Consider the following 96,616-nt stretch of genomic DNA (forward strand, 5'->3'; position numbering starts at 1 on the left):
TGCGGGGGCCGGATTTGAACCGACGACCTTCGGGTTATGAGCCCGACGAGCTACCAGGCTGCTCCACCCCGCGTCCGTGGATGCGCACTATACGGATTACACCGATCTTTGCAAGCCCAAATTTTGAATTACCCGAAAAAAAGTCAATTTTTGCTGCAAAATCACTCGGGTAGTCCTTTTTTTAAGCATTTTTTGCGGGGATCACGCTTTACAGTTTTAATCTTTTAGGGGCTCTGTTATCTTCGCCAACAGACATCGAGCGATAAGAGAGACTCATGAAATTCCCACTATTAAAACTAGCTGTCACTGGCTCACTGGTCGCGATGTTACTCGCGGGGTGCTCTTCGAAACCCACGGATCGAGGCCAACAATATAAAGATGGTAAAATCACTTCGCAATTTGCCCTCAGAAACCAGCCTAATGCGATTGGTGCACCGGTCAACGGCGGTGACTTCGTGACTCAGGTTCAGCAGGTGCAAGGGGCTTCTTCGCGTATGTACCAGCGCCAGCAAAGTACCTTTAATGCCATTCAAAGTTGGTTAAACGCAGGGGGCGATACACGCCAATTGCGTAATTACGGTATTGAAGCATGGCAGATGGAAGGGGCGGATGATTACGGTAACGTCCAATTTACCGGCTATTACACACCGGTCATCCATGCGCGCTATACCCGTCAAGGCGAATTCCAATACCCGATTTATCGCATGCCACCGAAACATGGCCGCTATAAACTGCCAAGTCGCGCAGATATCTATAGTGGGGCAATTGATTCCCGTTATGTGATCGCTTGGAGTAACTCCTTAATCGATAACTTTATGATGGATGTTCAAGGAAGCGGCTATGTCGATTATGGTGACGGTCGCCCACTCACGTTCTTCGGTTATGGCGGTAAAAATGGCTGGGCTTACCACAGTATTGGTAAAGAGTTGATCGACCGCGGTGAAGTGAAGCGCGAAGATATGTCGATGCAGGCGATTCGTGATTGGGCAGAGAGCCACTCTTATGCCGAAGTACGTCAGTTACTCGAGACTAACGATTCGTTTGTTTTCTTTAAACCTGAACCTTTCACCCCCGTGCGGGGAGCCAGTGCGGTACCGTTAGTGGCCAAGGCTTCTGTGGCGGCGGATCGGTCCTTGATCCCACCGGGGTCTGTGCTGTTAGCGGAAGTGCCACAGCTTAATGAAAAGGGGAAATTTAACGGTAAATATCAAATGCGCTTGATGGTTGCATTGGATGTCGGTGGCGCGATTAAAGGCCAACACTTCGATATTTATCAAGGTATCGGCCAAGAAGCCGCCCATTTAGCAGGGTTCTATAACCACTATGGACGAGTATGGATTCTGAAGTCTGCGCCAGGCGCGGGGGTATTCTCGGCTAACCCGGTGTTTAGTCAATAATCGACATAGCGTTTTATCTTAAGAGTTGAATAACGATGACAGAAGCATGGCAGCAGCGTTTTTCCGGTATCACACGGCTATACGGTCAACAGGCTGCACAACTTTTTCCTGATGCACATTTCTGTGTGATTGGGATTGGAGGTGTCGGGTCTTGGGCTGCCGAAGCCCTTGCCCGAACGGGGATTGGTCATATCACGCTGGTCGATATGGACGATGTCTGCGTCACCAACACCAACCGTCAGCTGCATGCCCTAAAAGCAACAGTGGGTGAGCAGAAGATTGAGGTGATGGCGGCACGGCTACGTGAAATCAATCCAGAGTGTCAGGTGACCTGCATTGATGACTTTATTAGTCCGGAAAATGTGGCGGAGTACCTTAACTGCTCCTTCGATTACGTTATTGATGCTATCGATGCGATCCGTCCGAAAGCCGCCTTACTGGCATTTTGTCGTCGACATAAAATCCCCGTCATCACCGTAGGGGGAGCCGGTGGGCAGATCGATCCTACGCAGATTGCGGTGGTCGATCTGGCGAAAACGATTCAAGATCCGTTGGCAGCGAAATTACGTGAGCGCTTGAAAAGCGATTTTTCTATCGTGAAAAATAGTAAGGGGAAACTGGGTATCGACTGCGTCTTCTCGACGGAGGCACTGCGTTATCCGCAAGCGGATGGATCGGTATGCCAATCTCGCGCCACCGCCGAGGGGCCAAAACGCATGGACTGTGCCTCAGGCTTTGGCGCCGTAACCATGGTTACCGCCTCCTTTGGCTTTGTGGCGGTGTCTCATGCGTTGAAAAAGTTTATTGCCCGTAAGCTACGGCAAGCGGGAAGTTAACTACAATCTAATGCGGCACGCGCCGCATTATTAATCGCTTGGGCGACCGCGGCTAAGCCGCTATGTCGTGTTGCCGAGAGATGGTGGGCTAGCCCTAAATCGTTAAATACGGCCAACAGGTCTTTGTCCGCCAGTGCCTGAGCAGACTCGCCCTCACATTGACTTAGTATCACCGCCAATAAGCCTTTTACGATGCGACTTTCACTCTCGAACACAAAGTGAAATTGTCCCTGTTCCGTCCGCTCACAAGCTACCCATACGCGATTCTCACAACCGAAGATCTCATTCTCTGTAGTGCGAAACGCTTCCGGTAACGCTGGCATTTGACGACTCAGACGGATGATCTCTCGATAGCGGTCTTCCCAATGGGGGCTTTTTTGTAATCGTTCAGCGATATCTTCAAGGGTGATATCCGTACCAAAAGGGTGAGTGGGAAGCTGCATAAATTTCTGCCTTACTCTTCGTCGGTTAATAGTTGATAAGCAAAGGTGACGGCTTGTACCAGTTTCTCGACATCCTCGTCAGTATTATAAGCCGCGAATGACGCACGTAAGGTACCGTCAACGCCAAGCGCCTGCATTAACGGCTGGGCGCAGTGCTGACCGACCCGTAAGGCCACATTATATTCGCTAATTAAGGTGAAGAGATCGGCACTGTGTAGCGATTCAAAAACGAATGAGATAATCGGTGAGCCTGCTGCACGAAAGAGGCTTATTCCGGGCAGGGTGGCGAGTCGTTCTGCTGCACGGTCGGCGAGCTGGCAGGTCCAGACTTCTGCCGCTTGCCAATCGACCGTCTGGTGGAAATCTAAGGCGCTGGCTAAACCTAGCACGCCGGCAATATTAGGTGTGCCCGGTTCGAAACACCATGGGGCAGGGAGCAATCGATAACCATTGAAATCTACGTGGCTGATCATTTTCCCACCCCCTTGTACGGGGCGCATCTCGGCCAAACGATCTTTGCGCGCATAAAGAACACCAATACCCGTTGGCCCGTATAACTTATGTGCGGAAAAAACATAAAAATCGGCATCTAAGTGTTGTACATCTGTAGTGTGATGAACAATTCCTTGTGCACCATCCACCATCACAGCCGCCCCGGCCTGATGGGCGAGCGCAATAATGTCTGCCATCGGTGGCACATAGCCGGTGACATTCGACATCTGTGTCACAGCGACTAAGCGAGTACGCGCAGTCAGCCGTAATGCTAATTGCGCGATGTCGAGCTCTCCCTCAACGTTTACCGGCCAAGGTACGACGTTCGCCCCCGTTTTTTCTGCCAGCATTAACCAGGGGAGTAAATTGGCATGATGCTCGGCTTCGCTGACGAGGATCTCATCACCGGGTTGCAGCTGGTGGGCTAACCATGCCTGCGCCACTAAGTTAATGGCTTCCGTGCTGCCGCGCGTCCAGATGATTTGGTTGGCATCGGCGGCGTTAATTAATGCTGCGACTTGCTGACGACAGGCTTCGTAACGTTCGGTCGTCGCTTTTGCCTGCGAGTAATGGCTGCGGTGAACCGTTCCACCGCTTTGATAATAGGCTTGTGTTGCCTCAATCAATGTCTGTGGGCGCAGACTCGTCGCGGCACTGTCGAGATAACAGTTGGGTTCGTTAAGTGCGGGGAACTGCTGGCGAAACCAATCAGGAGAGAATTTTCTCATACTGTGCGTAACAACCCTTTTTTTGATCCGAAACCATGGCAATTTTTATGACTTAGCCTATGGTAAGTATAAGAACTGAAAAATATCAGCTCTATAATGACTGAAGAAATTCGATATGGAGATAATAAATGAAAAAGCATCTTTTAGCTGTATTGGCTGTATCAGGCTTAGCTTTTACTCTTGCAGGGTGTTCGAGTAATTATGTTATGCATACCAATGACGGACAGACTATTGTCACCCAAGGTAAACCTTCGGTGGATGAAGATACTGGTCTTATTCTTTATAAAGATGGCGCAGGTGTCAAACAACAGATTAACCGTTCAGAAGTGAAAGACCTGACTGAAGTCGGTCAATAACCCTGTTTTAAGGCTGGTGGCATTCGCTGCCAGCCGTCCCCCACATTATCTCTTTTAGCATGAATTAAATCTATCCGTTAGCCACGCAAACGATTGGTATGCGATCGTATCGCCTATGTCGTTATCTTCGACGTAGTCTGTTTCATAGCCAAAAAAAAACACCGCCTAAGCGGTGTTATAAACAATATACTATGGACAGACAGGGTGTATATCACAGGAAATAGTGGACTCGAACCTTCCAAGTCAAATGCAAACACAACATCACCACCTAAGCGTCTTTCGATAAGCTGTTAAGCTTGTCGCAATACCACCTTCGGAAGTGGGCGCAACTATAGGTATTTAGTGGAAGTTACTCAATGGACAATTTATAATGCTTCACATTATAAAAACTAATGCTGCGATGACTTGCCGCTATCGATTAATGAGTCCCTATAAGCTATGTCAAAACGTCTTCCTCCCCTCAATGCACTTAAAGTGTTTGATGCCGCGGCACGACACCTTAGTTTTACGCGTGCGGCCGAAGAGTTATTCGTCACGCAAGCAGCAGTCAGTCATCAAATCAAAGCGTTAGAGGATTTTCTCGGATTAAAACTGTTCCGTCGGCGTAATCGATCGCTGCTATTAACGGAAGAAGGGCAAAGTTACTATCTCGACATTAAAGAAATTTTCTCGGCACTCAATGATGCGACACGTAAATTACAAGCGCGCAGTGCGAAAGGGGCGCTAACGGTAAGTCTACTGCCCAGCTTTGCAATTCAGTGGTTGGTGCCCCGATTAACCAGCTTTAATCAACAACATCCTGGAATTGATGTGCGGATACAAGCGGTCGATCGGGAGGAGGATAAGCTGGCGGATGATGTCGATATCGCCATTTTTTATGGTAGGGGTAACTGGCCGGGCCTACGCGTTGAGAAGCTTTACGCAGAATATTTATTACCCGTGTGTTCTCCCGTGTTGCTTACTGGCGAGCGTCCGTTACAATCCCCCGCAGATTTAGAACATGTTACGCTACTGCATGATGCCTCACGGCGTGATTGGCAAAGTTGGGTAAGGCAGGTGGGTTTACCCCATATCAACGTGCAACAAGGCCCTATTTTTAGCCATAGTGCGATGGTGTTACAGGCTGCTATTCATGGCCAAGGGATCGCGCTGGCCAATAATGTGATGGTACAAAGCGAGCTCAGCTCGGGGCGTTTGGTCTGTCCCTTTAACGAAGTCCTCTCCAGTAAAAACGCTTTTTATCTGGTTTACCATGACAGCCAAGCAGAACTCGGTAAAATAGCCGCCTTTCGACAATGGATTATTGACACCGCTGCACGTGAACAAGACAGTATCGTAGCTTGATGCTCTACACGGACCAGCATAATGAGGGATAATAATGAGTAGTCGAACAATCTATATTTTTGTCGCCATTAGCGGCTTTCTGCTGGTGGCCTTCGGCGCGTTTGGCGCCCATGTATTGAGTCATCTACTCGGCAGTGAACAGCTAGCGTGGATCCATACCGGGTTGCAATATCAAGCATGGCACACTTTGGCGATCCTTGGATTAGGATGCGCGATGCAGACTCGACGCAATATTTGGTTTTATTGGAGTGCGGCCAGTATGGCCTTAGGTGTAGTGCTGTTTAGTGGCAGTCTCTACAGCTTAGCCCTATCGCACCTACGTTTTTTAGTTTTTGTTACGCCGATTGGAGGACTTTTCTTCCTAATTGGCTGGTTATTGATGTTAATTGGCGCACTGCGTCTGAGAAATAGGGCGAGTCGCCATGAATAAAGTTCTACTGTATTGCCGACAAGGATTTGAAAAAGAGTGTGCGGCGGAAATCACTGCCAGAGCCACCGAGCTGAATGTATTCGGTTTTGCGCGGGTAAAAGATAACTCGGGATACGTTTTATACGAGTGTTACCAATACGAAGATGCCGATCGCCTAATTCGTGAACTGGCGTTTGAAACGCTTATTTTCGCCCGTCAGATGTGTGTGGTCGGAGAGTTACTTAAAAACTTGCCACCCGAAGATAGAATTACCCCTGTTGTCGGTATGCTCACGGGTGTGGTGGAAAAAGCCGGAGAGCTACGAGTCGAAGTTCCGGATACTAACGAGGCGAAGGAATTACTTAAATTCTGCCGTAAGTTCACCGTGCCGCTGCGTGCCGCACTGCGCCAAGAGAATTTGCTGCTTAATTATGAAAGCACTAAACGTCCCGTCGTGCATGTCTTTTTTATTGCGCCGGGAACTTGTTACGTGGGGTACTCTTACTCCAATAATAACTCTCCGCTATTTATGGGGATCCCTCGTTTGCGTTTCCCTTCCGATGCGCCGAGCCGGTCAACGCTAAAATTGGAAGAAGCTTTCCACGTTTTTGTTCCCGCCGACGAGTGGGATGATCGTCTCACCAGCGGTATGTATGCCGTGGATTTGGGGGCTTGCCCAGGCGGCTGGACCTATCAGTTAGTCAAGCGCTCAATGATGGTCTTCGCCGTCGATAATGGCCCAATGGCCCCCTCACTGATGGAGACTGGGCAGGTCACCCATCTACAAGAAGATGGCTTTCGCTTCCAACCGCCTCGCAATAATATCAGCTGGTTAGTCTGCGATATGGTTGAAAAACCGATTAAGGTCGCGCATTTAATGATGCGTTGGATTGCCAATGGTTGGTGTCGCGAGGCGATCTTTAACCTCAAGTTACCGATGAAAAAGCGTTACGAAGAGGTCACGCAAATCTTATCGATGATGGAAAGTTCGCTGGCCGAGCAAGGGATTAATGTCCAAATTCGCGCCCGACATCTGTACCATGATCGCGAGGAAATCACCGTCCATGTCCGACGCATTTGGAGTGCTTGGGCTGGACGATTAGACGAGCGTTAATACCCGTTGGGGGAGTAGCGTAGCTGGCGTAAGTTACCGCTTAATGTCAAATCGGTCCGAAGTTCTGCTAATTGACGACTGATAAACGCACTCTCCCGTCCCTGAATCAGCTTGGTTTGCCACTTAGCTGGTATTGTATCAAGGTGCTGGTAGATCTGTTCCAAACAGCCGTACTGGCTAATCAAGGTTTGAGCGCTTTTAGGGCCAATTCCCGGTACGCCGGGGATTTTGCTGCTCGATATGCCACATAATCCCCAATAATCTGTCAGCTGTGCGGCTTGCACCCCATACTCCTGGGCGATAAAGGGCACATCTAACCAGCGCTTCTGAAAGTAATCACGAATCTGAATTTGGGCTGAAAGTAGCTGGCAGTAGCCTTTATCTGTCGAGACGAGCGTCACCTGATGGCCTGCTTGGCGTATTTTTACCGCTAACGTCGCCGCGAGGTCGTCAGCTTCTTCCTCTGGCGAGGCCCAACTGGTAATCCCTAATTCTGCAAAGGTTTTTTCGATAACAGGCAGTTGTAAGGCGAGGTCTTCCGGCATCGCGTTACGTCCCGCTTTATATTCCGGATAGAGTTGATGTCGCCAACCACTTTTACGCTGAGGATGATCGAAAACGGCGACCACGTGTGTCGGCTGGCTATGATGGAGGAGCTGTTTCGCTGCGGAAACACACCCCGTTAGGCAGTTGCTACCTTGTACGGCATGGATACGACGAATCAAGTTCAGCGCATCGATAATAAGTAAGTGGTTGGTCATCGGTATCTTTCTCTCTAAAACTGCGCCGAGGCGGCGCAGTCTTTTGAGTTAGCGGATAATTTTATAGCAAGGAACGTAAGCACTGCCGGGTAATTTCATCCGTTGTTGGGCAACGAAACCTTGTAGCATTTCGTCCATTCTCGCCATAATGTCACGGTCACCATGGATTAAGTAAGGCCCATGTTCAGCAATTTCGCGTATGCCGACCTCTTTGACGTTACCGGCGACGATCCCAGAAAACATTCGGCGTAAGTCGGCGGCGAGTTTCTCTACCGGCTGCTCTTTAAATAGCTTAAGACTGGCCATATTTTCATGCGACGGGTAGAACGGATGTTGCAGTTCGCTATCAATATGTAATGACCAGTTAAAACTGTATGCATCGCCAGTATCGCGTCGGTATTGTTTAACTGCTGGCATCGCTTCTTTCATCACGCGTGCCACTTCTGCTGCATCACCAATAATAATACGGTAATGCTGGGTTGCCGCTTCACCAAGCGTTTGGCGGATAAACTCGTCAAGCATAGTGAAGTACGCTTCACTCTCTTTCGGTCCAGTCAGCACTAAAGGCAGTACCTGTTGCTGATTATCCGGATGCATCATGATGCCTAATAGATAAAGCAGTTCCTCGGCAGTCCCGACCCCCCCAGGGAAAATAATGATCCCGTGGGCGATTCGGACAAAGGCTTCGAGCCGTTTCTCAATATCCGGCATAATAATCAGCTCATTAACCAGCGGATTAGGTGGCTCTGCGGCAATAATCGAAGGCTCGGTCATGCCAATAAAGCGGCTATCGTGGTAGCGTTGCTGAGCATGGCCTACTGCTGCGCCTTTCATTGGTGCTTCCATCGCGCCGGGTCCGCAACCAGTACAAACGTTCAGTTCACGAAGGCCTAACTGTTTGCCAACCTCGCGACAATATTGGTACTCAATAGGGTTGATAGAGTGTCCCCCCCAGCACACCACCATATTCGGTAGCTCACCAACATGTAAGGCCCGAGCATTACGCAACAATGAGAACACCATATTGGTGATATAGACCGAATCAGTGGGAGCGTGCTGTTTGACGCGCTTATCGGTATTCAGTTGGGCGGTAACGAAAACAATATCTCGTAACACCGCGAAAAGATTCGCTTGTAGTGAACGGATAATCTGGCCATCGACGAAGGCAGCTTGCGGCGGGTTAATTAATTCGAGTTTAACGCCACGCTCACGACGCAACACATTAATTTCAAAATCTTTGTAAAGTGAAAGAATGGCTTCACTGCTGTCGGTCTGGCTGCCGGTATTGAGGACGGCTAATGAACAGTTGCGAAACAGCTGGTAGAGATCGCTGCTCGCCGTATCTTTAAGCATATCGACTTCAAGCTGCGACAGCAGATCCATCGCTCCTAACGGACTAACATGTGTTATCAAGTGAGCTCCTTAGTATTTATCCAGAAAGTGGCTGTAACGGTCCTCCACTTTCTGTGTGTGACTTCCAGACTACGGCGTGATGGTTAAGGTCATCACTCCTTTTTCAGTATAGCGTCATTATTGTCGCGCTAGACGGCGGTTATGTGGGCTAAAGTGCTGATTTGTCCGCCATGGATTAATATCCAGACCGCCTCGGCGCGTATAACGGGCATAGACCGTTAAGGCTTCTGGCTCGCAGAGGGCCAGAATATCCATATAGATCCGTTCTACACATTGCTCATGAAATTCATTGTGCTGGCGGAAGGAGAGGAGATAGCGTAATAACGCTTCGCGGTCGATCTTCTTACCCTTATAGTGGATCATGACCGATCCCCAATCCGGTTGCTGGGTAATCAGGCAGTTAGATTTTAATAAATGACTGACCAAGGTTTCTTCGACCCATTCACCGTGAGCCGCATCGCGCAGGTAGTCACGGTTGAATTGATAGTTGTCGACGGTAATGGCCTGCTCATCGATCACTTCTCCAGCGAAGTCATCAATCGGTTGTGCGGCGAAATCGCTTAAGCGGTGTAAAGTGACACGAACCTCGCCCTGAGCGCACTCACTGAGGTCACGAACTAAGGTCTGCTCGACGCTGTGCCAATCACTGAAACGCGTTTGATTGAAACTGTTCAGATAGAGCTTAAAACTTTTGGATTCAATCAGATTCTGGCTTGAGGCAGGCAGCGCAACATCGCCGATAGCGACTTGTGGAATCCCATTTTCATTCAGCCAAGAGAGTTCGTAAAGCGTCCAGAAATCCTCGCCATGAAAGGGAAGTTGTGCACCATCAAGCTGTAAGCTATCGCGATTCAAGCTCCTCGGTACGGCTTGCAAAAGACTCGGTTGATAATCGGAAATATAAGCGGTCGATTTCCCTAACGTTAGCTCTGATAAGGTAGGATGGTTTTCGTAGTCGGCCATTGCATCTGTGCCCAAGTAAATGGATGATGGAAGAATTGTAACTGATTCAGAGTAATAAATAGAATGTTAGATCAGACCGCTCAACAACTTAGCGACTTTACTCAGCGTTATTGCCAGCGCTGGCAACAGGAGTGCCAAACTGCTCCGCAAAATGATCAGCTTATTGGCGTCGATTCTCCTTGTTTAATCGCAACCAATGAAAACGGTATCACTTGGCAACCTCAGCCTTTTACCTTACCGAAAAATTTGGATGCTGTGTCGAAAGGCGTTGATTTAATTGTGCAGCCTTCAGTGGTGGCTTTTTATACGACTCAATTTGCTGCAGAAATGCCCGCCTCCTTTGAAGGGACATCACTTACGTTGTTACAGAGTTGGAATGGAGAGGATTTCACGCTGCTGCAACAAAACCTTGTCGGGCATTTGGTGATGAAGCGCCGCCTAAAGCACAGCCCTACGTTGTTTATTGCGACCACCGACGATGACTCGACAATTATTGCTGTCGATAACCTCAATGGTAACGTTATTCTTGAAACTCTCGGTAAGAAGCAAGTGAAGGTGCTCGCGCCTTCATTAGGCGATTTCCTACAAACATTACGGCCTGAAATTTGATTTTATTCTGAAATAAGTAAATGAGATTGCTCTTATAAGGTTGACGGTGATCACAAAAAAACACAAATAATCAAAAAAATTATTTATGAAACATATTTCGAATCAATTGGTTAAGTTTTTAACAATCAATAATCAAAGATTATTAGGAAACGTAGTGAAATAATCTGGTTGTTTATCGCCATAACTTTGCGAAAATAGACGGGTCAGAAGGATGTAAATAAGTTCTAAGGATGGGCCCAAGGATGGAACCGCTTTACAGTGAGTAAGGCTTGGGAATAGTTGATTAGGATGATGAACTATTTTCTGAACATTAGGGAATCTTCTGCAGAAGGATAAGCTACAAAGGAAATGTAGCTGAGTTCATAGGATTTTGTAGTCAGGAAGACACATCCTTCTGGATTGTCGAATCCTATGAATTAGCAGGATGCAGACAGCGGTAGGACACCGCATTAAATTAGGGAGTACCTATTTTTCGGTACTCCCTTTTTTTCGTTTATCACGCCGAACATGATATGATCCCTTATTATTAATTATCTATTGGGTATACGTTTTAGCCTGTTTCATCTCTTACACCAAGAATATCGCCTCTAAGACGTAAAATGATGGGTTTGCCGTCACTCGGGTATGACATGTGCTGGGCAGCTAAAATGCGTATCCTGCTGAGTTCTAGGGTTAGCTGTGCTTGAGATTATTTATCAAGACGAATGGATCATTGCCGTCAATAAACCGGCCAATATGTTGGTGCACCGCAGTTGGTTAGCGCGTCACGAAACACAGTTTGTTATGCAAACCTTACGCGACCAAATTGGTCAGCATGTCTTTACCGTACATCGCCTAGATAGACCGACTTCCGGCGTGCTGGTATTTGGCCTGTCTAGTGAGGCTGGCCGTGAGCTATCCCAGCTTTTTGAGCAGCATAAGATGAGCAAAACCTATCATGCTATCGTTCGAGGCTGGATCGAAGGGGAAGGGGTGGTCGATTACCCCCTACGAGAAGAGTATGACAAGATTGCCGATAAGTTTGTCACGGGTGAACCGGTTACACAGTCGGCGATAACCCATTATAAAACCCTCGCCCAAGTGGAAATGCCCTATCCGATCGGGCGGTATGATTGCTGTCGCTATAGCTGGGTGGAATTAGCCCCCAAAACAGGACGCAAACACCAGCTTCGTCGGCATATGTCTCATCTTCGCCATCCGATTATCGGCGATACGGCGCACGGTGATTTGAAACAGAACCGCGGGGCCGCTGAACATTTCGGTTGCCAGAGATTGATGTTACATGCCTCAACACTCTCTTTTGTTCATCCCTTCACCGCGCAGCCTATAACCTTGGAAGCGGGGATGGATGAAACCTGGCAACGAATGTTGCAACAGTTTGGTTGGAAAGATTGATTCCTTAACGGGATTAACCAGCACGTATAAGACTTTTTTTACCTGTGGGATGCCATCGCTATGGTGCAATTTTATAAAGCAAAAAAAACAACACCGGTCCGTAAAACCTTCCCGCTGTCAGTGGATGGGCTCGATCAATTCGGGCAAGGCGTTGGTCATCACCAAGGTAAAACGTGCTTCGTTGAAGGCATGCTTCCGGGAGAAGTCGGTAAGGTCGAGGTCATCGAGGATAAACGCCACTACATGTGCGCCAAGTTGGTAACTTTGACTAGCGTTAGCCCGGAGCGACAAGAGCCTCGCTGCCCCATTTATTCGACATGCGGTGGCTGCCAACAGCAGCATATCAGTGAATCCCTGCAGCAAAGTTCTAAAGCCTCTGCCTTAGCACGGTTGCTGAAACCGGTGGGGGTGGAGAAAATCGATGATGTGATCAGTGCAGAGAGTTGGCACTATCGCCGCCGAACCCGACTGAGTTTACGCGTTGATAATACAGGTAAACTGATCATGGGGTTCCGGCGTAAGAAAAGTAATGAGATTGTTTCAGTTCAGGACTGTCCTGTTTTAGTGCAACGCCTCAATGCATTACTCACCCCGTTACACCGTTGCTTGTCTCAACTTGAGTCGGCTGCCCACTTGGGACATGTTGAGCTGGTGGCTGCGGATAATAGCACTGTTACGATGGTACTCAGGCACCTACGCCCGCTCTCGTCGAAAGATATCAAAAACTTGGAACAGTTTTCGCATAATCATTCTGTTTCACTTTTCTTAGCAGATGGACAGCAACAAACTCTGCTGAGGGGGGAAATGCCGTGGTATGGTATTAATCAGATAAAGTTATATTTTAATCCCCAAGGATTTATTCAGGTTAATGCGAAAATTAATCAACACATGATTGATAACGCTATAAAATGGTTAGATATCAAACCGACTGATCGTATTCTTGACCTTTTTTGCGGAGTGGGAAACTTTACGCTCCCTTTAGCAAGATTCGCGAGATCAGTCACAGGTGTTGAGGGTTTAGCAGAATTAGTTGCTAAGGCGGAGTACAATGCTCAGCGAAATAACATTACCAATGCTGCCTTTTACCAACACAATTTAGAGCAAGATGTCTCGCAGCAACCTTGGGCCAAACAAGGCTTCACTAAAGTCTTATTGGATCCTGCCCGTGCTGGCGCGGCGGAGGTCATGCCTTATGTGTGTGCGTTACAACCGGAGTGTATTGTCTACATCTCTTGTAATCCCGCTACCTTGGCACGGGATAGTCAAATTGCCGGTCTGCAAGGATACCGAGTGGTAAAAGTGACGATGCTAGATATGTTTCCACACACTGAACATCTTGAGTCGATGGTGTTATTTGAACGTCGTTAAGCATTAAGCCTATAGTTATGCGGGAGACATCATGGTTGCAGTAAGAAGCGCGCACCTCAATCCGGCTGGAGAATTCGCGGCCGAACAATGGATTGAGAGTCTACATAATATCTCTGAACCAACAGGTAAAACCTTAACCGCCTGTTGGCGCTACTGTCAGGAAAAAACCCTCGATCACCCATCGCAGCCAATTCTGCTGAGTCGTGGTATCGAGATGGTTGAAATCTTGACAATGCTGAGCATGGATTGTGACACCTTATGCGCCGCGCTGATTTTCCCCCTAGCCGATGCTGGCGTGCTTGATGCTGAGCAGATTAAAGATTCTTATGGGAGTAGCATCCTATCCTTGGTAAATGGCGTGTTGGACATGGATGCTATTCGCCAGCTTAAAGCTATTCAAAATGACTCCATGGCCTCTGAGCAGGTGGATAATATCCGCCGTATGCTACTGGCGATGGTCGAAGATTTCCGTTGTGTAGTGATCAAACTTGCCGAGCGCATCGCCTACTTACGCGAAATGAAAGACGCGCCGGAGGACGAAAGAGTGTTAGCGGCAAAAGAGAGCACTAATATCTATGCGCCTCTCGCTAACCGCTTAGGGATTGGTCAATTAAAATGGGAGCTTGAAGACTACTGTTTCCGCTACCTGCATCCTGAAGAGTACAAACGAATTGCCAGCTTGCTCCACGAGCGGCGGATTGATCGCGAAATGTATATCGATAATTTCGTTACACAAATCCGCGATATGATGAGCAAGGAAGGGGTTCGTGCAGAGGTCTATGGCCGACCTAAGCATATCTATAGTATCTGGCGGAAAATGCAGAAAAAGTCACTGGCTTTTGATGAGTTATTTGATGTCAGGGCGGTACGGATTGTCGCAGAGCGCCTGCAAGATTGTTATGGTGCCCTCGGTATTGTGCACACACTTTTCCGCCATTTGCCGAACGAATTTGACGATTACGTAGCGAACCCTAAACCTAATGGTTACCAATCCATCCATACGGTGGTGTTAGGGCCGAAGGGCCAAACGGTTGAAGTGCAGATTCGGACCAAACAGATGCATGAAGATGCTGAGTTGGGGGTTGCGGCGCACTGGAAATATAAAGAGGGCAGTACAACGCCAGCCGGAAGAGGGGCGGCGGGCCATGAGGGACGCATTGCATGGCTACGTAAGTTGATTGCTTGGCAAGAAGAGATGGCGGACAGTGGCGAGATGCTGGAAGAGGTCCGTAGCCAAGTCTTTGACGACAGAGTTTATGTTTATACGCCTAAGGGTGACGTGATTGACCTGCCTGCAGGCTCCACACCACTCGATTTCGCTTACCATATTCACAGTGATATCGGGCATCGTTGTATCGGTGCGAAAATCAGTGGCCGAATTGTTCCCTTCACTTACCACCTACAGATGGGTGACCAAGTTGAAGTGATCACCCAAAAGCAACCTAACCCAAGTCGAGATTGGCTAAATCCGCATCTAGGTTATATTACGACCAGCCGTGGACGGGCAAAAGTACACGCTTGGTTTAAAAAGCAAGATCGCGATAAGAACATTCTCGCCGGTAAGCAAATTCTCGATAATGAATTAAATCAGCTGGATATCAGTTGGAAAGATGCGGAAAAATACCTGCTTCCTCGCTATAACATGACCTCTATGGAGGAGATTTTAGCGGCGATTGGTGGCGGCGATATCCGTCAAAACCAGATGGTCAACTTCCTACAAGCCAAGGTTTATAAACCGAGTGCAGAAGAGGAAGACCAGAAAGCGTTAGAGCAGCTCACGCAGAAATCGGCCAATAATCAACCCGCGCGTAAAGACAGTGGCCGTATTGTGGTGGAAGGGGTAGGTAACCTGATGCATCATATTGCCCGTTGCTGTCAGCCGATACCGGGCGATGATATCACCGGATTTATTACTCAAGGCAGGGGGATTTCTATTCACCGTGCCGACTGCGAGCAGCTTGCGGAATTGATTAATCATGCGCCAGAAAGAATTGTTGATGCGGTGTGGGGCGAGAACTATTCCAGTGGCTACACCTTAGTAGTCCGAGTGGTGGCGAATGACCGCAGCGGATTACTGCGCGATATCACGACTATTTTGGCCAATGAGAAAGTGAACGTGCTAGGTGTGTCAAGCCATAGCGATACGCGTAAACAGCTCGCGACTATCGACATGGAAATCGAAATCTACAATCAGCAGGTTTTAGGGCGAGTGATCTCCCGATTAAACCAAATTCCTGATGTCATTGATGCCAAGCGGCTTCATTAAATTTTCTATAAACCACTCTCAGGAGTGGTTTTTTCTTATTAAGAGGTTTTTTATGAGTGATTCATCATTGTCGCAATTATTGTCAGTGATGCAGCGCTTGCGTGATCCTGAGCAAGGTTGTGAGTGGGATAAGCAGCAGACTTTTGACACTATTGCCCCTTACACTTTAGAAGAGTGTTATGAGGTTTTGGATGCGATTGCTCGTCAGGACTTCACCGATTTACAACAAGAGCTTGGGGATCTGCTTTATCAAATCGTATTTTATGCGCAGATGGCTTCGGAACAAGGGCGTTTTACTTTTGATGATATTTGCCAAGCGATTACCGAAAAACTGATCCGCCGCCATCCGGATGTGTTTACTGATGCCACCTCTACGCAGGGCTGGGAGCAGATCAAACAGCAAGAGCGGCAAGCGAAAAGCCAACACTCGCTACTCGATGATATTCCTCACGCCATGCCAGCATTACTTCGCGCAGACAAAATCCAGCAACGTTGCCAGACGGTCGGTTTTGATTGGGATACCCTTGGTCCGGTGGTGGATAAGGTCAAAGAGGAACTCGATGAAGTGATGGAGGAGGCGACGATGGTCGACCGTGATCCAGAACGGCTCGAAGAAGAGTTGGGCGATTTGCTTTTCGCTACCGTTAATCTTACCCGTCATTTGGGCGCGCGGGCCGAGACAGCCCTGCATAAGGCCAATATAAAATTCGAACGCCGCTTTCGTCAGGTCGAGCAGAAAGTGATCGAGCAAGGCCTCTCGCTCGATCAGGCCACCCTTGAACAGATGGAGTCAGCTTGGCAGCAGGTCAAGCAAGATGAAAAAAAGGGGAACCTTAAGTAGAGGATTGATTGCTGATTGAAATCAATAGAGAGGCGTGGCAGATTAGGTATCATCATTGTAAGTCGAACAGCGAAGGAGGGTGAATGAGCAATTGTGACACCACAGAGTTTCGGGTATACTGCTTTCCCGTCCTGGTGCATCCACCGTCTTTAAACCTAAACCTTCAGGTTCTGCATGACAACTAACTATATTTTTGTGACCGGCGGGGTCGTTTCCTCTCTGGGTAAAGGCATTGCCGCAGCCTCTCTGGCAGCCATTCTTGAAGCTCGTGGTCTTAAAGTGACCATTATGAAGCTTGACCCCTATATCAACGTCGATCCTGGGACGATGAGCCCTACCCAACATGGTGAAGTATTTGTCACGGACGATGGTGCCGAAACAGATCTCGACTTAGGTCACTACGAGCGTTTTATTCGTACCCGCATGAGCCGTCGTAACAACTTTACGACGGGACGTATCTACTCTGAAGTACTGAGAAAAGAACGTCGCGGCGATTATTTGGGTGCAACCATTCAAGTTATTCCTCATATTACTAATGCCATCAAAGAGCGTATTATCGAAGGCGGCGAAGGCCACGATGTCGTATTAGTCGAAATTGGCGGAACGGTTGGGGATATTGAATCACTGCCTTTCTTAGAGGCTATTCGTCAAATGGCGGTAGACGTAGGGCGTGAGCACACGCTTTACATGCACTTGACCCTAGTGCCTTACATGGCAGCGGCGGGTGAAGTCAAAACCAAGCCAACTCAGCACTCAGTAAAAGAGCTGCTCTCTATCGGTATTCAGCCAGATATGCTGATCTGCCGTTCCGATCGTGCAGTGCCAGCGAATGAGCGGGCAAAAATTGCCTTGTTCTGTAACGTCCCAGAAAAAGCGGTTATCTCACTTAAAGATGTCGATTCAATCTATAAAATCCCTGGGATGTTAAAATCACAAGGACTGGACGATTACATCTGTAAGCGTTTTAACCTTAACCCACCGGTCGCTGATCTTTCCGAGTGGGAACAAGTGATTTATCAAGAAGCGAATCCAGGTGGTGAAGTCACTATCGGGATGGTAGGCAAGTATATTGAACTGCCAGACGCTTACAAATCTGTTATTGAAGCCTTAAAACATGCAGGCCTCAAAAACCGTGTTACCGTCAATATTAAATTGATTGATTCGCAAGATGTTGAAACACGCGGCACCGAGGTTCTGAAGGACCTGGATGCGATCCTGATTCCTGGCGGCTTCGGTTCACGCGGTATTGAAGGTAAAATCATGACCGCTCAATACGCTCGCGAAAATAAAATTCCGTACTTAGGCATTTGCCTAGGGATGCAAATTGCGCTGATTGAATTTGCGCGTAATGTTGCGGGGATGGCGGGCGCAAACTCCACCGAGTTCGATGCTAACTGTCAATCACCGGTTGTTGCATTGATTACTGAATGGCGCGATGAAGACGGTAAGCTAGAAGTGCGTGATGAGAAAAGTGATCTGGGCGGCACCATGCGTTTGGGAAGCCAACCTTGTCAGCTCAGCGACGACAGCATCGTTCGTAAACTTTACGGCTCGAGTACTATCGTTGAGCGTCATCGCCACCGTTACGAAGTCAACAATTTCTTATTGAAGCCAATCGAACAAGCGGGCTTACGCATCGCGGGTCGCTCCGGCGACGATCAATTGGTCGAAATTATTGAAAACCCTAACCATCCTTGGTTTGTTGCGTGTCAATTCCACCCAGAATTTACCTCAACACCACGCGATGGACACCCGCTATTTTCAGGTTTTGTGGGTGCCGCAGTAGATTTTCAAAAGCGGATGGATAAGTAAGCTTTTTGGTGCAGCCAGTGAACCTTTCACTGGCTGTGTGTCTTAGATTTAAGAACGTTAGCTTAACTAGTACTGAGGAACAACGCATGTCCAAAATCGTAAAAATCATTGGTCGCGAAATTATTGATTCGCGTGGCAATCCGACTGTTGAAGCAGAAGTGCATTTAGAGGGCGGTTTCGTAGGTTTAGCCGCTGCGCCATCAGGCGCGTCGACAGGTTCCCGTGAAGCACTGGAATTACGTGACGGTGATAAATCACGTTTTCTGGGCAAAGGTGTGACCAAAGCGGTTGCAGCGGTCAATGGTCCTATCGCCGATGCGTTAACAGGTAAAGATGCCAAAGACCAAGCTAACATCGATAACATCATGATCGAGTTAGACGGTACTGAAAACAAATCAAAATTCGGTGCCAATGCCATCCTAGCAGTCTCTCTCGCTGCGGCTAAAGCGGCTGCTGCGTCAAAAGGTCAACCTCTTTACGAGCACATTGCTGAGCTTAACGGTACCCCAGGCAAATTCTCTATGCCATTACCGATGATGAACATCATCAACGGTGGTGAGCACGCTGATAACAACGTCGATATTCAAGAATTTATGGTGCAGCCTGTTGGCGCATCAAGCTTGAAAGAAGCCGTACGTATGGGCTCAGAGATTTTCCACCACTTAGCTAAAGTATTAAAAGCTAAAGGCATGAACACAGCAGTGGGTGACGAAGGGGGCTATGCGCCTAACCTTGGCTCTAACGCTGATGCCTTAGCGGCAATCGCTGAAGCTGTTAAAGCGGCAGGCTACGAGCTAGGTAAAGACGTTACCTTAGCAATGGACTGTGCAGCGTCTGAATTTTATAACAAAGAGACAGGCAACTACGAGCTGAAAGGAGAAGGCAAAACCTTTACCTCTCAAGAGTTCACTCACTACTTAGAAGAGCTGACCAAGCAGTATCCAATCGTTTCAATCGAAGACGGTTTGGATGAGTCTGACTGGGACGGCTTTGCTTACCAAACCAAAGTTATGGGCGACAAAATTCAATTAGTTGGTGATGATCTGTTCGTAACCAATACCAAAATCCTTAAAGAAGGGATTGAAAAAGGTATCGCTAACTCCATCCTAATCAAATTCAACCAAATTGGTTCACTGACCGAAACGTTAGCGGCAATCAAAATGGCGAAAGATGCAGGATACACGGCAGTCATCTCTCACCGTTCAGGCGAGACTGAAGATGCAACCATCGCGGACTTAGCAGTAGGTACCGCAGCAGGCCAAATCAAAACCGGTTCTATGAGCCGTTCTGACCGTGTTGCTAAGTACAACCAACTGATCCGTATTGAAGAAGCTCTGGGGGGTAAAGCGGCATTTAACGGCCTGAAAGAAGTGAAAGGCCAAGCGTAATCGCTTAACGACTTGATAAAGCCCTCAGTAATGAGGGCTTTTTTTTGGGCTGTTTTTTGTGGACAGACTCTCTGTTGGCGTTAAGAGAAGCTCTAATTCGTGATTAATTTTAGTGATCTCCTGAAGAGAGAGTAAAGCGAACGGATATAGAAAGTCTTCCGTCTCGATACCCACCGTGGGCACGGATGGACAGTAAGCGAAGAAATATTGATTAATAAATTTTTCCGGGATTTTCCCTCTAGGAAGAGTAAAGTAACAGAATCCACTTGCAGGGGGGGCGCTCAACTGAAAGGGATGCAGAGATCCTCTAATACCTTGAATCGCAACGAGTGACTTCTCACGACGCTCATCGAGAAGCGTGGTCAGATATTTCATAAAATAGGATGACCCCAGAAAAGCATTAATAAGTTCATAACTGTTCGGAAGGGCGGTGCTTTGTGTGACGTAATAAAGCGAGCATAGCTTAGTGAGAAGGTTTTTCGGTGCAATAAGTAGGCTTAGATTATGGTTTGCTCCCGTAAGTTCATGTAACTGAGTCAAATAGAAATAGGTACAATTGGTAGAACTATTTAGCAGTGGTAAGGACTTACTTTGACCAAACCCAAGCATGCTATAACTGTCATCCTCGACAACAATGCCTTGGTACTTCTCTGCCCACTCCGTAAGTTGTTGTCGCCTCTCTAGACTTAACTGTGTCGCAGTGGGAAATTGTAGGGAAGGCATACATACTACGAGTGCCTGTTGAATAGGGGGTAATCTATCTACCAGTAAGCCCTGGTGATCGACAGGAATAGAGATGATGGTGAAAGCGAGATATTCGAATAGCTGTTGAATTTTTCCATCGCAGGGTTGTTCTAAAATAACCACTGGCTTAGTCTGCTGGCGAAGCATAAAAAAAGCAATCAGCATCAAGGCTTCTTGCCGGCCAGGAAACAGGAGTAACTGTTGAGGCTCGGGCGAAATTCCGCGTGATATCATCAAAAATCTTAATAAATTATCCGTAGGAAAAGTGTTTCGCTTTGTCGATGAACGTTCTTGCTTCCAGATACAGCGCTTAACAAAATGTAGTGGTATAAGGCAGGGCTGACGATCAACTAACCGCTGAAACTGTTGGCTGGCGAGTGGCAGCGAATGCTCATGCTGCTTCGCATCATCGGATGTTTCCGACGTAGGGATCCCCCTCTGCGCAGTGATTTTTCCTGTGACTATATAGCCGCTCCTCTCGTAACCTTGAATATATCCCATTGATTCCAGATGCTTATAAACTAACATCACTGTACCACGCGATACTTGATAGCGCTTACTCATGTTTCTAATTGAAGGTAAAAAATCTCCTCTATGCAGTGTACCTTGTAAAATCATAGTCGTAATTTCGGTAATGATTTCATCTTTAATACTTTTCCTTGTAAGTCGCATAGCTATCCTTATAAATAATATCCCTAAGTTTATAATTATTTGGTTAAATATTTTCAATTAGGAGATTATATCGCTATTTTTGCCTTAATTAAATTAAATGAATTTATTTTATTATTACAGGTGAATGTAAGTTATCCGTCTATCAAATTAAATTATTATATTATTTATAATTGGTGGTCATATTCCCCTGACATATTTTTAATTCAAAACTGTACCTTGTAAATATATCCTCAATCAGTACCATTCGTAGGGCCTGGAATGGAGTGCTGGCTCTAATGGTGATTTGTTACGAAACTTTATGATTACCTCGACTATCGATAATTACAAAAAGATTTAAAAAGGAAAGATGATGAAAGATAATATTATGTACGGCATTGTTCGTAGTCAAAACTTTATCAATGACCGCGTGGTTCAATTACGTAATAAAATGCGTAAAGAGGACGGAGTTACAGCTATTGAATATGCAGTCATTGCTGTAGCAATTAGTGCAATGTTACTTGCTGTATTCGGTTCTGGTAAGGACTCTTTTATTACTTCAATTACGGATAAGTTTAAGACGCTCTCAGACAATATCAAGGGTACTGTTGAGAAATAATAGATATATTTAAGATCGTATTTTTAATGCCGATAAGGGAGCTATGTTCCCTTATCGTTTAGAAGAATAAATATGTTGACGTTTCTATTAGTGATCTCATTAATTTGGGTATGTTATACGGACATACGCTATCGAATAATCAAAAATCATTCAGTGGTTTTTATTGCTGTCGTATTAACGATGGCATCTTTTATTGATGGTAAGCTACCTCATTGGGTGTCGGCGTGCCTTATCTTTTTTATTGGGGCAATTGCTGTTTATGCGAATTTTATTGGCGCAGGAGATATCAAGCTACTCTCTGCGCTCGCTTTAAGTTTCCCTCTGGCGGATGTTCCGGAATTCATTTTCTTTATTACTCTTTCTGGTTTACCACTGGCGGTAGTTGTCTACCTTCTTCATCGTTATGGTAAAAAAAAATTCTCTCGTTCTGTCCCGTACGGTGTTGCCATAGTGAGCGGGTATTTTGTGATGTTATTCTTATGAAACAGAGGTTAAGGTGAATCAGAGGCTATTTGTTATCCTTGCTATAATTCTCGTGCTGGTTGGTGTGGGAGGAATACTGTTTTCTGGAAATGAAACCGTTTCATCAGAAACGGATACGAATATTGAGCAACCGCAAGAGCCGTTGAAGGATGTTACTTACTACGTCACTGAGCGTGCAATGGCCGCTGGCGAAATCATCTCTGAAAATGATGTCCAACATGAAGTGGAAAAGGTGCCAGAAAGCGAGTTATCTTCAATTTATCCACGAGAAGTGGTAGGGCTCTACTTAACTGAGCCTGTCGCTAAGGGGATCCGTTTAACTTCAAAAAACTTAACTAATGAGCGGCCTAAAGAGACGGATTTAAACAAAGGTATGTTCCGCTTCAGCGTACCTTTAAATACCCGATATGCTAATAATATACTGGGCATCGTTCCAGGAGATAAGGTCGATGTATATCTGCGATTTAGCTCACCGAAACGCGAGCAACATAATAAATCGGTCATCTTCCGTGGTGAATCAGTAGTGAAAATTACTCGGCTTTTTAAGCATAAAAAAGTTCTCACCCCTCTAATGAAAGGAAACAAGGCGGTCGTAGAGGAAGAGAACAAGGAGCGTTTAGAGAGCGAACATCTATTATCTCGAAACAAGCTGTTCTCAGAAAGCGCAGATTTTACGATAGATATTGAATTGAGCCGTACCGATCTTAAAAAATTGTATCAAATAGAAAATGGTTTCGAAATAATCCTATTTCCAGCAGAAACACTAGCTAATGTTGATGATAGTGCCTTGGCTAAGCCAAAGAATAAAAATAAAGGCGGTAAGTGATGGAGAGGAAATTAATAGGGAAGTGGTTTTTTTTCTTGAGTAAGGTTGTTTTTCTGCTGATAACAATCGCGCCCTTAATGTCGAAAGCTGAAACGATTTATTTAGCGAAAGGCGAGGCGCGAACGATCAAAAGTAGTACTCCAATTGACACCGTTTTTACCACCGATCCTCAGGTTGTTGATTACAACATGATCAGTGAAAACGAAGTGGTTATTCATGGCGTCGAAAATGGTAATGGCGAAGTACTGCTAATACAAAACGATGCTACTCGCAGTATTAAAGTGGTCATCGACCCATTAGTGGGCCAGCTGGGTAAACAGATCCAAGATCAGTTCCCAGGCTCGACCATTGAGCTGAAAAAGATTGGCGGGGGATATATCTTGACGGGGGTTGCCGCCGACGAAGAGAGCCGTGATGCCATTTATCAGATCGTCGGGGATGCCTTAGGCCTCAAGCGAACAGAGCTTAAGACTAAAATGGGAGGGGAAAATAACAGTTTTCAACAAGATTATATCCCTAGCCTGATGCAAGTTAGATATGAAAAACTACAGAATCAGATGCGACTTCCGGTCGCTAACCAAGTGAATGTAAAAATATCTATTGTTGAGCTCAATCGCAACTACAGTGATGCATTAGGCATTGAGTGGGGACAAGCGATGGATGTCGGTAGCTTTGTCCTAAATAAACTGAAATTCAATGCTAACCAATTAACCTCAGTTATTAATGCATTAAATAATGAGTCCGTTGCTCGGGTTTTGGCTGAGCCGAATCTTTCCGTGCTTTCAGGTGAAACCGCAGATTTCTTAGTCGGTGGTGAGGTGCCGATTATCACTAGCTCTTCAAATGGTTCCAGTGTTGAGTATAAAGAGGTCGGAATCAAGATGTTAGTGGCGGCAAAAGTTGAAAATTCACAGAAAGTTCGTCTTACTCTTTCGCAAGAAGTCAGCAATATTGACAGTAAAAATATCAGTAACAGTAACGTACTGGTAATGCCGACCTTCAAATCGCGAAAAGCGAGAACCACTATCGAGTTAGCCGACGGTGAGAGTTTCGTACTTGCTGGTTTATTGAGTGAATCTGAACAGGAAGTGCTAAAAAAAGTCCCTTTTATTGGCGATATACCTGTACTGGGTGCCTTTTTCCGTTCCACGTCATCGGCACGTGAACGCACAGAATTGGTAGTTGTAGCCACCGTTAATTTAGTCAGACCTATTTCTTCTTCACAAGTGGCAATCCCAAGTTGGCAACGGAGTAGTTTGCTTGAGCGCTATCTGAATATTGATATATCGGGCAGCAAGACATCACGTAAATCGGTGGCTAATTTTCTGGAACAGGGCGGTTTCATTTATTAATAGGGATCATTATGCGTAGAATTTTGATTGGATTTATCTGCTTAATTTGGGGGAATCTAGCCATGGCGTCACAAGATTACGCTTTTACCTTGATGAGCCGTAATGAAATAGATCAAGAGATTGTCGTCGCTCAAGTCCTACCCTTCTATCAGTATATGGGGGGAAGCGTAGAGTTACGCTGGTCAAGTAACGAATTAGATCCGATCGCCGAACAAGTGATACAAAAAATGGTTAGCGCAGGCATTTCCCGCCAGGACATCAGCCGGGTTAAACTAGCAGATGGTCGCTATGTAGGGCTTGAGCGGGGACAGCTACGGATTGCCTTAAAAACCGCCAAAACACAAATTACCTGTAAACCCTTTAGTTTAAAAACTGGCTTCGATGAGATGGGGCAGGAAAGTTGTGCCATTAATGATAATTTAGATATGTCTTTGATGCGCACTCGTTAAATATACGCGATTAGGTAGGAACACTATGCTGCTATTTACTGATAATTCACGACAGAGTGACGGCAACGAAAGGCAGGTGCTGGTGGTAACTCCCGACCCATCGATGATGGCGTTGGTCTGTGAGCAACTCGAAATTAGAGGCGTTGGCCTAATTAAGCGCTTCGCTAATAATATCGAGCAGTTAGATACACTTGAAGATATCGCGGGTATTGACTGTATTATTTTTGATGCATCTCGGCTTGAATCGCCAGATGCAGTTATTGAGTTGATTGACCTTCAATTATCTCGCAGCGTGGTAAAAGTCGCCTTCAGTACTAAAGACTCATTAGTCATTGCGGATAATTTTCTCAAAAAAGGGATTGAATACTGTCACTTTCCAACCCAAATTAATCGCATTGGAAGCTTTGTCCTTCAGCAACAAAAGCAGTCTACTACTACCGGCCATGCGATCCGAATTACCTTGTTGGGGTGTAAGGGAGGAATCGGTACCTCAGTCCTAAGCTATCACGCCGCAGAGTATCTGGCGCGTAAACGTCAATCGTCGACACTCATCGTGCAAGGATCGCGAGGGAGTCGTAATCTTGATTTAATCTCTAAAGTCGCGATTACCAATGAAGTAACATTATTGCAAAATAACCTCTACGCGTTTTATGAAGATCATACGCAACCATGGTTATATAATAATCCGTTATATGAACAGCATGAATGTATAATTTTTGATTTTACTGGGCATAATGCGGCTGACGAAAACATTGAAAATATTCTTACTCACTCTGATTGCTTACTATTAATCTGCGATCGAAATCTGTCGTCCGTCCGAACGGCTAAGAAAATTATTGAAGCTAATAACCATCTGATGAATAGTGATAATGGGTTACGCCGGATCTATATTTGCCATAATCAGCACCATAGTAAGGTAAATGGTGAGATTAGTACCCAAGAATTGAGCGGATTGCTGGGTAAACCTGTCGATATTTCAATTCCGTATCTACTAAAATCGGGAGACCCATCGTTACCCCTAAATTTCAGTGGGAAAAATAATATTTATTTGGAAAAGCTTTGCAATTTACTTTTAGGTAGACGTCAAACCGATGGAAAAAAGCATGGGTTATTTGATTCATTAAAACAATTGACTGAAAGGAAATAATAGGTCATGGATGAAAAATTTGATGACGTTGCTCGCCAGCTGCGAAGCTTAGTATTACCTGAGCTAAATCTGGATTTAATTGAAAATTTATTAGGTGACCGTACGGGATTAATCAGAGAAATCTCTCGTACTGTCCAGAGAACAAGCGTTGAACGGAACCTTTATTTACCGGCCGAGGAGACGCAAATCCTCTCCGGCGCAATTGCCGATGAGATCCTTGGGGTAGGACCGTTACGTGAATTAATGGAAGATCCCTCCATCAGTGATATTTTAGTCAACGGCCCAAATCATATTTTTGTTGAACGCAGCGGTAGACTGGTAAGGGTGAACAAACGGTTTATTGACAATCAGCAGTTAACCGATATTGCGAAACGGTTAGTAAACCGCGTAGGTCGCCGAATCGACGAGTCTCAGCCACTAGTCGACGCCCGGATGAGCGATGGTAGTCGTCTCAATGTTGTGATCAATCCCATCACTCTTGATGGCACGTCAATCTCAATACGTAAATTCAGTAACGTTTCACGTACTTTGAAAGATTTAGTGAATTGGGGAGCGATGAATGAACAGATGGCAAATTTTCTTGCGATTGCGGTAAGTTGCCAAGCAAACATTGTTATCTCTGGCGGAACCGGCTCCGGTAAAACCACCTTACTCAACGCCCTATCTCGGCATATTAACAGCGACGAGCGCATTATCACACTAGAAGATGCCGCCGAACTAAGACTACAGCAAGAACACGTTGTACGGCTCGAGACGAAAATGGCCGGCGTAGAGAGCAGTGGTCAGGTCACCATGCGCGACTTGATGATCAACACTCTACGTATGCGTCCTGACCGTATTATCGTTGGGGAGTGTCGTGGCGGAGAAACTTTTGAAATGCTGCAAGCGATGAATACGGGACATGATGGCTCGATGACCACGTTACACGCCAACTCACCGCGTGACGCAGTAGCACGTTTAGAAAATATGGTGATGATGGCGGGGTTAAATTTACCTATTACCGCGATCCGAAGGAATATCAGCTCTGCGGTAAACCTAATTGTGCAAGCTAACCGATTGCATGATGGTTCGAGAAAAATCACGCATATTACGGAGATCATGGGTTTGGAGGGCGAGACCATGGTCCTACAAGACATCTTCACCTTTAACGTTGAAGATTCTGTGAAGGGTAAGGTGGTTGGACACTTTGTTACACCGGGGCTATCTTCACGATCGAATATCTATACGCGCGCAAAAGCGCACTCTAAAGAGTCATACTTAAAACAGATATTTGGATAATCCTATGCGCGGGCTATTTATATTATTTATCCTTATTGCTTTTCTTTTCTTAGCCATCGTCTGGTTAAGGAATCGTGCAACACATAATGTATTAGCTAAAAGTAATGTCCGCCAGCGCAATTTGAAAAGTCTACTTAACCAACAAGATAGTGGCCAAGACTCTGAAAATCGTAAAACTATTCTTTACGGGTTGATTATCGGGAAGTTAGTTTCGATTCATACGGTCTTTTATTCCACAGGACTAGTCACATTTTTAAAAAATATTCTCTTTCCTTTTGCACTGATTTTAGCTATTGAAATCGCGAACTATTTATATATCCATCTACCCCCGGTGCCGCTCTTTCTAACCTTAATGCCAGTTATATATTTTATGTGGTATAAAATGCTGGCTAAAAAAAGAAAGTCAATATTCACTATCGATTTTACGGAAGCTCTCTCATCGATTAATGGTGCAATCTCCTCGGGAAGGACGTTTTTACAGGCGATGGATGATTACAGTAAAAATAATAATAATCAGTTGGCGAATCAGTTTGGCGTTATTACCCGTAGGTTAAATTTTGGTGATAGCCCAGAGGTTGTGTTTATGGATTCATGGCGTATTTATCCCTATCGTGAATACTACTTCTTTATCGTAGCCATTCTCTTAAACATCAACAGCGGGGGGAGACTGCGCGAAGTATTGAATAAGCTTCAGCGCTCACTTGCAACGAGTACGGCAATGGAGAAAAAAATGCTGACGATGACCTCCGAAATGCGAATGGCGGCTAAAATCACCGGTCTGATCCCTTTTGCTTTCCTATTGTTATTAAAATTTATCAGTGAAGAGAACTTTAATTTTATCTTTGAGGATAAACGCGGAAATTTATTGCTTTATTATCTTCTTGGGAGCGTTGGTATAGGTATTGTCATTATTAAGTTTTTAATGAGGAAACTGTAAGATGAAAATACTTTTTTTCATAATAATTATTATTAGTGGAACCGTACTCGGAACGTTTATTTATGGAAAAATTCGGCAGTCGATAATTAAAAAAGCGATGACCCTTGTCGATGCCAACGTTCAGGCACTTAAGTTGCAAGAGCATAAAACGCACCACCAAACGGAAGCCGTACTGGAGCAGAATAGCTCCTTATTAAATCTCTATCGTCGGATCGATGGAACCTTTAGTGTGAAAATAGGCCTATCAGTGGCGCTATTCATCATCTGCTTAATTGCCAGTAAAATTGCTCATTGGCAACTAGAAAGAAATGATTTGGTCATGATTGGTATTCTAAGCTTAGTCGCGACGATTGTGCTACCAAGTACCTTGCGGGCGCTCTATGTAAAACGCCGTGTGAGAACGTTAAGTGCAGAATTGCCCTGGATGATCGATCTGCTTGCGGTCAGTATCCAATGTGGAATGACCCCTGAACAGGCCTTCAAATTTTTAGCCGATAAAATGGAGGGCATAAATCCTGATTTTGTACCTTTCTTGCAGCGCTTAGTTCGCCGCGCAGAGATGAGTGGTTTAAGTAATGCATTAATACACTTTAGTCGCGAGATCCCGTCAACGGAGACAAGATTGTTTTGTTCCATGTTAGATCAGAGCTTGCAATATGGCTCCTCGCTCTATGAACAACTGATGGATCTTTCACGGGAGATCAGGGAAATTCAGTTATTGGCAACGGAAGAGAATATTGGAAAACTTTCTGCAAAAATGAGTGTTCCGCTGATCCTTTTTTTCATGTTTCCAGTAGTTATCATTGTCGCTGCACCGGGTATAATGAGGGTATTTTCAGATGGCTAGTAAAGGATTACTGATATTATTGCTGACTGGCGGGATTATAGGGTTAACGGGCTGCGTCACGGATAAAAACAGCACTTTTCACTTCACCGCCACACAAGCAAACGAAACACTGTTACTGAAAGTTAAAAACTACGCGGGTCTAATTAAGTTGAAGCGGGCCGAATTAAAAAAATCTGATAATGCCAAAACGCGTTACAGTTTAGCAAATTATTACTATCTCTCACAAGATTATCGGTCTTCGCTTTATTATTTGAAGCCACTATTGGTCACAGGTGCTGCACCTGACGTCTATTTATTGCAGGCTAAAAATCTTGCGTCGTTAGGGAAATATAAAGAGGCATTATCATTTGTTAATATCGTTCTCGCTAAAGAGAGAACTAACGGTGCGGCAATGAATTTAAAAGGTGTACTACAAGCGCAGATGGGCGATATCGATCAAGCACTCCACTCCTTTAATATGGCGCGCAATAATTATCAGCAAGAAGAAGATGTGGTGAATAATATCGCTATGATCTATATCTTGAAAAAAAGATATAACGAAGCAGTGCAACTTTTATTACCCATCTATTTGAGGGGTTACCACGATCCACAACTTGACCATAATTTAACTGTAGCCTTGGCCAAGAGCGGTGACCTCCGGTATGCTATAGAAATTATAAAAAAAGGTAATTATAGTAAACACCCCGATCTCTTGGCAGCAGATCTCTTTAATATTCAAGCTTACTAACTTCTCTATCAATAGGTGATTTATGCGTAATGGGAGAAGGTTTACTTGCATGGGAAGAAGTGAAAAGGGAGCAATATCGATTGAGTTCTCTTTTATATCAATAATTTTTATCGCTTTTGTTTTTATTATTTTTGAAGTATGCAAAATAATTTATATTATCACCGCTATTGACTATAGTTTGGCTGAGGCCTCGCGCAATACTGTGTATAAAGATGCCTCGAAAAGTGGTATAAGTTACAACGATAATTTCAAAGATGTATTTTTTAAACAGAGTAAATTTTGGGATTTTTTTATCAACCCTGAAGAGTTTGTCATCAATGCTAAGTTCTGTACAAATATTCCAGAATTATTGGCTAATCGTTGCAGCACACAGGCAGATAGCAAACGGCGCTTAGCGTTATTTTCAGTCACTTATCGTTATCGACCGCTCAAAATTATCAGTAATACACAATGGGCAGATGATTTGTACCAACATTTGGATCAACATCTCAGCCGAAAAATCACATATTACATAGAGTCTGCACATTAACTAACAGGTAGCATCGTGAAACTTTTACTCACAGAGACTCGAGGAAGCGTTATTGTTGAAGCTGCTTTCATCTTCTCATTTTTAAGTATCCTCACCGTTGGATGCATGGAGTACGGCTTCTGGTATGCCGGTAAAAGCCAAATTGATAGAGTGAGTTACTCTCTGTCTTCATTAATAAGAGAGCGGTCGACGTTCTATAATAAAAAAGAACAATTTTCTAAGGCAGATGTGCAACAACTCTATGAAATGGCAAAATATCTTACTGGGAATAAGTACAATTCAACGCTCTGTGTACGGGTTGAGGGGGTTTATTTTCAATCGGGATCTAAGCAGAGACTAAAAGAGTATAAGCAGATTAATCATGGTTCAAACCTCTGTAATAATATTACCGGGAATTCGCTCAAGGATAAACTGTCGCTTGCTACTTTTAGTAATCGACAACGGTGGATGCCGCTTTATCAAGTCACGCTAGTGGTGGGTAACCCGCAGGGAGCTTTAGATAAACTTCTCAATTCGGTGGGGCTAATCCCTGCCGTTATTACAAGTTATAATGTCGTTCTTGTACGGTAACAATGAATGCTTAAACTTCATCTGCGATGGATAGTTTTACTTTTCCTACCTTTTAGTGGGGGATTGCACGCGGCAGAAAATAGGTCGACTCCACGCGCCTTTATATTTTTCGATTCTTCCGTTCCCGAGCAGTATTCTATTTTTACCCAGTTTAACCAGCAATATTTTATGAGCAGTACGTTACAAAAATCGTTGGAAGTAAAATTTATTGATATCAGTCCTAATAAAAAGGTCAATAGCGCACTGCTATCTATTATTCATGACAGTGATGGATTCTGGGTCGGTAATTTTAGGCCGACTAAGATCCCTCGTCTATTTTGTTTGAAAGGTAATACCCGTTATCAGCTGGAGTTGACGGGTCCAGGAGACATAAGGAAATGTTTGTAAAGCTATTACGGTACTGTTATTCGTGCTTTAAAAATGAACAGGGTGGTATTATTCTGCCTTTTGCCATCATTATTCCGATATTACTGGTTCTAATAGCATTAGCTATTAACAGTGCAAAAATGTTTATCTCTAAAAACAAACTCGCGGATGTCGCGGCTGAAGTAGGACTTATCGTCTCTGCAGCGAATAGGGCCGAGAGTTCTGGAAATAGCTCACCGGCCTTAACTGCACTCACCAAAAAATACGTTAAAGAGTTTTTCCCTGAAGTTGTTGAAGATCCTATCATTAACGTCGTTTATTCAGAAAAAATCTTGAGCCCTGAAGATAATACGCTGTATCAGACCTTTAAGCCCTATATCCAGCTTAAAGTCCCTTACCCTTACTACTCCCCTTCGTTGAGTAACAAAGATAAAAACTTCGTTGTCACTACGAATAATTTCACTATTAATAAAGTGGTCTCGCGGCCAGTAGATATTGCCTTTATCGTCGATTTTGGCTCTCCAGAAGGAACCTTCGTGTTGAGAGATGTATTTGCGGAGCTGACTCCTTTCATCCTTCAGAGTAACAAAGAGTCGAAGATCGCGATACTGCCGTTCGATACGGGAGTTGCTGTTAAATATCCCTATACCAATCAGCGTGGGGGACCTCAGGCCGGGTGCAGTGTCCTGTTTGCTCCGACAAAACCGTGGGATATTAATTACTCTTTTTGGGGGGATAAGTCAATGAATAAACTAAGAAAAAAGATTAAAGACCAAACTTATCAAATGGACCAGATGCGAGGCATATACTACTTACTGTATGTGAAAAATTCCTCTCCCTCCATGAGTTACAACACATTTTACAATAAGTGGTGTCGAAAAAATCCGACTTATGGATGGGGTAAAGGACGGGTGGAATACACCTGTTTTGATAAGCGTTTTTTCACTACCGATGCCAATGGGAAAAAAATCTATACCGACGACATCTTTACGCCAGCCTCGTTGAAGCTAATCTCTGAGCAATATGCTAAAGCGATTGATGTACGTGACTTCCATTATAAGACGCAAACTATTATGCATAACAGTGCGATCGATTATGAGGCAACGTTGGACAAGATGTTTGGTGATGAAGCGATAATTACTATTCCCGTGTTATGGAGCCAAGAAAAAGATGTCGATTTTCGTCCCTTCTACGAGATGTGCAAGAGTATCGGTGGTTGGAAAAACCGGGGGCAACTTAACGATGCACGTCTATATTCTTGGCTGATTGAACTTACCAATAAAAAGACAGAGTTAGACCAATTTCAAAAAATGTCGCCTCGGGGAGGCCAAACAGCAACTGCGTCGGCACTGATTCGTTCTGTGCCCGTGATGATGGAAGGGCGTAACCCACGTAAAATCTTTGTTATTATGTCATCTCATGCAGATTCTTCTTATCGGAAAACAGTGACCGACAAATTTCTCAAAAATCACAACCTCTGTCAGCGTATTAAAGATGGCTTTCTAGCACATCCCGAAACTCGCACGGAACGGGTAGACATCTATTATATATCAACCAAATACGATGACGTTGATCGAGTCAATTATTGGGCACAACACTGCACGGGGCCGGAGAATGCTGTCTCATCTCGCGATGCGCAGAGTATTATTTCAACGGTTAAAGGGATCATTAGTGATGAAGTAGGTACCGTTACCTACCAGTGATTGTGCATGATCATTCACTCAGTTTCTGCGATAATAGCGTTTTTCGAGCAGAAATTGAGTGTTCATGTTGTACCCAATTAATGAAATGTTCCAAACCTTACAAGGTGAAGGATTTTACACTGGCGCACCGGCTATTTTTATTCGTCTTCAAGGTTGCCCTGTCGGCTGCAGCTGGTGCGATACGAAACATACTTGGGAAAAGTATGCTGACCAACAGCAGCCACTTACCAATATTGTGCATAAATCTGCTGAGAGTGAGGCATGGGCAGACGCCAGCGTCGAACAGCTTTTAGCGGTTATTGCCGAACAAGGCTGGACCGCGAAGCATATTGTTATTACCGGCGGTGAACCTGCTCTCTACGATTTGACACCCCTAACTGAGCAGTTCGAACAACAGGGTTTTCAATGCCAAATCGAGACTAGCGGCACACATCCTATTCAATGCTCAGCAGCAACCTGGGTGACCGTCTCGCCAAAAGTTAATATGCGCGGTGGCTACGATGTATTGAACAGTGCTTTACTTAGGGCGAATGAGGTGAAGCATCCAGTGGGACGTCAGCGCGATATTGACGCGCTGGATCTTCTGCTTAGCCAAGTGCCGCCTTCCACCCATCGCATTATTGCCTTACAACCGATTAGCTGTAAGAAGGCTGCGACTGAACTGTGCATTGCGACTTGCATCGCGAGAAACTGGCGTTTTTCAATGCAGACGCATAAATATCTTAATATCGCTTAACGATTACTCTCCGCGATAGGTACAGCCCGCCGTACAGGTTTCTTTAATCATCACTGCGCTGAGTAACGGCAGTTTGGGTTTCATTTGTTGCCAAATCCAGACTGCTAAAACTTCGCTTGTCGGATTCTCCAACCCGGCAATGTCATTCAGATAATGGTGATCTAATCTTTCATAAAGAGGTTTGAAAGCGGCTTTCAATTCGGCAAAGTCCATCACCCATCCGGTGTGGGCGTCTACTTCACCGGTAATCTCTAGACGAACCAGGAATGAATGTCCGTGCAAACGTCCACATTTGTGTCCTTCGGGGACATGTGGAAGGAAATGCGCCGCTTCGAATTGAAACTCTTTAAATAAGGTTGTAACTGCCATAGCGTTGATAAAATTCCGCGATAGAAAGGTGAAAAGGGGGTAGTTTAGCGTAAAAGCTAGCGCTTCTCATTCTTTTCACTGCCAACTCACCATATTGTTGCCCTTCTTAAGATTAACCAGTTTTATCGATAAGCCTTAGCACTAAAACGAGTTAGTGTATTTAGTTATTTAATATGCTTAAGCTGTCTTTATCAGTAATAATCGTACGGTTACTCTACACTTACTGATATTTTTGCCCTTGGCACTGGAATACGATAAGCAATGACCAATCAAGCCCCTCAGCTGCCGCTTAGCGCGGAGCAACTCGCCCGCTTACAAGACGTGACTCAAGAACTGACATCCCATCAACTCGCGTGGATCTCCGGGTATTGTTGGGGACGTCTTGGCGATTCCTCGGCCGTTTCTAGCAGCCCTGAAACAGCTACCCCAACTGCACCGGCAGTCGAGCAACCGAGTATTACCTTGATTTCTGCTTCACAAACCGGCAACGCCCGACGATTGGCGGAGCAGCTCCGTGACGATTTACTGGGTGTGCAGCTTCAGGTCAATTTGGTCAATGCAGCGGATTATAAATTCAAGCAAATCGCGGCAGAGAAGATTGTCGTAGTCGTGACCTCCACCCAAGGTGAAGGGGAAGCGCCAGAAGAAGCGGTGGCTTTCCATAAATATCTGCATTCGAAAAAAGCCCCCGCATTACCTGATGTGCGCTTTGCTGTCTTCGGATTGGGCGATTCGTCTTATGAATTCTTCTGCCAAGCGGCAAAAGATTTTGATCAGCAATTATCTTCGCTCGGCGCAGAGCGTTTGTTACCCCGTGTTGATGCGGACGTCGATTATGCTCAGGCAGCAGAGCAGTGGCGCTCTGAGGTCGTCGCGAGCCTTAAAGCGCTGGTCCCGACCAGTTCACCACAGGCTGTTTCACAGGTCGCCTCAGGGGCCAGTGATATTTTAGACAGTACGCCATACAGCAAAGAAGCGCCGCTTAGCGCAACGCTTGCGGTCAGTCAGAAAATTACCGGTCGTGAATCTGATCGGGATATTCGCCATATTGAGATCGATATCAGTGAATCGGGATTACGCTATCAAGCAGGCGACGCATTAGGCGTGTGGTTTAAAAACGATCCAGCCTTAGTCAGTGAACTCCTCGAATTGTTATGGATTGACGCAACGGAAACCGTTAGCGTCGAGGGTGCCACCTTATCGATCAGTGAGGCACTGCGTAGCCGTTTAGAGTTAACGGTTAACAGCAGTAAAATCGTTGAAAGTTACGCCCATCTCTCAGCAAATGAATCGTTGCTGGGCTTAGTCAGTGATAAAAGTGCCCTGCAAAAATTTGCTCAACAATGGCCTATCGTTGATATGATCCGCCATGCACCGGCACCGCTCACGGCTCAGCAGCTGGTCGAGCTTCTGCGCCCGTTGACGCCGCGTCTTTACTCTATCTCGTCGTCACAAGCGGAAGTTGAAGACGAAGTGCATATTACCGTTGGTGTGGTGCGTTATGATATCGAGGGGCGCGCGCGCAGCGGTGGTGCCTCAGGTTATCTGGCCGATCAGTTGCAAGAAGATGATGAGATTGAAATTTTTATCGAGCATAACGATAACTTCCGCTTACCTGCTGAAGGGGATACACCGGTCATTATGATCGGTCCAGGGACTGGTATTGCGCCTTTCCGTTCATTTATTCAACAGCGGGATAACGATGGGGCAGAAGGCCCTAACTGGTTATTCTTCGGTAACCCGCATTTCACGGAAGATTTTCTCTATCAAGTGGAATGGCAGAAGTACGTTAAACAAGGACTACTCACTCGGATCGATCTTGCTTGGTCAAGGGACCAAGTAGAAAAAGTTTACGTCCAAGATAAACTTCGTGAACAGGGTGAGGAAGTGTGGCGCTGGATTGAACAAGGTGCCCATATCTATGTCTGTGGCGATGCTACCCGTATGGCAAAAGATGTCGAAAACACTTTATTAGAGATTATTGCTCAATATGGTGCGATGGACAGTGAGTCTGCAGACGAATATTTGAGCGATTTGCGCATTGCTCGTCGCTATCAGAGAGATGTCTACTAATGAGTACAAAATATCCTGGCCCTTTAGTCGTAGAGGGTAAACTATCCGATGCTGAGCGTCTGAAGAAAGAGAGTCATTTCCTACGTGGGACCATTAAAGAAGATCTTAATGATGGTCTGACCGGTGGCTTTAACGGTGATAACTACCTACTCATCCGCTTTCATGGCATGTATCAACAAGATGATCGTGACATCCGTGCCGAGCGGACCGAGCAGAAGCTAGAGCCACGTCACGCTATGATGCTGCGTTGCCGTTTACCTGGCGGTATTATTACGCCCCAGCAATGGCTAGCGATTGATCGCTTCGCGGAAGAGAAAACAATTTATGGCAGTATTCGCTTAACCAACCGTCAAACCTTTCAGTTCCACGGTATTTTGAAGAAAAACGTTAAGCCGGTGCATCAAATGCTGCACGAAGTCGGCCTCGACGCGTTGGCGACGGCCAACGACGTAAACCGTAACGTTCTTTGTACCTCAAACCCGGTAGAATCGGCTCTGCATCAAGAAGCCTACGAGTGGGCAAAGAAAATCTCCGAGCATCTGCTGCCACAGACCCGTGCCTATGCGGAAATCTGGTGGGATAAAGAAAAAGTGGCTACCACGGATCAAGAACCTATCCTTGGCGAAACTTACCTTCCTCGCAAGTTTAAGACTACGGTGGTGATCCCTCCCCACAATGATGTGGACCTGCACGCGAACGACCTGAACTTTATCGCTATCGCGGAAGAGGGCAAATTAGTCGGCTTTAACCTACTGGTTGGCGGGGGGCTTTCTATCGACCATGGAAATAAAGCGACTTATGCCCGTACCGCGACGGAGTTCGGTTATCTGCCTCTGGAAAAAGTCTTGGACGTCGCGCAAGCGGTGGTGACTACGCAGCGAGATTGGGGCAACCGTACCGATCGTAAAAATGCGAAAACTAAATATACCTTGGAGCGCGTTGGGCCAGAAGTTTTTAAAGCGGAAGTGGAGAAGCGTGCTGGGCTAACGTTTGCCCCTATCCGTCCTTATGAATTTACCACGCGTGGTGATCGGTTTGGATGGATTAAAGGGATCGATAATCAGTGGCATCTCACGCTATTTATTGAAAACGGTCGCTTACTCGATTATCCCGGCCGTCCGCTGAAGAAAGGGATTGCAGAGATTGCGAAAATCCACCAAGGCGATTTTCGTCTTACCGCAAACCAGAACTTGATCGTTGCTGGGGTACCTGAAAACCAAAAAGAGGCGATTGAAGCCTTAGCTGTCGAGCATGGATTAATGGAGAAGGTCACACCACAACGCGAGAACTCTATGGCTTGTGTCGCATTTCCTACCTGTCCACTAGCCATGGCAGAAGCCGAGCGTTTTCTACCTGGTTTTATCAGTGAGGTGGAAGCGTTGATGGCCCGTCACGGTGTTGCAGAGGAAGCGATTGTGATGCGGGTCACTGGCTGTCCAAACGGTTGTGGCCGGGCATTATTAGCCGAAGTAGGGCTGGTGGGTAAAGCTCCGGGTCGCTATAACCTGCATCTTGGCGGAAACCGCATTGGAACCCGCATCCCTGCGATGTACCGTGAAAATATCCAAGAAGCGGAAATACTCTCAATCCTTGACGAGCTTATTGGTCGTTGGGCGATTGAGCGTGAACAGCACGAAGGTTTTGGTGATTACACCATTCGTGCAGGCATCGTCCGTGAAGTTGTCGATCCGGCTCGTGATTTTTGGGCCGCAGTGGAGGCGTAATGGCTGAACTCAACTTAGCAGAATTAGTGTTGTTGGAGAAAAGTGAACAACAAGCGGCCCTCGCGGCCGTTAATCAGCAACTTGACCCACTCAGTGCTGAAGAGCGAGTGGCGTGGGCGTTAGAGCATCTCCCTGGTCAGCATGCGTTGACCAGCAGTTTCGGGATCCAAGCTGCGGTAAGTTTACACTTGGTGGCCCAGCAGTCCCCCTCAATTCCGGTGATTTTGACCGATACCGGGTATCTATTTCCTGAAACCTATCAGTTTATCGATAGCCTGCAACAACAATTGCAGCTCAATTTACACGTCTACCGCGCGGCGTTATCGCCCGCTTGGCAAGAGGCGCGCTACGGTAAATTGTGGGAGCAGGGCGTCGAGGGACTTGAGCGGTATAACCAGCTGAATAAAGTGGAGCCGTTGAACCAAGCCTTGGAAACACTGCAGGTGAAAACCTGGTTTGCTGGCTTACGCCGCGAGCAATCGGAAAGCCGCTCACAGTTACAAGTGTTGTCTGTCTCGCGAGGGATCTTTAAGTTCTTACCGATCGTCGATTGGGATAACCGCCAAGTCTATCAATACTTAAAGAAACATGGCCTAAGCTATCATCCCCTATGGGAACAAGGCTACCTCTCGGTTGGGGATACCCATACCACCCGTAAATGGGAGCCGGGTATGCGTGAAGAAGAGACGCGCTTCTTCGGCTTGAAACGCGAATGTGGATTACACGAAGGTTAATGCTTGGTGGTTGCCGTGCGTGTGGGAGTCAGCAAGCCACGCAATAATGGCGTGAGGATAGTCACCAGCTGGTGGCTACGCTGTGCCAATCGATGTGGATAGTGCCGCTGGATATAGGCCAAGTTATCTTTAGCGGCATCATCATGTAATACGGATTGCGTCTCGCCAGCCGCTAAGGTCGTTAGCTTTCCCGCATTGGATGCGGTGACACGTAGATAGGGGAGTCCCGCTTGTTCGTAAGCCGTAAGCGTCCGAGAGCGGCGACTCGCCAGTTGCGCGGTCATTAATTGAATAGCATGTTGCTGGGCGATCGTTTTGGCTCGGTCTGTCGTTTGTTTACGCACCGCTGCCGCCGTTGTATTACCACTGAGGAAAGCGAGGTGCTTGCCCGCCACGATGTTCTCAATATCTACCACTAGTAACGTGTTTTTACGTTGGTCAGCAGATAGACGTTGCAAATAGGTATTTATTCCTTGCTGGGGCGGCTGGGTCCCTCCCAATGCGACAAAACGTAGACTGTATTCATGATGATGAGCGGCTAGACGCTTAGCTAATTCCAACATAACGCCTAAGCTGGCTGCATTATTATCGATCCCCTGAAAAGTAAGGCCGCCAAAATTGTGCCGCCGCTGTTGCGCAGTGTGGGACTGTGGCGTATCGATATGGGTAATGACCAGTATTTCTTCAGTAAGTTTTCCGGGCTGTTCCGCTACTACCGAGGTGGCGGAGAGCGGACGCACGGCGCCGGGGTCGTGACGGATCTGCGCTCGATAGCCTAATTGACTAAACTGTTGTAACAGATATTCGGCGGTCAAAAATTCTGCTGGCGTACCCGACATCCTGCCGGGAAAATAGGTGGCAATATAGCGAGTGTGTTGTTCAGCCACCTTACCAAAACTAGAGTCAGTATTGGCATAGCCGGTGAATGGGGTAAGTGAAACGCCGAGGCACAGGGCTGCCAAGGCCGATTTACTCTTCAATAAACGTAACATTTTTAATGGGTTCCACACAGTCGCTTATCGCAGATAATAGCATTAATCGCCGCAGGGGCATTCAGCAAATTATCTGAATTATCCCGCCGCAGCCTTAAGCAAAAAATTCGCTAAGCTTATTCCATAAAGTTACTGCTCATTCCAAAACAACATTTCATCATTAGGCAATTAAGCTTATATAGTTTAGTCATTGAAAGACTAACTTTACCGAGTGTGTGTGGACTACTTACCGCTGTTTGCTGAATTAAAAAACCGCCCCGTTCTTGTTATTGGCGGCGGAGAAATTGCATCGCGAAAAATCGATCTGTTACTTCGCGCGAACGCAATCGTCCATATCGTCGCTCGTGAACTCTCGGAAGAGGTTAGCGCGCTGGTTAATGACAAAAAAGTCTTATGGATAGCCAAAGAGTATCAGGCGTCATACATCGATCAGGTCTTTTTCGTTATCGCCGCCACCGACGATTCGGTATTAAATGAACGGGTTTACCAAGATGCCCAACGTAAATTCAAATTAGTTAATGTGGTAGACGACCAAGCCCGCTGTAGCTTTATCTTTCCCTCGATTGTTGACCGCTCACCGATTATTGTCGCCATCTCCTCTGCGGGGACAGCACCGGTGTTGGCACGCTCGCTACGCGAGAAAATTGAGACGCTACTGCCTGCACGGTTAGGCGATGCTGCACAGCTTGCGGGTCAATGGCGCGATCGCGTTAAGCAGCGTTTTCATCGGATGGCGGATCGTCGCCGCTTTTGGGAGCGTCTGTTTAATGGAGAATATTTACATCACGCCACAGCAGGCAATCTGCCTCAGGCTGAAAAGCTGCTTGCAGAGAGCTTAGATGATCCCATTTCAGCGCGCGGAGAAATTTATCTGGTCGGCGCTGGGCCAGGGGATCCTGGGCTGTTAACCCTACGTGGTCTACAAGTTATGCAGTTGGCCGATGTGGTGCTCTATGATCACCTCGTCAGCGAAGAGGTCCTCGATCTTGTCCGCCGTGATGCAGAGCGTATTTGTGTCGGTAAACGCGCTGGCGCTCATTCAGTCCCACAGGAAGAAACCAATCAATTATTGGTCACCTTGGCGTTACAAGGTAAAAAAGTCGTGCGCTTAAAAGGCGGTGACCCCTTTATTTTTGGGCGAGGCGGCGAAGAACTTGAAGCCGCGGTAGCGGCGAATATTCCCTTCCAAGTGGTGCCCGGCATTACTGCAGCAGCAGGGGCTACCGCGTATGCAGGGATCCCGTTGACCCACCGCGACTATGCACAAAGCGCGGTATTTATTACCGGACACTGCCGTAAAGATGGACGGGAGCCAGATTGGGCGGCGTTAGCCTTAAGCGATCAGACCCTCGCCATTTACATGGGCACGGTGAAAGCGGCGGAAATTAGCCGTCGTCTGATCGAACATGGACGCGCCGCCGAGACGCCAGTTGCCGTGATTGGGCGAGGGACTCGCCAGAATCAACAGGTTTTAACCGGGCGTCTTGACCAGCTCGCAGACTTAGCGGCCGCAGCGCCTACGCCAGCATTAGTGGTGATTGGCGAGGTCGTACACTTACATAAGCATTTAGCCTGGTTTCAGAAGTCATCCGCGTCGATTACTTCCTCTTCAGCGCTTACACCCATTATTTGAGGTATCGTATGGACCAACAACGACTGACTCACCTGCGTCAGCTGGAAGCAGAGAGTATTCATATCCTACGCGAAGTGGCGGCAGAATTTTCCAACCCGGTCATGATGTATTCGATCGGTAAAGATTCTTCGGTAATGTTACACCTCGCCCGAAAAGCGTTCTATCCCGGAAAATTACCTTTCCCGTTATTGCATGTCGATACCGGCTGGAAATTTAAGCAAATGTACGAATTCCGTGACCGCACCGTCAAAGAAATTGGGGCGGAGTTGATCGTGCACCGTAACCCTGAAGGGGTGGCGATGGGGATCAATCCTTTCGTCCATGGCAGTGCTAAACATACCGATATCATGAAAACCGAAGGGTTAAAGCAAGCATTAAACAAATATGGATTTGATGCGGCTTTCGGGGGCGCTCGCCGCGATGAAGAGAAGTCTCGTGCTAAAGAGCGTATTTATTCGTTCCGTGATCGTTTCCATCGTTGGGATCCTAAAAACCAACGGCCAGAGCTGTGGCACAACTATAACGGCCAAATCAATAAAGGCGAAAGTATTCGTGTGTTCCCGCTCTCTAACTGGACCGAACTCGATATCTGGCAATACATCTTTTTAGAGAATATCGAGATCGTTCCTCTTTACTTGGCCGCTGAGCGTCCAGTGTTAGAACGCGATGGCATGTTGATGATGATCGATGACGAGCGCATTGACTTACAGCCGGGTGAAAAAATTGAACAGCGTAAGGTCCGTTTCCGTACCTTAGGATGCTGGCCGCTAACCGGAGCTGTCGAGTCCTCGGCGGAGACGTTACCGGAAATTATTGAAGAGATGTTGGTATCCACGACCAGCGAGCGTCAAGGGCGGGTCATCGATCGCGATCAAGCCGGATCGATGGAAATGAAAAAACGCCAAGGTTACTTCTAAGGATCTGATTATGAATAATGCATTAGCACAACAAATTGCCGATCAAGGTGGCGTTGAAGCCTGGTTGACCGCTCAGCAGCACAAAAGCTTATTAAGATTCTTAACATGTGGCAGCGTCGATGATGGCAAAAGCACCCTGATTGGTCGTCTATTACACGACACCCGTCAAATTTACGAAGACCAGCTCTCTTCACTGCATAACGACAGCAAGCGACATGGTACTCAGGGCGAGAAGCTCGATTTGGCCTTACTGGTCGATGGTTTACAAGCGGAGCGCGAGCAAGGTATCACCATTGATGTCGCTTACCGCTATTTCTCCACTGAAAAACGTAAGTTTATTATTGCCGATACTCCCGGACATGAGCAGTACACTCGGAATATGGCAACCGGCGCATCGACCTGTGATTTAGCCATTCTGTTAATCGATGCGCGTAAAGGCGTACTCGACCAAACGCGCCGCCATAGCTTTATCTCAACGCTGTTGGGGATAAAGCATTTAGTCGTGGCGGTGAATAAGATGGATTTGGTTGACTATAACGAGACGACGTTCAATGAAATTGTTCAGCAATACCTCGATTTTGCAGAGCAATTACCAAAAGACCTCGATATCCGTTTTGTTCCCGTCTCTGCCCTAGAAGGTGAGAATATTGCGGCGAATAGTCAACATATGCCGTGGTACAGCGGTCCGACATTGCTTGAAATTCTTGAAACGGTTGAGGTGAAAAGAGTGGTAGAAGGGCAAGCGATGCGCTTCCCTGTGCAATACGTTAACCGTCCAAACCTTGATTTTAGAGGCTATGCCGGGACAGTGGCATCGGGCACCGTGACAGTTGGACAAGCGATAAAAGTCTTACCGTCGGGTGTGAGCAGCCGTGTGGCGAAGATCACCACGTTCGATGGCGACTTACCTCAAGCCTCTGCAGGCGAAGCTGTGACGTTAGTGTTAGAAACAGAAATTGATATCTCGCGCGGAGATCTCTTGGTTGATGGCGATGCGCAATTAAGCCCGACTCATGCCGCCGAAGTGGATGTGGTATGGATGGGAGAGAACGCATTACAACCGGGCCAAAGTTACCAAATCAAAGTTGCCGGTAAAACGGCGCGTGCGGTAGTCGATGAAATCATTCATCAAGTGAATATCAATACGTTAGCCACCAGTGAGGCGGAGAGTCTACCGCTTAATGCTATCGGACGTGTGGCCTTAACCTTCGATGAGCCATTGATGCTAGACCCTTACGCAGAAAATCCGGTGACCGGCGGTTTAATCTTTATCGATCGCCTGAGTAACGTTACCGTCGGCGCCGGTATGGTCTATCAAACACGCAGTCTTGACGTGGCGCAGTCAACCGGACAATTCAGTGCTTTCGAGCTCGAACTTAATGAGCTGGTCCGTAAACACTTCCCACACTGGGACGCTAAAAATTTACGAGATAGCCTGAAATGAGTCGGCAAGCTGACAATATTGTGTGGCATGAACATGCCGTAACGCCAACAATGCGTGAAACGCTGCACCGCCACCGCGGTGCAGCGATCTGGTTTACAGGACTTTCCGGGTCGGGTAAATCCACGCTATCCGGTGCTGTTGAACAGGCCCTTCATCAATTGGGGATCAGTACCTTTCTTCTCGATGGCGATAATGTCCGCCAAGGTTTATGCCGTGATCTTGGGTTCAGTGATGACGATCGCAAGGAGAATATTCGTCGTATCGGTGAAGTGGCGAAGTTGATGGCTGATGCTGGACTGATTGTCCTGACGGCTTTTATTTCACCGCACCGCAGTGAGCGACAGCTGGCACGTGAATTAATTGGCGAAGAAAGATTTATCGAAATATTTGTCGATACCGCACCTGAAATCTGCGAAGCCCGAGATCCGAAAGGCCTCTATCGCAAAGCGAGAGCAGGCGAAATCAAAGACTTCACAGGGATTGGTTCTGGGTATGAAGCGCCGCTCTCACCTGAGTTACGAGTAGATGGCGAACAATTGGTTACAAAACTGAGCGAGCAGATCATCACTCTGTTACGTGAGCGCGCTATTATCGCAGCTTAACCCTTTAAGGATAAGTTACGATTGCTATGCCAGAGTTGCCAGACCCCGTTATGACGCGCCCCCCGTTACCTAAGGAGTGGCCCTCAACGCTCGTTGCGGGGGGCTGCTTTGGCCTATTTTCTTATTTCCTCGCGATACTTTCCCCCTTCATTGCGTTCGGGGCCAGCGTGCTGTTTTTTTTCCTCTATACTTGGCCTTTCTTTTTGGCTTTATTACCTGTGGCTGTCTTCTCCGGGATGGCGATTTCGGTTTGGCAACAACAGAAGATCTTCTTAACTTTTCTGCTGACATTGCTGCTAGTCAGTGGCAGTTTTTGGGGACTCTTTTATGCATTTGTCGGCTGGTAAAGCGATGGTGAGTTGACTGCGTGGTCTAAAAGTTGTCAGAAAACGCTGACTTGCGACAGGTTACAGTGGAGTCGAACGCTAACTTGTGGGAAGATTAGCGAATCTGTTGGGGGGAAGGATGGGAAAACTCACTTTATTGCTACTTATTTTACTGGGATGGTTACAATACTCATTGTGGCTCGGTAAAAATGGTATCCATGATTACAGTCGCGTCAGCGAAGAAGTTACGCAGCATCAAGATGCTAATGCCAAATTAAAAGCGCGTAACGACCAACTGTTCGCTGAAATTGACGATCTCAACGGTGGTTCTGAAGCCATTGAGGAACGTTCTCGAGATGAGCTCGGGATGATTCGTCCTGGTGAAACCTTCTTTCGCTTAGTGCCTGAACAGAATCGTAACGCCGTAAATAATTCGGCATCAGGACAATAACAACGACGAAAATCAATGATGACAACCGTTTCGACTACGGGAATTATTGCTGTGGTTCCTGCCGCCGGCATTGGCAGCCGCATGCAATCCTCTTGCCCAAAGCAATATCTCTCTATTGGTTCCAAAACTCTTCTTGAACACAGCATTGCAGCGCTAATTGATCATCCAGCGATAAAGCGGGTCATCGTTGCACTGCATCCTGAGGACGACCGTTTTCAACAATTACCCATTGCGCGTGATCCACGCGTCGAGACAGTGGTCGGTGGCGCAACCCGTGCAGAGTCGGTATTAGCGGGCTTAGCGGTCATCACCGATCAAACGGCTTCTTGGGTGTTAGTGCATGACGCCGCGCGGCCTTGCCTCGCCTTTCAAGACCTTGAACGGTTAATTGCCTTGACCCACCATTCGGCGGTAGGAGGCTTATTAGCCACCCCTGTTAAGGATACGATGAAGCGGGCTAAGGCTGGCGGGCAGTGCGTAAAACATAGCGTAGAACGCGTCGATCTTTGGCATGCGTTAACCCCTCAATTATTCCCACTTTCGCTATTGAAACAGTGCTTGCAGCAAGCACTTGAACAAGGCAAAGAGATTACTGATGAAGCCTCGGCCTTGGAATTAGCGGGTTATCAGCCAATACTCGTAGAAGGGCGTAGCGATAATCTAAAAGTGACTCGTCCGGAAGATCTCGCCTTGGCGGGCTTTTATCTTTCTCAAAAAAACCAATAGGAGCATTGTTATGCGTATTGGCCACGGTTTTGATGTACACGCTTTTGGCGGGGAAGGTCCCCTGATTATTGGCGGCGTTCGTATTCCCTTTCCACAAGGTTTTCTTGCCCATTCTGATGGCGACGTTGCCCTCCATGCATTAACCGATGCGCTGCTCGGCGCTGTCGCGTTAGGTGATATTGGTAAACTCTTTCCAGACACCGATCCCGCATTTAAAGGCGCGGATAGCCGCGGGCTCCTGCGTGAAGCTTGGCGTAGAATTCAAGAGAAGGGTTATGCAATAGGCAACGTCGATGTGACCATTATTGCGCAAGCGCCAAAGATGCTGCCGCATATTCCACAAATGCGTATTAATATTGCTGAAGACTTGGGCTGCCATATGGATGATGTCAATGTTAAAGCCACTACCACTGAAAAGCTCGGGTTTACTGGCCGTGGAGAAGGAATCGCCTGTGAAGCTGTCGCATTGCTGGTAAAGGTAGACGGCTAATGGATACGACTCCACTACAATGGTTACTCGGTAAGCCTACCGCGACGGGGGTGATTAAACAGTCAGCAAGTGACTTCCGCGTTATCGAAGATCTTGGTTATACTGCTGATCAGCACGGTGAGCAGTTATTGATTCGGCTACGTAAGACCGGCTGTAATACCCGTTTTGTCGCAGACGCTTTAGCAAAGTATTTAAAGATTCCGGCTCGAGAAGTGAGTTATGCGGGAATGAAAGATCGTCATGCCGTCACCGAGCAGACTTTCTGTGCGCGCTTACCGGGTAAAGAAATGCCAAGCTTTGATCGTTTCGCCTTGGAAGGGGTGGAGATCTTGGAAGTGGCCCGTCACCAACGTAAAGTGCGAATTGGCGGTTTGGCCGGTAACTTTTTCGAACTGGTCGTGCGTGATATCAGCGATATTGCCAGCGTTGAGCAACGCTTAGCCGCCATTGCTCAACAAGGTGTCCCAAACTATTTTGGTGAACAACGTTTTGGTCGAGACCGCCATAACCTGACGCTTGCTGAACAGTGGGCATCGGGTGAAATACGGATTAAAGATCGTACCAAGCGCGGCCTGCTGCTTTCCGCTATACGCAGTGATATCTTTAACCAAGTTACCAGTGCACGTCTGGCGGCACAGTCCAATTTGTCGACGCTTTGGGTGGGAGATTGCGTACAGCTAACCGGACGTGGCAGCTGGTTTGTGGTAAGCGAAGACGAATTTAGCGAAACACAATCCCGTGTACAGCAGGGTGATTTACGCATCACCGCGCCGTTAGTCGGTAAAGGTAACACAGTGGTGACCGGCGCTGCCGCGGACTTCGAACAACAGCAACTAGCGACGCAACAGGCCTTTATCACGCTGCTTTCTACCGAACGTGTCGATGCAGCGCGCCGCGCAATGCTCGTTTGTCCGCGCGATATGACCTGGACATGGCTTGAGGGCCAACATTTACAGCTTAATTTCTGGTTGCCAGCAGGCAGTTTCGCAACCAGTGTCGTGAGAGAACTCGTATTACAGGGAGAAATGATTGAGGATCCTGCTGAGTAATGATGACGGTGTCTTAGCACCGGGTATTCAACGTTTGGCTCAAGCACTGCGTAATGTCGCAGTGGACGTTCGTATTATTGCTCCCGATCGCAACCGCAGTGGGGCATCGAGCGCTTTGACCCTCGATATGCCGCTGCGCACGTATCACCATGAAAATGGCGATATTGCTGTGCAGCAAGGAACTCCCACCGATTGCGTCTATCTCGGCGTCAATTGTTTAATGGCCCCTGCGCCTGATATTGTGATTTCGGGGATTAATGCGGGTCCAAACCTCGGCGACGATGTGATCTATTCAGGCACGGTGGCTGCGGCAATAGAAGGGCGTCACCTGGGCTTACCGGCACTTGCGGTATCGTTAAATGGTACAACCCACTACGACACTGCCGCCGAAGTGACTTGCCAGATTTTGGCTATACTGGCAAAACACCCGCTGCGGTTAAGTCCGGTCTTAAATATCAATGTCCCTGATCTCCCTTTGGCTGAGATTAAGGGCTGGAAAGTGACACGCTGTGGTTATCGCCATCCGGCCAATAAGGTGATCACTCAACAAGACCCGCGTGGTGAAACGCTCTATTGGATCGGGCCACAAGGCAAGCCTCAGGATGCGGGGGAGGGGACGGATTTTGATGCGGTCGAACAAGGCTATGTTTCCATCACTCCTTTAGGTATTGATCTCACTGCATACCCTGCAGTCTCCCAATTATCAGAATGGTTAGGGAATGTTGAGGGCCAAGTCACATGCTAAGTCGGCGTGTAGAGATGTTACTTGATTATTTACGTCAGCATGGCATTGCTGATGAGTCGATATTACGTGCGATTTCACTCGTGCCGCGTGAGCAATTTGTCGATGAGGCATTTGAGCATAAGGCTTGGGATAATAACGCACTGCCTATCGGCTATGGTCAAACGATTTCGCAACCCTATATGGTCGCGAGGATGACCGAACTATTGGGCTTAACACCGTTCTCTCGGGTGCTCGAAATTGGTACGGGTTCAGGTTATCAGACCGCGATTTTAGCCAATTTGGTTGAACACGTTTACTCGGTTGAGCGAATCAAAGGCTTACAGTGGGCGGCCAAACGTCGGCTTAAAAACCTTGATTTGCATAACGTCTCGACACGTCATGGTGATGGTTGGCATGGATGGGTTTCTCGCGGGCCTTTTGATGCCATAATTGTGACCGCAGCGGCGCCAGAGATCCCGCTTGAGCTGGTGGCACAGTTAGCCGATGGGGGAGTGATGGTACTGCCCGTTGGTGAGGAACAGCAATTTTTACAGCGTATCCAACGCATTGGTGAAGAGTTCACCGACGATATGATAGAACCCGTACGGTTCGTCCCGTTAATTCCAGGTGATCTGGCTTAACGTTTTCCTTACATCGTCTCATAGCCTGTCTTGGCGTTGCCTGCTACTATTGGACGATAATTTCATTTAAGTTGTTTACAGTCCGAATGAGGATAGTACAACCAATAGTCGTCAGCCTTATGGGGGAATGAATGAGCAAAGGAAGCAACAGTATCAAGTATCGCCAGATGGCGCTCGCCTCATTGATTGCTGCCACTTTGGCAGGATGTAGTTCAGAGAGTACCGATTCACAAGCCCCAATCACTGCTATTGGTGCCAGTGGCGGAGCACCAGCAGGCTCCACTCAACGTGCCGTTGCGCAGTATCCATCGACATCGTCTACTGTTCAAAGTGCGCCACGCTCAATAGCCACTCAACCCGTACAGGCACCTCAACCGGTGATGCCGGTCCAGTCAAGCCAACCTGTGCAGTCTACACAGCAACCGATCAGCAACCAGCCCGTGACGCTACAAAACGGTAAAATTGTCTATAACCGTAATTATGGGAATATTCCTAAGGGGAGTTATAGCGGCAGCACCTACACTGTTAAGCGCGGTGATACATTATTTTACATCGCATGGATTACTGGTAACGATTTTCGCGATCTTGCACAGAAAAATAGTATCGCAGCCCCTTATAGCTTGAATGCTGGCCAAGTCCTCCAGATTGGTAATGGTGCTGGACAACCCATCACGGGTCCTAATGAAATTAGTAAAGCAGATAACATCTCTACTAATAACAATAGTGCAAATAATGTTGAGAGAACCGTTCCCAAAGAGGTTGCACAACAGCCAATAGTTACGTATTCTGAAGATACTGATGAACAAAGCAGCAATAATTCTGCTCAATCAAGCAGTAAATTATTACCGAGCAAAGCTGCTGCAGCCGGAAGTGCTGCCGCGCCGATTGTGGCGCCGACCACCACTCCGACCGCTAGCAGTACGACCAGTTCAGCGCCAATTACGACGTGGCGTTGGCCGACAAAAGGAAACATTATTGATGGTTTCTCGGCGTCGGAAGGTGGAAATAAGGGCATCGATATTGCTGGCTCTCGTGGCCAAGCAGTAGTTTCTACAGCAGCAGGTAGAGTTGTGTATGCAGGGAATGCATTACGTGGTTACGGTAACCTGATTATCATCAAACATAATGATGATTACCTCAGCGCCTACGCCCACAACGATACGATGTTGGTGAGAGAGCAGCAAGAAGTCACTGCCGGTCAGAAGATTGCTACCATGGGTAGCACTGGGACGAGCTCGGTAAGATTGCACTTTGAAATTCGTTATAAAGGAAAATCCGTCAATCCGTTGCGTTACTTACCGCAGCGATAGATGCAGGGCCTTCTGGCTCTGCTAGGACCAGGAGGCATCAAAATGAGTCAGAATACGCGTAAAGTTGAAGAGTTACATGATATTGACTACGACGATCAAGAGAATGTAGCTTTTGAAGAGCAGAATGCGACCAGCGATTCTAAAGATGATTATGAAATTTCTAGCGCAGAGGAAGAACTCTTCTCGCCGAATTCATCCCAACGGGTCCTGGATGCTACGCAACTTTATTTAGGTGAAATTGGTTTCTCACCGCTGCTTACTGCAGAAGAAGAGATCCTCTTCGCTCGCCGTGCGCTACGTGGGGATGTCGCCTCCCGTCGCAGAATGATCGAAAGTAACCTCCGCTTGGTGGTAAAGATCTCACGTCGCTATAACAACCGTGGCTTACCATTACTCGACCTGATCGAAGAAGGTAACCTGGGGCTGATCCGCGCAGTGGAGAAGTTTGATCCTGAGAAGGGCTTCCGTTTCTCTACTTACGCAACCTGGTGGATCCGTCAAACGATCGAGCGGGCTATCATGAACCAGACGCGTACCATTCGTCTGCCTATCCATATCGTTAAAGAATTAAATGTGTATTTACGTACTGCACGTGAACTGACGCAAGTTCTGGACCACGAGCCAACTGCTGAAGATATTGCACAGAAATTGGATAAGCCAGTCGAGGATGTCAGTCGAATGCTTCGCCTTAACGAACGTATTGCTTCAGTCGATACGCCGATTGGTGGTGATTCAGAAACATCATTACTTGATATGATTTCTGACGATGACGACAATTCGCCAGAGTATACCAACCAAGATAACGATATGAAGCAAAGTATTGTTAAATGGTTGTACGAGCTGAATGCGAAACAACGTGAAGTGTTAGCACGTCGTTTTGGTCTGCTGGGATACGAGCCAGCAACATTGGAAGATGTCGGCCAAGAGATTGGACTTACTCGCGAACGTGTTCGTCAGATTCAAGTTGAAGGTTTACGCCGTCTGCGCGAAATCTTAGAAGGTCAAGGTCTGAGCCTTGATGCACTGTTCTTGTAATTGACCGCTTCGTGAAAAAATAGCCATCGTAAGATGGCTTTTTTTATGTCTAAAATTTATATCAGCGTTTTGAGGCGGTAGATCCATTCCAGCGCTTGGCGAGGGCTAAGCGTATCGGGATCGAGTGTCTCTAACGCTTCGATCGCTGGCGAGGTTTCTTCAACAAGTAGAGACAGTTGATTCGTCTCCGCCCCAGAGACGGGAGCATGAGTCGGCTGAGCCTCCAGTTCACGTAATTTTTGTCGAGCGCGTTTAATTACCTCTTTTGGGACACCGGCTAATGCCGCGACGGCGAGCCCGTAGCTCTTGCTGGCGGCTCCTTCACTGACTGTATGCATAAAGGCAATACTGTCGCCATGTTCCCGGGCGTCGAGATGAACATTCTCGACAGCGGTAAGTTGCTCAGGCAGCGCCGTCAGTTCGAAATAGTGGGTGGCAAACAGTGTCAGTGACTGTAAGCGGCTGGCAAGATTTTCCGCGCAGGCCCAAGCCAGCGATAACCCATCATAGGTTGAGGTGCCTCGACCAATCTCATCCATCAGCACCAAGCTATTGCGAGTCGCATTATTGAGAATATTGGCTGTTTCGGTCATCTCAACCATAAAGGTGGATCGTCCCGAAGCCAGATCGTCGGCGGCCCCTACACGAGTAAAGATCCGATCGATTGGGCCGATCGTCACGGCTTCAGCCGGAACGTAGCTCCCCACCCAGCTCAATAACGCGATTAATGCGGCTTGGCGCATATAGGTGCTTTTACCTCCCATATTAGGACCGGTAATGATAAGCATGCGGCGTTGCGGCTGTAACGTTAAGGGATTAGGAATAAAGGGTTCTTTAAGGACCTGTTCAACCACCGGATGACGACCTTGAGTGATATCGATCCCTGCTTGGTCGGTCAATTGCGGGCAGACATAATGTAAGGCTTCCGCGCGTTCAGCCAAATTGGTCAACACATCCAGTTCCGCTAGCGCGGCAGCACTCTGTTGTAAGTCAGCAAGATGAGGCAACAGTTGATCAAAAAGCTGCTCATAAAGCGCCTTCTCCAAAGCCAATGCTTTACCTTTAGAGGTCAGGACTTTATCTTCATACTCTTTAAGTTCAGGAATGATGTAACGTTCTGCATTTTTGAGGGTTTGACGGCGAACATAGTTAATCGGCACTAAGTGGCTCTGTCCCCGACTGACTTGAATAAAGTAGCCGTGTACCGCGTTATAACCCACTTTTAAGGTATCAATCCCTAACCGATCGCGTTCGCGAATTTCCAAGCGATCAAGGTAGTCTGTTGCCCCTGCCGCTAAGGCTCGCCATTCATCCAACTCTTGATGATAGCCTTCGGCAATCACGCCGCCATCCCGTACTAATACAGGGGGCGTCTCGACGATAGCCTGGTCGAGTAATTCACGAAGTGTGGTAAATTCGCCACTGCGTTCCGCTAATATTTTCAGTGAAGGGCCAGAAGTCTCGGCCAACAGTGCTTGAATATCAGGAAGCTGATGAAAGGCATGGCGCATACGCGCTAAGTCCCTAGGGCGCGCTGAGCGTAACGCTAATCGAGCGAGGATACGTTCCAAGTCACCGATTTGGTGGAGTAGCGGCTGAAGCGATGCGGCTAACGGCTGTAATTCGCTAATTGCCTGCTGACGGGCGGTAATTATCGCGACATCGCGTAGTGGTGTATGCAACCAACGTTTCAGCATCCGGCTGCCCATCGGCGTAACCGTGCGATCAAGTACCGAGGCTAGCGTATTATCGGTCCCCCCCGCGAGATTTTGCGTGATTTCTAAATTTCTACGCGTGGCGGCATCCATGATGATGGTGTCTTGCTGACGTTCCATGGTAATACTGCGTAGGTGTGGCAATGCCGTACGTTGGGTATCTTTAGCGTACTGCAATAGACAACCTGCGGCGGGTAAGGCGAGTAGGGCTTGCTCTACACCAAATCCTTGTAAGTCGCGGGTGCCAAACTGTAAAGTCAGTTGTTGGCGGGCGGTGGAAAGGTCGAATTCCCAGAGCGGACGACGGCGTAGGCCTCGGCGCTGTTCAATCAAATGAAAGGCGGCAAAATCTTCAGGGTAGAGAAGCTCAGCGGGATTGGTGCGTTGTAATTCTGCTGCCAGTGTTTCCTCGCTTTCCGCTTCAGTTAATAGGAAGCGCCCAGAACCAATATCCAGTGTGGCAAAGCCGAAGCCTTTTGGTGTTTGATACACAGCGGCCAGCAGATTATCTTGGCGTTCATTTAATAAGGCTTCGTCGCTAATTGTTCCCGGCGTGACGATACGTAACACCTTACGTTCAACCGGGCCTTTACTCAGCGCGGGATCACCGACTTGTTCGCAAATCGCGACCGATTCTCCCATCTGTACCAGCTTGGCGAGATAACCCTCGACCGCATGATAGGGAACGCCAGCCATCGGAATGGGCTGTCCTGCGGAAGATCCCCGTTTGGTTAATGAGATATCCAGAAGTTGAGAAGCCCGCCGTGCATCATCAAAAAATAACTCATAAAAGTCCCCCATCCGGTAGAACAGTAAGATATCAGGATGCTCAGCTTTCAGGCCGAGATACTGCTGCATCATCGGGGTGTGGGCGGCTAAATTTGCGTTGTCGGTTATAGACATAATCTATCTATTCCATTGAATTTAAATTGAATTATCATTTTGGTTATTATCATTAGGTTTCACGTAGTCTCATAAAAAATTACCAAATCCCGCTTGTTAGTGTAGGTCAGAAATAAAGCCGATACGGGCGAAAATTGAGGTTTGCGTGTTCGGATATCAAGACCTTTTACTACCCTTATACTAGCCCAGTGACCAATAAGCTGTCACAGGTAAAAAGTCGAAATTTTCCATAAACCCTGCCTGCAATGGCCCGTACGAAGTTATAAGAATTCAAGTTCATCAGAGATATAGGGCGCTGTCCGGTGTCTGAGCTGAAAGATGAGAAAAAACGATTATTATAAGAAAGTCAAAAGCCTAAAGCGGCAGTTCTGACAGTTGAAGGGTTGGTTGTGTTGTATCTAACTGAACCGATAGAAGGTCAAAGAACACCTTGAAACGATTCACCACTATGCCAAAGACTTAGATCCTCTGGGCAATAAAGGCTCTATGAGAACTATTGAACGACAAATAGAACAACTCCAATCCAGAACCCAGGCCGTTGCATCATTTAGACGTGCGGTGAGAACACAACTAATAAAACTCGGTGCAGAGGATTATTTAATTGATTGAAGTTTGGATGCAGCTGAGCTGTTTATCTTTCTAATAAGGATATTGCCTGTTAGCCAACCGTTTTATACTTGATGTATTACTTAAAGGGCTTGCCCGATGAGTGAATCTTTTGACAGGGCTTGCAGTGAATTTGCCTAGTAGTTTTGGCAATTGCGCTGAGGGTGCAAACATAAAGCCGCCTTTGCTAATATTCACCGCTATTTCTCGTTCAGTCCACTCGTAGAGGTTACCAAACCAGCGGCGATGCCAGCTCTTTAGTATGGCTACACTGAACTGTCCTTCCGGGAACCGTTCTTCGAAAACAGACTGGTAGAGTTGTTCTAATAGGACAAGTTCCACTTCATCCATTTCATCGGAAGCGGCAATACCCAGTTTATTAGCCAGAACCTGCTCGCCAGAGTCTTTCTCATACTGTCCTTCACTGCTGGATACAGGGCACCGACTCATTGAGATGCTCTATGTTAGTAGAGGGATGGGAAAAGAGGGAGTACTACGCTAGATGAATATAGCAAACAGTACTCTTAAAACAGATAGTTACAAAATCGCAGATTAAAATGTGGTTTTTATTCTAAGGTAAGAATAATTTTTATTTATCACATTAATAGACCAATGCATCATCGGGGGACTGCTAAATTTTCAGTACTAGGCATTGGCTAGTAATCTCCATCTTATTGTTTTAAGGAATTAGTGGTATTTATTACTCTCTTTAATTTCACATTTTCTAACAAATAATAAAATTCAATATACAAAGGTAGGTAATAGGGGATTTTACCAAGCTAAGGCCTGTAGTGATGGGATAAAATATTGGCGTAGCAAGCGCAAACGACTTAATGTGCATGGCTGTGTCAGGCGCAGCCCCTTTTGTTTAGAGCACTGAAAAAGGACGTGCGGTGGTAGAAAAGCGTAATGATACCGAGTCAATTATGTGTAATGATGATTTTCAGGTCTTGCAGAATGTTGCCCTCGAAAGCAGGGGGGGTAACGCCGTACTCGGTGAATAAGATTAATTTTTTTGTCGGCACGAAAGCATGGGAAGATTTGAAAACCAATAAGGTCTTGCTTTTAATTGTCGCGATTTAATTCTACCCATATGATCTATTAAAATAATATATTGACAGATGTAGTGAGGATTTTTATAAAAATCCATATATTATTCCTGTTGATTATCTAACATAAATTAAATTTATCACTAATTATTTCTCTTAAAGTAAATGTGAGTCATGTCATTTAAATGAAAATTTATATAATTCCCCTTATTACTTTTCGTGGGAGGCATAAAACTAAATATAAACATATTAAGGGAAATGGCTGGTTTGGAAGAGGAAATTTTATCTAAATTAACTCGTGATGTCCGTACTAAATTAGATTCATCATCAATTAAATTAGCAGGGATAAAAAAAGTGGGTTTGCACTTTAATGTGCCACACGTCATTTCAGAAATAAATTTCACTTGATAAAAATCTCTAATTTTATTAAGCCAAGCTTTGCCATAATATACTTTAGGCTCGTCAGGGAGCAAAGAAATATCTTGTCGGGATGATACAGAAACAAAAAGCTCCTTTATATGAATACGTCCGTCATCAGTTTCTATAAACCTCTCCTCGCCGGCCAAGAAAGCTTCGACTAATCCAGAGAGCCTTTTCCGAGAATGCCTTTTATGATCTAAGTCCTGCTCTGCATTTTTTTGTAAGTGTTTTCTGGATGATGTAAGGGCTGATTTTGTATTCACTCCATTATCACTTTTTAAAACTTTTCGACTACCTGAGGAAAAATTAAGTTCGATAACCTCATCGTGAATATAAGAAAGAGCTTCAGGATCTTTCATGCCTCTTTTACTTTTTCTTAACTCATGAACAATACTTTCTCCGATTGGGCATTCTTTTATATGGTCAGATACGAAGATGAAGTAAGGATCTCGTTTACGGAATGATTTAGGCTTATCTAAATTTGCACAGGTTACTTGTGCATCACATCTAGGGTCTGGGCATTGGAATAGATGCTTAGACGTTATCGTATGATTGTACATACGGTCAGCATCATCCGCATTGACCAATTTGTTCAACTCAATACTCAATGCCTCTTTCAGTTTCATATAACCTCTTAATATCTAGTTATTCAATGAGTTAAGGTGATATTGAACATTATTTTATAGAGTAAGCTCATTAAATATTGTTTAAGTACAAAGTTAATGTATAGAACAGATTGAAAATATTTTACATTTCGTTTCACAAAACTTACTATCAGTATATAAGATAATTTCATAGAGATTTTATAAAAATTAGCGTTTTATAGCATCTATTAATTTTTTATTTTTACTTATTTAATTGCTCCTATCAAGCTTTCGATATGACGAATTGAAATCTCCCAAGTAAATTTAGGTTGTGTTAATGACTAAAGTTATAAGTAAAACCGAATGTTCAGAATGGGTATTACGCAATAGTCTCTACTGGATGAGCGCAATAACACGCTGGAAGCTTGATGAAGGGGATGAGCACTGGCTCATCTCGTTTGATCCATTTTATGACGAGATATTGTTCGAATTTGAGCGATTTATCAATGATTACCAGCTCAGAGAGAAACTTCAGGTGCATACAGATAAGATCAGGTCATCTATAATAGATAATGTACTGAAGAGCATCGATTCGAGACTTGCCGAATGACTACGATGCCATTCAACTTTGACCGCCTAAGTAATGGTAAAGTCTTCATCAGCAATCTTGCTGGCTTTCACAGTTTCGTCGATGACGAAGAGCTACATCTTATTGCCGATAATAAATTCCCTCTAAAACAAGCAACCTCCCAGCTACTTGAAAGCAGATTGTTCATTGCAGACGATGCGAATCAGGTAGTTTCAAAAGCTTCACTGAGTTCGGCCTTTGCCAAGCGACTGATGAATGAACTAGCCTTCAGGCCCATCTTCATGATTGTGCCGACTCTCAGGTGCGATCACACCTGTAAGTATTGTCAGGTTAGTAGGGCATCGGTTACCGCTGACGGCTATGACCTGAACCCTGAACTAATACCGCAAATCGTCAGCATCATCAAAAAGCTGGGCACTCCACCTTACAAGATTGAAGTGCAGGGCGGAGAACCGCTTCTAAGGTTTGATCTCGTTCGGGCAATTTATGAGGAATGCGAGAGTTCATTAGGTAATGATGCTTTCGAAATGGTTGTTGCTACCAGTCTCTCAATATTGGAAGAAGGCATTCTCTCATGGGTGAAACAACGGAATATCACTTTCTCAGTTTCTCTTGATGGTAATGAAGCAGTCCATAATAAAAACCGCATCCTTACCGATTATCAGGCTCACACCAAAGCTGTCACTGGCATTAAAAAAATTACTGAAGAACTTGGAGCAAATCGGGTAGCTACGGTTACCACAGTTACTAAGGAACTGACAAAAGAGCCAGCTTCAATAGTGGGTGCTCATCTATCTCTTGGCCTAACAGATATGTTTATCCGGCCTGTGAGTCCCTATGGGTTTGCTCAGAAGCAGAGCTTCACTTTTTCAATGCCTGAATATTTTGAGTTTTATGAAAAGTTAATGCAGGAAGTGTTGCTTCAGAACCAGAAGGGCATACCTGTCGTTGAACATTCGGCTTCAATCCATCTAAAGCGAATTTTCAATCCGGGCTTCAGTGGTTATGCAGATCTGAAATCACCGAGCGGAGTCGTGCTGAATTGCATCCTGTTTAACTATGACGGCAAGGTCTACGGCAGCGACGAAAGCCGTATGCTCCAAAAAGTAAATCCCGAAGCAGATTTCAGTGCAGGGGAGTTTGCTTCACTCTCATTCAGTAGCAACGAATACTACAGTTCCTCTCTCTCATCTTCATTTAACTTCGCCATGCCAGGTTGTGACACCTGTGCATACCAGCCTTTCTGTGGAGCAGATCCTTGTCAGAACATTAGTGTTCATGGTGAACCAGTTGGTGACAAGAGTCGGTCAACCTTCTGCCAGTATCACAAAGGGATGTTCCGCTTCCTGCTGAATGAAATCTCTCAGGATGGACCAATGTCTGAGATGCTCAAAAGGTGGGCTTATGTCTGAGGTGCTGAGAAACGATATTTTCCGGTTTTCTTCCGACTTGCCAGTTCAGCAAGGATTCTATCGCCTATGCAAATCTAAGCCCGAAAATCCTCAATTCTATCTACCAAATTTGCTTGTCACTGCAAAACAACTCGATTCCAGACTGCCTACATATTTTGCAGACTCGATTGTGAGCCAGGAACTTTTCGATTCCATAGAAGATGGTGACATTGGGATCGTCAATAATGGCAACATGCTCCGGGTAATTCTGTCCCGTAAAGCGAACCATAACACTGTTCTGGTCACCGAAAGGTGCAACAACAGTTGCCTGTTTTGTTCTCAGCCTCCTAAAGCAGGAAATGATGACTGGCTTCTTAACCAGTCGGCTCTCGCTATCGCTTCTTTCTCACTGAATGGAGTAGTAGGAGTGAGCGGGGGAGAGCCTTTGCTCTATGGCGAAGACTTCCTGCATTTTCTGGACTTCATCATCGAAAATTCACCTGAAACAGCACTGCATGTTTTAACCAATGGACGGAAGTTTGCGGATGTCAGCTTTACCCAGCAGATAAAAGAACGAAGTGAAAAGATCAAAATCACTTTTGGCATTCCTCTTTATTCTTCAAGAGCAACAGTTCATGACTATCTGGTAGGAAGCGAAGGAGCATTTGATGAGACGGTTAGAGGACTGATCAATGCCGGTAACTCAGGTATCAACATCGAATTGCGAGTCATCCCTACTCAAGCTAACTATACAGAGCTTGATAATATCGTAGAGTTTGCTGGCCGTGTGTTCTCTAACGTTAACCAGATCTCCCTTATGGGGCTGGAATCGATTGGATGGGCCCGTAAGAACTGGTCATCGATCTTCATTGAGCACGACAACTATAGCGAACAAATCCTTTCTGCTGTAGATACTGCACACAGGTCAGGTATCCCTCTTACCATCTTCAATTATCCTTTATGCCACCTTCCTGAAAGGGCATGGAGTTCTGCTACACAGTCGATCTCTGACTGGAAAAATTACTATCCCAAAGAATGTGATGAATGCACTCAGAAGTCTTCCTGTACTGGTTATTTCAGTTCATCAAAAGGCCGTTTTCATCAACCACCGAGACCAATAATATGAAAAAGTTTAATTTCGCTGCTCTGCTTCCGGGATTTTTGGCACTTAACAATTCAGTCTGGGCAAGTGATTCATCTACTGGTGCCAGTGACTTACCTGGTATGACCCTGAATGAGCATGATTTGGTGATAGCCCCTCTCAATACCGAAGTGCCGTTCTACATTGCCGGACACAGAAGTCACAGTTCTCACCGTAGCCACAGCTCACACCGTTCTTCATCAGGCGGGGGCTACTATGGTGGAAGCACACCTTACTATCCCAAGACTTACAGCTCACCTAGCATCTCAGATTCATCTAATTCAGGAACTCGTTCGTCCTCTTCTGTCCGTTCACTTCGCTCTAATGACACAGATAGCACAACCACAACAAACTCAGCAGGAACCACAGGTGCTAATAGAGCAAGTAGTGGGCTGACTTCGGATACAGAAAAGCGTAAGCGGTTGATCATGAGAGTGCAGTTCGCCTTACTCGATAAAGGATTTTACAACGGTAATATTGACGGGAGCATGGGGCCAGCCACAAGGACAGCAATCAAGAATTATAGAGTTGCAAATGGATTACCGACCCCAGTAAGGGAAACTTTGGATACACAGTTGTTAAATTCATTGAGTATTTTAGCGAGATAGATTTTATCTAATGCTAACTACACAGTTAAGAGTATAAGATTATTTATTCTGGGCTGTACCGAGCTTCCTATATTATTTAACGACGTAACCTTACCCGTGATGGCATTGGATACTGTTGATATACATATCGACGCCTTATTTGCAGCGCTCAATAGTTAACGTAGCTTAGGAGCACAGCCATTAGCCGTGCTCCTTTTGCGTTATTGAGGTCGCCATAAATCCATTCGTTGCTCTTCAGAAATACCATAGTAGGCTGATGGCCCACCGGCACGCAGAATCGGCGAGGCATCGACGGTTTGATAAATCCCCTGACTGTCTAGGAGTGATGCGTCAATATGAATCATCACGACCTCACCCAACACTAACCAGCTATCGATAGGCTGATCCTGACTGTTCCGCAGTTGAATGAGCTGTGTCAGCTGACACTCGAAATGAACTGGGCTTTCCGCCACGCGGTCGACAGCGATCAGTTCGCTATTTACCGCCGTTAACCCGGCCAAGGAGAATTCATCTTGGCCATGCGGCAAGGCTGCAGAGGTTTGATTCATCGCTGAAGCTAAGGGGTGAGTGACAAGATTCCACACGAACTCTTTCGTTTCAGCAATATTGGCGACGCTGTCTTTCCAGCCACTGCTGGCGAAACCGATAATCGGCGGATGGTAGTTAAACAGATTAAAGAAGCTGTAGGGGGCTAAATTACGTTGGCCCGCTGCGCTGCGCGACGAGATCCACCCAATGGGTCTTGGGGCGATAATCGCATTGAGTGGGTCATGGGCTAAGCCATGACCCTGTTTCGGTTGATAGCTGTAGGTGGATTGTGTCACCGTGGCGGTTCCTTATGAATAACGGGAGTAGGACTCAGTATAGTGCAGACCCCGTATCATAAAGTGGATCCTGTCGAACTTACTCCCAAGGGACAAAAGTATTGAGCATGCTTTGAAAGTGTTCGGCTTGCTCTGCATGAGGCTGCGGCGAAGCCAGAGATAGGATCACGACATTCCTTTTATAGGGATTGATTTGCAAGTGCAGGGGCAAGTGAATAAAGGCACAGAGCTGCGTAAATAGGCAGCCTTCATATAAAAATTTATGGGTCTGCTGAATAATTTCACATTGGGCTGGCCCTAAGGTTTTGGCGGCAGAGGCTTCCTCCAAGGAGAATGCTGGCACTTGCCGTTGCATCTTCTCAACTTCCTGATCGACAAATTGCTGCAGATCTTGATTCTCGTTAAGGCGACCGTGGTTGATAATAATTTGATAGGCGTTGTTAGCCTGATCGATAAAATGAAGTTGGTGCACACTTCGGTTCTCGAGGGGCACCGGGGTAAGAAAGTAGCCATCGGCGAAAGGGTATTTAAAACGTTGACCATCCATGGTTAATTTTCCTTAGAGTAAACAATACGGCCCATCGTTCTCAGACCAGGGCCATTCGATGATAATTCCCCACCCCTCTTTTACCGACCATGAGGCAATGCGTAGCAGAACGGGGGGACGATTGGGCGTCGACCAGCATGTCACCTCGATTTTACCTGCAAGCGTAGTGAGTTGTGACGGTGAATAGCGGTATTGCGCAAGACGCGGTGTGTTGTAACCGTAACAATGAATATACAGTTCATCGGGTAATGCTTCTCCGATGAGGGGAAAAACCGCTATTGGCTTAATGTGGTGAATACGATGGGCATCACACCATGCTATATCGCTAGCTGGCGCAGCAAAGTAGCTTAGCGAGCGCGGCGGTAAACAATCAGCGTAGCAACTGATTAGCTGAAAATTCAGCCCACACTGGTGCTCGAATTGTCGGCGTGTCCGCAAAGTTCCAAGGGGGCGGGCCTCTTTTTTACGCGGATAGTCGGTAGGAAGGCCCAGCAATGCCTTTATATGATGCTGTGAGTGAAGTTCCCGCTGTATCCAAGCGAGAGGCACTTCGCCAGCCTCCTGTGCGTTGAGGTTATGATCGTGCCAAATTTTCGGTGACTTGTCGCGGGTATAGTGATGCCAAAGAAAGGGGGTTGGCAGGTGGTAAATATCATAACCCCAAGTGAATGCACGCAGGGACAGCGTAATCTCTTCCCCTTCAAAAAAAATAGTGGGGTCGTTACCGACTTCAGTGACAAAAGTTCCTTGAGTGAAAATAAAGCCTGCCGCCATAAAGCTCCCTCTTTCCGGGGTGGAACGTCTGCAGCCCCGACTGGTTAAGGTCGGCAGTCCTTCAGCAGTAAAAGCGTTGAAACTAATACGATTAGCCTGTTCAGCATAGATTATCTTACCCTGTTCCCCATAGTGGTAGCTTGGCGGATAACTGCTGAGTAAAGGTTTTGGACTCTCTTGGCGCAGTGCGGTAAGGGCATCTATCAGGCGGCTATCCCAGCGCTCGCCAAACAAACAATGCGCATCGATCTGTAAAAACCACTGCTCTTGCTGATAGCGCCGATCACAGAGCGCGCGGGCAAAACCGACGCCTTGTGCTTGCTGATAGGGGAGTGCAATCAGCTCAACCTGCGCCGCGCTCCCCCTTAATTGATAAACTGGAAACCCATTAATCGTGGAGACCGCTATCGGCGTCCATCCTGCTGCGACCAGGTGATTGAGGTCGTTATCGTCCTGCCAACAGATTGCGATATGCAATCGACTGGCATCCTCGGCTTGCGTGATAGCGCTCTCGACAGTCTGCCACAGCTCTTGATCGCGATAACTGGCGATATTGATAAAGATACGGTTATCCATAGATGATCTACTCAAGGGTAAATTGGATCTCAGCATAGGCGGTAAAAGGCCCTGCCGCGGGAGGGCTTTTTAAACCGGGTTTTAACACGGCTTGCCAAGTGAATTCCGCATCGCTAGTAGATGTAATATCATTTAAGGCTTCGCTATCCGTTCCATTTACGCGGAGAAGATTTTGTTTACTGTCATAAATGGCGATACGCAGTCGATCGTCTTGACCAGCGGAATCCGTTACCTTGATGGATTGAAGGTCACTACTGAGTGTCTGGGTCGAGATTGAGGCACGCGTTGAGAAACGTTGGTAATCACTCCGACAGTTAATTTTGAACCTTAGATCACGATAGATCCCTTGAGCCAAGCTGCTTGAGTTCACTCGGTCAAAGTCGATGACTTTACTGGAGTCTAGCGTACAGCTAGGAATGCTCTTAAGCGTTAAGGCCCCTAGGTTTAAGCGCATCGAATAACTACTGGGCGTTGGCGTAAAGAGATAGTTATAGGCGACAAAACCTATGGGGAGGAGTTGATTTCCAGAAGTGGACGAGAGGGCAAGCGTATCACTAACTTTGTAAAATTCCAATCGATAGGCCGATCCAGGTATGTAATCGAAGGTTCCCTTCAAAATACCATTCGGGAAGACCATATGTTGTGTTTTAGGGTAACCACCATAACCATCACGGCCATTGGTCCATAATACTTTGACGCCAATTCCAGGGACATCGGTAGCGTAGATTTGATTGGCAATCTCGCGGCCTGCGAGGTAAGTCAGTTGACGACCATATTCCGTTCCTCGTTCGCAATCGTCATAACCAATGCGCGCGGTAATCGGCACACTGTCGATCCGTGCAAAAGGTTGATCTAAACTGACTGGCGCATCGGCATCGATAGTCAACGTTTGGGCGGCAATGGTCAGTGTAGTGGGGGTGCCACGCGCCAAAATGCAGGCAGCATGGCTGTGGCTTGCCAGTGTAATGAGCATTAATAATCCATATAACCATTTCATTTTATACATCCTTTTCAAGAGTAAGCAGGGAGAGAAGCTCGCGGGGAAAGCGATGACTTATCTGCTGGCAATCCAAACCAATACTGTGTTCTGCAAACAACAAAAGTAGACTTAAGGGGCTACTCGGTTCGTAATAAGCGAAGTTCTCGCGAATTTCGCGTAATTTCTCTTTTGCCTCGTAGCGGTACGCCAGCGCATCTGCCCCAGAAGAAGCCGAGCTAGCATGGGGGAGAGGGATGACGTCTTGCTCAGCGGTTACGGCGTGCTGTTGCCGCTGATGGAAGCGGCATAAGGGGGCGAGGAGCGCAGAAAGGTGGGGAAATTCGAGAGACTCAGTGCCTAAAATGCTTGAGGGTAATTGGGCTAACTGAACGAGTCGCTGCTGTAACTGGGTACAAGACTCGAAAAACTGAGTATGTAAAGCATAGCGCAGCTGCAGTTTCGCTCTTTCCGCTAAGGAGAGTGTTTTTTCCCGCACAATCCACTGTTCGAACTCTGCGAGAGTGTAGGATTCTGTCTCCGACATTTCGAAAGCATATTGACGTAATTCAGCGACGCAGCCTTCACAATCATCTAGCCCCGCCAAGGCGTTGTAGCGAAATTCAGGGACATATTCGCCTTCATCGTGACAGTGTGGGTGTAGCGCCTCAGGCCAACGTTCGAGTTGAGCGATTAATAACGCGACGCCCTCGACCAGTGCGACAATCCCTTCTTGCGCTAAATGGGCGCGAATTAGCAAAATCAGTAGTCGAATATCCTTCGTTTGCTGGCATAAGCCGCGAAGCTTAGGCAGAAGCGACGGCCACTTGATCGTGGCAGCGGGTTGGATAAAGGTCCCGTATTCAATCGTTAAAGGTGATGAGACTTCTAACTGTATGGCTAGAAAATCAGGGTGGTAATCAATGGCCTTTCCGCAGGGGGATAGCTCATTGATAGGTTCCCATAGCCAAGGGTACTGCGCATAAATAGAGGGTAAAGATGACATATTCTCTTCCTTGAGCCAATGCCGTGCGTACAGTGTCAGACGCTAACACAAGCGGTATAAATCATTCCTTGCTGCGGGCGTTCTCCCGCATCATTCACTAGCCAAGTATCAAAGCCTAACTGTTGCTCGCCAGAGAGCGTGGTCGGGAATGAGGACGACGCCGCCAGGGTAAGTTGAATATCAAAATAATAATGACCTCCGGTGAGCCGTTGAATGACCCTTGAGATAGACGCTAAAGCGTCGTTATCGGGATGAAGACTGCGGTATTGCTGATAGCTTAAGGGGCCACACCCTATCTTGAATCGATAACCAGCCTGATAACTTGCCTCCCCTAACATCGCATTGACGCCTACTCGGCAAGAGTGCGCTAACTGACACTGTTCTTCCACGGGAAGACTTATCCAACCCGATTGAAACTCGGCTATCTGGAAAGGAAGATGAAATAACGCATTAAGCGTCGAGATAAGGTCACGTGGCGCACAGGTTTTTCGAGCAAGTTGAAAGCCTGCAGAGAGCAGCGGATGCTTAGTCTGTGGCGTAGTGGGTAAAGGCAGCCCTGATAAACAGCGTAGATAATAGGAGAATCGATCACTTTCGGGGCGGTCTAGGGAGGCGGTATCTTGCGCGGCGTACCATGCGCGGAAAAATATCGCCATACTGCGGTGGTGGAAGAGATCAATAAAATCAATCAGCGCACTATCTTGTTGTTGCAAGCGGGTTAACGCGAGTTCTGATAAATGTAATGGCAGCGGCCCCTGTGGTCCCCAAACGCCTAAGCTAAAAAGCTTGATCGCTAATTGCTCAGCTTGCCATGTGATTGAGGCGATCTCACTGGCAGGAAAAGCCAGGCTAACGGCTTGGCTTAAGCGGAAGTTCTCATCTTTCCAACGTAATGCATTACCTGGCAGGGGCAGTTGCGGGGCGGCTGCCGAGAGTTGGCGCAACGTTGCCAAAAAATTCGCCGTCCAAGGGGAGTCGAGTGGCAAGTTTTTTAAGGCATCTGGGCACCAGTCCCCGAGAAGAGATCCGCTCATAGTACTCCCCGCTGGCCGATTATTGCTGGCCAAGAATGAAGGCTACCGCGTTGTAATGACACCAGCTCCATTTCGATAAAGCTATTAATAGCAGTATGGGTGGAGAGAAATAGCGCGATAACGTGGCCAAAGAGCAGTGGGCTGTGATTGGAGAAGTGACTCTCGTCAACGGTGAGTTGACATTTTACCCCACGACCATTGAGGAGTAAGTCATCGTTAGCAATTCGCCTCACTACCGGTCGGCAGGTAAAGCTCACCACACTGCGGATGATGGCTTCAGAGAAGTGATCCCCAGGGTGTAGAAATAGTTTTAATCTCTCGCGTAACTGAACAGCGCCCTCGGTAAGGTCAGCCCCATCAAGAGGCTGATAGGCGCATTGTAAGAGATTAATCAATTTCCACGCGGAGTCAGCATAAGCCAGCGAATCGTAGCGACAACTGATGGCACTGATAAAAGTGGCCCCCTCGGCAGGGATACGTTCTTCCAGTTGAAGGTCAATCCCCGCACTGTCAGGTTTAGGAAGTTCACGCGGTAGGTGTCGATTGGAGACTAACGCCTCAATATGCAAACTGGCTAAATACGGCGAGTGAGGGGGTTGAACTTGATCGACAAGTGTTAGCCAGACATCGCTTTGCGTCGCGTGTCGCTCGGTGAAATCACCGATGAGCTGAGGGGTGCGTTCGACAGAAAAATACCGTCCTTCGTGATTATCTGCGACCTCTGGACCCTGATAGAGCGGGTAGAAGGTCGCTAATGCTTCCCCCTCTCGGCTAAACCCACTGACTGAATTGACTAAGCAGAGTTCGTAATCCGTGGGGCGGCTGCGGTCGACAATAATAGGGTGTTTGAGTGCACTGGAAGTCACACTGACGCGATCCACCTTACCGGGAAACAGATTGATTACCGGCACGCAATGTAGGCTAAAACGGTCGGCGTTCACCATCGGAGCAAGTTCAACGGGAAAGTCATCGAGTAATACACTTATTTCAAGCTGGTTATCGTGGCAATGCTGAAACGCTGGGGCCAGATGGGTGATCGAGAAAAAGTAGAATTGAGAGCGAAAATCAAAAAAATCTTTTAGATAGCGATAACCCTGATGGCTTTGCCAGAAGGGCTGATGATGGGTATAGCCAGTAGGCTGAGCGCTAATCACTGGCCCCGTCTCTTGGCTAGAAAACAGAGCGCAGTGCGAGGCGGATTTTACGGCAATGCCAGCATAATGGCAGGCTAATAGTTCGAAGAGACGAGACGACACATGTTCGTCTCCGCTAAGGTAGAGAGAGAGCTCGTCGCAATCCGTTAGTTGAGAAAATAGCAGCCCTGGCGTCAGTGATAACGTTAAGGTGAGCGTCGCCTGGGCAAGCAGGGATGTACCGGATTTATCAATAGTGGTCATAAGCGCTGGAGTGAGGGGCGTCAGCACGGCCTGCTGCAAGGTCATTGGCCAAAGCTTAAGGGGGCGGCAGGTTCTAAATTCACAGCGCGTCTTCTCTTTGCCTACGGGCTGGCTTAGAAGGGGGGTATTGATTGCTACGGTATAACCGGCGGTCAGCTCACCTTGCGTTGTTGACGGATGTATCGCGACGACAGCTTTAGCAGGCGTGGGCATCGTAAACTCGGGTGAGAGGCTATTCAGTAAGCGTTGGGTGAAAGGTTCAAACTCAGCATCGATTTTCAGTTGCGTTCGCGCATTGAGAAAACAGAAAGCGTCGATAAGTCGCTCTATCCAAGGATCGGCAATGGCGGTACTGTGCAGATTAAGGCGCTTCGCTATTTTAGGGTGTTTTAAAGCAAAATCCCCGGCGATATCGCGCATAAAGAGGAGTTCCCGTCGATAGTAATTAAGAAACCGCTGGTCCATGTAAAGTTACTCCTAATATAATAAATAGCGATTCTTTTTATTTAAACCCTAAAAAGCTAATTAAATGGCTCTCGTTAATCAATAGATTAATGAGTGTTTGAGTTTAATTAGGAATTTGAATCGAGCCTTTTTCTTAAATTGTTATTTTTATATGATAAGTTCTTTATCTTCTGATGATATTGAATAATATCTTATATCTGTACTGAGTCAGTTATGTTGATATTAACGGACAAATATCCTCGGCTTTCTCGGTGCAGGGTAATTCTCTAGCTGTTAATAATGGATATTTAACGAGCGAACTCTCAAAACTCGTTCAGACTTATTATAAAAGGAGTGCTTCTCACCCTTATTAAGAGAAGTACGGTGAATACGTTATTCAAAGGAATGCTATACATGTCAAAAGCTAAAGTACTTTTATGCACCGCGCTGTTATTTCCCTTTTCATATCTTGCTAATGCAGCAGATCCTACAAAACTCACTGACCAGCAAGGTCTTATCACGTTTACCGGCTCGTTAACCGGCGAAACCTGTGAAATCGTTGGGGATAGAAACTTTAGTGTTCTCCTTCCTAAGCTTTCAATTAATTCGCTAAAAGATGCTGGAGCTGAAGCAGGCTCTAAGGATTTTAAAATCTCAGTAAGAAACTGCTCGAGTAGCCTGAAAAATATAGCGGTACATTTCGAAGCGGTCGGTGGCAGTGATAAAGATACGGTAACCGGTAACTTAAAAAATACCTTAGTCGATGCCAATACGGCGGCGTCGAATGTACAAGTTAGGCTTTATAAGGATCAAGAACAAATTCGCTTAGGCGACACATCTAAACCGGTTGCATTGGTTAACAGTGCGGCAGATATGAGTTTTGCCGGAGGCTACTACTCGACGGGGCAAGCCACGGCGGGTTTGATCGAGGCAAAAGCAGTCTACACGATTGCCTATCCATAACGTTAATACTCAACTGCCACGACCGATTGTCGTGGCAGTATTATTTATATGGAAATCGCGATGCGACAACCAATAGGGGTCACAGTGAAACGCCTGACACTTATTTTTATTGCCCTAAGTGTATTATGGAATAACAGTTACGCAGGGGTCACCCTGACCGGGACACGTATCGTGTTTACTGAAGGGCAAAAAGAAAAAATAGTTCGAACGTCCAACAAAGGTGACGTTCCTGCCTTGGTCCAAGTATGGATTGATGAGGGGCAATCCGCTGTCGAAGGGACTGACCATGAAACGCCGTTTATGACGATTCCGCCGCTATTTCGTATGGAACCCGGCAAAGGGCAAAGTGTAAGGGTTCGCTATCTTGGCCAGCCTCTACCAAAAGATCGAGAATCTCTTTTTTGGTTTAACTTACTCGAAGTACCGCCGAACAGTGCTGAAGAGAACCAAAGTGAACGTCTCTCTCTTGCTTTCAAAACACGCATAAAACTCTTTTATCGACCTGCAGCCTTAACGGAAACGAGTGCTGAACAGGGCGCGAAAATACGCTGGCAACTCGTAGGAAATAATGAATTAAAGGTGACCAACCCGACGCCTTATTATCTCTCTTTCTATTCCGTTGAATTGGTTGCTGGCAACCGTAGGCAACCAATTTCTCTATCGATGATTAACCCTTTCTCTGAAGAAAGAATCATGGTTCCTGTAGCCTTACGTAATAAGCGCTTAAGCGAAATTAACTTCGAATTAATTAATGACTACGGCAATGGAAGTCACTATCAAAGTCAATACCGTGACGGTAAAGGATTTATCGTCACTAAAAAATAATCATTATTGATTACTTTATTATTCAGGATGATGCATAGCCATGGATGAGCTAAAGCAGACTACTGGAGCTAAAAAATTCGTAGGGATTAATAGAAGCGACAATACCATACGTTTTTATTTACGAATAATAGCTCTCACTTGCCCTATCGTCGGCGGCTTTACGCTATCGCCGATGGGGTGGGCAATTGAACAGGCTTTATCGCCGACAGCATTATCGTTAGAACCGGCTAAAGGTATATCTTTTGATGCGCACTTTCTTCACGGTCAGAAAGTTGATTTAACCGCCTTTACGCAGGGGAACCCTATCGCGGCCGGTGAACACCAGGTACTTATCGTTGTCAATAATCAGCCACGTGGGCGATTTCTCATCACTTTTCAGCCTACCCAGGCGGAACCACAAGGCAATGCCCAGCCCTGCTTTACTTTTTCGACGTTGCAGCAGTTAGGGATCAAGGCCGATTTAGCGTCAAAGGACAACGCCTCAATAAAAGGTTGTCAAACTCTCGGACAATGGATTCCGCAGAGCCATACGCATTACGATGGCAGTGATTTTATTCTGCAACTCAGCGTGGCGCAGAAATACTTTCGTCCTCAACTACCGGGTGATATTGCCCCTGAGCGCTGGGAGCAAGGAAGTAATGTTGCTTTCGTTGACTACAATTTAGATGGATACAGTCAACGTGTTACATCCTCTTCTAACTCCCGTGCGAGTCAGCAGAAAACGCTGAGCTTAAGTTCGCTCCTCGGTATCAATCTCGAAGGTTGGCGTCTGCGTTATCGACAAATCAGTCGAAAATTAACCAATACCTCATGGCGCTACCACGGCCAATCTGCTTATGCGGAACACGATCTCACGGGGATCAGAAGTCAAGGCCGAGTGGGGGAAACCTGGTCCTCTGGCGAAATCTTCGATAGCGTTACTTTTCGCGGTGCCCAACTGCGTTCCGATCACCGTATGCTGTCATCAGCATTACGTACTTATACGCCGCGCTTCTCCGGAATTGCGGAAACCAATGCGACGGTGACGCTTTGGCAGCAAGGGCAGTTGGTGCAGCAAGCCAGTGTTCCCGCGGGGCCATTCGATATCGACTCGCCCAGTGTTGGAGGGTATGGTGGCGACTATACCATGGTGATTAATGAGGCGGATGGGCGTAAAAGAGTCTTTATCATCCCTAATTCCGCACCGCCTCTCATCCTTAATAAATCAGTCATTAAATATGAAGTCGATGCAGGTAAAATCACTCAGGCAAGCACACTGCATTCTCCTTATTTTGTTCAGGCAAACCTTTTTTACGGCTTAACCGAGAATTATACCCTTTTTAGCGGCACCCAAATCGCCAAGGGGTATCAGGGAATGGCGTTAGGCAATGCAATCAATACCCCTTTCGGCGGACTCGCTCTGACTGGCAACTTGTCACTACAGAAAGGTTCGACGCGATCCCCAAAATATCGTGGCAGTAAAATGAATCTTTCTTACAGCAAATATCTGCGTGATACCCAAACCAGCATCAATGCCTCAGTAGACAGAACCTTTTCGGGGCGATACCGCACTCTCAACCAGAGTCGCCAAGAGCCTAGCGCGTTAGGTTTCGGTAATTACCCAGCGGTGACGCAACGGTTATCGCTTTCGATAGGCCAACCCATCACCGACAGTGTGAGCGTCAATCTCACCGCTTCAAGGTATGACTATGAAAACCGTGGTGCGACGCATCATTACAGTCTGTCTATGACAAAACAATTTCGCTCGTTTAGCGTTGGGACGGTCTTATCGCGTAGCCAAACTTACCAAGGTAAAAGGGATAATACGCTAATGTTATCGCTTAATATTCCGCTTGGTAAAGGATATGGACAGCACGCGCTTTTTGATTCTCTCTACAGCACTTACACGCGCGATAACGATGGCACGACAACGTTACAACATAATGTGAACGGTCACTATGGCGATGAAAACGCGTTGGTGTACGGAATAGGCTTGAATAGCGAGAAAGTAAAGCAGCAAAAAATGAATACGGCTGTACAAGCGAATGTCGCCTATAACAGCCCTCGCGGCCAATACAGTAGCTCTTTTAGCCGCGGTCGTGGGCATCAGCAATATTCATTGTCTGCTAATGGTAGCCTAGTCGCCCACTCCGCAGGGGTTATCGCGGGGAGGCAGCTCGGTAACAATCCTTTTGCCATCATCTATGCGAAAGGGGCGCAGGGCGCGAAAATTATCAATGGTCACGGCGCAAGGATTAATCGCGATGGTTACGGCATTCTTCCGTCACTTACCCCTTACCAGGAAAATCGAATTGCGGTTAATCCAGAAGGGTTACCCCTTACGGTATCGATTACAGAAAACGAAGCGACAGTCATTCCTCGAATGGGGGCGGCGCTAAAGGTCGAAATGAAAACGCAAACCGGTACTCCGGTTTTGTTAAAGATGAGAAACCGGCAGCGCAAGCTGTTTGCCATGATGAGTCAGGTCTTTACGGAACACTCTCCGCATTTAGCTTTAGTCTCGCAAGCAGGAAGAGCGTTCATTCAAGGCTGGGATCCCGAACGCGAAGCGCTCTTTGTACGCGATAGCGTCACGAAAGAAAGTTGTCAGATCCTTGTCGACCAAGACTTAATCGAGCAAATGAAAAAAATAGATAATGAAGTTATTTACAAGGAGGTGAGTTGCCAATGAAGGGAATCACAGTAAGGACACGATATTGCGCAGGATTCTTTTTACTCGTCAATCTTTCGTCATCGATTGCCGCGACGACTAGCTGTCGTGATAACTGTCATATCGAGGTGCTCTTCAAAGGGGAATATCTCGCAGAAACCTGTCGGTTGACGATCAATCAGTCCACCGCTCAGGAAACGGTCATTTTGCCCGAGTTATCGACCGCTCAATTTACTGCCCAAGAAAACGAATTAGGGGAAAAGCCTTTCACGGTGCAGCTAACAGAGTGTCCTGAAAAGCAGACAATATTATTATCGATGCACGCCGAGAATAATTTTTATGATGCGTTAACCGGTAATTTAAAAAATAGCCTCGGCGCAGGGATGAGCGAGAATATTCAAGTCAGAATTCGTAAAGAAAATGGCGAGCAATTAAAAGTAAACCAAACCAATACGGGTCAGGCTTACCAGTACGCCAGCGGTAAAAATATCGAATCCCACCAATTTACCGCCAGTTATTATTCAATGGGGCTACAGCCGACACCAGGTAAATTAATGGTCAGGGCTACCCTCAATATTAATTATCCGTAAAAGTAACGTGATATGAGGATTATTTAACAGGGAGAGTTAGGAATGAGTGTTAAGGATTCACAAAAGTTTATCGCGAGAAATCGCGCTCCACGCGTGCAGATTGAATACGACGTCGAAATTTATGGTGACGACAAAAAAGTGAATCTCCCCTTTGTGATGGGAGTAATGTCTGATCTATCTGGAAAGTCGCAGGCGAGCCAACATCCTTTAAAGGAGAGGAAGTTTCTCTCCATTGATATAGACAACTTCGACGACCGGATGAAGGCCCTGCAGCCAAGGGTATTGTTCAATGTGGAGAATACGTTGAGCGGTGAAGGGCAACTATTAGTGGATTTAACACTAGAAAGTTTGTCTGATTTTTCCCCCGAAAATATCGCTAAAAAAGTTGCGCCGCTGGCACAATTATTAGAGGCCAGAACACAATTAGCCAACCTGCAGACCTACATGGACGGGAAAAGCGATGCGGAAAGTTTGGTGATGCAGTTTCTTAATGATCCTCACTTACTTACGGCGCTCGCTGCGCTGCCTGCGGCTGACGGCAAGCAGGCTGCCCCAACGCTGGTCGAGGAGTAAGCAATGAAACACGCTATCGCTCCTCTTTCAGGGCAAGCCCAACAGGTATCGGCGCAATTGCCAGCACTGTTACAAAAAGCCTTTCGTCCACAAACCGATATTGCGCAACAAGCTGTGGAGTCTGCAGTCAAAACCCTCGCGCAGCAAGCCTTACAGAGCGCGATTATTCTCTCTGAGGATGCATATAAAAATATCGCCGCATTGATTGAAACGATCGATCGGAAAATATCGGATCAGATCAACGGCATTCTGCATCATCCCGAATTCCAACAACTCGAGAGTGCTTGGCGTGGCCTGCACTATTTGGTCACCCACACCGAAACCGATGAGCAGCTTAAATTACGGGTACTGGATATTTCTCGCGATGAGCTAAGACGTAACTTGAAACGTTATAAAGGCGCCAATTGGGATCAAAGCCCGATATTTCGCATGATTTACGAAGAGGAATACGGACAACTAGGGGGTGAGCCTTACGGCTGCTTAGTGGGAGATTACTACTTCGATCACTCGCCAGAGGAGGTCGACTTACTTACGTCATTAGCAAAAATAGCCTCCTCAGCACACGTACCGTTTATTGCGGGGGCTGCGCCCTCGGTCATGCAAATGCAAAGCTGGCAGGAACTGGCAAACCCTCGTGATTTAACGAAAATTTTTACCCAGAACCTCGAATATACATCGTGGAATGCCTTACGACAGTCAGAAGATGCCCGCTATATCGGTTTGGCGATGCCACGATTTTTGGCGCGACTCCCTTATGGTGCTCGCACCAATCCCATCGAAGCCTTTGCGTTCGAAGAGAATACGGCGGGGGCTGATCATAGCCACTATATCTGGGCAAATGCGGCCTATGCTATGGCGGTAAATATCAACCGTTCATTTAAACAGTATGGTTGGTGCACGATGATCCGCGGAGTAGAAAGTGGCGGAGTGGTTGAAGGTCTACCGTGCCATAGTTTTCCGACTGATGATGGCGGCATCGATCTTAAGTGCCCGACTGAAATTGCTATTTCAGATCGACGGGAAGCCGAATTGGCAAAAAATGGTTTTATTCCGTTGGTGCACCGTAAAAATACTGATTATGCCGCCTTTATCGGCGCCCAATCGTTACAAAAACCCGCGGAGTATTACGATGACGATGCCACGGCAAACGCAACCTTATCGGCGCGGCTGCCTTACCTTTTCGCCTGCTCGCGCTTTGCGCATTACTTGAAATGTATTGTGCGCGATAAAGTCGGTAGCTTTAAATCTCGTGAAGAGATGGAGAAGTGGCTAAATGATTGGGTAATGAATTATGTCGATGGTGATCCCACTAACTCTTCTCAACAGACAAAAGCGAAGCGACCGTTAGCCGCCGCCGAAGTTATCGTAAGCGATATTGACGGTAATCCGGGTTTTTACCAAGCGAAATTCTACCTGCGTCCGCATTTTCAATTGGAAGGCTTAACGGTCTCGCTACGTATGGTGGCTAAGCTGCCTTCGGTCAAAGAGAGCCTTTAATTCTCTACAACAACCCATAACAAGGAGCGTATATGTCTCAGGATATTTTTATTAAATTCGATGGTATTGAAGGGGAGTCTCAAGACGCCCAGCATAAAGGTGAAATTGAGGTGCTGAGCTGGGGCTGGGGCTGCTCACAACACTCGAATATGCACCAGGGTTCAGGAGGTGGCGCAGGTAAAGCAACGGTGGATGATTTTACTTTCGAGCACTATATCGACCGAGCTAGTCCGAATCTTCTAAGCTATTGCTTATCCGGGAAGCATATTAAAAACGTAAAATTTATTATTCGTAAAGCAGGCGGCGACCCACTGGAGTACCTGACGATCAGCTTTAGTGATGTCATCATCACGCGTCTCACTAAAACCGGCTCCTCTCAGGAAGATGTCCGTGCGAGAGAGCAGGTCAGCTTCTCCTTCACCGCTGTTACCGAAGATTATGTGATGCAAAATGCAGAGGGAAGTAAATCGGGAGCCGTGACGGTTAACTATAACGTAAAATCTAACTCACTAAATTAATAAGGATTATAGAAGGAAATAACAGATTTCTTAATACGTCTTGGAATCTGTTATTTCTCTCTCTCCAAATTGACTTTTTATATTCATAGTAATTATGAAGGGGGATGCTTTGCCGTTAATTTATAGATTTTTATTTTTCCTTATTTTCTTCCTTTCCGGTTGCACGATTAAACCGACAAGTGACTCGCAGGTGAATGTCCATTTTATTGCCGCATCTGATATTAATAAAAATAAAAAAGGGGAGCCTTCGCCGGTACAGATCTTTATTTATCAGGTAAATAATCGTGATAATTTCAGTGCCGAAAACCCGCTAAGTCTCATGTCGTCAACACTTCCTAAAACGCATCAGGATTATCGCCGTATTGGCGAGATTATTTTGCAGCCCGGACAACAAAAAACGTTATCGTTACCGATCACCACGGGCCGAAATACCTTGGCTTATGTTGCGGCATTTAGACATATCGCGACAAATCAGTGGTCGGTTATCCATACCGTAGAAAATCCTGCGCAATTTATATGGCAAAAAGTATTGGGTGGTCGTTCGTTACAACACACCCTTCGCCTACAGGCTTCCACCCTCACGCTTTCAGAACAAGGAACGTTATGAAAACCAATAAAGTGGTTTGGAGTGAAGGCCTATTTTTAAGGCCTCAGCTTTTTCAACAGCAAGAACGCTATTTAGAACATTTTATCCATCAACGCGCCTCGATACTGACGCCTTATCATTGGGGATTCTCACAGCTAACCCTTGATCGGCAAGCACTGGAGTATGGCAAGTTAGTCATCAACTCTGCACAAGGCATTTTCCCTGACGGTACTCCCTTTACCTTCCCTGATGAGTGTTCACCGCCGAAACCGTTAACATTACTGCCGCAACATTGTGGTCAACAATTCTATGTGGCCTTATCCCTGACGGTTCCCGGTCACGATGAAACCTTATTATCCGCTGAACAGGAAGGCGCGTTAGCACGCTTTATTGCGAAAGAACATCTGGTGCATGACACTAATGCTATTCACCGGGAACCTCGTCATCTGTTATTGGCGCAATTACGTCTACAATTACTACCAGAATCTGAACTGAATGACACCTGGATGGGGTTACCCTGCGCACGGCTTAAACACCTTGAATCCGACGGTCGGGCGATTCTCTGTGATGAAGAGTTTATTCCTCCGGTTATCGATTCCCGGACGAGCACGTTATTAATGAGTGGGATCCAGCAGATCGCGGGACAGCTTAGACATCGGGCTGAAGCGTTCGCTTTACCCTTAACTGAGCAGGGGAATAGCGATTCGCTGGCGGTAAGGACGGAGGAGTATCTTTTATTACAACTCTGTAATCGCTATCAATCTATGTTGGACTATTGGTTAAAACGGCCATTGGTGCATCCGGAGGTCTATTTTTGCGAATTGAATGCCTTACAAGCGGAACTCGCGACCTATCTATGTCCGCAGCGTAGGCCTCCTTCTGAGGGGTTCTCCTACCAACATAAACAGCTAGCGGAGACTTTTCGTCCACTGATCGACGATATTAGTCAGCAACTTAATCTGCTACTGACCAAGGCCGGTGAGTGTTTCGATTTCCAGCGTCAGTCCAACGGTATTTGGGTGACTACCGATCCTGATCTGAGGTTAGAGGAATACCACTCGATTATCGTGGCAGTGAACGCGGCCGTTTCCCAGCAGCAGATCACCAAGTATTTCATTCAACAGACCAAAGTAAGCGCGCCACGGCACATTCTCGATTTAGTCCGTTCTCATTTACCCGGCGTTACATTACAACAGCTGGCGGCGCCCCCGCGCCAATTGGCCCATAGCGCTGGAACCTATTATTTCGAACTCGTCAAAAGCGGCCGTGATTGGCAAAACATCCTCGCCGAACAAGCGGTAGCCCTGCATATTGCCGGACGCTTCACTGCGTTAACGCTACGACTATGGGGGTTACGTGATAGATGACTAAATTATCCGCAATAACGACTGCCTCGCTCAACGAATCCGTCAGTGGAGAGTCTTCGCTCAGTAACATGGATCACGAGCTGAAAGATCTATCATTATCGAAAAAACAATTTGTTGGGGAGAGCATCAGCGAGCGTGTTGCGCAAGCTCGCGCGACACAATACCCATTGTTTAGTTTAGCTAAGCCACTACTCAACGTACTGAGTGATATTCCTTCACAGATCGAACAACTTGAATCCGTGGAAATTCTACGGTCATGGTTAATTTATGAAGTCACGCTCTTCTCACAATTGTGCGAGCAGTTAAATATCCCTTGGCGAAAAATGACAATTACCCGCTATTGTCTTTGTACCGCGCTAGATGAGGCTATCCATACTACCGAGTGGGGGATTAATAGTGGGTGGTCACAGCAGAACCTGCTGAATTATTTTGAGGAGGATAACGACGGAGGCAATAAATTTTTTCTACTGGCAGGACGGCTGGCAATGAACCCCAGTGATTATGCCGAGGTATTAACAGTAATACTGCATATTCTTAATTTAGGTTTCGAAGGGCGATACAGTATTCAACAAGAGGGGAAGCAGCACTTAAGCCAGATCCGTCAACAGCTTTATACCTTACTGCAACCCTATGTGGCGACTGTGCAAACGCCGGTCTGTACTGACTTCGCCCCCTTAGCGCGGCCAATTAAGCGACCAACGTTTATATCGCTTCGTGGCAGTGCGGTACTCTGTGTGATGCTGATTACAGTACTGTACGGCGTCTACAGTTTACATCTCAATTATCGTCTCTCTCAATTAACCCACACTGCGTTACAGCTCACCGACCATATCACTCTGCAGCCGTTGCAACGCCCAGTGATGACCTTGCCACAGCGACTCAAGACGGACATTGAGCAAGGAACATTAACCGTGAGCGACGCTGATCAGGGGTATCTTGTGAAATTGACCGATAGCGCGATGTTCGCGTCGGCGAGCGCCAAACTGCTGTCACATCATTACGCGGTGATAGAGCGCGTCGCGCAAGCGGCTAAACAACTGGACGCACGCGTCAAAATCGTGGGTCACAGTGACAGTCAGCCAATCCGCAGCCAGAAAAACTTCTCTAATCAGCAGCTCTCTCTGTTGCGGGCTGAGGAGGCCGCCCAGATATTTTATCGCGCAGGTTTCACCGCAAATCAGATCCAGCGGGTAGGGGCGGGGGAGCATCAACCGCTTATGGCTAACTCAAGCTTAGCGCAGCGTAATCAAAACAGACGTGTTGAGTTTTTTATCACTTTACAGGGAGATTAAACAATGGAATTGTTGACGCCCGCGCTTACTAAAGTCGTTGGTCGACTGGCGGTGGCCAGTGTGCTGTTATTCGTGTGTGGAATGGTTGCGTTCTATGGCGATTCATGGGGCATAGGCCACTCCTATCCCTTACTCTCACCGTACCATCGTGCGATGGTGATTATGGCCATTTTACTGGCTGCGTTGACCTTCCTATACCGTCTGCCGCGCTATTTTTTACTCGCACTGGTCTTGATAAACCTCGTGTGGTTGCTGGGGCCGTTGGTTACGTTTGGCACACTCTCGCCGTTGGAGCCACTGCTACCCCGCGCGTTAATCTGTTCCATTATCGCGATGCTGGCAGTCGGTTATTATAGTTCGGTGCTTGCCGTAGAGACTCATGGTGCACTGCCGCAAAAAATCGCTTTTCTACGGTTTTTGCCGCATCTTGCGCCACTCCGTTACCCCGAAATCGTACAATGCATTAAACACTGGAGAAAAATCCTCCGCAAACGTAATCGTCTGATACCTTGGGGGAAACGACTTTTCTGTCAGACCGCAGCGCAAAGACAACACGCTTGCGTGATGGTCGTTGGTCCCTCACAGAGTGGTAAAACCGCTGCGTTACTCAACGCGGAACTGGTATGGGCTTTACCCTGCCAACAGCAGGAGGCGCGTCAGCCCTTTGCCGCAACCGACCATCCACAATTTTGGTTAGCAGATAATGCACTGTGGTGTGATACCCCTGGACGTTTTTTTGACCCTGAACAGTCGACTTCCGAGACGGCCGACGAGTGGCAAGCATTCGTTAATCAGCTTGCAACGTTGAAACCTGAGGCCTCCCTCGAAGCGATCGTCTTCGTTATGGACTGCCCCCGCTTATTCTCATCAACACCTCAACAGCTGACGGAATATGCGGCGCTATGCCGAACACATCTTGAAGAATTTCCCCAGTGGCGTGAGGGCAGGTTGCCTCTCTATCTTTTGGTGAGTCAACTCGATCAGTTGGTAGGGTTTCGTGAGTATTTTTATGATATCCCCATGAAGGAGCGATATCAGTTATTAGGCGAGACGTTTACGCAGGAAGAACATAAATCCTCGGCGTGTCTGGAGGTCATTAGTCAGCAGTTGGCCTCAATGGTTGAACGTATCGCACAGCAAGTACTGACTAAACAGTACCAGAGTGAAGATGTCGTAATACGTAAAGGCATCGAACGTTTCCCCGCAAACGTTGAGGCCTTAACGCGTGCGCTAGTCATTTTTATTGAGCCGTTAATCGCTTCGCGATCCGAGGTGACCACCGAGCACATACCTGGCTTGCAGGGCATTTATTTAGGGTGTGGTGATCTGTCTAGTGAGGGACAGTTTAGCCACCCACAGTCACTGGTCAGGCAGTGGTTAAAAGAAACCTCTCGCGCTGAGGCAGGGGGAACGGTGTCGCCGCCTAACGCGATTTTAGATAACTTACCGCGTTCGTTTCGGCACTTTTTTATTAAAACGCTTTTTCAGCAGCGGATTATCGATGATTACCGATTACGGCATGGGTCACAGGCTAAACAATTCACCACCCGTTTTCGTCGTGGCGTGATCCTTACGGCGATTTTGGCGGTGGGGAGCATTTCTCTTTATAGCCTCACGCAGCGTTACGATAACGATCAGCGCCTGCTTACCGAATCACGCCATGCACTTAATCGTCTTGATGAAGAATTGAGTGCTACACAGCCTCCTCTCGACCTAGCACTAACGCAGTTAAGCCAACTGGTTCCGAGTATACCGCCATATCCTGCGTTATCGAGCCCATCGGGGCTGGGAATGGCCGAGAAGTGGGCAGAGGTCAATAACAGGGTTTACCATCAGTGGTTAAAGGACCATTTGTTACCAATGGTTGAAAAGGTTACCGTCGAAGATCTGTCTGCCCAGCTAGCGAAAAGCGATCCGCAAAGGTTATTGACGATACTCAGTGTGTATTTAATGCTACACGGCGAACTGGAACGCGATAATGCCTTATTGGAAAGATGGTTTTCCTCGCATGCTGAGCTGTTGTCGGCGTTTGAACGGCAGGACAGTGCGCCTCTTTTAGTGCGTCGACTCTTTCGAGAGACAACCTGGCAAATCTCTAGGCAGTCTGCTGATCATCAGCTTATCGACGCGGCCCGTCAGCGATTATTACAACAGCCGTTACCTATCTATCTTTATCAATATATTATTCAACAGGTTAGCGATGTCTCGTTGCCGCTGGTGGCGCTACCTCAATTGATCACCTCATCGGAACCGTTACTCTTTATCTCCCAGCCAGCATCAAAACCTGCGGCAGGGCTCTACAATTTACAGGGTGTCCAATACTGGGATACCCATGTTGCTACTACTGTTTTCCCTAAAGCGCTGGCTCGTGTCGAAAAAATCTTATACGGAAAGACTCCGATACCGCGCGAATACACGCCACAGCAACGTTGGCAGCAAGTATCGCGATTATATTTGCAAGGATACCGTCAGTATTGGCAGGATTTTTTGCAGGGATTACAGCTCAACCTCTCTGTTGCTGGCCACGAGGCGAAACCGGGCCAACAGCGCCATCGTATTGAGTATCTGTTAAAGGATTTTACTCGCCAAGATTCCCAACTACGGCAGTTGTTGGTTAACGTTGCGCTGCAGACTCAGTTGGCCACAGCACTCGGCGACGCTGCCTATCCCGCCGAGATTATTGAGGAGGAAAGGCAACGTCGACGCGATAACGTCGATCACCATTTTATCGCGTTACACCGTTTTGTGGATGCGCCTGATGCGAATACTGCTTTTTCGTTAGCGCAGTTAGAAATGGCACTGACTCAGCTTTATATCACCCTCCAAGCCACGGAGATGACGACCGACAATCAGTTCAACGCTTTGCTCTCTGAACAAGCGAAGGTCTCGCAAGGGGGGAGCACGATTTTACGTCATATCGATCAGTTACCGCAGCCATTACCGCGGCTGTTTGTCCCGCTACTGTCGGTCGCTCAGCAGCAGGTCGCTCAACACACATGGACAATGAATGCCGAACAGATTAATCAGGAAATTATTCGTTATTGCCGCCAACACTTGATGGGGCGCTATCCCTTTGCTTTATCGGCCGTCGAGGCGGATCCACACACTGTGGCAGAAATGTTCTCTCCACAAGGGAAGTTAGCCCGGTATTTCAGCGAGCACTTGGCAGATAAGGTTGATACTCATCATCGACCTTGGCGTTTTATCACCGCTGATCACGCCATCTCGCCACGCCTATTAACACTGTTCGAGCAAGGAAAGCAGATCCAGCAGCAATTATTTCCACAGGCTTCGCAATCATCGGGCTTGACGTTGATGTTATCGGTACAGGATATGACCAACGGTATAACACAGCTCATTATTGATAACGATGATCAGCAGTTTCGTTATGTCCATGGGCCGATTCTCCAGCAAAAACTACGATGGCCAGCCATCCATCCCGCGGTGACTTTTCAGATACGAGCGGTCGCGGCAGAGGGACACTCGCTATGGAGTATTGAGGAGAAGGGCTATTGGGGAATTTTACGTTGGCTGGAACGCAGTCAAAAACAGTTCGAGCCCCGCAGTCGGCAAACGATCGTGACATTAGGCAAGGATGGGGCACAGGCTCGTCTTGCGGTGAACGGGCTAGAGACATCGGTGCCTCATCTTATTAGCCTTTTCCGGCGTATCGATTGCTCGCTAGCGGAGTAGTCGCGCGTCGAATCACTCATTTATCAAGGAAGAAAATGAACAGAATACTGACATTAATCAACCATGCTGAGCAGACACAGCGGCTAATGATTACTCGACTATCGGGTAGCGAAGCGCTCTCGTCATTGGGCCATTATTACGTGGAGGCTGAGACAGTGAGCCGAGATCAGGGCGATGATAATGGCGCAGAGGATATTGAACTTAAGGCATTAATTGGGCAATCGGTCAGCGTGTGTATTGCCTTAGAAGCCGAGCGACAACCCAGCTCATCGCAACAGCCTGTTCGGTGGATCAATGGCATAATCGAGAAAGCACGCTACCTAGGCCATGACGCGCAACATGCCCACTACGAACTGATGATCAGGCCTTGGATCTTCCTCTTGGGTAAAACGGTCGATTTTAAAATTTACCAGCAAAAATCGGTGGTCGATATTCTGCACGATGTGCTTAAGGAGTATGGTCGCCCCTACGAGTGTCGCTTAGCCGAGACCTATCCTACGTTGGATTATCAAGTGCAATATGGCGAGAGCGATTACGATTTTCTGCAGCGTTTAATGGAAAAGTGGGGGATTTATTGGTTTGTTGAGCATAGCGAAAAGAGCCATACCCTTATTTTCGTCGACAGTCCGCAGGCTCATCAGCCTTTTACACATGATGGTTATCGAACGCTGCCCTATTTAGCGCAATCGCCCGTTTTTCAGTCGCCTTTTATCTCTACGTTTCATTATCAAGAGGCGCTCACTACCGGCCACTGGGTCACCTCCGATTATGATTTTACCGCCTCGCGAAAAACGTTATCGGTAAGCGAACAGCAGCCAAGAAATACCTATTTTAACCGTATGGAAATTTACGACTGGCCAGGTGACTTTAGCGAAAACGAGGTCGGTGAACGGCTGGCTAAAATCCGCATTGAGTCCTTAGGCGCACAAGGCCACCGTTGCACAGGGACGGCTGAGTTACGCGGGATAACCTGCGGGGCACAATTCACCCTATCCGATTATCCGTTAGCGCACGCGAATCGCCCTTATTTCATTTTACGTACCGACCTCGAGATCGTGAATAATCGGCAAAGTTCTTCCGAGGTCAGCGGTAAGACGACCTGCCATTTTACGGTTCAGCCGCTGACTAAGCGTTACCGACATCCTCAAGTCACGCCTAAACCTCGTACCTTCGGCCCTCAAACCGCGATGGTAACCGGTCCAGCAGAAAAGGAGATATGGACCGACCAATTTGGACGCGTCAAGGTACGCTTTCAGTGGGATCGTTACGGTCAGAACAGTGAGGCCGACTCTTGTTGGCTGCGAGTCAGCCAAGCTTGGGCCGGTAATCGTTTTGGCGGTATGTATATTCCGCGAGTCGGCCATGAAGTGATTGTTGATTTTATTCAAGGCGATCCCGATCGGCCATTGATCATCGGTAGCTTATACAATGATAAATCGACTCCGCCTTGGGCCTTACCCAATAATGGCAGCCAGAGCGGGCTTGTCAGTCGCAGCGTGGGGGGCAGTGAGGCCAATTTTAACGGTATCCGTTTCGAAGACCGGTTAGGGCAGGAACAATATTGGGAACAAGCAGAACGTGATATGAATCGTTTAACGAAGCAAAACGAAGTGCATGTCATCGGCGCTTCCCAGCAGGTCGAGGTTGGGCAAAACTATCGCTCAAGCGTTGCAGGGACCAGTAATTATGTTATCGGTGCATCCTTAGGGATCTCTGTCGGAGGAGCCCATCATACGACGGTCGGGGGCCTAATGAGTATGAACGCGGGAGCGGCTATCGGGATAAATGCAGGCGGGGCTATCGGCGTAAATGCTGGGGGAGCGATCGGTATTGCCAGCGGGGGAGCCATGTCAATGGTGACGGGAGGGGCGATGGGGTTAGCCGTTGGAGGTGCGATGGGATTGAGTTCTGGTGGCGATTTAGTGATTTCAGCCAGACGCATCAGGATCATTGCCGATAGCCAAATTATCTTACAAGCGGGACAAATTGATTTTAACCCAGGTGATGCGGGCCCGCGTGGCGGCGGTGGTGGCGGTGGAGTTATCGGGCTACCGGGCATTACCCCCACTGCGGGACTGTTTGCCGGTAGAACGTTACCCATTCCGACCCCGACCATTACTAGTAGCATTATTCCCGATGTATAACCTATTAACAGGGGGTGTTTTATGTTGATGGCCAGAATGGGTGATGCCACCTCGCACGGTGGTACGGTATTGAATGGTTTGGCGACGGTTCGTTGCGCGGGGCTGCCCATCGCTTTAGCGGCGACAAGCGTCACCAGCTGTGCTCTCTTACATGTCGCGAGTCCTATAACCACCGGATCGACCGCGGTCTTTGCGACCGGTATCCCGGTCGCTCGGGTTGGGGATATCACCGGGTGTGGTGCGCAGATCGTGAGTGGGGCAGCAAATGTATTTATTAGAAATTGAGCTACTTCGACAGGAATATCTGTTTAGACAGGACAAGGGATACCCACCCGAAAATCGAGAGGGTGATTATTATCTTGAGAAACGCCGTGACAATACTCTGTTACAGCAGCTGGCAAAAGAGTGCTGGCTGTATCAAGGCTCGCCCTCTAGCGACATAGAGGCTAGCTCCCCACCGTCTAATACGAATAATGAGCGTTTATTTCAACAAGAAATTCATGACTCAGCTTTACAACTCGTGACGACATTAGTGCAACGGCCATTATCGATTAAGCAAATCTTACAACAGCTTGAGCAAGAGTTACCGGATACGGTGCCGCTCGGTAAGTGTTCGTTGGAGACCAGTATATTAAGGATAGTGGATTATCCCTCGGCTTTCGTAGCGCTAAAGGAAAAGTGTCGATAACGGTAAGGAGACATAAACATGAAAGATAGGCGTTGGGAAACCCCAGTGACCTTACAAAAACTGCTGGATGATTCTCCGCTACAGGAGGAGATTTTCTCACTCGATGCATCAATGGTTAAGCGGTTTATCACCGAAGATTTGAGTCAGCTATTAAACAGTCAACCTACCGAGATCGCTTCTCATCTTAACGGCGGATCATTGATCGATAACTCTGTCCTTAATTATGGCTTAGGGATCGTCATCGGCGACGCGATCACCTCGCAGCACTACCATAAAGTAGAGGGAGCGATTAAGCGTGCCATTACGCGATTTGAACCTCGTATTGATCCCCATACATTAATCGTGACAGTGCTACCAATAACGACACGGACTCAGTCGATCTCTCAACTGAGTTTAACTATTACGGCTGAAATACGCTTTTATCCGCAAAATTTAGCCTTAACCTTAGCGGGAACTTACGATACCGCTACTGCGAGGACATGGTTTGAATAACCAACATAATAGCTTATATGTATAAGATTATTGTATTTAAAGAAAACAACAATAAATAAATCCTATTTTCTTAGAGCTTTAGTTCCCCTATTCTGACGAACGAAGCGTAAATACTGTTTTTTGGGAAACACTATAATTTTATTCAAGCTACCATTTTTACGGATAAATAATGGATGTATTGATTATCAGGGTGGTAGGCGGCGATGCTTACTTTAAGCTGGGGATTATGTCCTTGGTAATTAGCCAATGGGAAAATGGGAACAAAAAAGTAAAAATTGTTCCCGACGATGCGACAACCTTTCATCTTAGTTTCGATTTTTATGAAGAGGTTGTTGTGGTCCACGCGACTGACTTAATAGGAGTACCACATTTAGCCGAATCAAAAAAAGGCTGTTGGGGAAATATCTATATTCCCTTTAACTGCCGGCGTGCGACATTGGCGCAGATAGAAAGAAAAATTTCGAAAATATTGGCAATTTCAAGCTGGAAAGTACCCAAAACTTTCGATTTGGCCCACCTTATCGCTCACAACGATTTCAAACGCTATCAGCAACTCTCGCCCGCTGAGTTTATGATTATGACCTTGATTGGCCAAGGGATTGATTGTCATTTCATTTCTAGAACGATGAATCGTTCAATAAAAACGGTTCGTACCCATTATCGCAGTGCTAGCCGAAAACTGGGTTTTGATAACCAAGCGGATTTTTTTAGATTTGCTAAATATGTTGCCAACAACAGTCAAGGTGCGATTAACACACTCTGCTTATAAAATAAGGAAGTTAGGATGAATACAGGAAGTTCATCGAATATTAAGGGTAGCGGTTTCACTAAAAAACATCTTTTATGTTGCGCGCTGTTTTTAGTGCCAATAGAAGGGGGAGCTGAAACACTTGAAAACCTAGTCCTCGATAAATCGGGTTATTGGAAAGATATCACTATAAATAACGTTTCTACTCCTAATGGCGGTTTATTAATTAAGGATGGTGCAACGGTCAATCTTATTAATGGCGATATAACAGTGGCGCTCATTAGTGGAATCGGAGTCAAAACCGATGTGGGGAAATTTACTGCTGAATATTTGAAGATAAACGTTAAAGACAGCCAAGGCAGGGCAGTAGGGGTAAGTATAGGTCCAACTAGTCAAGTTAACCTCAGCGAGATGACGCTAGTCAACCACGGCAAAGGTGAGGGAATTGTTTTTAACACTGAAGCGAATACTGAATCTGGATTAAACCTCTCTCGAAGCGCGATCGAAACCACTAACGGTGCAGGAATTCGTTCGATGTTTGGCGTGTTAACACTTAACGACGTTAAGATTCTAGCGCGCGGTAATTTCGGTCATGCCATTGATATGAATACTGGCACAAAAGATCTGACTATCCGTGAGGGAAAATTTATTACCGAAGGGGATGAAAGTTACGGAATTTGGATGATTCACGATGGCGGTAAAATGTTTGCGGATGGCGTGGAGTTTTATACGTATGGACTGCGATCACATGGACTGGTTTTACAGCAATCCATGGCCAATGTTCCTCTTAGTGAGGCTATTCTTAGTCTTACTTCCTTCGCGACATTCGGTGATAGAGCCTATGGTATTTACACGGAAGGTAACCTCTTCGGAGATCGTTTAAGTTTCAATACTCATGGCAAGAGAAGTCATGGTATCGCGGCGGTTGGGGAAGGAACCGCTGAGGTGACTAATTCAACGGTGGTGACTTACAATGAAGACTCTTATGGCGTGGCGCTCATTAACGGTGCAAAGGTAACGGCGGATCAACTTCATATTTTTACAGAAGGTAAATACTCCCATGGTGTTTATAATGACCGTGGGGCGATAAAACTTGAGAATAGTATGATTCACGCTAGCGGCGAAAACGCTGCTGGGGTGATGATGAGCGGCGATAAGTCTACCAATCATTTCTCTTATCCAGAACTTAGCCAGCTAAACCCTGCCGTAGTCCTTAATAACACGAAGCTAAATGGTAACTCAGGTGACAGTGGCAACGCCATTGTAAGTATTAATGGTGCCTCATCGGTGAGATTATCTAATAGCCAAATTGATTATAAAAATGGCCAAGCCTTTGCGGCCCTCACCACAATAGACGAAAAACAAAATCGCTTCTCGTCTGCACTCTATATCGATGCAACTGATAGCATCATTTCAGGTAATATTCTCGCAACAGATAACAACAAAATATTCGCCGATCTTAAGGGAGAACATGGGGTATTCACTGGCCAAGTATTCAATGTTGAGTCACTGAACTTACAAAAAGGTCTCTGGAATATTACTGGGAGTAGCCAATTAAAATCCCTCAATAATGACGGCAACATTATTTTTGCACCAGATAACACTGACCATCAGCTGATTATCGATGGCGATTATAGCGGCAACGGATCAATAACCCTGTCAGCAAAGCTTTCCGGAGATAACTCACCAACGAATAAGGTAATTATTAAGGGAGATGTTTTGTCGGGTAGCTCTACGGCGGTGAGTGTCAATAATCTAGGGGGGCTAGGAGCCGAAACCATAAGGGGAATTGAGCTTATTTCTGTAGGGGGAACCTCCTATGGTAATTTCACACAGCGGGGAAGAATCGTTGCTGGGGCTTACGAATACAATTTAATCAAACAGGCGGAGAGCTGGTTTTTACGTACCGAACTACCAAAGCCTGAGCCGGAACCCACTCCAGACCCGACTCCTACGCCGGACCCAACCCCTACGCCGGACCCAACCCCTACGCCGGACCCAACCCCAACGCCAGACCCAACCCCAACGCCGGACCCAACCCCAACGCCAGACCCGCTACCCACGCCGGATCCGACGCCAACCCCTCGTCCTGTACCGACCTACCGAGTCGAGGCAGGGAGTTACCTGGCCAACTTTATTGCGGGCAATACACTATTTAACACTTCTTTGTTTGAACGAGAGTCCGATCCCTTCGAACATGAACAATCACTCTTCGGACAGAACACGTCGAACTTATGGCTGCGTCAAGTGGGAGGGCGTAGTAGTTGGTCTGATAGTAGCGGTCAGCTCACGACAAAATCTAATCGCTATGTCGCGCAATTAGGAGGGGCCTTACTGCATATTGAAACGCCGGCAGGGGGACGCTGGAGCACGGGAGTGATGGCAGGTTACGGTCACCACAATAATTCGACGGCTTCAAATCGTGTGGCTTATCGCGCAAAAGGTAACGTAAACGGTTACAGTACGGGCTTGTACTCCACTTGGATAAATGAGGACTCGGGAAAAGGCGGTTATATTGATAGCTGGTTACTTTACAACTGGTTTAACAACTCGGTTAAAGGAGAGCAATTGCGTCCGCAATATTACCGTTCTAAAGGTCTTACGGGTAGCGTTGAGGCGGGCTATATTTCTGAGGTGTTGAGATTCAAGGGTAGCCTAGGCTCGGAATACCGCTGGTACTTTATGCCCTCAGCACAGTTCATCTATCAAGGGGTTAAGCATCATGATGTTATTGAAGAGAATAACACTCGTGTGAGTAATGTGGGTAAACACAACATTCAAAGTAAATTAGGAATAAGAAGTTGGTTACGAGGTCGTCATCAAATTGACCAACAGACTGAACGTTATTTTCAACCTTTCGCTGAAGTTAACTGGTTACACAATTTAAAACGCCAAGGTGTTCGAATGGATAACACTAAAGTCGAGCTTGCGGGTGCAGAAAATATGGCTGAAATAAAACTTGGGCTAGACGCTAAACTTACCTCACAAGGCAGTATTTGGGTGAATACAGCGATACAAATTGGTAACCACGGCTATAACGATAATCGTCTAACTTTAGGCGGTAAATGGCACTTTTAAAATAATGTCATGCTGCGATGCGAAGGCGGCGATGGACTGCATGGGAAATATTCAGTTAGTGCAGAAAATTTCCGCCTTTTATATTATGCTAAGACATCAATAATCCTGCTTTCTTATTAGTAGAAAGTCGATGTACTAGCTAGTGGAGCTCGCATGCGATTTAATTATCTTATCGTACCAATCATCACTCTTCTCTGTTCTTGCAGTAGCCACTCGCACCGTACGGACAATCAGACTGCTCCACAAGGTGGTTTTTTATTAAAGCCTGCCACTTTGGCCCAAGGTGACTTAACCGGTGATTTTGCCGGGAATCCGCGCGCAGAACAATTTATCGATATGATGGTTGAAAAGCATAATTTTAATCGTCAGCAGCTCGTCGCCTGGCTGAGCCAAACGCGTCGCTTAGATTACGTATTGAGACTGATGGATCGTCAAGCACCAAACTATACCCCTGCACCTGGTCCCAACGGCGCTTGGATCCGTTATCGAAATAAATTTATTACCGACTCGAACGTACAGAATGGTGTTGTTTTTTGGAATCAATATCGTGATGCGCTTTCTCGAGCCGAAGTACAGTATGGCGTTCCGGCAGAGATTATCGTTGGCATTATCGGGGTCGAAACGCGCTGGGGTCGGGTAATGGGTAAAACCCGTATTATTGATGGCCTCGCAACGCTGGCCTTTGATTATCCTCGCCGAGCAACCTATTTTAGTAGTGAATTGGAAACGTTCTTGCTTATGTCGCAACACGAGCAAGATAATCCCTTAACGCTGCGAGGATCCTTTGCTGGAGCGATGGGCTACGGCCAATTTATGCCATCGGCCTATAAACAGTTTGCGGTAGATTTTAACGGTGATGGCCATGTAAACCTTTGGGACCCGGTTGATGCCATTGGCAGTGTTGCGTATTATTTCCAACAAAGCGGCTGGAAAACAGGGCAACCTGTGGCAATTGTTGGCTCCGGACAAGCCCCTGGCTTAGAAAACGGTTACTCAACGCGTTATACGGTTAACCAATTAAAAAAAAGTGGATTGACGCCTCAGCAACCGCTTTCTGGTTCACAGAAAGTCAGCCTGTTGCGTTTAGATATGGGGAACAGTTATCAATACTGGTTTGGCTTACCCAACTTCTACGCAATAACACGCTACAATCACAGTACACAGTATGCGATGGCTGTCTGGCAACTAGGTGAGTCAGTACGCGCTTCTCGGCAAAATAACCTGTAACAGGGTTTAATAATAGCGTGTCGGAGCGTAATTTATCTGACCGGCATGCTAACACTTCTCCGAAAGCGTTAAACTACCACTCAGCCCATTAGATGGAGAGAATGATATGAGTGACAGACTAGCCCAATTAAGCCAATTACTCGGGCAGCATCTTACGCAATCTCAAGCAACCCTCACCACTGCGGAATCCTGTACAGGGGGAGGCATTGCTAAAGCGCTGACTGACATTAGCGGTTGTTCCGCATATTTTGACGGGGGATTCGTCACCTATAGTGAGCAGAGTAAACAGCGCTTCTTAGGGGTGTTACCAGAGACTTTACACCAGTTTGGTGTGGTGAGTGAAAATGTGGCGCAAGAGATGGCCGAAGGCGCTTGTCACGCGTTTTCAGCCAATTACGCCATATCAGTCACCGGCTACGCTGGGCCGGGTGGCGGAACCGAGGATATGCCAGTCGGTACAGTCTGTTTTGGCTTTGCCTCACCAGGGCACACCACGACCCATACCTGTCACTTTTCCGGTAACCGAGAGGCTATTCGCCAGCAATCAGTGGTCTTTGCCTTAACCACCGCACTCGAGACATTTTTCAAAATTAAGCTTGATACTGTATGACTATACAGTATAATTAACCGCGTAAATGCATAAGCATAAAATCCCCTTGCTGGCGAAACCAGTACGATTAGGAGTTGAAATGGCTATCGATGAAAACAAACAAAAAGCACTTGCCGCTGCGTTAGGACAAATTGAGAAGCAGTTTGGTAAAGGCTCTATCATGCGTCTAGGTGAAGACCGGACGATGGATGTTGAAACCATTTCAACGGGATCATTATCCTTAGACATCGCATTGGGGGCCGGTGGTCTACCAATGGGACGTATCGTTGAAATTTATGGACCGGAATCGTCAGGTAAAACAACGCTGACTTTACAAGTTATCGCCGCTGCGCAACGTAAAGGTAAAACCTGTGCCTTTATCGATGCTGAACATGCGTTGGACCCGGTCTATGCTAAAAAGCTTGGTGTTGATATCGATAATCTGCTGTGTTCTCAGCCCGATACCGGTGAGCAAGCGCTAGAAATTTGTGATGCGCTAGCACGTTCTGGTGCAGTCGATGTCATTATTGTCGACTCCGTTGCGGCACTGACACCAAAAGCTGAAATTGAAGGCGAGATTGGTGATTCGCATATGGGCCTTGCGGCACGTATGATGAGCCAAGCGATGCGTAAGTTAGCGGGTAACTTAAAACAATCGAATACACTTCTTATTTTCATCAACCAAATTCGGATGAAAATCGGTGTGATGTTTGGTAACCCTGAAACGACAACTGGTGGTAACGCATTAAAGTTCTACGCCTCAGTCCGTCTTGATATCCGCCGTATTGGTGCGATCAAAGAGGGGGAAAATGTGGTGGGAAGCGAGACCCGTGTCAAAGTGGTGAAAAACAAAATTGCAGCACCTTTCCGTCAAGCAGAATTCCAAATTATGTATGGCGAAGGGATCAACTTCTACGGTGAGTTGGTCGATTTAGGGGTGAAGCATAAGTTTATTGAAAAAGCGGGTGCTTGGTATAGCTATCAAGGCGATAAGATTGGTCAAGGTAAGGCCAATGCCGGTAATTACCTGCGTGAGAATCCGCAAATTGCTACAGAAATTGAGCAAAAACTGCGTGAAACCTTGCTAAATAACCCAAGTCACGAAGGTGAAGCCTCACCAGAGCATGAGATGTCTGGCGAGAATGACGAGCAAGATGAATTTTAATATTGTATCGTGATGTGAGTAACGGGAGTCTGCTTATGCGGCTCCCGTTTTTCGTTATGGGTACTCAATGAAGAGGACAACAAATGGAGACTCCCGTCCAGCGCAAAGAGGTTACGTACGCACAGTTATTACAACGCGCAGTATGGATACTTGGACAACGTGACCATGGAACAGAAGAGTTACGGGAAAAGCTGCGTTTAGCGGTTGCAAGGAAGTCGTTACGTGAAACCACTACGCAGTTTTGGGTTGCTGAAGAGACTTTAGAAAGCGTTATGCAGTGGTGCGTGGAGCAGGGCTACTTAAATGATGAGCGCTTTTGCCAACAATTTATCCAACAACGTAGCCGCAGAGGCTATGGCCCCCAGCGAATTAGCCAAGATTTGCAACGCAAACAGATCCCGTCATCGATAGCCCAAGACGCGTTACGCCATACTGACGTGGATTGGCAGCAGTGCGCGCAAGAGGTTGCAGAGAAAAAAGCCGGGCGACATTGGCCCACGAGTTATCCGGAAAAAGCGAAGTTACAACGTTATCTTTACAGCAGAGGCTTTCAAAGCGAAGATATCCGTGCTGTTTTTGAAAATATTTCCTCGTGAATAAGATTGAGATTTTACTTCGCAGTGAAGAAAACTTATCTTATTGAGACTTTTAGTTCCCTATCATAAGTCGACTGTGAGCATTCCAGTGACCTAGATGTAACGGAACGTCTGTTAAGCATGATACCAGGACATTTATGAGCAAGAGTACTGCAGAGATTCGTCAGACGTTTCTCGATTTTTTCCAAAGCAAAGGCCACCAAATTGTTGCTAGCAGCTCGCTAGTGCCAAACAATGACCCAACGTTACTCTTTACTAACGCAGGGATGAATCAGTTCAAGGATGTGTTCCTCGGTCAAGATAAACGTGATTATTCACGTGCGACCACCTCACAGCGTTGTGTCCGTGCAGGCGGAAAACATAATGACCTCGAAAACGTTGGTTATACCGCACGCCACCACACCTTCTTTGAAATGCTCGGTAACTTCAGTTTCGGTGACTATTTCAAACGTGAAGCCATTTCATTTGCCTGGGAACTTCTGACCAGTGCGCAATGGTTTAATTTACCCAAAGAGCGCTTGTGGGTAACCGTTTACGAGACCGACGACGAAGCCTGGAATATCTGGGAAAAAGAGATTGGTGTTCCCGCTGAACGCATTATTCGTATTGGCGATAATAAAGGCAGTGCCTATGCCTCTGACAACTTCTGGCAGATGGGTGATACCGGGCCGTGTGGCCCTTGTAGCGAAATATTCTACGATCATGGCGACCATATCTGGGGCGGACCTCCAGGTTCTGCTGAAGAAGACGGTGACCGCTATATCGAAATCTGGAATATCGTCTTCATGCAGTTTAACCGCCAAGCTGACGGCACAATGCTTCCGCTGCCAAAACCGTCCGTTGATACGGGGATGGGCTTAGAACGTATTTCTGCGGTGCTACAACACGTCAACTCGAACTACGATATTGATTTATTCCAAAAACTCATTGCTTCCGTGGCACAGGTGACTGGAACACAAGACTTAACGAATAAATCGTTACGCGTTATCGCTGACCATATCCGTTCTTGTGCCTTCTTAATCGCTGACGGTGTCGTGCCTTCTAATGAGAACCGCGGTTATGTCCTTCGTCGGATTATTCGTCGCGCAGTTCGCCACGGCAACATGTTAGGTGCGCAACAGAGTTTCTTCTATAAATTAGTGCAGCCGCTCATCGATGTGATGGGAAGCGCGGGCGATGAACTACGCCAACAACAGCAACATGTTGAGAGCGTATTAAAAGCTGAAGAAGAACAGTTCGCCAAAACTTTAGAACGTGGTCTAGCACTGCTCGATGAAGAGCTTGCTGCACTGCAAGGCGATACCCTTCAGGGTGAGATCGTCTTCCGCCTTTACGACACCTTCGGTTTCCCTGCTGACTTAACGGCAGATGTTTGCCGTGAGCGCGATTTAAAAATTGATGAAGCGGGCTTCGAAGCCGCAATGGAAGCCCAGCGCCAACGCGCACGTCAAGCGAGTGGCTTCAGTGCCGATTACAATGCGCAAATTCGTGTTGAGAAAGAGGGCGAATTTAAGGGGTATGACCAGCTGTCGTTCCCAGCAACCGTTAGCGAAATTTTTGTCGACGGACAATCTGTACCAACATTGCTACCTGGGCAATCAGCGGTGGTGATACTCGACAAAACGCCATTCTATGGCGAGTCAGGTGGACAGGTTGGTGATACCGGTATTATCTCGACAGAGCAGGGTGAGTTTACCGTTGAAGATACCCAAAAATACGGTAAGAGCCCAGGCCATTTAGGGCGTCTCACCACGGGTGAGCTGCAAGTCGGACAACAGGTCAATGCTCAAGTCGATGAGGCTAGACGGGCCAAGATCCGCTTAAACCACTCAGCAACACACTTATTGCATGCCGCCTTGCGCCAAGTGCTTGGGGACCATGTTGCGCAGAAAGGCTCATTGGTTAACGATAAATACCTGCGTTTCGATTTCTCCCATAACGAAGCAATGAGCGAGCAGCAACTCCGTCGCGTTACAGAGATTGTTAACCAACAAATCCGCCTTAACCTGCCTGTCACCACTGAGATCATGGATATCGAAGATGCCAAGCAAAAAGGTGCCATGGCCCTATTTGGTGAGAAATACGACCAGCAGGTACGGGTATTGACCATGGGCGACTTCTCGGTCGAACTCTGCGGAGGCACTCACGCGCAGCGTACGGGCGATATTGGATTATTTGTGCTGGATTCAGAGTCGGGGACAGCGGCAGGGGTACGTCGTATCGAAGCCTTCACCGGTCAGCGCGCGCTGGATACCGTATTTGCGGCACAGGATCAACTGACGCAAATAGCACAACTGATCAAAGCAAATAGCACTAATCTTAATGACAAGGTGAAAGCGCTAGCCGAACATACTCGTGTGCTTGAAAAACAGGTTCAGCAGCTTAAAGACCAGCAGGCGGCACAGAAAAGTGCTTCTTTGGCTGATCAGGTGAGCGAGATTAATGGCGTAAAAGTGCTGGTCAGTGAGTTACCTTCTCTCGATCCCAAGCTGCTTCGCACCATGGTCGATGATCTGAAAAATCAATTAGGTTCAGCAATTATTGTATTAGGTACAACAAGCGAAGATAAAGTTTCACTTATTGTTGGGGTCACGAAAGACCTCACTGATCGCGTTAAAGCAGGTGAACTTATTGGGCTTATCGCACCGAAAGTCGGTGGCAAAGGGGGCGGTCGACCGGATATGGCGCAAGCAGGTGGTAATTTGCCAGACGCGCTAACCGCAACGCTTGCAGAAGTGCCTGAGATTATTTCTAATAAATTACAATAAGTTAAGTTTATTTCCTTAATGGCCCAACAAACCCGGTTGGGCTTATTATAAAATCATTTAATGAATCTCTTGATAAAGTCAGGTAAGAACTCTGTATTTCGGCTAAACTATTATCAAGCATGAGTTATTACGGATTGAGTGAATTTTATTAATAAAATACGGTCCTAATTACTTAGCGTTAACGATGGATGTGCCGGGTTGCGCAGAGACCCGACTCTTTTAATCTTTCAAGGAGCAAAGAATGCTTATTCTAACTCGTCGAGTTGGTGAAACCCTCATGATCGGTGATGAGGTTACAGTGACGGTACTCGGTGTCAAAGGGAACCAAGTAAGAATTGGTGTTAATGCACCTAAAGAGGTTTCGGTGCACCGTGAAGAGATTTACCAACGCATCCAAGCTGAAAAAACTCAGGATTCTGAGTATTAATTTATCTGCACTTACCAGGGGCAGGTTACTGAGCGGCTGTGAAACATAATTATGTTTGCAGCCGTTTTTTTTTGCTTTAGAAAAGCAAAACGCCGAGTAAATGTGCTAATTGCTGCGGTTTTGTGCAAACAAACAATCTTCTCGAAAAAGTGTTTGACTTATAAGTCGGGGAAAGTAATATGTGCGCCAACGCAGCAACGAACGGCAACGTAAGTTTCCCTCTGTGCTAAGTTAAGAAGTAAATTGGTGAGGTGGCCGAGAGGCTGAAGGCGCTCCCCTGCTAAGGGAGTATGCGGTCAAAAGCTGCATCGAGGGTTCGAATCCCTCCCTCACCGCCATTTACGCATCCGTAGCTCAGCTGGATAGAGTACTCGGCTACGAACCGAGCGGTCGGAGGTTCGAATCCTCCCGGATGCACCA

87 protein-coding genes, 3 tRNA genes and 1 pseudogene are annotated in these 96,616 nt (G+C 46.9%); 72 read left to right on the forward strand and 19 right to left on the reverse strand.

What is annotated here, in order from left to right; all coding sequences use genetic code 11:
* Positions 1-73: transfer RNA gene (locus HGT71_RS14480), tRNA-Met, on the reverse strand.
* A 202-nt stretch (positions 74-275) separates the two neighbouring features.
* On the opposite strand from HGT71_RS14480, the gene mltA reads away from it, so the two are divergent.
* Complete coding sequence (mltA, locus tag HGT71_RS14485; protein ID WP_099821996.1) at positions 276-1,397, forward strand: murein transglycosylase A; 1,122 nt, start codon at positions 276-278, stop codon at positions 1,395-1,397.
* Between the two features lie 35 nt (positions 1,398-1,432).
* A complete protein-coding gene (gene tcdA, locus HGT71_RS14490; protein ID WP_214218393.1) occupies positions 1,433-2,233 on the forward strand; it encodes a tRNA cyclic N6-threonylcarbamoyladenosine(37) synthase TcdA in 801 nt (266 codons plus the stop codon).
* Here tcdA and csdE read toward each other — a convergent pair.
* Together csdE and csdA are read right to left on the reverse strand one after the other, a co-directional pair.
* Entirely contained in the window at positions 2,230-2,676 is a 447-nt protein-coding gene (gene csdE, locus HGT71_RS14495) for a cysteine desulfurase sulfur acceptor subunit CsdE (protein ID WP_214218394.1), read from the reverse strand. The two genes, tcdA and csdE, sit on opposite strands and share 4 nt — an antisense overlap.
* 11 nt (positions 2,677-2,687) lie before the next feature.
* Positions 2,688-3,896: a cysteine desulfurase CsdA gene (csdA, locus tag HGT71_RS14500; protein WP_214218395.1), complete on the reverse strand. Its 1,209-nt coding sequence runs from the start codon at positions 3,894-3,896 to the stop codon at positions 2,688-2,690.
* A 128-nt stretch (positions 3,897-4,024) separates the two neighbouring features.
* Between csdA and HGT71_RS14505 the strand changes: the two genes are divergently transcribed.
* From HGT71_RS14505 to rlmM, 4 genes are all read left to right on the forward strand, one after another.
* On the forward strand, positions 4,025-4,252 hold the full coding sequence (locus tag HGT71_RS14505; protein ID WP_048914013.1) for a YgdI/YgdR family lipoprotein: 228 nt from the start codon (positions 4,025-4,027) through the stop codon (positions 4,250-4,252).
* Positions 4,253-4,690: 438 nt separating this feature from the next.
* Positions 4,691-5,596 carry a transcriptional regulator GcvA gene (locus HGT71_RS14510; RefSeq protein WP_048912586.1) on the forward strand — a complete coding sequence of 302 codons (906 nt, stop codon included), beginning with the start codon at positions 4,691-4,693 and terminating at the stop codon, positions 5,594-5,596.
* Between the two features lie 34 nt (positions 5,597-5,630).
* Positions 5,631-6,026, forward strand: coding sequence for a DUF423 domain-containing protein (locus tag HGT71_RS14515; RefSeq protein WP_099822004.1), 396 nt, complete (start codon positions 5,631-5,633; stop codon positions 6,024-6,026).
* Positions 6,019-7,119, forward strand: a complete 1,101-nt coding sequence (rlmM, locus tag HGT71_RS14520) for a 23S rRNA (cytidine(2498)-2'-O)-methyltransferase RlmM (RefSeq protein ID WP_214218396.1) — start codon at positions 6,019-6,021, stop codon at positions 7,117-7,119. The genes HGT71_RS14515 and rlmM overlap by 8 nt, the downstream gene beginning before the upstream one ends.
* Here the strand turns inward: rlmM and xni are convergent.
* The 3 genes from xni to queF all read right to left on the reverse strand — a co-directional run bounded on the left by xni (position 7,116) and on the right by queF (position 10,256).
* Complete coding sequence (xni, locus tag HGT71_RS14525) at positions 7,116-7,880, reverse strand: flap endonuclease Xni (protein ID WP_214218397.1); 765 nt, start codon at positions 7,878-7,880, stop codon at positions 7,116-7,118. The two genes, rlmM and xni, sit on opposite strands and share 4 nt — an antisense overlap.
* 48 nt (positions 7,881-7,928) lie before the next feature.
* Positions 7,929-9,293: a nucleotide 5'-monophosphate nucleosidase PpnN gene (gene ppnN / locus HGT71_RS14530; RefSeq protein WP_099822007.1), complete on the reverse strand. Its 1,365-nt coding sequence runs from the start codon at positions 9,291-9,293 to the stop codon at positions 7,929-7,931.
* Between the two features lie 117 nt (positions 9,294-9,410).
* A complete protein-coding gene (queF, locus tag HGT71_RS14535; protein ID WP_214218398.1) occupies positions 9,411-10,256 on the reverse strand; it encodes an NADPH-dependent 7-cyano-7-deazaguanine reductase QueF in 846 nt (281 codons plus the stop codon).
* A gap of 63 nt (positions 10,257-10,319) precedes the next feature.
* Between queF and syd the strand changes: the two genes are divergently transcribed.
* The 7 genes from syd to eno all read left to right on the forward strand — a co-directional run bounded on the left by syd (position 10,320) and on the right by eno (position 19,935).
* Positions 10,320-10,865, forward strand: coding sequence for a SecY-interacting protein (syd, locus tag HGT71_RS14540; RefSeq protein ID WP_214218399.1), 546 nt, complete (start codon positions 10,320-10,322; stop codon positions 10,863-10,865).
* A 678-nt stretch (positions 10,866-11,543) separates the two neighbouring features.
* Positions 11,544-12,260 (forward strand): tRNA pseudouridine(65) synthase TruC, encoded by a 717-nt coding sequence (truC, locus tag HGT71_RS14545; RefSeq protein ID WP_214218400.1) that lies wholly within the window; start codon positions 11,544-11,546, stop codon positions 12,258-12,260.
* A gap of 60 nt (positions 12,261-12,320) precedes the next feature.
* A complete protein-coding gene (rlmD, locus tag HGT71_RS14550) occupies positions 12,321-13,628 on the forward strand; it encodes a 23S rRNA (uracil(1939)-C(5))-methyltransferase RlmD (protein ID WP_214218401.1) in 1,308 nt (435 codons plus the stop codon).
* Positions 13,629-13,659: 31 nt separating this feature from the next.
* Entirely contained in the window at positions 13,660-15,894 is a 2,235-nt protein-coding gene (relA, locus tag HGT71_RS14555) for a GTP diphosphokinase (protein WP_214218402.1), read from the forward strand.
* A gap of 52 nt (positions 15,895-15,946) precedes the next feature.
* Positions 15,947-16,735: a nucleoside triphosphate pyrophosphohydrolase gene (mazG, locus tag HGT71_RS14560; protein ID WP_214218403.1), complete on the forward strand. Its 789-nt coding sequence runs from the start codon at positions 15,947-15,949 to the stop codon at positions 16,733-16,735.
* Positions 16,736-16,909: 174 nt separating this feature from the next.
* Positions 16,910-18,547, forward strand: a complete 1,638-nt coding sequence (pyrG, locus tag HGT71_RS14565; protein ID WP_214218404.1) for a glutamine hydrolyzing CTP synthase — start codon at positions 16,910-16,912, stop codon at positions 18,545-18,547.
* A gap of 86 nt (positions 18,548-18,633) precedes the next feature.
* Complete coding sequence (eno, locus tag HGT71_RS14570) at positions 18,634-19,935, forward strand: phosphopyruvate hydratase (RefSeq protein ID WP_214218405.1); 1,302 nt, start codon at positions 18,634-18,636, stop codon at positions 19,933-19,935.
* A gap of 24 nt (positions 19,936-19,959) precedes the next feature.
* Here eno and HGT71_RS14575 read toward each other — a convergent pair whose 3' ends face one another.
* Complete coding sequence (locus HGT71_RS14575) at positions 19,960-21,351, reverse strand: aminotransferase class I/II-fold pyridoxal phosphate-dependent enzyme (protein WP_214218406.1); 1,392 nt, start codon at positions 21,349-21,351, stop codon at positions 19,960-19,962.
* Between the two features lie 349 nt (positions 21,352-21,700).
* Here HGT71_RS14575 and HGT71_RS14580 point away from each other — a divergent pair, with 349 nt between their 5' ends.
* From HGT71_RS14580 to queE, 14 genes are all read left to right on the forward strand, one after another.
* On the forward strand, positions 21,701-21,946 hold the full coding sequence (locus HGT71_RS14580) for a Flp family type IVb pilin (protein ID WP_214218407.1): 246 nt from the start codon (positions 21,701-21,703) through the stop codon (positions 21,944-21,946).
* 72 nt (positions 21,947-22,018) lie between these two features.
* The gene (locus HGT71_RS14585; RefSeq protein WP_214218408.1) at positions 22,019-22,429 is read left to right on the forward strand and encodes an A24 family peptidase; all 411 of its coding nucleotides are present in this window, start codon (positions 22,019-22,021) and stop codon (positions 22,427-22,429) included.
* Between the two features lie 13 nt (positions 22,430-22,442).
* The gene (locus tag HGT71_RS14590) at positions 22,443-23,255 is read left to right on the forward strand and encodes a CpaB family protein (RefSeq protein WP_214218409.1); all 813 of its coding nucleotides are present in this window, start codon (positions 22,443-22,445) and stop codon (positions 23,253-23,255) included.
* A 77-nt stretch (positions 23,256-23,332) separates the two neighbouring features.
* Positions 23,333-24,607 (forward strand): type II and III secretion system protein family protein, encoded by a 1,275-nt coding sequence (locus tag HGT71_RS14595; protein WP_214218410.1) that lies wholly within the window; start codon positions 23,333-23,335, stop codon positions 24,605-24,607.
* Positions 24,608-24,618: 11 nt separating this feature from the next.
* The gene (locus HGT71_RS14600) at positions 24,619-25,056 is read left to right on the forward strand and encodes a hypothetical protein (protein ID WP_214218411.1); all 438 of its coding nucleotides are present in this window, start codon (positions 24,619-24,621) and stop codon (positions 25,054-25,056) included.
* A gap of 25 nt (positions 25,057-25,081) precedes the next feature.
* A complete protein-coding gene (locus HGT71_RS14605) occupies positions 25,082-26,203 on the forward strand; it encodes a CpaE/TadZ family protein (RefSeq protein WP_214218412.1) in 1,122 nt (373 codons plus the stop codon).
* 6 nt (positions 26,204-26,209) lie between these two features.
* A complete protein-coding gene (locus tag HGT71_RS14610; protein WP_214218413.1) occupies positions 26,210-27,481 on the forward strand; it encodes a TadA family conjugal transfer-associated ATPase in 1,272 nt (423 codons plus the stop codon).
* Positions 27,482-27,485: 4 nt separating this feature from the next.
* Positions 27,486-28,418, forward strand: a complete 933-nt coding sequence (locus HGT71_RS14615; RefSeq protein WP_214218414.1) for a type II secretion system F family protein — start codon at positions 27,486-27,488, stop codon at positions 28,416-28,418.
* A 1-nt stretch (position 28,419) separates the two neighbouring features.
* Positions 28,420-29,265: a type II secretion system F family protein gene (locus HGT71_RS14620; RefSeq protein ID WP_214218415.1), complete on the forward strand. Its 846-nt coding sequence runs from the start codon at positions 28,420-28,422 to the stop codon at positions 29,263-29,265.
* A gap of 19 nt (positions 29,266-29,284) precedes the next feature.
* On the forward strand, positions 29,285-29,992 hold the full coding sequence (locus HGT71_RS14625) for a tetratricopeptide repeat protein (protein ID WP_214218416.1): 708 nt from the start codon (positions 29,285-29,287) through the stop codon (positions 29,990-29,992).
* 49 nt (positions 29,993-30,041) lie between these two features.
* A complete protein-coding gene (locus HGT71_RS14630; RefSeq protein ID WP_214218417.1) occupies positions 30,042-30,521 on the forward strand; it encodes a hypothetical protein in 480 nt (159 codons plus the stop codon).
* Positions 30,522-30,536: 15 nt separating this feature from the next.
* Entirely contained in the window at positions 30,537-31,091 is a 555-nt protein-coding gene (tadF, locus tag HGT71_RS14635) for a tight adherence pilus pseudopilin TadF (protein WP_214218418.1), read from the forward strand.
* 377 nt (positions 31,092-31,468) lie between these two features.
* Complete coding sequence (locus HGT71_RS14640; protein WP_214218419.1) at positions 31,469-33,160, forward strand: hypothetical protein; 1,692 nt, start codon at positions 31,469-31,471, stop codon at positions 33,158-33,160.
* Positions 33,161-33,224: 64 nt separating this feature from the next.
* On the forward strand, positions 33,225-33,896 hold the full coding sequence (gene queE / locus HGT71_RS14645; protein ID WP_214218420.1) for a 7-carboxy-7-deazaguanine synthase QueE: 672 nt from the start codon (positions 33,225-33,227) through the stop codon (positions 33,894-33,896).
* 3 nt (positions 33,897-33,899) lie between these two features.
* On the opposite strand, the gene queD is transcribed toward queE, so the two are convergent.
* Positions 33,900-34,265, reverse strand: coding sequence for a 6-carboxytetrahydropterin synthase QueD (gene queD / locus HGT71_RS14650; RefSeq protein ID WP_092675872.1), 366 nt, complete (start codon positions 34,263-34,265; stop codon positions 33,900-33,902).
* 261 nt (positions 34,266-34,526) lie between these two features.
* Between queD and cysJ the strand changes: the two genes are divergently transcribed.
* The 3 genes from cysJ to HGT71_RS14665 are packed head-to-tail and all read left to right on the forward strand — an operon-like array spanning position 34,527 to position 38,796.
* Positions 34,527-36,338: an NADPH-dependent assimilatory sulfite reductase flavoprotein subunit gene (gene cysJ, locus HGT71_RS14655; RefSeq protein ID WP_214218421.1), complete on the forward strand. Its 1,812-nt coding sequence runs from the start codon at positions 34,527-34,529 to the stop codon at positions 36,336-36,338.
* Positions 36,338-38,062: an assimilatory sulfite reductase (NADPH) hemoprotein subunit gene (gene cysI, locus HGT71_RS14660; protein ID WP_214218422.1), complete on the forward strand. Its 1,725-nt coding sequence runs from the start codon at positions 36,338-36,340 to the stop codon at positions 38,060-38,062. Before cysJ ends, cysI begins: the two co-directional genes overlap by 1 nt.
* The gene (locus HGT71_RS14665) at positions 38,062-38,796 is read left to right on the forward strand and encodes a phosphoadenylyl-sulfate reductase (protein ID WP_214218423.1); all 735 of its coding nucleotides are present in this window, start codon (positions 38,062-38,064) and stop codon (positions 38,794-38,796) included. The genes cysI and HGT71_RS14665 overlap by 1 nt, the downstream gene beginning before the upstream one ends.
* Here HGT71_RS14665 and HGT71_RS14670 read toward each other — a convergent pair.
* Positions 38,793-39,788 (reverse strand): M28 family peptidase, encoded by a 996-nt coding sequence (locus HGT71_RS14670; protein WP_214218424.1) that lies wholly within the window; start codon positions 39,786-39,788, stop codon positions 38,793-38,795. The genes HGT71_RS14665 and HGT71_RS14670 overlap by 4 nt on opposite strands.
* A gap of 217 nt (positions 39,789-40,005) precedes the next feature.
* Here HGT71_RS14670 and cysG point away from each other — a divergent pair, with 217 nt between their 5' ends.
* The 13 genes from cysG (at position 40,006) to rpoS (ending at position 51,136) form a co-directional block, all read left to right on the forward strand.
* Positions 40,006-41,421 (forward strand): siroheme synthase CysG, encoded by a 1,416-nt coding sequence (gene cysG / locus HGT71_RS14675; protein ID WP_214218425.1) that lies wholly within the window; start codon positions 40,006-40,008, stop codon positions 41,419-41,421.
* Between the two features lie 8 nt (positions 41,422-41,429).
* A complete protein-coding gene (gene cysD, locus HGT71_RS14680; protein ID WP_048912566.1) occupies positions 41,430-42,338 on the forward strand; it encodes a sulfate adenylyltransferase subunit CysD in 909 nt (302 codons plus the stop codon).
* 10 nt (positions 42,339-42,348) lie between these two features.
* Complete coding sequence (gene cysN / locus HGT71_RS14685) at positions 42,349-43,782, forward strand: sulfate adenylyltransferase subunit CysN (RefSeq protein WP_214218426.1); 1,434 nt, start codon at positions 42,349-42,351, stop codon at positions 43,780-43,782.
* Entirely contained in the window at positions 43,779-44,384 is a 606-nt protein-coding gene (gene cysC / locus HGT71_RS14690) for an adenylyl-sulfate kinase (RefSeq protein ID WP_214218427.1), read from the forward strand. Before cysN ends, cysC begins: the two co-directional genes overlap by 4 nt.
* Positions 44,385-44,434: 50 nt before the next feature.
* Complete coding sequence (locus tag HGT71_RS14695; RefSeq protein ID WP_214218428.1) at positions 44,435-44,731, forward strand: DUF3561 family protein; 297 nt, start codon at positions 44,435-44,437, stop codon at positions 44,729-44,731.
* A gap of 118 nt (positions 44,732-44,849) precedes the next feature.
* Positions 44,850-45,161 carry a cell division protein FtsB gene (gene ftsB / locus HGT71_RS14700; protein ID WP_048912562.1) on the forward strand — a complete coding sequence of 104 codons (312 nt, stop codon included), beginning with the start codon at positions 44,850-44,852 and terminating at the stop codon, positions 45,159-45,161.
* A 15-nt stretch (positions 45,162-45,176) separates the two neighbouring features.
* A complete protein-coding gene (ispD, locus tag HGT71_RS14705; RefSeq protein WP_214218429.1) occupies positions 45,177-45,887 on the forward strand; it encodes a 2-C-methyl-D-erythritol 4-phosphate cytidylyltransferase in 711 nt (236 codons plus the stop codon).
* A 10-nt stretch (positions 45,888-45,897) separates the two neighbouring features.
* Complete coding sequence (gene ispF, locus HGT71_RS14710; RefSeq protein WP_048912560.1) at positions 45,898-46,377, forward strand: 2-C-methyl-D-erythritol 2,4-cyclodiphosphate synthase; 480 nt, start codon at positions 45,898-45,900, stop codon at positions 46,375-46,377.
* Positions 46,377-47,426 (forward strand): tRNA pseudouridine(13) synthase TruD, encoded by a 1,050-nt coding sequence (gene truD / locus HGT71_RS14715; protein WP_214218430.1) that lies wholly within the window; start codon positions 46,377-46,379, stop codon positions 47,424-47,426. Before ispF ends, truD begins: the two co-directional genes overlap by 1 nt.
* A complete protein-coding gene (gene surE / locus HGT71_RS14720) occupies positions 47,407-48,171 on the forward strand; it encodes a 5'/3'-nucleotidase SurE (RefSeq protein ID WP_099825851.1) in 765 nt (254 codons plus the stop codon). Before truD ends, surE begins: the two co-directional genes overlap by 20 nt.
* Entirely contained in the window at positions 48,165-48,791 is a 627-nt protein-coding gene (locus tag HGT71_RS14725) for a protein-L-isoaspartate(D-aspartate) O-methyltransferase (protein ID WP_048912557.1), read from the forward strand. The genes surE and HGT71_RS14725 overlap by 7 nt, the downstream gene beginning before the upstream one ends.
* 131 nt (positions 48,792-48,922) lie before the next feature.
* The gene (gene nlpD / locus HGT71_RS14730) at positions 48,923-50,101 is read left to right on the forward strand and encodes a murein hydrolase activator NlpD (protein WP_214218431.1); all 1,179 of its coding nucleotides are present in this window, start codon (positions 48,923-48,925) and stop codon (positions 50,099-50,101) included.
* A gap of 42 nt (positions 50,102-50,143) precedes the next feature.
* Positions 50,144-51,136 carry an RNA polymerase sigma factor RpoS gene (gene rpoS / locus HGT71_RS14735; protein ID WP_062812130.1) on the forward strand — a complete coding sequence of 331 codons (993 nt, stop codon included), beginning with the start codon at positions 50,144-50,146 and terminating at the stop codon, positions 51,134-51,136.
* Positions 51,137-51,192: 56 nt separating this feature from the next.
* Here the strand turns inward: rpoS and mutS are convergent, their stop codons facing one another.
* From mutS to HGT71_RS14750, 3 genes and pseudogenes are all read right to left on the reverse strand, one after another.
* Positions 51,193-53,754 (reverse strand): DNA mismatch repair protein MutS, encoded by a 2,562-nt coding sequence (gene mutS / locus HGT71_RS14740; protein WP_214218433.1) that lies wholly within the window; start codon positions 53,752-53,754, stop codon positions 51,193-51,195.
* A 708-nt stretch (positions 53,755-54,462) separates the two neighbouring features.
* Positions 54,463-54,810 (reverse strand): annotated as a pseudogene (locus HGT71_RS14745) (cell filamentation protein Fic); the annotation flags it as partial.
* A 742-nt stretch (positions 54,811-55,552) separates the two neighbouring features.
* Positions 55,553-56,455 (reverse strand): hypothetical protein, encoded by a 903-nt coding sequence (locus tag HGT71_RS14750; protein WP_214218434.1) that lies wholly within the window; start codon positions 56,453-56,455, stop codon positions 55,553-55,555.
* Between the two features lie 295 nt (positions 56,456-56,750).
* On the opposite strand from HGT71_RS14750, the gene hxsD reads away from it, so the two are divergent.
* From hxsD to hxsA, 4 genes are read left to right on the forward strand one after another with little or no spacing between them, the layout of a single operon-like run.
* Positions 56,751-57,023, forward strand: coding sequence for a His-Xaa-Ser system protein HxsD (hxsD, locus tag HGT71_RS14755; protein ID WP_214218435.1), 273 nt, complete (start codon positions 56,751-56,753; stop codon positions 57,021-57,023).
* Positions 57,020-58,414 (forward strand): His-Xaa-Ser system radical SAM maturase HxsB, encoded by a 1,395-nt coding sequence (hxsB, locus tag HGT71_RS14760; protein WP_214218436.1) that lies wholly within the window; start codon positions 57,020-57,022, stop codon positions 58,412-58,414. Before hxsD ends, hxsB begins: the two co-directional genes overlap by 4 nt.
* Complete coding sequence (hxsC, locus tag HGT71_RS14765; RefSeq protein WP_214218437.1) at positions 58,407-59,519, forward strand: His-Xaa-Ser system radical SAM maturase HxsC; 1,113 nt, start codon at positions 58,407-58,409, stop codon at positions 59,517-59,519. Before hxsB ends, hxsC begins: the two co-directional genes overlap by 8 nt.
* Complete coding sequence (gene hxsA / locus HGT71_RS14770; RefSeq protein ID WP_214218438.1) at positions 59,516-60,142, forward strand: His-Xaa-Ser repeat protein HxsA; 627 nt, start codon at positions 59,516-59,518, stop codon at positions 60,140-60,142. The genes hxsC and hxsA overlap by 4 nt, the downstream gene beginning before the upstream one ends.
* 200 nt (positions 60,143-60,342) lie before the next feature.
* Here hxsA and HGT71_RS14775 read toward each other — a convergent pair whose 3' ends face one another.
* The 7 genes from HGT71_RS14775 to tssF form a co-directional block, all read right to left on the reverse strand.
* A complete protein-coding gene (locus HGT71_RS14775; RefSeq protein WP_214218439.1) occupies positions 60,343-60,966 on the reverse strand; it encodes a flavin reductase family protein in 624 nt (207 codons plus the stop codon).
* Between the two features lie 79 nt (positions 60,967-61,045).
* Entirely contained in the window at positions 61,046-61,513 is a 468-nt protein-coding gene (locus HGT71_RS14780; RefSeq protein ID WP_214218440.1) for a DcrB-related protein, read from the reverse strand.
* 12 nt (positions 61,514-61,525) lie between these two features.
* The gene (locus HGT71_RS14785; RefSeq protein ID WP_214218441.1) at positions 61,526-62,863 is read right to left on the reverse strand and encodes a GlcNAc-transferase family protein; all 1,338 of its coding nucleotides are present in this window, start codon (positions 62,861-62,863) and stop codon (positions 61,526-61,528) included.
* A 7-nt stretch (positions 62,864-62,870) separates the two neighbouring features.
* Positions 62,871-63,860 (reverse strand): fimbrial protein, encoded by a 990-nt coding sequence (locus HGT71_RS14790; RefSeq protein ID WP_214218442.1) that lies wholly within the window; start codon positions 63,858-63,860, stop codon positions 62,871-62,873.
* A 1-nt stretch (position 63,861) separates the two neighbouring features.
* Positions 63,862-64,845: a type VI secretion system protein TssA gene (locus HGT71_RS14795; protein WP_214218443.1), complete on the reverse strand. Its 984-nt coding sequence runs from the start codon at positions 64,843-64,845 to the stop codon at positions 63,862-63,864.
* 35 nt (positions 64,846-64,880) lie between these two features.
* On the reverse strand, positions 64,881-65,879 hold the full coding sequence (gene tssG / locus HGT71_RS14800; RefSeq protein WP_214218450.1) for a type VI secretion system baseplate subunit TssG: 999 nt from the start codon (positions 65,877-65,879) through the stop codon (positions 64,881-64,883).
* The gene (gene tssF, locus HGT71_RS14805; protein ID WP_214218452.1) at positions 65,876-67,741 is read right to left on the reverse strand and encodes a type VI secretion system baseplate subunit TssF; all 1,866 of its coding nucleotides are present in this window, start codon (positions 67,739-67,741) and stop codon (positions 65,876-65,878) included. The genes tssG and tssF overlap by 4 nt, the downstream gene beginning before the upstream one ends.
* A 393-nt stretch (positions 67,742-68,134) precedes the next feature.
* Here tssF and HGT71_RS14810 point away from each other — a divergent pair, with 393 nt between their 5' ends.
* The 25 genes from HGT71_RS14810 to HGT71_RS14930 all read left to right on the forward strand — a co-directional run bounded on the left by HGT71_RS14810 (position 68,135) and on the right by HGT71_RS14930 (position 96,616).
* Positions 68,135-68,683, forward strand: coding sequence for a fimbrial protein (locus HGT71_RS14810; protein ID WP_214218454.1), 549 nt, complete (start codon positions 68,135-68,137; stop codon positions 68,681-68,683).
* A gap of 60 nt (positions 68,684-68,743) precedes the next feature.
* Positions 68,744-69,508, forward strand: coding sequence for a fimbrial biogenesis chaperone (locus tag HGT71_RS14815; protein WP_214218455.1), 765 nt, complete (start codon positions 68,744-68,746; stop codon positions 69,506-69,508).
* A 40-nt stretch (positions 69,509-69,548) separates the two neighbouring features.
* Positions 69,549-72,179 carry a fimbria/pilus outer membrane usher protein gene (locus HGT71_RS14820; protein ID WP_214218456.1) on the forward strand — a complete coding sequence of 877 codons (2,631 nt, stop codon included), beginning with the start codon at positions 69,549-69,551 and terminating at the stop codon, positions 72,177-72,179.
* Entirely contained in the window at positions 72,176-72,748 is a 573-nt protein-coding gene (locus HGT71_RS14825) for a fimbrial protein (protein WP_214218458.1), read from the forward strand. The genes HGT71_RS14820 and HGT71_RS14825 overlap by 4 nt, the downstream gene beginning before the upstream one ends.
* 42 nt (positions 72,749-72,790) lie before the next feature.
* The gene (gene tssB, locus HGT71_RS14830) at positions 72,791-73,321 is read left to right on the forward strand and encodes a type VI secretion system contractile sheath small subunit (protein WP_214218460.1); all 531 of its coding nucleotides are present in this window, start codon (positions 72,791-72,793) and stop codon (positions 73,319-73,321) included.
* 3 nt (positions 73,322-73,324) lie between these two features.
* Positions 73,325-74,818 (forward strand): type VI secretion system contractile sheath large subunit, encoded by a 1,494-nt coding sequence (gene tssC / locus HGT71_RS14835; RefSeq protein ID WP_214218461.1) that lies wholly within the window; start codon positions 73,325-73,327, stop codon positions 74,816-74,818.
* A 32-nt stretch (positions 74,819-74,850) separates the two neighbouring features.
* Positions 74,851-75,336, forward strand: a complete 486-nt coding sequence (locus HGT71_RS14840; RefSeq protein ID WP_214218463.1) for an Hcp family type VI secretion system effector — start codon at positions 74,851-74,853, stop codon at positions 75,334-75,336.
* Positions 75,337-75,445: 109 nt separating this feature from the next.
* Complete coding sequence (gene tssJ, locus HGT71_RS14845) at positions 75,446-75,943, forward strand: type VI secretion system lipoprotein TssJ (RefSeq protein WP_214218464.1); 498 nt, start codon at positions 75,446-75,448, stop codon at positions 75,941-75,943.
* On the forward strand, positions 75,940-77,289 hold the full coding sequence (tssK, locus tag HGT71_RS14850) for a type VI secretion system baseplate subunit TssK (RefSeq protein ID WP_214218466.1): 1,350 nt from the start codon (positions 75,940-75,942) through the stop codon (positions 77,287-77,289). The genes tssJ and tssK overlap by 4 nt, the downstream gene beginning before the upstream one ends.
* Complete coding sequence (gene icmH / locus HGT71_RS14855; protein ID WP_214218469.1) at positions 77,286-78,581, forward strand: type IVB secretion system protein IcmH/DotU; 1,296 nt, start codon at positions 77,286-77,288, stop codon at positions 78,579-78,581. The genes tssK and icmH overlap by 4 nt, the downstream gene beginning before the upstream one ends.
* 3 nt (positions 78,582-78,584) lie before the next feature.
* Positions 78,585-82,274 (forward strand): type VI secretion system membrane subunit TssM, encoded by a 3,690-nt coding sequence (tssM, locus tag HGT71_RS14860; RefSeq protein WP_214218471.1) that lies wholly within the window; start codon positions 78,585-78,587, stop codon positions 82,272-82,274.
* 35 nt (positions 82,275-82,309) lie between these two features.
* A complete protein-coding gene (locus tag HGT71_RS14865) occupies positions 82,310-84,418 on the forward strand; it encodes a type VI secretion system Vgr family protein (RefSeq protein ID WP_214218475.1) in 2,109 nt (702 codons plus the stop codon).
* Positions 84,419-84,439: 21 nt separating this feature from the next.
* A complete protein-coding gene (locus HGT71_RS14870) occupies positions 84,440-84,703 on the forward strand; it encodes a PAAR domain-containing protein (RefSeq protein ID WP_214218477.1) in 264 nt (87 codons plus the stop codon).
* Positions 84,684-85,106 (forward strand): hypothetical protein, encoded by a 423-nt coding sequence (locus tag HGT71_RS14875; protein ID WP_214218478.1) that lies wholly within the window; start codon positions 84,684-84,686, stop codon positions 85,104-85,106. Before HGT71_RS14870 ends, HGT71_RS14875 begins: the two co-directional genes overlap by 20 nt.
* 18 nt (positions 85,107-85,124) lie before the next feature.
* Positions 85,125-85,598, forward strand: a complete 474-nt coding sequence (locus HGT71_RS14880; protein WP_214218479.1) for a GPW/gp25 family protein — start codon at positions 85,125-85,127, stop codon at positions 85,596-85,598.
* Between the two features lie 169 nt (positions 85,599-85,767).
* The gene (locus tag HGT71_RS14885; protein WP_214218481.1) at positions 85,768-86,367 is read left to right on the forward strand and encodes a helix-turn-helix transcriptional regulator; all 600 of its coding nucleotides are present in this window, start codon (positions 85,768-85,770) and stop codon (positions 86,365-86,367) included.
* Between the two features lie 15 nt (positions 86,368-86,382).
* Complete coding sequence (locus HGT71_RS14890; protein ID WP_214218482.1) at positions 86,383-89,424, forward strand: autotransporter outer membrane beta-barrel domain-containing protein; 3,042 nt, start codon at positions 86,383-86,385, stop codon at positions 89,422-89,424.
* Positions 89,425-89,577: 153 nt separating this feature from the next.
* On the forward strand, positions 89,578-90,651 hold the full coding sequence (gene mltB / locus HGT71_RS14895; RefSeq protein ID WP_214218483.1) for a lytic murein transglycosylase B: 1,074 nt from the start codon (positions 89,578-89,580) through the stop codon (positions 90,649-90,651).
* Between the two features lie 106 nt (positions 90,652-90,757).
* A complete protein-coding gene (locus HGT71_RS14900) occupies positions 90,758-91,261 on the forward strand; it encodes a CinA family protein (RefSeq protein WP_214218484.1) in 504 nt (167 codons plus the stop codon).
* A gap of 79 nt (positions 91,262-91,340) precedes the next feature.
* Positions 91,341-92,405, forward strand: a complete 1,065-nt coding sequence (gene recA / locus HGT71_RS14905) for a recombinase RecA (RefSeq protein WP_048912542.1) — start codon at positions 91,341-91,343, stop codon at positions 92,403-92,405.
* Between the two features lie 83 nt (positions 92,406-92,488).
* Positions 92,489-93,001: a regulatory protein RecX gene (locus HGT71_RS14910; protein WP_214218485.1), complete on the forward strand. Its 513-nt coding sequence runs from the start codon at positions 92,489-92,491 to the stop codon at positions 92,999-93,001.
* Positions 93,002-93,138: 137 nt separating this feature from the next.
* Positions 93,139-95,769 carry an alanine--tRNA ligase gene (alaS, locus tag HGT71_RS14915; RefSeq protein ID WP_214218486.1) on the forward strand — a complete coding sequence of 877 codons (2,631 nt, stop codon included), beginning with the start codon at positions 93,139-93,141 and terminating at the stop codon, positions 95,767-95,769.
* A 241-nt stretch (positions 95,770-96,010) separates the two neighbouring features.
* Positions 96,011-96,196, forward strand: coding sequence for a carbon storage regulator CsrA (gene csrA, locus HGT71_RS14920; RefSeq protein WP_062812383.1), 186 nt, complete (start codon positions 96,011-96,013; stop codon positions 96,194-96,196).
* 245 nt (positions 96,197-96,441) lie between these two features.
* Positions 96,442-96,534 (forward strand) — tRNA-Ser (locus HGT71_RS14925).
* A gap of 5 nt (positions 96,535-96,539) precedes the next feature.
* Positions 96,540-96,616 (forward strand) — tRNA-Arg (locus HGT71_RS14930).

It is taken from the genome of Rosenbergiella epipactidis (genome assembly GCF_018494055.1).
GTDB lineage: Bacteria > Pseudomonadota > Gammaproteobacteria > Enterobacterales > Enterobacteriaceae > Rosenbergiella > Rosenbergiella epipactidis.

Coding starts and splice junctions, on each gene's coding strand:
- mltA (WP_099821996.1), top strand. CDS start 276: ATGAAATTCCCACTATTAAAACTAGCTGTCACTGGCTCACTGGTCGCG.
- tcdA (WP_214218393.1), top strand. CDS start 1,433: ATGACAGAAGCATGGCAGCAGCGTTTTTCCGGTATCACACGGCTATAC.
- csdE (WP_214218394.1), bottom strand. CDS start 2,676: ATGCAGCTTCCCACTCACCCTTTTGGTACGGATATCACCCTTGAAGAT.
- csdA (WP_214218395.1), bottom strand. CDS start 3,896: ATGAGAAAATTCTCTCCTGATTGGTTTCGCCAGCAGTTCCCCGCACTT.
- HGT71_RS14505 (WP_048914013.1), top strand. CDS start 4,025: ATGAAAAAGCATCTTTTAGCTGTATTGGCTGTATCAGGCTTAGCTTTT.
- HGT71_RS14510 (WP_048912586.1), top strand. CDS start 4,691: ATGTCAAAACGTCTTCCTCCCCTCAATGCACTTAAAGTGTTTGATGCC.
- HGT71_RS14515 (WP_099822004.1), top strand. CDS start 5,631: ATGAGTAGTCGAACAATCTATATTTTTGTCGCCATTAGCGGCTTTCTG.
- rlmM (WP_214218396.1), top strand. CDS start 6,019: ATGAATAAAGTTCTACTGTATTGCCGACAAGGATTTGAAAAAGAGTGT.
- xni (WP_214218397.1), bottom strand. CDS start 7,880: ATGACCAACCACTTACTTATTATCGATGCGCTGAACTTGATTCGTCGT.
- queF (WP_214218398.1), bottom strand. CDS start 10,256: ATGGCCGACTACGAAAACCATCCTACCTTATCAGAGCTAACGTTAGGG.
- syd (WP_214218399.1), top strand. CDS start 10,320: ATGTTAGATCAGACCGCTCAACAACTTAGCGACTTTACTCAGCGTTAT.
- rlmD (WP_214218401.1), top strand. CDS start 12,321: ATGGTGCAATTTTATAAAGCAAAAAAAACAACACCGGTCCGTAAAACC.
- relA (WP_214218402.1), top strand. CDS start 13,660: ATGGTTGCAGTAAGAAGCGCGCACCTCAATCCGGCTGGAGAATTCGCG.
- mazG (WP_214218403.1), top strand. CDS start 15,947: ATGAGTGATTCATCATTGTCGCAATTATTGTCAGTGATGCAGCGCTTG.
- pyrG (WP_214218404.1), top strand. CDS start 16,910: ATGACAACTAACTATATTTTTGTGACCGGCGGGGTCGTTTCCTCTCTG.
- eno (WP_214218405.1), top strand. CDS start 18,634: ATGTCCAAAATCGTAAAAATCATTGGTCGCGAAATTATTGATTCGCGT.
- HGT71_RS14575 (WP_214218406.1), bottom strand. CDS start 21,351: ATGCGACTTACAAGGAAAAGTATTAAAGATGAAATCATTACCGAAATT.
- HGT71_RS14580 (WP_214218407.1), top strand. CDS start 21,701: ATGAAAGATAATATTATGTACGGCATTGTTCGTAGTCAAAACTTTATC.
- HGT71_RS14585 (WP_214218408.1), top strand. CDS start 22,019: ATGTTGACGTTTCTATTAGTGATCTCATTAATTTGGGTATGTTATACG.
- HGT71_RS14595 (WP_214218410.1), top strand. CDS start 23,333: ATGTCGAAAGCTGAAACGATTTATTTAGCGAAAGGCGAGGCGCGAACG.
- HGT71_RS14600 (WP_214218411.1), top strand. CDS start 24,619: ATGCGTAGAATTTTGATTGGATTTATCTGCTTAATTTGGGGGAATCTA.
- HGT71_RS14605 (WP_214218412.1), top strand. CDS start 25,082: ATGCTGCTATTTACTGATAATTCACGACAGAGTGACGGCAACGAAAGG.
- HGT71_RS14610 (WP_214218413.1), top strand. CDS start 26,210: ATGGATGAAAAATTTGATGACGTTGCTCGCCAGCTGCGAAGCTTAGTA.
- HGT71_RS14615 (WP_214218414.1), top strand. CDS start 27,486: ATGCGCGGGCTATTTATATTATTTATCCTTATTGCTTTTCTTTTCTTA.
- HGT71_RS14620 (WP_214218415.1), top strand. CDS start 28,420: ATGAAAATACTTTTTTTCATAATAATTATTATTAGTGGAACCGTACTC.
- HGT71_RS14630 (WP_214218417.1), top strand. CDS start 30,042: ATGGGAAGAAGTGAAAAGGGAGCAATATCGATTGAGTTCTCTTTTATA.
- HGT71_RS14640 (WP_214218419.1), top strand. CDS start 31,469: ATGTTTGTAAAGCTATTACGGTACTGTTATTCGTGCTTTAAAAATGAA.
- queE (WP_214218420.1), top strand. CDS start 33,225: ATGTTGTACCCAATTAATGAAATGTTCCAAACCTTACAAGGTGAAGGA.
- queD (WP_092675872.1), bottom strand. CDS start 34,265: ATGGCAGTTACAACCTTATTTAAAGAGTTTCAATTCGAAGCGGCGCAT.
- cysJ (WP_214218421.1), top strand. CDS start 34,527: ATGACCAATCAAGCCCCTCAGCTGCCGCTTAGCGCGGAGCAACTCGCC.
- cysI (WP_214218422.1), top strand. CDS start 36,338: ATGAGTACAAAATATCCTGGCCCTTTAGTCGTAGAGGGTAAACTATCC.
- HGT71_RS14665 (WP_214218423.1), top strand. CDS start 38,062: ATGGCTGAACTCAACTTAGCAGAATTAGTGTTGTTGGAGAAAAGTGAA.
- HGT71_RS14670 (WP_214218424.1), bottom strand. CDS start 39,788: ATGTTACGTTTATTGAAGAGTAAATCGGCCTTGGCAGCCCTGTGCCTC.
- cysD (WP_048912566.1), top strand. CDS start 41,430: ATGGACCAACAACGACTGACTCACCTGCGTCAGCTGGAAGCAGAGAGT.
- cysN (WP_214218426.1), top strand. CDS start 42,349: ATGAATAATGCATTAGCACAACAAATTGCCGATCAAGGTGGCGTTGAA.
- cysC (WP_214218427.1), top strand. CDS start 43,779: ATGAGTCGGCAAGCTGACAATATTGTGTGGCATGAACATGCCGTAACG.
- HGT71_RS14695 (WP_214218428.1), top strand. CDS start 44,435: ATGACGCGCCCCCCGTTACCTAAGGAGTGGCCCTCAACGCTCGTTGCG.
- ftsB (WP_048912562.1), top strand. CDS start 44,850: ATGGGAAAACTCACTTTATTGCTACTTATTTTACTGGGATGGTTACAA.
- ispD (WP_214218429.1), top strand. CDS start 45,177: ATGATGACAACCGTTTCGACTACGGGAATTATTGCTGTGGTTCCTGCC.
- ispF (WP_048912560.1), top strand. CDS start 45,898: ATGCGTATTGGCCACGGTTTTGATGTACACGCTTTTGGCGGGGAAGGT.
- truD (WP_214218430.1), top strand. CDS start 46,377: ATGGATACGACTCCACTACAATGGTTACTCGGTAAGCCTACCGCGACG.
- HGT71_RS14725 (WP_048912557.1), top strand. CDS start 48,165: ATGCTAAGTCGGCGTGTAGAGATGTTACTTGATTATTTACGTCAGCAT.
- nlpD (WP_214218431.1), top strand. CDS start 48,923: ATGAGCAAAGGAAGCAACAGTATCAAGTATCGCCAGATGGCGCTCGCC.
- rpoS (WP_062812130.1), top strand. CDS start 50,144: ATGAGTCAGAATACGCGTAAAGTTGAAGAGTTACATGATATTGACTAC.
- mutS (WP_214218433.1), bottom strand. CDS start 53,754: ATGTCTATAACCGACAACGCAAATTTAGCCGCCCACACCCCGATGATG.
- HGT71_RS14750 (WP_214218434.1), bottom strand. CDS start 56,455: ATGAAACTGAAAGAGGCATTGAGTATTGAGTTGAACAAATTGGTCAAT.
- hxsD (WP_214218435.1), top strand. CDS start 56,751: ATGACTAAAGTTATAAGTAAAACCGAATGTTCAGAATGGGTATTACGC.
- hxsB (WP_214218436.1), top strand. CDS start 57,020: ATGACTACGATGCCATTCAACTTTGACCGCCTAAGTAATGGTAAAGTC.
- hxsC (WP_214218437.1), top strand. CDS start 58,407: ATGTCTGAGGTGCTGAGAAACGATATTTTCCGGTTTTCTTCCGACTTG.
- hxsA (WP_214218438.1), top strand. CDS start 59,516: ATGAAAAAGTTTAATTTCGCTGCTCTGCTTCCGGGATTTTTGGCACTT.
- HGT71_RS14780 (WP_214218440.1), bottom strand. CDS start 61,513: ATGGATGGTCAACGTTTTAAATACCCTTTCGCCGATGGCTACTTTCTT.
- HGT71_RS14785 (WP_214218441.1), bottom strand. CDS start 62,863: ATGGATAACCGTATCTTTATCAATATCGCCAGTTATCGCGATCAAGAG.
- HGT71_RS14790 (WP_214218442.1), bottom strand. CDS start 63,860: ATGAAATGGTTATATGGATTATTAATGCTCATTACACTGGCAAGCCAC.
- HGT71_RS14795 (WP_214218443.1), bottom strand. CDS start 64,845: ATGTCATCTTTACCCTCTATTTATGCGCAGTACCCTTGGCTATGGGAA.
- tssG (WP_214218450.1), bottom strand. CDS start 65,879: ATGAGCGGATCTCTTCTCGGGGACTGGTGCCCAGATGCCTTAAAAAAC.
- tssF (WP_214218452.1), bottom strand. CDS start 67,741: ATGGACCAGCGGTTTCTTAATTACTATCGACGGGAACTCCTCTTTATG.
- HGT71_RS14810 (WP_214218454.1), top strand. CDS start 68,135: ATGTCAAAAGCTAAAGTACTTTTATGCACCGCGCTGTTATTTCCCTTT.
- HGT71_RS14815 (WP_214218455.1), top strand. CDS start 68,744: ATGCGACAACCAATAGGGGTCACAGTGAAACGCCTGACACTTATTTTT.
- HGT71_RS14820 (WP_214218456.1), top strand. CDS start 69,549: ATGGATGAGCTAAAGCAGACTACTGGAGCTAAAAAATTCGTAGGGATT.
- HGT71_RS14825 (WP_214218458.1), top strand. CDS start 72,176: ATGAAGGGAATCACAGTAAGGACACGATATTGCGCAGGATTCTTTTTA.
- tssB (WP_214218460.1), top strand. CDS start 72,791: ATGAGTGTTAAGGATTCACAAAAGTTTATCGCGAGAAATCGCGCTCCA.
- tssC (WP_214218461.1), top strand. CDS start 73,325: ATGAAACACGCTATCGCTCCTCTTTCAGGGCAAGCCCAACAGGTATCG.
- HGT71_RS14840 (WP_214218463.1), top strand. CDS start 74,851: ATGTCTCAGGATATTTTTATTAAATTCGATGGTATTGAAGGGGAGTCT.
- tssK (WP_214218466.1), top strand. CDS start 75,940: ATGAAAACCAATAAAGTGGTTTGGAGTGAAGGCCTATTTTTAAGGCCT.
- icmH (WP_214218469.1), top strand. CDS start 77,286: ATGACTAAATTATCCGCAATAACGACTGCCTCGCTCAACGAATCCGTC.
- tssM (WP_214218471.1), top strand. CDS start 78,585: ATGGAATTGTTGACGCCCGCGCTTACTAAAGTCGTTGGTCGACTGGCG.
- HGT71_RS14865 (WP_214218475.1), top strand. CDS start 82,310: ATGAACAGAATACTGACATTAATCAACCATGCTGAGCAGACACAGCGG.
- HGT71_RS14870 (WP_214218477.1), top strand. CDS start 84,440: ATGTTGATGGCCAGAATGGGTGATGCCACCTCGCACGGTGGTACGGTA.
- HGT71_RS14875 (WP_214218478.1), top strand. CDS start 84,684: ATGTATTTATTAGAAATTGAGCTACTTCGACAGGAATATCTGTTTAGA.
- HGT71_RS14880 (WP_214218479.1), top strand. CDS start 85,125: ATGAAAGATAGGCGTTGGGAAACCCCAGTGACCTTACAAAAACTGCTG.
- HGT71_RS14885 (WP_214218481.1), top strand. CDS start 85,768: ATGGATGTATTGATTATCAGGGTGGTAGGCGGCGATGCTTACTTTAAG.
- HGT71_RS14890 (WP_214218482.1), top strand. CDS start 86,383: ATGAATACAGGAAGTTCATCGAATATTAAGGGTAGCGGTTTCACTAAA.
- mltB (WP_214218483.1), top strand. CDS start 89,578: ATGCGATTTAATTATCTTATCGTACCAATCATCACTCTTCTCTGTTCT.
- HGT71_RS14900 (WP_214218484.1), top strand. CDS start 90,758: ATGAGTGACAGACTAGCCCAATTAAGCCAATTACTCGGGCAGCATCTT.
- recA (WP_048912542.1), top strand. CDS start 91,341: ATGGCTATCGATGAAAACAAACAAAAAGCACTTGCCGCTGCGTTAGGA.
- HGT71_RS14910 (WP_214218485.1), top strand. CDS start 92,489: ATGGAGACTCCCGTCCAGCGCAAAGAGGTTACGTACGCACAGTTATTA.
- alaS (WP_214218486.1), top strand. CDS start 93,139: ATGAGCAAGAGTACTGCAGAGATTCGTCAGACGTTTCTCGATTTTTTC.
- csrA (WP_062812383.1), top strand. CDS start 96,011: ATGCTTATTCTAACTCGTCGAGTTGGTGAAACCCTCATGATCGGTGAT.